The 109949-nt window shown below is 68.5% G+C and carries 116 protein-coding genes and 4 tRNA genes (1 of these 120 running past the window's edge); 58 read left to right on the forward strand and 62 right to left on the reverse strand.

Going from position 1 to position 109949, the window contains the following annotated elements:
* The first annotated feature begins 141 nt into the window (after window positions 1-141).
* The 5 genes from QTI17_RS25090 (at window position 142) to QTI17_RS25110 (ending at window position 2530) form a co-directional block, all read left to right on the forward strand.
* A complete protein-coding gene (locus QTI17_RS25090; protein WP_286536383.1) occupies window positions 142-924 on the forward strand; it encodes an enoyl-CoA hydratase/isomerase family protein in 783 nt (260 codons plus the stop codon).
* Window positions 909-1175 carry a hypothetical protein gene (locus tag QTI17_RS25095; protein ID WP_286536384.1) on the forward strand — a complete coding sequence of 89 codons (267 nt, stop codon included), beginning with the start codon at window positions 909-911 and terminating at the stop codon, window positions 1173-1175. The genes QTI17_RS25090 and QTI17_RS25095 overlap by 16 nt, the downstream gene beginning before the upstream one ends.
* An 89-nt stretch (window positions 1176-1264) precedes the next feature.
* On the forward strand, window positions 1265-1876 hold the full coding sequence (locus QTI17_RS25100; protein ID WP_286536385.1) for a methyltransferase domain-containing protein: 612 nt from the start codon (window positions 1265-1267) through the stop codon (window positions 1874-1876).
* A 26-nt stretch (window positions 1877-1902) separates the two neighbouring features.
* Complete coding sequence (locus QTI17_RS25105) at window positions 1903-2052, forward strand: hypothetical protein (RefSeq protein ID WP_286536386.1); 150 nt, start codon at window positions 1903-1905, stop codon at window positions 2050-2052.
* A 151-nt stretch (window positions 2053-2203) separates the two neighbouring features.
* On the forward strand, window positions 2204-2530 hold the full coding sequence (locus QTI17_RS25110; protein ID WP_286536387.1) for a GYD domain-containing protein: 327 nt from the start codon (window positions 2204-2206) through the stop codon (window positions 2528-2530).
* A gap of 9 nt (window positions 2531-2539) precedes the next feature.
* Here QTI17_RS25110 and QTI17_RS25115 read toward each other — a convergent pair whose 3' ends face one another.
* The 5 genes from QTI17_RS25115 to gltS are packed head-to-tail and all read right to left on the reverse strand — an operon-like array spanning window position 2540 to window position 7828.
* Window positions 2540-3148, reverse strand: coding sequence for a DUF2894 domain-containing protein (locus tag QTI17_RS25115; protein WP_286536389.1), 609 nt, complete (start codon window positions 3146-3148; stop codon window positions 2540-2542).
* Window positions 3141-3764: an OmpA family protein gene (locus QTI17_RS25120; RefSeq protein WP_478141177.1), complete on the reverse strand. Its 624-nt coding sequence runs from the start codon at window positions 3762-3764 to the stop codon at window positions 3141-3143. Before QTI17_RS25120 ends, QTI17_RS25115 begins: the two co-directional genes overlap by 8 nt.
* A gap of 23 nt (window positions 3765-3787) precedes the next feature.
* A complete protein-coding gene (locus QTI17_RS25125) occupies window positions 3788-5878 on the reverse strand; it encodes a DUF802 domain-containing protein (RefSeq protein WP_286536390.1) in 2091 nt (696 codons plus the stop codon).
* A gap of 16 nt (window positions 5879-5894) precedes the next feature.
* On the reverse strand, window positions 5895-6560 hold the full coding sequence (locus tag QTI17_RS25130; RefSeq protein ID WP_286536391.1) for a DUF3348 domain-containing protein: 666 nt from the start codon (window positions 6558-6560) through the stop codon (window positions 5895-5897).
* 53 nt (window positions 6561-6613) lie between these two features.
* Window positions 6614-7828, reverse strand: coding sequence for a sodium/glutamate symporter (gene gltS, locus QTI17_RS25135; RefSeq protein WP_286536392.1), 1215 nt, complete (start codon window positions 7826-7828; stop codon window positions 6614-6616).
* A gap of 196 nt (window positions 7829-8024) precedes the next feature.
* On the opposite strand from gltS, the gene QTI17_RS25140 reads away from it, so the two are divergent.
* Both QTI17_RS25140 and QTI17_RS25145 read left to right on the forward strand, forming a co-directional pair.
* Entirely contained in the window at window positions 8025-8447 is a 423-nt protein-coding gene (locus QTI17_RS25140; RefSeq protein ID WP_286536394.1) for a tripartite tricarboxylate transporter TctB family protein, read from the forward strand.
* A 2-nt stretch (window positions 8448-8449) separates the two neighbouring features.
* The gene (locus QTI17_RS25145) at window positions 8450-9955 is read left to right on the forward strand and encodes a tripartite tricarboxylate transporter permease (protein ID WP_286527108.1); all 1506 of its coding nucleotides are present in this window, start codon (window positions 8450-8452) and stop codon (window positions 9953-9955) included.
* 153 nt (window positions 9956-10108) lie between these two features.
* Here QTI17_RS25145 and QTI17_RS25150 read toward each other — a convergent pair whose 3' ends face one another.
* The 3 genes from QTI17_RS25150 to QTI17_RS25160 form a co-directional block, all read right to left on the reverse strand.
* The gene (locus QTI17_RS25150) at window positions 10109-10426 is read right to left on the reverse strand and encodes a hypothetical protein (protein ID WP_286527109.1); all 318 of its coding nucleotides are present in this window, start codon (window positions 10424-10426) and stop codon (window positions 10109-10111) included.
* Between the two features lie 424 nt (window positions 10427-10850).
* Window positions 10851-11126: an ATP-binding protein gene (locus QTI17_RS25155; RefSeq protein ID WP_286536395.1), complete on the reverse strand. Its 276-nt coding sequence runs from the start codon at window positions 11124-11126 to the stop codon at window positions 10851-10853.
* Complete coding sequence (locus QTI17_RS25160; protein ID WP_286536397.1) at window positions 11108-11323, reverse strand: hypothetical protein; 216 nt, start codon at window positions 11321-11323, stop codon at window positions 11108-11110. Before QTI17_RS25160 ends, QTI17_RS25155 begins: the two co-directional genes overlap by 19 nt.
* 154 nt (window positions 11324-11477) lie before the next feature.
* Between QTI17_RS25160 and QTI17_RS25165 the strand changes: the two genes are divergently transcribed.
* Window positions 11478-11951 carry a PH domain-containing protein gene (locus QTI17_RS25165; protein WP_286536398.1) on the forward strand — a complete coding sequence of 158 codons (474 nt, stop codon included), beginning with the start codon at window positions 11478-11480 and terminating at the stop codon, window positions 11949-11951.
* A 45-nt stretch (window positions 11952-11996) separates the two neighbouring features.
* Here QTI17_RS25165 and QTI17_RS25170 read toward each other — a convergent pair.
* The 6 genes from QTI17_RS25170 to QTI17_RS25195 all read right to left on the reverse strand — a co-directional run bounded on the left by QTI17_RS25170 (window position 11997) and on the right by QTI17_RS25195 (window position 18585).
* Window positions 11997-12072, reverse strand: a tRNA-Thr gene (locus tag QTI17_RS25170).
* 11 nt (window positions 12073-12083) lie between these two features.
* Window positions 12084-13094, reverse strand: a complete 1011-nt coding sequence (locus QTI17_RS25175; RefSeq protein ID WP_286536400.1) for a class 1 fructose-bisphosphatase — start codon at window positions 13092-13094, stop codon at window positions 12084-12086.
* Between the two features lie 24 nt (window positions 13095-13118).
* Complete coding sequence (pepN, locus tag QTI17_RS25180; protein ID WP_286536401.1) at window positions 13119-15809, reverse strand: aminopeptidase N; 2691 nt, start codon at window positions 15807-15809, stop codon at window positions 13119-13121.
* Entirely contained in the window at window positions 15796-16482 is a 687-nt protein-coding gene (locus tag QTI17_RS25185; protein WP_286527118.1) for an HAD family hydrolase, read from the reverse strand. Before QTI17_RS25185 ends, pepN begins: the two co-directional genes overlap by 14 nt.
* Window positions 16482-17586, reverse strand: a protein-coding gene (gene prfB, locus QTI17_RS25190) for a peptide chain release factor 2 (protein ID WP_286368760.1) whose coding sequence is annotated in 2 segments (ribosomal slippage) — window positions 16482-17504 and window positions 17506-17586 — 1104 coding nt in all. Because the reading frame shifts where the segments join, the coding sequence is not laid out codon by codon here. The genes QTI17_RS25185 and prfB overlap by 1 nt, the downstream gene beginning before the upstream one ends.
* 81 nt (window positions 17587-17667) lie before the next feature.
* Window positions 17668-18585, reverse strand: coding sequence for an alpha/beta fold hydrolase (locus tag QTI17_RS25195; RefSeq protein WP_286536403.1), 918 nt, complete (start codon window positions 18583-18585; stop codon window positions 17668-17670).
* Between the two features lie 82 nt (window positions 18586-18667).
* Here QTI17_RS25195 and QTI17_RS25200 point away from each other — a divergent pair, with 82 nt between their 5' ends.
* From QTI17_RS25200 to QTI17_RS25215, 4 genes are all read left to right on the forward strand, one after another.
* The gene (locus QTI17_RS25200; protein ID WP_286536404.1) at window positions 18668-19729 is read left to right on the forward strand and encodes an aldo/keto reductase; all 1062 of its coding nucleotides are present in this window, start codon (window positions 18668-18670) and stop codon (window positions 19727-19729) included.
* A gap of 66 nt (window positions 19730-19795) precedes the next feature.
* Window positions 19796-20287, forward strand: coding sequence for an aminoacyl-tRNA deacylase (locus QTI17_RS25205; RefSeq protein WP_286536406.1), 492 nt, complete (start codon window positions 19796-19798; stop codon window positions 20285-20287).
* Between the two features lie 34 nt (window positions 20288-20321).
* Entirely contained in the window at window positions 20322-20954 is a 633-nt protein-coding gene (gene plsY, locus QTI17_RS25210) for a glycerol-3-phosphate 1-O-acyltransferase PlsY (RefSeq protein WP_286536408.1), read from the forward strand.
* A gap of 21 nt (window positions 20955-20975) precedes the next feature.
* Entirely contained in the window at window positions 20976-21329 is a 354-nt protein-coding gene (locus QTI17_RS25215; RefSeq protein WP_286536409.1) for a RidA family protein, read from the forward strand.
* 1 nt (window position 21330) lies between these two features.
* Here QTI17_RS25215 and QTI17_RS25220 read toward each other — a convergent pair whose 3' ends face one another.
* Together QTI17_RS25220 and QTI17_RS25225 are read right to left on the reverse strand one after the other, a co-directional pair.
* The gene (locus QTI17_RS25220) at window positions 21331-21972 is read right to left on the reverse strand and encodes a retropepsin-like aspartic protease family protein (protein WP_286536411.1); all 642 of its coding nucleotides are present in this window, start codon (window positions 21970-21972) and stop codon (window positions 21331-21333) included.
* 9 nt (window positions 21973-21981) lie between these two features.
* Window positions 21982-22467, reverse strand: a complete 486-nt coding sequence (locus tag QTI17_RS25225; RefSeq protein WP_286503767.1) for a YajQ family cyclic di-GMP-binding protein — start codon at window positions 22465-22467, stop codon at window positions 21982-21984.
* Between the two features lie 85 nt (window positions 22468-22552).
* Between QTI17_RS25225 and murB the strand changes: the two genes are divergently transcribed.
* Window positions 22553-23605: a UDP-N-acetylmuramate dehydrogenase gene (gene murB / locus QTI17_RS25230; RefSeq protein WP_286536412.1), complete on the forward strand. Its 1053-nt coding sequence runs from the start codon at window positions 22553-22555 to the stop codon at window positions 23603-23605.
* Between the two features lie 18 nt (window positions 23606-23623).
* On the opposite strand, the gene argG is transcribed toward murB, so the two are convergent.
* The 4 genes from argG to QTI17_RS25250 all read right to left on the reverse strand — a co-directional run bounded on the left by argG (window position 23624) and on the right by QTI17_RS25250 (window position 26463).
* Window positions 23624-24967 carry an argininosuccinate synthase gene (gene argG, locus QTI17_RS25235; protein WP_286527128.1) on the reverse strand — a complete coding sequence of 448 codons (1344 nt, stop codon included), beginning with the start codon at window positions 24965-24967 and terminating at the stop codon, window positions 23624-23626.
* A gap of 14 nt (window positions 24968-24981) precedes the next feature.
* Window positions 24982-25305, reverse strand: coding sequence for a pyrimidine/purine nucleoside phosphorylase (ppnP, locus tag QTI17_RS25240; protein WP_286527130.1), 324 nt, complete (start codon window positions 25303-25305; stop codon window positions 24982-24984).
* A 129-nt stretch (window positions 25306-25434) separates the two neighbouring features.
* Complete coding sequence (locus QTI17_RS25245) at window positions 25435-26028, reverse strand: hypothetical protein (RefSeq protein WP_286536413.1); 594 nt, start codon at window positions 26026-26028, stop codon at window positions 25435-25437.
* 81 nt (window positions 26029-26109) lie between these two features.
* The gene (locus tag QTI17_RS25250; RefSeq protein WP_286536414.1) at window positions 26110-26463 is read right to left on the reverse strand and encodes an ArsC family reductase; all 354 of its coding nucleotides are present in this window, start codon (window positions 26461-26463) and stop codon (window positions 26110-26112) included.
* A 34-nt stretch (window positions 26464-26497) separates the two neighbouring features.
* On the opposite strand from QTI17_RS25250, the gene folC reads away from it, so the two are divergent.
* The 9 genes from folC to QTI17_RS25295 all read left to right on the forward strand — a co-directional run bounded on the left by folC (window position 26498) and on the right by QTI17_RS25295 (window position 33776).
* Window positions 26498-27805: a bifunctional tetrahydrofolate synthase/dihydrofolate synthase gene (gene folC, locus QTI17_RS25255; RefSeq protein ID WP_286536599.1), complete on the forward strand. Its 1308-nt coding sequence runs from the start codon at window positions 26498-26500 to the stop codon at window positions 27803-27805.
* An 81-nt stretch (window positions 27806-27886) separates the two neighbouring features.
* A complete protein-coding gene (locus QTI17_RS25260; RefSeq protein ID WP_286536415.1) occupies window positions 27887-28756 on the forward strand; it encodes an SPOR domain-containing protein in 870 nt (289 codons plus the stop codon).
* A gap of 14 nt (window positions 28757-28770) precedes the next feature.
* Entirely contained in the window at window positions 28771-29256 is a 486-nt protein-coding gene (locus QTI17_RS25265) for a CvpA family protein (protein WP_286527134.1), read from the forward strand.
* A 12-nt stretch (window positions 29257-29268) separates the two neighbouring features.
* Window positions 29269-30771, forward strand: a complete 1503-nt coding sequence (purF, locus tag QTI17_RS25270) for an amidophosphoribosyltransferase (RefSeq protein ID WP_286536416.1) — start codon at window positions 29269-29271, stop codon at window positions 30769-30771.
* Window positions 30772-30775: 4 nt separating this feature from the next.
* Window positions 30776-31993: an O-succinylhomoserine sulfhydrylase gene (locus QTI17_RS25275; RefSeq protein WP_286536418.1), complete on the forward strand. Its 1218-nt coding sequence runs from the start codon at window positions 30776-30778 to the stop codon at window positions 31991-31993.
* Window positions 31990-33378, forward strand: a complete 1389-nt coding sequence (gene gltX, locus QTI17_RS25280) for a glutamate--tRNA ligase (RefSeq protein ID WP_286536419.1) — start codon at window positions 31990-31992, stop codon at window positions 33376-33378. The genes QTI17_RS25275 and gltX overlap by 4 nt, the downstream gene beginning before the upstream one ends.
* 33 nt (window positions 33379-33411) lie before the next feature.
* Window positions 33412-33487: transfer RNA gene (locus QTI17_RS25285), tRNA-Ala, on the forward strand.
* A gap of 65 nt (window positions 33488-33552) precedes the next feature.
* Window positions 33553-33628 (forward strand) — tRNA-Glu (locus QTI17_RS25290).
* Window positions 33629-33699: 71 nt separating this feature from the next.
* Window positions 33700-33776: transfer RNA gene (locus QTI17_RS25295), tRNA-Asp, on the forward strand.
* Window positions 33777-33838: 62 nt separating this feature from the next.
* On the opposite strand, the gene QTI17_RS25300 is transcribed toward QTI17_RS25295, so the two are convergent.
* Window positions 33839-34075 carry a hypothetical protein gene (locus QTI17_RS25300; protein ID WP_286536420.1) on the reverse strand — a complete coding sequence of 79 codons (237 nt, stop codon included), beginning with the start codon at window positions 34073-34075 and terminating at the stop codon, window positions 33839-33841.
* A gap of 148 nt (window positions 34076-34223) precedes the next feature.
* On the opposite strand from QTI17_RS25300, the gene QTI17_RS25305 reads away from it, so the two are divergent.
* Complete coding sequence (locus QTI17_RS25305) at window positions 34224-34673, forward strand: GAF domain-containing protein (RefSeq protein WP_286536421.1); 450 nt, start codon at window positions 34224-34226, stop codon at window positions 34671-34673.
* A gap of 58 nt (window positions 34674-34731) precedes the next feature.
* Here the strand turns inward: QTI17_RS25305 and QTI17_RS25310 are convergent, their stop codons facing one another.
* From QTI17_RS25310 to QTI17_RS25320, 3 genes are all read right to left on the reverse strand, one after another.
* A complete protein-coding gene (locus tag QTI17_RS25310; RefSeq protein ID WP_286536422.1) occupies window positions 34732-35838 on the reverse strand; it encodes an FUSC family protein in 1107 nt (368 codons plus the stop codon).
* A gap of 8 nt (window positions 35839-35846) precedes the next feature.
* Window positions 35847-36296 (reverse strand): MarR family winged helix-turn-helix transcriptional regulator, encoded by a 450-nt coding sequence (locus tag QTI17_RS25315; RefSeq protein ID WP_286536423.1) that lies wholly within the window; start codon window positions 36294-36296, stop codon window positions 35847-35849.
* 90 nt (window positions 36297-36386) lie between these two features.
* Entirely contained in the window at window positions 36387-37301 is a 915-nt protein-coding gene (locus QTI17_RS25320) for a LysR family transcriptional regulator (RefSeq protein WP_286536424.1), read from the reverse strand.
* Between the two features lie 111 nt (window positions 37302-37412).
* Here QTI17_RS25320 and QTI17_RS25325 point away from each other — a divergent pair, with 111 nt between their 5' ends.
* Window positions 37413-38393, forward strand: a complete 981-nt coding sequence (locus QTI17_RS25325; protein WP_286536425.1) for a Bug family tripartite tricarboxylate transporter substrate binding protein — start codon at window positions 37413-37415, stop codon at window positions 38391-38393.
* 14 nt (window positions 38394-38407) lie between these two features.
* Here the strand turns inward: QTI17_RS25325 and hisC are convergent, their stop codons facing one another.
* Window positions 38408-39490: a histidinol-phosphate transaminase gene (gene hisC, locus QTI17_RS25330; RefSeq protein ID WP_286536426.1), complete on the reverse strand. Its 1083-nt coding sequence runs from the start codon at window positions 39488-39490 to the stop codon at window positions 38408-38410.
* Between the two features lie 96 nt (window positions 39491-39586).
* Between hisC and QTI17_RS25335 the strand changes: the two genes are divergently transcribed.
* Complete coding sequence (locus QTI17_RS25335; protein WP_286536427.1) at window positions 39587-40525, forward strand: LysR family transcriptional regulator; 939 nt, start codon at window positions 39587-39589, stop codon at window positions 40523-40525.
* On the opposite strand, the gene QTI17_RS25340 is transcribed toward QTI17_RS25335, so the two are convergent.
* The 3 genes from QTI17_RS25340 to QTI17_RS25350 all read right to left on the reverse strand — a co-directional run bounded on the left by QTI17_RS25340 (window position 40512) and on the right by QTI17_RS25350 (window position 43987).
* Window positions 40512-41486 (reverse strand): Bug family tripartite tricarboxylate transporter substrate binding protein, encoded by a 975-nt coding sequence (locus tag QTI17_RS25340; protein WP_286536428.1) that lies wholly within the window; start codon window positions 41484-41486, stop codon window positions 40512-40514. The two genes, QTI17_RS25335 and QTI17_RS25340, sit on opposite strands and share 14 nt — an antisense overlap.
* A gap of 108 nt (window positions 41487-41594) precedes the next feature.
* Window positions 41595-42314 carry a class II aldolase/adducin family protein gene (locus QTI17_RS25345; RefSeq protein ID WP_286536430.1) on the reverse strand — a complete coding sequence of 240 codons (720 nt, stop codon included), beginning with the start codon at window positions 42312-42314 and terminating at the stop codon, window positions 41595-41597.
* 5 nt (window positions 42315-42319) lie between these two features.
* The gene (locus tag QTI17_RS25350) at window positions 42320-43987 is read right to left on the reverse strand and encodes an FAD-dependent oxidoreductase (protein WP_286536431.1); all 1668 of its coding nucleotides are present in this window, start codon (window positions 43985-43987) and stop codon (window positions 42320-42322) included.
* Window positions 43988-44356: 369 nt separating this feature from the next.
* Between QTI17_RS25350 and QTI17_RS25355 the strand changes: the two genes are divergently transcribed.
* The 5 genes from QTI17_RS25355 to QTI17_RS25375 all read left to right on the forward strand — a co-directional run bounded on the left by QTI17_RS25355 (window position 44357) and on the right by QTI17_RS25375 (window position 48227).
* Window positions 44357-44812: a YbaN family protein gene (locus tag QTI17_RS25355; RefSeq protein WP_286536432.1), complete on the forward strand. Its 456-nt coding sequence runs from the start codon at window positions 44357-44359 to the stop codon at window positions 44810-44812.
* 102 nt (window positions 44813-44914) lie between these two features.
* The gene (locus QTI17_RS25360) at window positions 44915-45220 is read left to right on the forward strand and encodes a hypothetical protein (protein WP_286536433.1); all 306 of its coding nucleotides are present in this window, start codon (window positions 44915-44917) and stop codon (window positions 45218-45220) included.
* A 104-nt stretch (window positions 45221-45324) separates the two neighbouring features.
* Window positions 45325-45855 (forward strand): hypothetical protein, encoded by a 531-nt coding sequence (locus QTI17_RS25365; RefSeq protein ID WP_503011104.1) that lies wholly within the window; start codon window positions 45325-45327, stop codon window positions 45853-45855.
* Window positions 45852-46370 carry a hypothetical protein gene (locus tag QTI17_RS25370; protein ID WP_286536435.1) on the forward strand — a complete coding sequence of 173 codons (519 nt, stop codon included), beginning with the start codon at window positions 45852-45854 and terminating at the stop codon, window positions 46368-46370. The genes QTI17_RS25365 and QTI17_RS25370 overlap by 4 nt, the downstream gene beginning before the upstream one ends.
* Window positions 46371-46595: 225 nt before the next feature.
* Window positions 46596-48227: a M30 family zinc metallopeptidase gene (locus QTI17_RS25375; protein ID WP_286536436.1), complete on the forward strand. Its 1632-nt coding sequence runs from the start codon at window positions 46596-46598 to the stop codon at window positions 48225-48227.
* 18 nt (window positions 48228-48245) lie between these two features.
* On the opposite strand, the gene QTI17_RS25380 is transcribed toward QTI17_RS25375, so the two are convergent.
* The 3 genes from QTI17_RS25380 to QTI17_RS25390 all read right to left on the reverse strand — a co-directional run bounded on the left by QTI17_RS25380 (window position 48246) and on the right by QTI17_RS25390 (window position 50039).
* Window positions 48246-48623 carry a ribbon-helix-helix domain-containing protein gene (locus QTI17_RS25380; RefSeq protein ID WP_286536437.1) on the reverse strand — a complete coding sequence of 126 codons (378 nt, stop codon included), beginning with the start codon at window positions 48621-48623 and terminating at the stop codon, window positions 48246-48248.
* Window positions 48624-48673: 50 nt separating this feature from the next.
* Window positions 48674-49252 (reverse strand): DJ-1/PfpI family protein, encoded by a 579-nt coding sequence (locus QTI17_RS25385; RefSeq protein WP_286536438.1) that lies wholly within the window; start codon window positions 49250-49252, stop codon window positions 48674-48676.
* A 91-nt stretch (window positions 49253-49343) separates the two neighbouring features.
* Complete coding sequence (locus QTI17_RS25390; RefSeq protein WP_286536439.1) at window positions 49344-50039, reverse strand: FadR/GntR family transcriptional regulator; 696 nt, start codon at window positions 50037-50039, stop codon at window positions 49344-49346.
* A 151-nt stretch (window positions 50040-50190) separates the two neighbouring features.
* On the opposite strand from QTI17_RS25390, the gene QTI17_RS25395 reads away from it, so the two are divergent.
* Together QTI17_RS25395 and QTI17_RS25400 are read left to right on the forward strand one after the other, a co-directional pair.
* A complete protein-coding gene (locus QTI17_RS25395) occupies window positions 50191-51075 on the forward strand; it encodes a fumarylacetoacetate hydrolase family protein (protein WP_286536440.1) in 885 nt (294 codons plus the stop codon).
* A gap of 32 nt (window positions 51076-51107) precedes the next feature.
* Window positions 51108-52091 carry a tripartite tricarboxylate transporter substrate binding protein gene (locus QTI17_RS25400; RefSeq protein ID WP_286536441.1) on the forward strand — a complete coding sequence of 328 codons (984 nt, stop codon included), beginning with the start codon at window positions 51108-51110 and terminating at the stop codon, window positions 52089-52091.
* A 29-nt stretch (window positions 52092-52120) separates the two neighbouring features.
* Here QTI17_RS25400 and QTI17_RS25405 read toward each other — a convergent pair whose 3' ends face one another.
* Entirely contained in the window at window positions 52121-52303 is a 183-nt protein-coding gene (locus tag QTI17_RS25405) for a hypothetical protein (protein ID WP_286536443.1), read from the reverse strand.
* 108 nt (window positions 52304-52411) lie between these two features.
* Window positions 52412-52780, reverse strand: a complete 369-nt coding sequence (locus QTI17_RS25410) for a hypothetical protein (RefSeq protein WP_286536444.1) — start codon at window positions 52778-52780, stop codon at window positions 52412-52414.
* A 167-nt stretch (window positions 52781-52947) separates the two neighbouring features.
* Between QTI17_RS25410 and QTI17_RS25415 the strand changes: the two genes are divergently transcribed.
* Both QTI17_RS25415 and QTI17_RS25420 read left to right on the forward strand, forming a co-directional pair.
* Window positions 52948-53592 (forward strand): HEAT repeat domain-containing protein, encoded by a 645-nt coding sequence (locus QTI17_RS25415; RefSeq protein WP_286536445.1) that lies wholly within the window; start codon window positions 52948-52950, stop codon window positions 53590-53592.
* Window positions 53593-53662: 70 nt separating this feature from the next.
* Window positions 53663-56008, forward strand: a complete 2346-nt coding sequence (locus QTI17_RS25420) for a fatty acid cis/trans isomerase (protein WP_286536446.1) — start codon at window positions 53663-53665, stop codon at window positions 56006-56008.
* On the opposite strand, the gene cueR is transcribed toward QTI17_RS25420, so the two are convergent.
* Together cueR and QTI17_RS25430 are read right to left on the reverse strand one after the other, a co-directional pair.
* Window positions 55986-56399: a Cu(I)-responsive transcriptional regulator gene (gene cueR / locus QTI17_RS25425; RefSeq protein ID WP_286536447.1), complete on the reverse strand. Its 414-nt coding sequence runs from the start codon at window positions 56397-56399 to the stop codon at window positions 55986-55988. The genes QTI17_RS25420 and cueR overlap by 23 nt on opposite strands.
* A 2-nt stretch (window positions 56400-56401) precedes the next feature.
* A complete protein-coding gene (locus QTI17_RS25430; RefSeq protein ID WP_286536448.1) occupies window positions 56402-58645 on the reverse strand; it encodes a heavy metal translocating P-type ATPase in 2244 nt (747 codons plus the stop codon).
* Window positions 58646-58826: 181 nt separating this feature from the next.
* On the opposite strand from QTI17_RS25430, the gene QTI17_RS25435 reads away from it, so the two are divergent.
* A complete protein-coding gene (locus tag QTI17_RS25435; protein ID WP_286536449.1) occupies window positions 58827-59789 on the forward strand; it encodes a cupin domain-containing protein in 963 nt (320 codons plus the stop codon).
* Between the two features lie 6 nt (window positions 59790-59795).
* Here QTI17_RS25435 and QTI17_RS25440 read toward each other — a convergent pair whose 3' ends face one another.
* Both QTI17_RS25440 and QTI17_RS25445 read right to left on the reverse strand, forming a co-directional pair.
* Window positions 59796-61070, reverse strand: a complete 1275-nt coding sequence (locus QTI17_RS25440) for a c-type cytochrome (RefSeq protein WP_286536450.1) — start codon at window positions 61068-61070, stop codon at window positions 59796-59798.
* A gap of 8 nt (window positions 61071-61078) precedes the next feature.
* Window positions 61079-61783, reverse strand: a complete 705-nt coding sequence (locus QTI17_RS25445) for a c-type cytochrome (RefSeq protein WP_286536451.1) — start codon at window positions 61781-61783, stop codon at window positions 61079-61081.
* A gap of 108 nt (window positions 61784-61891) precedes the next feature.
* Here QTI17_RS25445 and QTI17_RS25450 point away from each other — a divergent pair, with 108 nt between their 5' ends.
* A complete protein-coding gene (locus tag QTI17_RS25450; RefSeq protein ID WP_286536452.1) occupies window positions 61892-62575 on the forward strand; it encodes a DUF1345 domain-containing protein in 684 nt (227 codons plus the stop codon).
* A 7-nt stretch (window positions 62576-62582) separates the two neighbouring features.
* On the opposite strand, the gene QTI17_RS25455 is transcribed toward QTI17_RS25450, so the two are convergent.
* The 3 genes from QTI17_RS25455 to QTI17_RS25465 are packed head-to-tail and all read right to left on the reverse strand — an operon-like array spanning window position 62583 to window position 65613.
* Window positions 62583-63509 (reverse strand): DMT family transporter, encoded by a 927-nt coding sequence (locus tag QTI17_RS25455; RefSeq protein WP_286536601.1) that lies wholly within the window; start codon window positions 63507-63509, stop codon window positions 62583-62585.
* 47 nt (window positions 63510-63556) lie between these two features.
* A complete protein-coding gene (locus tag QTI17_RS25460) occupies window positions 63557-64054 on the reverse strand; it encodes a methylated-DNA--[protein]-cysteine S-methyltransferase (protein ID WP_286536453.1) in 498 nt (165 codons plus the stop codon).
* A gap of 5 nt (window positions 64055-64059) precedes the next feature.
* The gene (locus QTI17_RS25465; protein WP_286536454.1) at window positions 64060-65613 is read right to left on the reverse strand and encodes a DNA-3-methyladenine glycosylase 2 family protein; all 1554 of its coding nucleotides are present in this window, start codon (window positions 65611-65613) and stop codon (window positions 64060-64062) included.
* Window positions 65614-65726: 113 nt separating this feature from the next.
* Here QTI17_RS25465 and QTI17_RS25470 point away from each other — a divergent pair, with 113 nt between their 5' ends.
* From QTI17_RS25470 to QTI17_RS25490, 5 genes are all read left to right on the forward strand, one after another.
* Entirely contained in the window at window positions 65727-67109 is a 1383-nt protein-coding gene (locus QTI17_RS25470) for a phosphomannomutase/phosphoglucomutase (RefSeq protein WP_286536455.1), read from the forward strand.
* Window positions 67110-67122: 13 nt separating this feature from the next.
* On the forward strand, window positions 67123-68478 hold the full coding sequence (locus QTI17_RS25475) for a 3-deoxy-D-manno-octulosonic acid transferase (RefSeq protein WP_286536456.1): 1356 nt from the start codon (window positions 67123-67125) through the stop codon (window positions 68476-68478).
* A gap of 199 nt (window positions 68479-68677) precedes the next feature.
* Complete coding sequence (locus QTI17_RS25480; RefSeq protein WP_286536457.1) at window positions 68678-71101, forward strand: catalase; 2424 nt, start codon at window positions 68678-68680, stop codon at window positions 71099-71101.
* 61 nt (window positions 71102-71162) lie between these two features.
* A complete protein-coding gene (locus QTI17_RS25485) occupies window positions 71163-71552 on the forward strand; it encodes a VOC family protein (RefSeq protein ID WP_286536458.1) in 390 nt (129 codons plus the stop codon).
* A 127-nt stretch (window positions 71553-71679) separates the two neighbouring features.
* On the forward strand, window positions 71680-72219 hold the full coding sequence (locus tag QTI17_RS25490) for a transcriptional regulator (RefSeq protein ID WP_286536459.1): 540 nt from the start codon (window positions 71680-71682) through the stop codon (window positions 72217-72219).
* 160 nt (window positions 72220-72379) lie between these two features.
* On the opposite strand, the gene QTI17_RS25495 is transcribed toward QTI17_RS25490, so the two are convergent.
* Together QTI17_RS25495 and QTI17_RS25500 are read right to left on the reverse strand one after the other, a co-directional pair.
* Window positions 72380-72580 (reverse strand): hypothetical protein, encoded by a 201-nt coding sequence (locus QTI17_RS25495; RefSeq protein WP_286536460.1) that lies wholly within the window; start codon window positions 72578-72580, stop codon window positions 72380-72382.
* A 57-nt stretch (window positions 72581-72637) separates the two neighbouring features.
* Entirely contained in the window at window positions 72638-73468 is an 831-nt protein-coding gene (locus QTI17_RS25500; protein ID WP_286536461.1) for an isocitrate lyase/PEP mutase family protein, read from the reverse strand.
* A gap of 174 nt (window positions 73469-73642) precedes the next feature.
* Between QTI17_RS25500 and QTI17_RS25505 the strand changes: the two genes are divergently transcribed.
* The 5 genes from QTI17_RS25505 (at window position 73643) to QTI17_RS25525 (ending at window position 78222) form a co-directional block, all read left to right on the forward strand.
* The gene (locus QTI17_RS25505; protein WP_286536463.1) at window positions 73643-74509 is read left to right on the forward strand and encodes a branched-chain amino acid ABC transporter permease; all 867 of its coding nucleotides are present in this window, start codon (window positions 73643-73645) and stop codon (window positions 74507-74509) included.
* Window positions 74509-75516 (forward strand): branched-chain amino acid ABC transporter permease, encoded by a 1008-nt coding sequence (locus QTI17_RS25510; RefSeq protein WP_286536464.1) that lies wholly within the window; start codon window positions 74509-74511, stop codon window positions 75514-75516. The genes QTI17_RS25505 and QTI17_RS25510 overlap by 1 nt, the downstream gene beginning before the upstream one ends.
* Window positions 75509-76273: an ABC transporter ATP-binding protein gene (locus QTI17_RS25515; RefSeq protein WP_286523009.1), complete on the forward strand. Its 765-nt coding sequence runs from the start codon at window positions 75509-75511 to the stop codon at window positions 76271-76273. The genes QTI17_RS25510 and QTI17_RS25515 overlap by 8 nt, the downstream gene beginning before the upstream one ends.
* Window positions 76260-76967 (forward strand): ABC transporter ATP-binding protein, encoded by a 708-nt coding sequence (locus QTI17_RS25520; protein WP_286536465.1) that lies wholly within the window; start codon window positions 76260-76262, stop codon window positions 76965-76967. Before QTI17_RS25515 ends, QTI17_RS25520 begins: the two co-directional genes overlap by 14 nt.
* A gap of 91 nt (window positions 76968-77058) precedes the next feature.
* Complete coding sequence (locus QTI17_RS25525) at window positions 77059-78222, forward strand: ABC transporter substrate-binding protein (protein ID WP_286536466.1); 1164 nt, start codon at window positions 77059-77061, stop codon at window positions 78220-78222.
* Window positions 78223-78237: 15 nt separating this feature from the next.
* On the opposite strand, the gene QTI17_RS25530 is transcribed toward QTI17_RS25525, so the two are convergent.
* From QTI17_RS25530 to QTI17_RS25555, 6 genes are read right to left on the reverse strand one after another with little or no spacing between them, the layout of a single operon-like run.
* Entirely contained in the window at window positions 78238-79797 is a 1560-nt protein-coding gene (locus QTI17_RS25530) for a TolC family outer membrane protein (protein ID WP_286536467.1), read from the reverse strand.
* A gap of 51 nt (window positions 79798-79848) precedes the next feature.
* A complete protein-coding gene (locus tag QTI17_RS25535) occupies window positions 79849-80187 on the reverse strand; it encodes a rhodanese-like domain-containing protein (protein ID WP_286523000.1) in 339 nt (112 codons plus the stop codon).
* A gap of 13 nt (window positions 80188-80200) precedes the next feature.
* Window positions 80201-80887 (reverse strand): protein-L-isoaspartate O-methyltransferase family protein, encoded by a 687-nt coding sequence (locus QTI17_RS25540; protein WP_286536468.1) that lies wholly within the window; start codon window positions 80885-80887, stop codon window positions 80201-80203.
* A gap of 19 nt (window positions 80888-80906) precedes the next feature.
* Window positions 80907-84134, reverse strand: coding sequence for an efflux RND transporter permease subunit (locus QTI17_RS25545; protein WP_286536469.1), 3228 nt, complete (start codon window positions 84132-84134; stop codon window positions 80907-80909).
* Between the two features lie 12 nt (window positions 84135-84146).
* The gene (locus QTI17_RS25550; RefSeq protein ID WP_353506728.1) at window positions 84147-85334 is read right to left on the reverse strand and encodes an efflux RND transporter periplasmic adaptor subunit; all 1188 of its coding nucleotides are present in this window, start codon (window positions 85332-85334) and stop codon (window positions 84147-84149) included.
* 8 nt (window positions 85335-85342) lie between these two features.
* Window positions 85343-86020, reverse strand: a complete 678-nt coding sequence (locus QTI17_RS25555) for a TetR/AcrR family transcriptional regulator (RefSeq protein WP_286522995.1) — start codon at window positions 86018-86020, stop codon at window positions 85343-85345.
* A gap of 98 nt (window positions 86021-86118) precedes the next feature.
* On the opposite strand from QTI17_RS25555, the gene msrA reads away from it, so the two are divergent.
* From msrA to QTI17_RS25575, 4 genes are all read left to right on the forward strand, one after another.
* Complete coding sequence (msrA, locus tag QTI17_RS25560) at window positions 86119-86670, forward strand: peptide-methionine (S)-S-oxide reductase MsrA (protein WP_286536471.1); 552 nt, start codon at window positions 86119-86121, stop codon at window positions 86668-86670.
* Between the two features lie 249 nt (window positions 86671-86919).
* Window positions 86920-87303, forward strand: coding sequence for a hypothetical protein (locus tag QTI17_RS25565; RefSeq protein WP_286536472.1), 384 nt, complete (start codon window positions 86920-86922; stop codon window positions 87301-87303).
* 77 nt (window positions 87304-87380) lie between these two features.
* On the forward strand, window positions 87381-89501 hold the full coding sequence (locus QTI17_RS25570) for a TonB-dependent receptor (protein ID WP_286536473.1): 2121 nt from the start codon (window positions 87381-87383) through the stop codon (window positions 89499-89501).
* 370 nt (window positions 89502-89871) lie between these two features.
* Window positions 89872-90828, forward strand: a complete 957-nt coding sequence (locus QTI17_RS25575; protein WP_286536474.1) for an AEC family transporter — start codon at window positions 89872-89874, stop codon at window positions 90826-90828.
* Between the two features lie 7 nt (window positions 90829-90835).
* Here the strand turns inward: QTI17_RS25575 and pdxH are convergent, their stop codons facing one another.
* Window positions 90836-91501 carry a pyridoxamine 5'-phosphate oxidase gene (pdxH, locus tag QTI17_RS25580; protein ID WP_478140731.1) on the reverse strand — a complete coding sequence of 222 codons (666 nt, stop codon included), beginning with the start codon at window positions 91499-91501 and terminating at the stop codon, window positions 90836-90838.
* Window positions 91502-91524: 23 nt separating this feature from the next.
* Between pdxH and QTI17_RS25585 the strand changes: the two genes are divergently transcribed.
* Window positions 91525-92094 (forward strand): nucleotidyltransferase family protein, encoded by a 570-nt coding sequence (locus QTI17_RS25585; protein ID WP_286536476.1) that lies wholly within the window; start codon window positions 91525-91527, stop codon window positions 92092-92094.
* 12 nt (window positions 92095-92106) lie between these two features.
* Here QTI17_RS25585 and QTI17_RS25590 read toward each other — a convergent pair whose 3' ends face one another.
* Entirely contained in the window at window positions 92107-92643 is a 537-nt protein-coding gene (locus QTI17_RS25590; RefSeq protein ID WP_286536478.1) for a superoxide dismutase family protein, read from the reverse strand.
* 7 nt (window positions 92644-92650) lie between these two features.
* Window positions 92651-93313, reverse strand: a complete 663-nt coding sequence (locus QTI17_RS25595) for a gamma-glutamylcyclotransferase (RefSeq protein ID WP_286536480.1) — start codon at window positions 93311-93313, stop codon at window positions 92651-92653.
* A 120-nt stretch (window positions 93314-93433) separates the two neighbouring features.
* Here QTI17_RS25595 and QTI17_RS25600 point away from each other — a divergent pair, with 120 nt between their 5' ends.
* From QTI17_RS25600 to QTI17_RS25620, 5 genes are all read left to right on the forward strand, one after another.
* The gene (locus QTI17_RS25600) at window positions 93434-93973 is read left to right on the forward strand and encodes an OmpA family protein (RefSeq protein ID WP_286536482.1); all 540 of its coding nucleotides are present in this window, start codon (window positions 93434-93436) and stop codon (window positions 93971-93973) included.
* 115 nt (window positions 93974-94088) lie between these two features.
* The gene (edd, locus tag QTI17_RS25605) at window positions 94089-95930 is read left to right on the forward strand and encodes a phosphogluconate dehydratase (RefSeq protein ID WP_286536483.1); all 1842 of its coding nucleotides are present in this window, start codon (window positions 94089-94091) and stop codon (window positions 95928-95930) included.
* A complete protein-coding gene (gene eda, locus QTI17_RS25610) occupies window positions 95921-96562 on the forward strand; it encodes a bifunctional 4-hydroxy-2-oxoglutarate aldolase/2-dehydro-3-deoxy-phosphogluconate aldolase (RefSeq protein WP_286522979.1) in 642 nt (213 codons plus the stop codon). Before edd ends, eda begins: the two co-directional genes overlap by 10 nt.
* Window positions 96563-96573: 11 nt before the next feature.
* On the forward strand, window positions 96574-97299 hold the full coding sequence (locus QTI17_RS25615) for a haloacid dehalogenase type II (protein WP_286536484.1): 726 nt from the start codon (window positions 96574-96576) through the stop codon (window positions 97297-97299).
* A gap of 92 nt (window positions 97300-97391) precedes the next feature.
* Complete coding sequence (locus QTI17_RS25620) at window positions 97392-98498, forward strand: calcium:cation antiporter (RefSeq protein ID WP_286536486.1); 1107 nt, start codon at window positions 97392-97394, stop codon at window positions 98496-98498.
* Between the two features lie 19 nt (window positions 98499-98517).
* Here the strand turns inward: QTI17_RS25620 and gloA are convergent, their stop codons facing one another.
* From gloA to QTI17_RS25675, 11 genes are all read right to left on the reverse strand, one after another.
* Entirely contained in the window at window positions 98518-98952 is a 435-nt protein-coding gene (gene gloA / locus QTI17_RS25625) for a lactoylglutathione lyase (RefSeq protein ID WP_286372713.1), read from the reverse strand.
* A 50-nt stretch (window positions 98953-99002) separates the two neighbouring features.
* A complete protein-coding gene (locus QTI17_RS25630) occupies window positions 99003-99689 on the reverse strand; it encodes an ABC transporter ATP-binding protein (protein WP_286536488.1) in 687 nt (228 codons plus the stop codon).
* Between the two features lie 61 nt (window positions 99690-99750).
* On the reverse strand, window positions 99751-101343 hold the full coding sequence (locus QTI17_RS25635; protein ID WP_286536490.1) for an ABC transporter permease: 1593 nt from the start codon (window positions 101341-101343) through the stop codon (window positions 99751-99753).
* A 41-nt stretch (window positions 101344-101384) separates the two neighbouring features.
* Window positions 101385-102434: an extracellular solute-binding protein gene (locus tag QTI17_RS25640; RefSeq protein WP_286536492.1), complete on the reverse strand. Its 1050-nt coding sequence runs from the start codon at window positions 102432-102434 to the stop codon at window positions 101385-101387.
* A gap of 161 nt (window positions 102435-102595) precedes the next feature.
* Entirely contained in the window at window positions 102596-103402 is an 807-nt protein-coding gene (locus QTI17_RS25645) for a c-type cytochrome (protein ID WP_286536493.1), read from the reverse strand.
* Window positions 103402-105024, reverse strand: a complete 1623-nt coding sequence (locus QTI17_RS25650) for a cbb3-type cytochrome c oxidase subunit I (RefSeq protein WP_286536494.1) — start codon at window positions 105022-105024, stop codon at window positions 103402-103404. The genes QTI17_RS25645 and QTI17_RS25650 overlap by 1 nt, the downstream gene beginning before the upstream one ends.
* On the reverse strand, window positions 105011-105577 hold the full coding sequence (locus QTI17_RS25655) for a cupredoxin domain-containing protein (protein WP_286536496.1): 567 nt from the start codon (window positions 105575-105577) through the stop codon (window positions 105011-105013). Before QTI17_RS25655 ends, QTI17_RS25650 begins: the two co-directional genes overlap by 14 nt.
* A complete protein-coding gene (locus QTI17_RS25660) occupies window positions 105574-105738 on the reverse strand; it encodes a hypothetical protein (protein WP_286536497.1) in 165 nt (54 codons plus the stop codon). Before QTI17_RS25660 ends, QTI17_RS25655 begins: the two co-directional genes overlap by 4 nt.
* A gap of 11 nt (window positions 105739-105749) precedes the next feature.
* Window positions 105750-107042 carry a c-type cytochrome gene (locus QTI17_RS25665; RefSeq protein WP_286536499.1) on the reverse strand — a complete coding sequence of 431 codons (1293 nt, stop codon included), beginning with the start codon at window positions 107040-107042 and terminating at the stop codon, window positions 105750-105752.
* 5 nt (window positions 107043-107047) lie between these two features.
* Window positions 107048-107779: a c-type cytochrome gene (locus tag QTI17_RS25670; protein WP_286536500.1), complete on the reverse strand. Its 732-nt coding sequence runs from the start codon at window positions 107777-107779 to the stop codon at window positions 107048-107050.
* Window positions 107780-107910: 131 nt separating this feature from the next.
* Window positions 107911-108453 carry a PaaI family thioesterase gene (locus QTI17_RS25675; RefSeq protein ID WP_286536501.1) on the reverse strand — a complete coding sequence of 181 codons (543 nt, stop codon included), beginning with the start codon at window positions 108451-108453 and terminating at the stop codon, window positions 107911-107913.
* A 54-nt stretch (window positions 108454-108507) separates the two neighbouring features.
* Here QTI17_RS25675 and QTI17_RS25680 point away from each other — a divergent pair, with 54 nt between their 5' ends.
* Together QTI17_RS25680 and QTI17_RS25685 are read left to right on the forward strand one after the other, a co-directional pair.
* The gene (locus QTI17_RS25680) at window positions 108508-108972 is read left to right on the forward strand and encodes a MarR family winged helix-turn-helix transcriptional regulator (protein ID WP_286536502.1); all 465 of its coding nucleotides are present in this window, start codon (window positions 108508-108510) and stop codon (window positions 108970-108972) included.
* Window positions 108965-109949 carry the 5' portion of an MFS transporter gene (locus QTI17_RS25685; RefSeq protein WP_286536503.1) on the forward strand. The gene runs 272 nt beyond the window's last position, so only the first 985 of its 1257 coding nucleotides appear in the window; the start codon lies at window positions 108965-108967; the stop codon falls past the right edge of the window. Before QTI17_RS25680 ends, QTI17_RS25685 begins: the two co-directional genes overlap by 8 nt.

Below are 109949 nucleotides of genomic sequence, written 5' to 3' on the forward strand. Positions count from 1 at the left end.
AGCGCAGCGGAGCGAGTTTGCGCGGACCCCGCCTGTCGCGAGCAGCGCAGGGAAGCCCGAAGGGCCGGTGACGTCGGCCGGTCCAGGGCATACCGCCCGCCATCGCCGCCCACAACCGCAACAAATATCGAGGAGACAACAATGACAGAACAGACCCAAGCCGTGCTGCACGAGAAGCGCGACAGAGCCTTCTGGATCACCATCAACCGCCCCGACAAGCGCAACGCGATCAACAAGGACGTGATCGAAGGCATCCGCGAGGGCTACCGCCGTGCCCATGCCGACCCCGAGGTGCGCGTGATCGTGCTCACGGCCGCCGGCGACAAGGCCTTCTGCGCCGGAGGCGACCTGCAGCCCGGCGCGGGCTTCGCCTTCGACCTGTCGCGGCCCAACATCGACTACGCCGACATGCTGCGCGAGGCGCAGGATTCGACCTTGCCGAGCATCGCGCGCATCAATGGCGTCTGCATGGCCGGCGGAATCGGCCTGCTCTGCATGACCGACATGGCGATCGCCGCCGATCATGTGCAGTTCGGCCTGCCCGAGGTCATGATCGGGCTGTTCCCGATGCAGGTGCTGAGCCTGCTGCAGCGCATCGCGCCGCGCCGTACGGTGCGCGAATGGTGCCTGTCGGGCGAACCCTTCGACGCCGTCGAAGCCCAGGCCAACGGCCTGCTCAACCATGTGGTGCCGGCCGCCGAACTCGACGCCAAGACCCAGTGGCTGATCGACCGTCTCGCCAACAAGTCCCCGACCGCGATCCGCCGCGGCAAATACGCGATGCGCGCCCTCGAAGCCATGTCCTTCGACGAAGGCATCGCCTACACCGAGAGCCAGATCGCGCTGCTCGCGATGACCGAGGACGCCAAGGAAGGCCTGGCCTCCTTCAACGAAAAGCGGAGGCCGACGTGGACCGGGCGCTGATCGGCGCGCCCATCAACCGCAGCGCCCGTGCGGTCGGCGTCTTCGTGCCGCTCAACTTTCGCCTGAGCGCCCCCAAACTGGCCTGGAACATCGGCGACGCCAGCATCCACACGCTGGTCGCGGGCGAGGAGCACGTGCCGGTGATCTACACGCTGCCACGGGAACTGAGGCTCGTGGATGCGCTGCCGCGCAATCCGACCCGCAAGTTGCTCAAGGCCAGGCTGCGCACGCCCGCGAAGGAGGGCGCCTGACATGAAAAACCCCCACGCTCACCGCTGCGTGTATCGCTGCCCCCCGAGGGGGCGCTCAGTGCCCTTCGGGCGGCCGGGCGGGCACTGACATGGCCGGCCCCGACGCAGCCTTCTGGCAAGCCCGCTTCGAGACCGGCACCACGCCGTGGGACCGCGGCGGCGCCAGCCCTCAACTTTTGCGATGGCGCGACGAAGGCGTCTTCACGGCTGGCAGCGCCGTGCTGGTGCCCGGCTGCGGCAGCGGCTGGGAAGTGGCAGAGTTGGCGGCGGCCGGTGTCGCCGTCACCGGCCTGGACTACGCTGCGGCGGCGGTCGATCGCAGCAAGCAGCATCTGGCCGAGCGCGGCCTGCAGGCCCAGGTGCTGCAGACCGACGTGCTGCAGTGGTCGCCGACGGCGCCGGTCGATGCGGTCTACGAGCAGACCTGCCTGTGTGCGCTGCATCCCGACCACTGGACCGCCTATGCGGCGCAGCTGCATGCCTGGCTGAAGCCCGGCGGCCGGCTGCTGGCGCTCTTCATGCAGGCCCCCGCGGCGGGTGCGCCCGACGGCTTCGTGACCGGGCCGCCGTACCACTGCGACATCCACGCCATGCGGGCGCTGTTTCCGTCATCGCGCTGGTCCTGGCCCAAGCCGCCCTACGCGCGCGTCGGCCACCCGCTGGGCGCCCACGAACTCGCGCTGGCCCTGACACGCCTCTGAGCAAGGACACCCGCGTCGAAGACTTCATGCAGCAGCATGTCTACCCGGTCGAGAACGCCTGCTACGACGAGGTGCGCGAGAGCAGCCACCCGTACCACACGCCGCAGGTGCTGCAGGCGTTCAAGGCCAAGCGCGTCAAGCCGGCGCTGGAAGCGGCGGGAGCGGCGGCCGCCTGACCCTTGCCCGGCGTTGTCCGTCCTCGCGCAGGCCATTGCATTTCCCGCCCGACGGAGTACAAGAGCCCTCCGGACCGGACGGGGCGCTGGTTCGCCCGGCCGTTCCGACCGGTCTCGCTTCCGCCTCGATTTCAAGGAAATGGAGACGCGTATGCCGACCTACATGACGTGCTTCAGCTACAACACCGAAGGCTGGCAGAAGCTGGCGAAGAACCCCGAGGACCGCAGCGTGCCGGTCAAAGCGCTGATGGAAAAGCTGGGCGGAAAACTGCTCAGCATGTACTACATGGCGGGCGACTACGACGGCTTCATCGTCTACGAGGCGCCCGACGCCAAGGTGGCGGCCACCGCCATCGTCGCGGTCGAGCTCGCGGGCCATATCCGCACCCTCAAGACCTCGCAGCTCTTCACTGTGGCCGAGACGCTGGAGGTGCTGGGCAGCGCCGGCAAGCTGGCCTATCCCGCGCCCAAGGGCTGAGCCCGGCGGTCAACCCGCCGTCTTGCCCCGGGCGGCCTTCCTGGGGCTCTCCGGTGCCGCCGTGGCGGCGCCGGCGCCCGCCTGCTCGAGCCACAGCAGGGTGTCGACATACGCCATGAACCGGTTGAGGTACTCGGGCGACAGGTCGCGCATCAGGGTCAGCGATCGATGCACGAGATGGTGCGAGTTGAGGGGACCGGCGTTTTCCGGCATCTTGGCCAGCGACTGCGTCAGCCGCCGCTCGGCGCTGAGCTTCGCCCAGGTGCCGCGGAAGTAGCCGAGCGTCTTCAACTCGCCGGCCGCCGGGCCGTCGCCCGCGGACGTTGCCTGCCGGGCCACCTGCTCGACCAGCAGCGCGAGCGGGCCACGGCCTGCCGGCAGCTTCGCGGTCGGCGGCGCCGCGTCGCCGTCGGCAGCTTGGGCGGCTGCCAGCGCCGCGCCATAGTCCGCCACCAGCCTGGCGACACGGTCGTCGAGGAGGCGGCGCGCCTCGCCGTCGTGGGCGGCCGAGCGTCCGGCCAGCGCCTCGATGAAATGGAAGCGCACGGGATCGAAGCGGTGGTCGCCGCTTTCGCGCCAGGCGGCGATCCGGGCGCCGGCTTCGCTGTCGCTAGCCACGGGGTCGGGCCTGCGCGTTGGACGGCCTCGGCGTGGGCGACATCTCGACGCGGCGGTTTTTCGACCGGCCATCGGCATCGGCGTTCGACGCCACCGCCTGCTCGGAGCCGAAGGCCGCGGCGAACACCGAGGAAGAGGGCAGGCCTTCTTCGATCAGCGCCCGTGTCACCGTCAGGGAGCGCTGGGCCGACAGCTCCCAGTTGTCGGCGAAGCGGCGCGCACCGTCGCGCATCTGGCGGTCGTCGGTGAAGCCGCTCACCATCAGGATCTCGTCGCGGGCCCGTAGGTAGGCGGCCAGCGGGGCGGTCAGGCTGCGCAGCAGCTGCCGGCCCTCGGGCTGCAGCTCGGCCGAGTTGAAGGCGAACAGCACGCTGCCGCTGATGCCGATGCGCCCGTTGTTCAACGTCACGCGGCCAGCGGCCAGGGGGCCGGCCAGGGCCTGTTCGAGCGTCTGCAGCCGTTGCGCGGCTTCCTGCCGCTGCTTGACCTCGGCTTCGAGCTGGCTCGCGAGATCGATCTGCATGCCGAGCACGCAGACCAGGATCAGCACGAAGGCGCCCAGCAGCCCCGACATCAGGTCGCCGAAGACGGCCCACACCGGCACCGTCGGCTCCATGCCGCCGTCGAGCTCTTCGGTCGTCACGCTTCGCTGCCTTCGGTGGCGCGCTGGCTGGCGATGCGCTGCAGGTCTTCGACGATCTGCTTCTGCGACATGATGCTCAGGTCGATGACCTCGCGCGCCTGTGCCACGTAGTACTCCAGCTGCTCGTCGCTGCGTGCGATCGACTTGCTGAGCGCGCCTTCGACGCGCTGCAGGTGGGACGCCAGCTTGTCGTTCGACTGGCTGAACAGCTGCACCCCGGCGCCGAAGGCCTCGCCCAGGCTCGCCACCTCGACCGCGCTGCCGGTGACCTGGGCGGCGGCGCCGGCCATCTTGCCGGCTTCGGCGTCGACCGTTTCGGCGAAGCGCGTGCCGACGCGCTCCAGCAGGTCGGCCGAGGTGGCGACCAGGGCGTCGATCGCGCCGCGCTGTTCGGTGGACGCATGGTTCACCGCACCCAGCAGCGTGTCGAGCGTCGCCAGGATGCGGCTGCGTTCGTCGAGCATCGCGTTGTCGCGCGCCATGCTGTCGGACAGCTTCTGGCGCAGCTCGGCGATCACTTCGGCGGCGGCGCGAGGGGCTTCGGCGGCGGTCTGCATGAGCCCGGCGATCTCGGCGATCGTGCCCTTCGCGTGCGCTTCGGTCTGCGCCGAGATCTCGCGCGCGGTCTCGGCCAGGGTCCGGCAGATGGCCTGCTGCTGGTGCTCGCTGCGGGCGCCGGCCTGCTGCCATTCCTGCTGCAGCGCGGCGGCCATGGCCTCCAGCGCCTGGGTCCAGGCCGCGAGCCGCTGCTGGTCGCGCGAGGCGATCTCCGCCTGCAGCCCTGCATGCGCCTGGGCGACCGTGCCCAGCAGCGAAGCCGCGTGCTGCTCGAAGGTGGCCGACGCCGCTGCGAGCGCGCCCTGCGTGTCGTCCGACAGCTTTTCGCTCACGCGCTGCTGTTGCGCCAGGGCGCCGCTCCAGCCCTCCGACAACTGGCCGACCGTGCTTTCCAGCCGGCCGGAGACGCTGTTGACGAGCGCGGCCGAGCGTTGTTCGAAGGTCTGGGCGAAGCGGTCGAGCGCAGCGCGCAGGTCTTGGGACTGCGCCTCGCTGGTGCGCTGCTGCCCGGCGAGTGCGCCCTGCCAGAGTTCGGCTACGGTGGCGGTGCTGGCCTCGAAACGGGTCGACAGCCCGTCGAGCTGCCGCTGCACGCTGTGCTCGACCGTCTGGTGCAGCGCGGCCGCCTCGCGGGCGATCCCGGCCATGGTGGCCTCGACCACCGGCTGGATCGTGGCGCTGGCGGCGCGCGCGCTTTCGATCAGGCTCTGCTCCAGCGAGCGGCCGACCGTGGCGGCGAGGCCGGCATAGGCGGTCTCGGCCTTGCCGTGGAATGTGTCCTGGCTGGCGGCGAGCCGTTCATGCAGGGCCTGGCTCTGGCGCTCCATCGTCGCCATCATGGCCTGCAGCCGGTCGACCAGCTGGGGCATCGCCTCGCTCTGCCGCTGCAGCAGCTGGAAGGATTGCTCGCGCTGATGGACCTGCGAGAAGACCCGCAGGCTGGTCGCGATCCGCGTGTCGAGCCGCTGGCCGGCCTGCAGCCGGTCGCGGCGGCACAAGGCAGACAGGAGGCCCAGCATCGCCGACGCCGCCACACCCGCGAGCGAGGTGCCGAAGGCCAGTCCCAGGCCCTTCACCGGGGCCGCCAGCGAGGAGCGGATGGCCTGCAGGTCCGACGCACTCTCCAGCGCCGTCCCGGTGCCGCTCAGGGTCACCACCATGCCGAGGAAGGTGCCGAGCATGCCGAGCAGCACCAGCAGGCCCGTGAGGTAGGGCGTCAGGGCCGGGCCGGGCAGGGCGGCGCGTTCGCCTTCGACCCGCAGGCGCACCGCGTTCTGCAGCGAAGGGTGGAGCGTGTCCAGCCACGGCCCCAGGCTCGCCGGCGGCGCCGACAGGCCCGCCACGGCGTTCGCCAGGGTGGCGGTGGCCTGGTGGTAGCGGCGCAGCTCCAGCGCGCCGATCACATAGAAGGCGCCGATCAGCAGCGTGATCGCCAGCGCCAGCGGGTTCGAGCCGATGTAGCCGGCACCCACCCAGCACACGGCGGCGAGGCCGACGAAGAAGGCGGCGTAGTGAAGAAATCTGGTCATGAAGGCCTGTCAGCGGTCAGCTCTTGCGAAGGGCGTCGAGCAGCCCTTCGATCGGTTGCAATCGAATATCCAGTTCGGCCAGCAGCACGCCCTGCATGTCGCGGCAGAAAACGTCCAGCCAGGCGCCGGGTGCGGCGCCGCCGTCGCTTTCGTCGGCCGGCCGCTCGGCCGCCTGGCGCAGGCGCTCGAAGTGCTTTTCGAGCAGCCCGGGCACGGTCGCCAGCAGGCGGTGCTCCTGCGACCCGAGCACCTGCTCCATGACCACGTCCAGCGCGGCCAGCCGGGCCATTTCGGGCGACGCGGACGCGAGCTTGGCGCGCAGCCGGCCGCGCAGGGGACCGATGGCGGTCTCCATGGCCTGTTGCCGGGCGAGGTAGCGTCGACGGTGCGATGCGAAGTCGGACGCAAAGGCGCCGCGTTCGGCGATGGCTTTCGCCAATGCCGCCCGCACGCCATCGACTTCGGGTCGTTCGGCGTCGGCCGGGCCGCGCGCGCGCCTTGGCGTCGCCGCCGGACTGCCATCCAGCGCCGCCGAGAGCGAAATCGCGTCGGTCCAGCCGAACCACTGACTCAAGCGGTCCGCGAAGCCCTGGCGGGATTCGGGATGCGTGATGTCGGTCAGTCGAGCGAGCAAGCGAACCAGCGCCGAGTCGGTGAAACCTGTGCGCCTTGACACTTGCACCTACTGGAAAAACCGCCGATTTTACATCGGTGCCCGCAAAGCGGGTCCCCACATCAGCCCGCCATGAGCCCGATGACGACGGCGTTGACCAGGTCGATGAAGAAGCCGCAGACCAGCGGCACCACGATGAAGGCGCGCGGCGCGGCGCCGTGTTCGCGGGTCACGGCGCTCATGTTGGCGATGGCCGTGGCGGTGGAGCCGAGCGCGATGCCGCCGAAGCCGGCCGAGACCACCGCCGCCTCGTAGTCGCGCCCCATGCAGAGAAAGACCACGAACACGGCGAAGGCGATCGCCATCAGGATCTGCAGCGACACGGCCGTCAGCACGAAGACCGCCACGCCATGCATCTGCCACAGCTGCAGCCCCATCAGGGCCATGGTCAGGAAGACGCCGAGGCAGATGTCCGAGAGCAGCGCCACGCCGGCCTGCATGCGCTCCCAGTGCCACAGCTGGCCCTTCTGCTTGGTGAACAGCGCGCTGACGTTGCGCAGCACGATGCCGGCGATCAGGGCGCCGACGAAGCCCGGCAGCCGCAGGCGGGTCAGCGCGATGGCGTCGCTGACGATGCGGCCCAGGATCAGCGCCAAGTTGAGCCAGAGCAGCGCCAGCAGCACGCTGTTGTAGTCCAGGCGGCTGCGGTTCTCGTCCTCGTAGTGGGCGCCGGCCGGCAGCGCCGCTTCGGCCGACGACTTGAGCCGGTGTCGGCGCATCAGCCAGGCGGCGATCGGGCCGCCGATCGCGCAGGCCGAGATCAGGCCCGCCATGTTGCTGGCCAGGCCGATGGCCTCGGCGTTGGCGATGCCCAGCTGCACGAAATGCGGCGCCCAGGCCAGCGTCGTGCCGACGCCGCCGGTGAGCGACACCGAGCCGGTCAGCAGCCCGGCGCGGCGGTCGAGCCCGAAGCCGCTGGCCACCGCCATGCCGGCCAGGTTCTGCAGCACCATGAAGCCGGTGGCCAGCGCGACCAGGATCACCAGCGGCCGGCCGCCCTGGCGCAAGGTCCGTACGTCGGAGCCGAGCCCGATGGCGGCGAAGAAATAGAGCAGCAGCACGTCGCGCACCCCGAGCTGGAAGTCCACCTTGAGCCCGAGCACCAGGTAGAGCGTGCTGACCACCACGATGCTGACCAGCCCGCCGATGACCGGCTCGGGAATGCTGTAGCGGCGCAGCAGCTCGAAGCGGCGAGTGCAGGCCTTGCCGACGAACAACAACAGGATCGCCAGCGTGAAGCTGACGTAGGCGTCGAGGTGCAGGTCGTGTTGCAGCAAGGCGGTGGTTCCGGTGATGGGGAGGGGGCGCCGGCCAGAGCATAACGGCCTGGTTACGTAATTCCCCTCACCCGGGCGTCAGATTCCGATCAGCGAGCAGGAAACAACATCGGGTTGTCCCAGCAACCCTGCATGGGGCGGAAGGCGGTCCGGCAGCGGGCCGCTTTCACGACCGGAAACAAACCATCTTGCGCGTATGAATAGAAATCTAGTCCGAGGCCTGTTCCTCGTGGCGATCTCGCTGGCCTTCGGCCTGCAGGCGCTGCGATATCCCATTGGTGACTTCAGCCGCGCGGGGCCGGGATTGTTTCCCGCCATGGTGAGCGGCATCCTGCTCGTGATCGGCGCGGCGACCGTGGTCCGCTCGTTCTTCGTCGAGCGCGTGCGGCTCAGCATCAACTTCAGGAACATCGCGATCATCCTGGGCAGCCTCTGCGGCCTGGCGCTGCTCTCGACCTACGTGAACATGATCGCCGGGATCGTCTTCATGGTGTTCTTCTCCGCCTTGGCCAGCAGTTCCGGTTATTCGTGGGTGCGCAACGTCAAGGTGTCCCTCGGGCTGGTCGCGATGGCCCTGGCTCTCCAGAAACTTCTCGGCCTGAACCTGCCGCTCTACTGACCATGGATGCCTTGAACAACCTGGCGTTTGGGTTTTCCCACGCCCTGACCCTCTCGAACCTGATGTACTGCGCCATCGGCTGCACGGTGGGCACGCTGGTCGGCCTGCTGCCCGGCCTGGGGCCGCTGGCCACCATCAGCCTGCTGCTGCCGCTGACCTATTCGATCCCGACCACCGGTGCGCTCATCATGCTGGCCGGCATCTACTACGGGGCGCAGTACGGCGACAGCGTGAGCGCGATCACGATGAAGATCCCGCACGCCAGCAGTATCGTGGCCTGTATCGACGGCTATGCGATGACGCTCAAGGGTCAGACCGGCCTGGCGCTGTTCACGGCGGGGTTTTCCAGCTTCATCGGCGGCACGGTCGCCATCCTGGTGCTGACCTTCCTGGCGCCCATGCTGGGCGAGGTGGCCTTCCTGTTCGGGCCCGCCGACTACGTCGCCATGATGCTGGTCGGCTTCGTGTGCGTGAGCTTCGTCACCACCGGCAGCCTGCTCAACGGGCTGGCCATGTGCATGATCGGCGTGCTGCTCGGCACCATCGGCACCGACGTCAACAGCGGCGCGCAGCGCTTCACGATGGACATGCCCTTCCTGGTCGACGGCGTCGGCATCGTCAGCATCGCGCTGGGCTGCTTCGGCATCGCCGAAATCACCAAGAACCTCGATTCGCGTGAAGAGCGTTCGCCCTTCAACGGCAAGATCAACCTGATCCCGACCTGGTCGGAGTTCAAGCGGATCATCCCGAGCGCCCTGCGCGGCAGCGTGGTCGGGTCCTTCCTGGGCATCCTGCCGGGCGGCGGGCCGACCATCGCGCAGTTCGCGGCCTACGCGATCGACAAGAAGGTCAGCAAGTACAAGAACGAAATCGGCACCGGTTGCATCGAGGGTGTGGCCGGCCAGGCCGCGGCCGACGAAGCGGCAGCGCGCACCAGCTTCATCCCGCTGATGAGCATCGGCATCCCCGAGAACGCCGTCATGGCGCTGATGCTGGCGGCCTTCATCATCAAGGGCATCCAGCCGGGCCCGAACATGATCGCCAGCCACCCCGAACTGTTCTGGGGCCTGGTGGCCAGCATGTGGATCGGCAACGTCTTCCTGCTGGTGCTGAACGTGCCGCTGGTGCGCTACTGGCTGTCGGTGTTCAAGATCCCGTACGCCGTGCTGTTCCCGTCGATCCTGTTCTTCTGCTGTATCGGCACCTACAGCGTCAACAACAACCTCGAGGACATCTACATCACGGCGGCCTTCGGCTTCCTGGGCTACATGTTCATGCGGCTGGAGCTCGATGCGGCGCCCTTGATGCTCGGCTTCATCCTCGGGCCGATGCTGGAAGAGAACTTCCGCCGCGCGCTGCTGATCAGCCGGGGCAGCTTCGGCACCTTCGTCACGCGGCCGATCAGCGGCACCCTGCTGAGCCTGATCGCGGTGTTCATCGTCTGGCAGCTGCTGGCCTTCGGCCTCAAGGTCTGGAGGCGCAACGCGCCGCAGGCGCAGGCGGCCTGAGCCAGCTGCACGGCGGCCCGGTGCGCTGCTGTTTTGGCAGGCACCGTGTCGCAGGCCGCGCCAGTCAACGATTCCGCTCGCAATCCGGGCGGTTTTCCCCAAGGTTGTCCCCCGCTGGCAGGGAGAACTTCGGGGCTTCGGCGTTTCTGGCACCTAGTCCAAAGAGATGTTCCGGTACTCGGCCAGCATCGTGCGGCGGAACTCGGTCACCGGGATGACGCGCTCGCCAAGATCCGGAAAAAGGGCGCGGACATAGGATTTCTCGCGAATCCAGCAGCCATTCGAAGTGCCGCCGTCCCTGAAGGTCAGGTAGCACACGCGGCGAGGGGCCGGACAGCCCTGCTCGGCGTCGGTCAGCTGCAGCATCTGGAACGGGTTGCTTTCAGTCACGAACAGCACGTCTGGTTGCACGTCGCAGCCAAGAAGAGGGGTGCAGAGGGTGACGACTGCCATGATGGACAACGTCTTCATGCCTGCCTTCCTGGACGCTTTCGGGAGCTTCAATTGAGCTCTTTAGTATTACCTACGTCAACTCCCAAAGAGGGGGTGACACGGGCATGTCCGGGGCCCGCGACGGGCCGCGGCAGGTGAGTTGCCGCTCGCATCCCGCTGTGGAAAAGATCGAGACGACGCACCAAGCTGGCGTGCCGCATTTTTTCGGCCGGACGCACCGAAGGTGTGCTCTTCCCAATGAGCGAGGCCATTGTGCACTGCACCAAAACACGAAAGTCAAGGCCCTGTTTTCCCCTTGGGCGGTGCATGACTCTGTGGATAACCGAGTGGGCAACCGGTCGGAGCCGCATCCTGCTTGGGCTCCATTGCGATGCTCATGGAACGGGCAGTCGGCGGCGGCGGCCAGGTTTATTTGCCGGCTCGGCGGCCGCGCCTCGCCGACTCAGTGGCTGGCTTCGGGGGATGGGCTCTCGCCCTTGCGCATGGTGATCACATGGAACGGACAGGCGACGGCACAGTCGCTGCAGCCCGTGCACCGAAGTGCGTCGTGCAGCACGGCGTGCTTCTTCCATTGCGCGACCTCGAAGCTGAGCAGGTGGGAGTCGCAGGCGGCGACGCACCAGCCGCAGCCGGTGCAGCGCGAGATGTCGATGGCGGGCGTCCAGCCGGGGCGGGGGCGCCCGGCGGGCCGGTGCGGCGTCACCAGAATCGCCACCACGGCCGACGGCGCAGGCGCAACGCCAGCGGGCGGGTATCGAGCCGGTCGAGGATGCTGGCGGCCGCGCCGAATCGGCTCTCGGGGTCGCCGGGCGAGCCCGTCGCCGTCCGGGTCCGGTCGTCCACAGGCATGCCGTCGCGCGGCTGGCGGGTCGGCGCGGGGGCATTGCTGGCAGGGAGGGCGCCATAGTCGGTCATGGGGCTGATTCTGGCGGTATTCGGGCTTGGGGTGCGCGGCGGAGGGAAAAGCCCGTCGGCGGCGTGGGCGGGATTTTGCTGATTGCTACCATCCCGCTATCGAGTTCGCGGCGCGTCGCGCCGCCGGACCGCGGATGTGAAGGGAGGGAGATTGATGACGAGCAAGACGCCAACGCCGCCCGGCATCGCGCCGCGCAGCGCTGCGAAAGGCCGGGACGTGTATCCGACACGGGTCGATGCCTGGCTGGTCGTGCTGGTCGCAGCGGCCATCGCGATGTGCTTCATTCAAGCCTGGAGCCTGCTGGCCTCGTCGGCCGGACAGGCGCTCGCCGCCTTTGCGATCGGCGTGTTCACCTTGGGCGCGGTGCTGGCGCTGACCGTGCCGTGCCGGTACACGCTGGAGGCGGATCACCTGCTCATTCGATGCGGAATCATCAGGCGGCGCATTCCCTTCGCGAAGATCGACCGCATCGAAACGAGCTGGAGCCCGCTTTCTGCGCCTGCCTTGTCCTTGCGCCGGGTCAGGATCGGCTATGGGCGGTCGTTTCAGCTGGTGTCGCCGCGGGAGCGGGATCGGTTCATCGAGGCACTGAGGGAGCGTGTGGCTGGGGCGGGCCGGCATTGCTGAAAGCAAAAAAGCCCGCCGTCTTTCGACAGCGGGCTTCTTCACGTTTGGTGCCGGAGAGATGAATCGAACACCCGACCTTCTCATTACGAATGAGCTGCTCTACCGACTGAGCTACACCGGCTAAGCCTTCGATTATAGCGGATCGTGATAGCTGGTCAGCCGCTCGACCTCGTTTTTCGACCCCAACACAACAGCCACGCGCTCATGCAGCTTGGTCGGCTGCAGGTCCATGATGCGCTGGCGACCGTTGGTCGACGCGCCGCCGGCCTGCTCGACCAGCCAGCTCATCGGGTTGGCCTCGTACATCAGGCGCAGCTTGCCGGCCTTCTCGGGTTCGCGCTTGTCCCAGGGGTACATGAAGACGCCGCCGCGCATCAGGATGCGGTGCACGTCGGCCACCATGCTGGCGATCCAGCGCATGTTGAAGTCCTTGCCGCGCGGACCATCTTTCCCCGCCAGGCATTCGTCGATGTAGCGCTTCACCGGGGCGTCCCAGTGGCGCATGTTGCTCATGTTGATCGCGAATTCCTTGGTGTCGGCTGGGATCTGGATGTCCTCTTGCGTCAGCATGAAGGAACCCTGCTCGCGGTCGAGCGTGAACATCGCCACGCCGGCGCCCACGGTCAGCACCAGCGTGGTCTGCGGGCCGTAGATGCAGTAGCCGGCCGCCACCTGCTTGGCGCCGGCCTGCAGGAAGTCGGCCTCCTGCACGCCGGGCGTGTCGTCGGGCTTCTTCAACACGCTGAAGATGGTGCCGATGCTGACGTTGACGTCGATGTTGCTCGAGCCGTCGAGCGGGTCGAACAGCAGCAGGTATTCGCCCTGCGGGTAGCGGTTGGGCACCACGTGGATGCTTTCCATCTCCTCGCTGGCCATGGCCGCCAGGTGGCCGCCCCATTCGTTGGCCTCGATCAGCACCTCGTTGGCGATGATGTCGAGCTTCTTCTGGATCTCGCCCTGCACGTTCTCGCTCTCGGCCGTGCCGAGCACGCCGCCGAGCGCGCCCTTGTTGACGGCCTGGCTGATGCTCTTGCAGGCGCGCGCCACCACTTCGAGCAACAGGCGCAACTGGCCGGGGATCAGGCCGTCGGCGCGTTGCTGCTCGACCAGGTAGCGGGTGAGGGATATCTTGGATTGGGCCATGAAGTTCTTCGGGTCCTTGCGGGTTCAGATCGACAGCGCGCGGGTGACCACCTCGTGCGTGTCCTTGCTCAGGTCGGGCCGCGCGGCGACGCGGGCGATCGCCTCGCGGGCGGCGCTGCGGTAGGGCTCGGCCAGCTTGCTCCAGCGATCGAGAGCGCGCGCCAGGCGGGCCGCGACCTGCGGGTTGATGGCATCGAGCTCGATCACGCGGTCGCTCCAGAACACATAGCCGGCGGCGTCGGGGCGGTGCAGGGCGCCGGGGTTGGCGCTGCAGTAGCTGAAGATCACGCTGCGGGCGCGGTTCGGGTTCTTGATCGAGAAGTCCGGGTGCTTCATGAGCTGCTTGACCAGCGGCAGGATGTCGCCGCCGCGGTCCGGCGCGCCGGCCTGAAGCGAGAACCACTTGTCGATCACCAGGGCCTCGTTCTTGAAGATCTCGTGGAAGCGCGCCAGCGCCTGCGCCGCCAGCGCATGGCCCGACGACACCAGCGCGCTGAGCGCATTGAAGCGGTCGGTCATGTTGCCCGCGTCCTTGAAGCGCTGCAGCGTCTTGCCCGGCCACACGTTGTCGCCCGAGGCCCGCGCCGCCAGACACAGGTGGGTGAGGGCGATGCCCGCCAGCGCCCGGCGGCCCGAGGAGACCGGGTCGGGTGTGTAGGCGCCGGTGTCTCGGTTCTGCTCGTAGGCCTGCTCCCAATCGGCGAACAGCGCGGTGGCGAGCTGCGCCCGCATGGCTTCGCGCACCGCGTGCACGCGCTGCGGGTCGACCACGTCGAGCTGCTCCGCGATGTAGGTCTCGGAGGGCAGGGTGAGCACCAGTTCCTTGAAGGCGGCGTCGAGCTGCGGATGGCGCAGCACGCTGCGCATCGCGTCGACGAAGGCCTCGTCCAGCGGCTGCTCCCCGGCGAGGGCCGGCTCGTTGATCGCGCGGATCGCCGCCCGCAGCGCCAGGCGCTGGCCGGCTTCCCAGCGGTTGAACGGGTCGGGGTCGTTGGCCAGCAAGGTGAGCAGCTGGGCGTCCGAGTAGGCGTAGTCGAGGATCACCGGCGCGCTGAAGCCGCGCAGGATCGACGGCACCGGCTCGGCATCGAGGCCGACGAAGGTGTACTGCTCGCCGGCGCGCGTGAGCACCAGGGTGCGGGTGCCCGGCGTGGCCTCGGCCTCGCCTTCGAGCTGTACCGGCAGCTCGCGGCCGTCGGCGCCCAGCAGGCCCAGGTTGACCGGGAGCACGAACGGATCCTTGGTCGCCTGGCCCGGGGTGGGCGGGCAGCTCTGCACGAAGCTCAGGGTGTAGCTGCGCGAGGCGGCGTCGTACACGCCGTGGGCCGCGAGGCGCGGCGTGCCGGCCTGGCTGTACCAGCGCTTGAACTGCGGCAGCAGGCGCGCCAGCTCGGTGTCGGGGTTGGCATCGGCGATGGCCTGCGCGAAGTCGTCGCAGGTCACGGCCTGGCCGTCGTGGCGCTCGAAGTACAGCGTGATGCCGCGCTCGAAGCCCTTGCGGCCGACCAGCGTCTGCATCATGCGCACCACCTCGGCACCCTTCTCGTAGATGGTGACGGTGTAGAAGTTGCTGATCTCGATGTAGCTGTCGGGCCGCACCGGATGCGCCATCGGGCCGGCATCTTCCGGGAACTGGGCGGTGCGCAGCACGCGCACGTCCTCGATGCGCTTGACCGCGCGCGCTGACGCATCGGCGCACAGGTCCTGGCTGAACTCCTGGTCGCGGAAGACCGTCAGGCCTTCCTTGAGCGACAGCTGGAACCAGTCGCGGCAGGTGACGCGGTCGCCGCTCCAGTTGTGGAAATACTCGTGGCCGACCACGCTCTCGATGTTGCTGTAGTCGGCATCGGTCGCGGTGGCCTGGTTGGCCAGGACGTACTTCGTGTTGAAGATGTTCAGGCCCTTGTTCTCCATCGCGCCCATGTTGAAGTCGCTGGTGGCGACGATCATGAAGCGGTCGAGGTCGAGCGGCAGGCCGAAGCGGGCCTCGTCCCACAGCACCGAGTTGATCAGCGAGTTCATCGCATGCTCGGTCTTGTCGAGGTCGCCGGCGCGCACATACACCTGCAGCAGGTGTTCGCGGCCGTTGCGGGCCTTGATGTGCTGTTCGCGCGCCACCAGCTTGCCCGCGACCAGCGCGAACAGGTAGCTGGGCTTGCGGAACGGGTCGACCCACTTGGCGAAGTGGCGGCCCTCGGGCAGGTCGCCGTGCTCGACCAGGTTGCCGTTCGACAGCAGCACCGGGTAGGCGGCCTTGGTGGCGCGCAAGGTCACCGTGTAGCTGGCCATCACGTCCGGGCGGTCGAGGAAGTAGGTGATGCGGCGGAAGCCCTCGGCCTCGCACTGCGTGAAGAAGGTGTCCTCGCTCACGAACAGGCCCATGAGCTTGGTGTTCTTGACCGGGCAGCAGGTGGTGAAGATCTCCAGCTCGAAGGCGTCGGGCAGGCTGTCGATCACCAACTGGTCGGCCTCCATGCGGAACGAGGCGCCCTGGCCGTCGACCAGCACGCGGGCCAGGTTGAGTTCGTCGCCGTCGAGGCGCAGCGGCTCGGGCGCGACCTCGGGGTTGCGGCGCAGACGCATGCGGTTGAGGACCCGGGTCTTGGCCGGGTCGAGGTCGAAGGTCAGCTCGACCGTGTCGATCCAGTAGGCCGGCGCGCTGTAGTCCTCGCGACGGATCGCGATCGGTTGGCCTTGGGCATCACGCAGCAGCATCGAGTGTCTCCAGGAAGTTTGAGTTGGCTAGTTCGTTGTAGTCACGCACGGCCGCGATCACGTGCGGCCCCGCGAGTTCGCTGGCGCTGTGGGTGGTGCAGACCGCCACCGCCAGCATGCCGCCGCGGCGGGCGGCCTCGATGCCGAAAGGCGCGTCCTCGAACACGATGCAGCGCGATGGCGCGACGCCGATGCGGCGTGCGGCTTCGAGAAAGATGGCCGGCTGCGGCTTGCCGGGCAGGCCCTCGTCGCCGCCGACGATCGCCAGCGGCGCGGGGTCCGGACGCAGGTGGGACATCGTGAAGGCGATGTTGTGCTTGTCGCCGGCGGTGCCGACCGCGACCTTCAGCCCACGCGCGACCGCGGCCCGGTTGAAGGCGCCGAAGCCCGGCACTTCGCGGAAATGGGCGCCGAAGAGCTCGCGGTAGATCGATTCCTTGTGGTGGGTGATCTCGGCGCTCTCGGCCTCGCTCACCTCGCGGCCCATGAGCTCGCAGGCGCACTCGAAGGCAGTGCGGCCGGTGGTCTGCCGCATGAACTTCGGGATGTCGATCTCGACCCCATGGCGGATGCCGTACTCGATCCATGCCTTGGCGTGCCAGGGCATGGAGTCGACCATGGTGCCGTCCATGTCGAAGATCAGGGCTTCCACCTTGCGGGTCGCGGCCTGCATCAGACGCCCTGCTTCAAGGACGCTTCGATGAAGGCATCGAGATCGCCGTCCAGCACCTTCTGCGTCGCCGAGATCTCGACGTTGGTGCGCAGGTCCTTGATGCGGCTGTTGTCCAGCACGTAGCTGCGGATCTGGTGGCCCCAGCCGACGTCGGTCTTGCTGTCTTCCAGCTTCTGCTGCTCTTCCTGGCGCTTGCGCATCTCGTGGTCGTACAGGCGCGAGCGCAGCCGCTTCCAGGCGACGTCGCGGTTGCTGTGCTGGCTGCGGCCGTCCTGGCACTGCACCACGATGCCGGTCGGGATGTGCGTCAGCCGCACCGCCGAGTCGGTCTTGTTGATGTGCTGGCCACCGGCGCCGCTGGCGCGGAAGGTGTCGGTGCGCACGTCCGACGGATTGATGTCGATCTCGATCGAGTCGTCGATTTCCGGGTAGACGAAGATGCTCGCGAAGCTGGTGTGGCGGCCGCCCGAGGAGTCGAAGGGCGACTTGCGCACCAGCCGGTGCACGCCGGTCTCGGTGCGCAGCAGGCCGAAGGCGTAGTCGCCCTCGACCTTGATGGTCGCGCCTTTGATGCCCGCGGTATCGCCCGGGGTCTCGTCCTCGATCTGGGTCTTGAAGCCCTTGCGCTCGGCGTACTTCAGGTACTGGCGCAGCAGCATGCTGGCCCAGTCGCAGGCCTCGGTGCCGCCGGCGCCGGCCTGGATGTCGACGAAGGCGTTCAGCGGATCGGCCGGGTTGTTGAACATCCGGCGGAACTCGAGCTGCTTGATGTCGGCTTCGAGCTTGGCGGCGTCATCGGCGATCGCCTGCAGGCCGTCCATGTCGCCGTCTTCCTTCGACATCTCGAACAGCTCGGTGTTGTCCGCGAGGCCGCTGGTGAGCCGGTCGAGCGTGACCACGACGTCGTCGAGCGCCTTCTTTTCCTTGCCCAGCTCCTGGGCCTTCTTGGGGTCGTTCCAGACGTTCGGGTCTTCGAGCGACGCGTTGACTGTCCTCAGTCGTTCAGCTTTGGCATCGTAGTCAAAGATACCTCCGTAAATCGACCGTGCGGGCGCTCAGGTCCGCGAGAGTTGCGCCGATTTGGTTGATTTGCTCTGCATCCATGGGGTGTCCTGACGGTGTTCGGGGGAAACCGCGTATTTTCTCATGCCCGGCATGGCCGGGTCCGGGGCAGGGGGAGCGCGCTCAGGCGGCGGTGAATTCTTCGATCAGGCGGGCCACGGCGGCGGGCTGGTCGTGGTGCAGCATGTGGCCGGCGTCCTCGACCCGCGCGATGCGGGCGTCGGGCACGCTTTTCAGGCGCTCGTGGTACTCGTCCAGCGTGTAGCGGCCCTTCCACCATCGGCCCAGGCTGTCGTCCGACGCCTCGACCGCCAGCAGCGGGGCCCGGATGGCGGCGTACAGCGCCAGCATCTCGTCGACCCGGAACAGGTTGGCGTTGATGATCTTGTGGGCCGGGTCGCCGAGGATCTCCCAGCGCTGCTCGCCCTCGGCGGTCGGCCGCGCCGCCGACCAATGGGCGGCCAGCCAGTCGGCCTTGTCCTGGCTGAGGCGCGGGTTGGTCTTCATGAGCCGGCGCGCCACGCCGTCGACCGCCGGGTAGGCGGCCAGCGCCATTTCGCCGCGGTGCAGGCGCTTGATCTCGTCGATCCACTTGCCGAAGCGCTCGGGCGCCTGCTCGGGCTTCAGGACCGGCATGCCGAAGCCTTCGAGGTTGACCAGCCGACGCACGCGCTGCGGCCGGACGCCGGCGTACTGCATGACCGCGTTGCCGCCCATGCTGTGGCCGACCAGGTCGACCGGGGTGTCGCCGGCGTAGTGGTCCAGCAGCCAGTCGAGATCGGCCAGGTAGTCCGGCATCCAGTAGTTGTCGACCGTCCCGCCGTCGGTGAGTCCGAAGCCGCGCCAGTCGGCGGCCACCACGAAGCGGTCTTCGGCCAGCGCGTCGACCACGAACTGCCAGGAGGCCGCGACGTCCATCCAGCCGTGCATCATGACCAGCGGCGGCCGGTCGGCCGATGGCCGGCCCCACAGGCGCACGTGGTAGCTCAGGTGGCGGACCGGGACGAATTCGCTGCGGGAGGGGCGGAGGGCTTGGTACATCGAATCCGATGATAAGGACCCCGGGCGGGCGGCGCAGTCGACTGCAAGACAGGCGTTGCATCCACCCTGTAGCATTTCGGCCATGCAAAAAATCCAACTCGGTCAGAGCGACCTCCATGTCACGCCGATCTGCCTCGGCACCATGACCTTCGGCGAGCAGGTGGACGAGCCCACCGCCCACGCGATCCTCGATCGTTCCCTGGAACGCGGCGTCGACTTCATCGATACCGCCGAGATGTACGCGGTGCCGGCGCGCAAGGAGACCTTCGGCGCCACCGAAACCATCATCGGGAACTGGTTCGAGAAAAACCCGGGAGCGCGCCAGAAACTCGTGCTGGCGACCAAGGTCGCGGGCCCGTCGCGTGGCATGCCGTGGGTGCGCGAGGGCAGCGGCATGACGCCGGCCGACATCGCCGCCTCCTGCGAAGCCAGCCTCAAGCGCCTGAAGACCGACGTCATCGACCTCTACCAGATCCACTGGCCCGAGCGCCATGTGCCGGCCTTCGGCCAGCTCTACTACGACCCGAAGCGGGAGACCTCGACCACCCCGATCCACGACCAGCTCGAAGCGCTGGGCAAGCTGGTCAAGGCCGGCAAGGTGCGCGCGATCGGCCTGTCGAACGAGACGCCCTATGGCGTGCACGAATTCGTGCGCCTGGCCGAACAGCACGGCCTGCCGCGCGTGGCGACTGTGCAGAACGTCTACTGCCTGATCAGCCGCGCGGCCGAGAACGGGCTCGACGAGACCATGCACCGCCTGGGCGTGTCGCTGCTGGCCTATTCGCCGCTGGCCTTCGGCCTCCTGACCGGCAAGTACGACCTGGGCGGCACCGAGGGACCGGACGCGCCGAGGGGCGCCCGCATCTCGAGCTACGAATCGGTGCGCAAGCAGCGCTGGGGCCGTCCCGATGCGCTGAAGGCGGCGCGTCGCTACAACGCGCTGGCCCGCGACCACGGCCTGACGCCCGTGCAGATGGCACTGGCCTTCTGCTACACCAAATGGCAGGTCGCGAGCACCATCATCGGCGTCACGTCGGTGGCCCAGCTGAACGAAGACCTGGACGCCTGGGGCACCACGCTGTCGCCGGAGCTGCTGGCCGAGATCGACAAGATTCGGTGGGAAATGCGGGATCCTGCTTCCTGAGGCCTTGCGGGACAGACCAAGAAACTGCGCAGCAGTTTTTGCTCTGTCCTCAACTGACTAGAAATCGTGGCCAAGAAGACGCACGTCTCCGAAACCCCCGCCACCCAGCTGCTGCGGGCGAACGGCATCGCCTTCACCGAGCACCCCTACGAGTACCTCGAGCATGGCGGCGCACAGCACAGTGCCGAGGTGCTCGGCCTCGACCCCTTCACGGTGGTCAAGACGCTGGTCATGCAGGACCAGGACGCCAAGCCGCTGATCGTGCTGATGCACGGCAACCGCACGGTGTCGACCAAGAACCTGGCGCGCCAGATCGGCGCCAAATCGATCGAGCCCTGCAAGCCCGAGGTCGCGAACCGCCACAGCGGCTACCTGGTCGGCGGCACCTCGCCCTTCGGCACGCGGCGCGCGATGCCGGTCTACATCGAGTCGACCATCCTCGACTTGCCGCGCATCGCGATCAACGGCGGACGGCGCGGCTATCTCGTGGGCATCGACCCGCAGGTGTGCCTCCAGTTGCTCGGCGCCCAGCCGGTGCAGTGCGCGCTGGCAGAATAGCCGGCTGCCTCGAACGGAGGCGCCCGGAGAAACCGTGAGTTCCTACATCCCCTCGTTGATCGCGATCGTCCTGTCCTACTTGGTCGGCTCGCTCTCGTTTGCCGTGATCGTCAGCAAGTCGCTCGGCATGGCCGACCCGCGCAGCTATGGCAGCAAGAACCCGGGTGCGACCAACGTGCTGCGCTCGGGCAACAAGGGCGCCGCGCTCGCGACCCTGCTGCTCGACGCGCTCAAGGGCTGGCTGCCGGTGTTCCTGATCCACCACTTCGGCGCCGCCCTGGGCCTGGGCGCGGGCACCGCCGCGGTGGCCGGCCTGGCGGCCTTCCTGGGCCACCTCTATCCGGTGTTCTTCGGTTTCCAGGGCGGCAAGGGGGTGGCGACCGCCGCCGGTGCGTTGGTCGGCATCGAGCCGCTGCTGGGCCTGGCGACCGGCGTCACCTGGCTGATCATCGCGGTCTTCTTCCGCTACTCGTCGCTGGCTTCCATCGTGGCCGCGTTCTTCGCGCCGGCCTACTACCTCATCGGCGGCCAGATCGCCTGGCCGCTCGACCTCGCGGTGCTGCTGGTGCTGGTGTCGATCAGCCTGCTGCTGGTCTGGCGCCACCGGGAGAACATCCGCCGACTGGCGGCCGGTACCGAGTCCAGGCTCGGTTCGAAGAAAACATAGCAACCAACAAGGACACATCCCATGGCCACCCTCCAGCGCTTTCACGTCGGTCCGCGCCTCAGCGAGACCGCGGTCCACAACGGCACGGTCTACCTCGCCGGCCAGGTGGCCGACGACCTGTCGCAGGACATCCGCGGCCAGACCGCGCAGGTGCTGGCGATGGTCGACCGCCTGCTGGCCGAGGCCGGCAGCGACAAATCGCGCCTCCTGATGGTGCAGATCTTTCTTTCGGACATCACCGACATCGTCGCGATGAACGAAGTCTGGGACGCCTGGATCCCGGCCGGAAACACGCCGCCGCGCGCGACCGTGCAGGCCGCGATGGCCAAGCAGGGCTACAAGATCGAGATCGTCGTCACGGCTGCGGTAGCCTGAGTCAGAACCGCTTTTCCAGCACCATCTGGTCGGCATCGCGCCGCATCGAGAAGCGGCTGATGAAGCTGTTGCCGAGCAGGATGTAGGGCATGGGCTCCGGCGAGACGATGGCGTCGACGTCATAGACCTCGACGTCGCCAACGCGGACCGAACCGAGCTTCACCCGATAGCCCTGCGACATGCCGTTGGCCGTGTTCATGCGCACCGGCTGGCCTTTGCTGAAATCGAGCCCGATGCGCTGCGCGTCGGCGGCCGACAGCGCGATGGTGGTGGCGCCGGTGTCGAGCATGAAGTTGACGGACCGGCCGTTGATGGCGCCCTGGGCCATGAAGTGCCCGCCGCTCGACGCCGGCAGCACGATGCGGGTGCCGCCGCCGCCCGCAGGCCCGCCGCCGCCGATGCTCACCGGCGTGTCCATGCGCAGCGCGACCCGCTTGCCCTCGGCCTCGACCGTGGCCTGCTCGCCCTGCAGCGAGACCAGCTTGACGCCCTGGAAGCTCTCGCCGATGGCCAGCGTCTTCGGTGCGCCGCCGTTCACGATCAGGATCGCGCGGCTGCCGATGGTGCCGGTCAGCGTGACCGACTGGGCCTGCGCCAGGGCGCAGGCTGCCGCGAACAGGAGCGCGAGCAGCGGCTTTTTCATGGGAGGGGATCAGTCTCTGAAGTTGTTGAAGCTGAGCGGCATGTCGGGCACGTCCTTCTTGATCAGTGCCATCGCGGCCTGCAGGTCGTCGCGCTTGGCGCCCGTGACGCGCACCGCGTCGCCCTGGATCGAGGCCTGCACCTTGAGCTTGCTGTCCTTGATCAGGCGCTGGATCTTCTTGGAGGTCTCGGTCTCGATGCCGCTCTTGACCTTGATGACCTGCTTGACCTTGTCGCCGCCGATCTTCTGGACGTCGCCCTTGTCGAGGAAGCGGACGTCGACGCTGCGCTTGGTCAGCTTGGCGCGCAGGATGTCTTCCACCTGCACCAGCTGGAACTCGGCGTCGCCGATCATGGTGATTTCCTTGTCCTTGAGCTCGACCGAGGCGGCGGTGCCCTTGAAGTCGAAGCGCGTGCCGATCTCTTTCGCGGTGTTCTCGACCGCATTCTTGACCTCGGGCAAGTTGGGTTCACAAACGGTGTCGAAGGACGGCATGGATGAAAGGCTCCGGCAGCAACAAAAAAGAAGGAAAGGGGACCGCGCACGGGTTCGCGCGGTGTGCGAATGCGACAATTCTCCCATGATCGTGGAGCACAACGTACCGCTGCAGCAGCACAACAGCTTCGGCATCGTCGCGCGCGCCCAGCACCTGGCGCGCATCAGCGGCGAGGCCGACGTCGCGGCGCTGCTGGCCGACGCGCAGTGGCGCGACGCGCCCAAGTTCGTGCTCGGCGGCGGCAGCAACATCGTGCTGACCGGCGACGTCAAGCCGCTGGTCCTGAAGGTCGAGATCAAGGGCCTGCGGCTGGTCGACGAGACGCCCCGGGCCTGGATCGTCGAGGCCGGCGCCGGCGAGGTCTGGCACGACACGGTGCGCTGGACGCTCGAGCAGGGCTTCCCCGGGCTCGAGAACCTGGCCCTGATCCCCGGCACGGTCGGCGGCTCGCCGGTGCAGAACATCGGCGCCTACGGGGTCGAGCTGCAAGACCGCTTCGAGTCGCTCGACGCCATCGACCTGCAGACCGGCCGCGTCTTCACGCTCGATGCGGCGCAGTGCGCCTTCGGCTACCGCGATTCGGTGTTCAAGCACGCGGCCAGCGGCGGCAACGATTTCGGGCTGGCGGGCCGGGCGCTGATTACGCGGGTGCGCTTCCGGCTGCCCAGGCCCTGGAAGCCGGTGCTGGGCTATCTGGACCTCGAGCGAAAGATGGACGAGACCGGCAATTTCCAGCCCGAGCCGATCGAGGTCTTCGACTGGATCTGCGCCATCCGCCGCGCCAAGCTGCCCGACTGGCGGGTGCTCGGCAATGCCGGCAGTTTCTTCAAGAACCCGACCGTGACGCCCGAGCAGTGCGCCGACATCATCGCCCGCGACCCGAAGATCGTGCACTACCCGATGGCCGACGGCAGCATCAAGCTGGCGGCCGGCTGGCTGATCGATGCCTGCGGCTGGAAGGGCAAGTCGGTCGGCAACGCCGGCGTCTACGAGCGCCAGGCGCTGGTGCTGGTCAACCGCGGCGGCAGCGCCAACCCGGTGACCGGCGGCGAGGTGATGACGCTGGCCAAGGCGATCCAGACCAGCGTCTACGAGCGTTTCGGCATCCGGCTGGAACCGGAACCGGTCGTGGTCTGACGACCACGACGGCCCGACTCACTTCGTTTCGTCGTTCTTGAGTTGGGGCAGCGACGCACCCTGCGTCGACGACAGCAGGCCGGTCTGCGTGTAGATCGCCAGCTTGGCGCGGGTGTCGACGATGTCCAGGTTGCGCATCGTCAGCTGGCCGATGCGGTCCAGCGGGCTGAACGGCGCGTCCTCGACCTTTTCCATCGACAGGCGCTCGGGCGCGTAGGTCAGGTTGGGGCTCACGGTGTCGAGGATCGAGTAGTCGTTGCCGCGGCGCAGCTCGACCGTGACCTCGCCCGTGACCGCGCGCGCCACCCAACGCTGGGCGGTCTCGCGCAGCATGATGGCCTGCGGGTCGAACCAGCGGCCCTGGTAGAGCAGGCGGCCGAGGCGGCGGCCGTGGTCGCGGTACTGCTCGATCGTGTCCTCGTTGTGGATGCCGGTCACCAGCCGCTCGTAGGCGATGAACAGCAGCGCCAGGCCGGGCGCCTCGTAGATGCCGCGGCTCTTGGCCTCGATGATGCGGTTCTCGATCTGGTCGCTCATGCCCAGGCCGTGGCGGCCGCCGATGCGGTTGGCTTCGAGCAGCAGGTCGACCAGGCTGGCGTACTCGACGCCGTTGAGGGCGACCGGACGGCCTTCCTCGAAGCGGATGCGGACCTCTTCGCGCTTGACTTCCACTTCGTCCTTCCAGAAGGCGACGCCCATGATCGGCTGCACGATCTTCATGCCGCTGTTCAGGAACTCGAGGTCTTTGGCCTCGTGCGTGGCGCCCAGCATGTTCGAGTCGGTCGAATAGGCCTTCTCGGTCGACATCTTGTAGGCGAAGCCGGCCTTCTGCATGAACTCCGACATCTCCTTGCGGCCGCCGAGCTCGTCGATGAAGGTCTGGTCGAGCCAGGGCTTGTAGATCTTCAGCGCCGGGTTGGTCAAGAGGCCGTAGCGGTAGAAGCGCTCGATGTCGTTGCCCTTGAAGGTGCTGCCGTCGCCCCAGATGTGGACGTCGTCTTCCTTCATGGCCGACACCAGCATGGTGCCGGTGACCGCACGGCCCAGCGGCGTGGTGTTGAAGTAGGTCAGGCCGGCCGTCGTGACGTGGAAGGCGCCGGCCTGCAGGGCGGCGATGCCTTCGGCGGCCAGCTGGGTGCGGCAGTCGACCAGGCGCGCCTTCTCGGCGCCATAGAGCATCGCCTTGCGCGGAATCTCGTCGTAGTCGGGCTCGTCGGGCTGGCCCAGGTTGGCGGTGTAGGCGTAGGGAATCGCGCCCTTGTTGCGCATCCAGTGCAGCGCGGCGCTGGTGTCGAGGCCGCCGGAGAAGGCGATGCCGACCTTCTGGCCGGCGGGAACGTTCTGGAGGATGGTGGAAGACATGCGCTGGATTCCGTTCAGCCGAAGTGGCAGATGTAGCTGTAGGGCTCGCCGCTGACGCGGATCTGGAAGCTGGAGTTGCCTGGCACGCTGAACTTCTGGCCGGCGCCCGAGGCCACCCATTCGGTGCTGCCCGCAAGCAGGTACTCGCACTGGCCGCCGGCACCTTCCATGGTTTCGGGCGCGCCGGTGTTGAAGGTCAGGGTCGACGGCAGGATCACGCCGACCGACTTCTTGCTGCCGTCGGCCAGCGTGAGGTTGTGGCTCACGCATTTGCCGTCGAAGTACACGTTGGCCTTGGTCGAGACCGTGGCGCTCAGGAGGGATTCGGTAGTGCTCATGGGTAGAAGGGCCTGGCATTGCCTGCGTCGCGGCAAGCAAAAGGCGCGTTCTGAGGAAACGCGCCCGGTTGGGTTGGCAAAGCCGTTGATTTTAGGCTTGCCGGCCGGCCTTCCGGCCCAAGTCAGGGATCAGCGCCAGCGGCCGCCCCAGCCCCGCGAGTAGCCGAAACCCAGCGAGATGCCGATCGGCGGGTAGGCGTAGGCGGGTGCCGGGTAGTAGGCCGGGGCCGGGTAGTACACCGGTGCCGGCTGCACGTAGACCGGTGCCGGCGCATACACCGGGGCTCCCTGGGCGTAGAGCGGGGCCGAGGCGGGCGCGCCGCCGCCCGACACCACCAGGCCCGGCTCGGGCACGACGTTGCTCCAGTCCTGCGGTTGCTGTTGCTGCTGTTGCCCGTACTGCTGCTGCCCGTACTGCTGGGTCGCCTCGACCGGACCGGCCGCCATCTGCGGCTGCGGCGCCACCGGCGAAGGGGTGGCGACGCCGTAGGCGCTCGAATCGACCCAGATGCTGGCACCTGGCGGGTTGCTGACCCGGGTGTTGTACTGGCGGCCCGCGTATTCGTAGGTCACGTTGTAGCGGATGACGCCGTTCGATTCGGTCACCGGCGAGCTCGTGATCACCCGTGCCTGCACCTGTTCGGCCTGGGCCAGCGTGCCGAAGCCGGCCAGCGCGGCCAGCAGCGACAGGGCGGTTGCGGTGCGTGCGCTTGTCTTGTTCATGTCAAATCTCCTGGATTCCCGGGGGGCGGGGCGCCCTCGCCAAAACGTTGGAGGCGTTCGGGCCTCAACGGTTCCAACCCTTTACAAAGCGTGGCTTTTCCACTGGGCGGCGTCGAATCCAGTTGTAACGTCTCGCCCCGATCCCCAGTTGACCACCGGCCGCTTGATCAGGCTAGGGTTGGCCAGCAGCACCGCGCGGGCCGACGCGGCATCGACCACCGCGGCGCGGGTGGCGTCGTCCAGCCGCCGCCAGGTGGTGCCGCGGCGGTTGACCAGCGCCTCCCAGCCCGGCGCGGCCAGCCAGCGGTCGAGCTCGGCCTCGGGCACGCCGGCCTTCTTGAAGTCGTGGAAATCGTAGGCGATGCCATGGTCGTCGAGCCAGGCGCGGGCGCGCTTGACGGTGTCGCAATTCGGGATGCCGTAGAGGGTTGTCATGCGGCGATGATGCCCGCGGCGCCGGTCGGCGACAATTCCGGGCTCCATGAAAACCCTAGAAGACTGGTTGGCGCACGCCGAGCGCCTGCATCCCAAGAACATCGAGCTCGGCCTCGACCGGGTCCGCGCGGTCGCGCAGCGCCTGGGCCTGGCCTTCGACTGCCCGGTCATCACCGTGGCCGGCACCAACGGCAAGGGCTCGACCTGCGCCATGCTCGAGTCGATCCTGACCCATGCCGGCTACCGCACCGCGGTGTTCACCTCGCCGCACCTGGTGCGCTTCGAAGAGCGGCTGCGGCTGGTCGGCGAAGCGGTCGCCGCCGGCGTGCTGGCGCCGTTCTTCGAGCAGGTGGAGCAAGGCCGGGGCGACGTCGCGCTGACCTACTTCGAATTCACCACGCTGGCGATCCTGCTGTGCATCGCTGCCAGCAAGCCCGACGTCGCGATCCTCGAGGTGGGGCTCGGCGGGCGGCTCGACGCGGTCAACATCGTCGATGCCGACTGCGCGGTCATCACCAGCATCGACCTCGACCACATGGAATTCCTCGGCAACGACCGCGAAGCCATCGGCTTCGAGAAGGCCGGCGTGATGCGCCCGGGCCGGCCGGCGATCGTCAGCGATCCGGTGCCGCCGCAGAGCGTGGTCGACCATGCCGAGGCGATCGGCGCCGACCTCTGGCGCGTCGGCCGCGACTTCAACGTGATGGGCGACCAGCAGCAATGGGGCTGGAGCGGCCGCGGCCGGCGCTACAGCGGGCTGGCCTACCCGGCGCTGCGCGGCGCCAACCAGCTGGTCAACGCGGCCGGGGTGCTGGCGGCGCTCGAGTCGCTGCGCCAGCGCCTGCCGATCACCGCCCAGGCGGTGCGCAACGGGCTGGCGATGGTCGAGCTGCCGGGCCGCTTCCAGATCGTCCCGGGCGAGCCGGCGCTGGTGCTCGACGTCGCCCACAATCCGCATGCGGTGGCGGCACTGGCCGAGAACCTCGACGCGATGGGCTTCTATCCGACCACCCACGCGGTGTTCGGCGTCATGGCCGACAAGGACCTGGCGCCGATGTTCGCGCGCATCGGGCCGATGATCGACCGCTGGTACTTCACCGACCTGCCGACCGCGCGGGCGGCCAAGGCCGACGACCTGATCGTGCGCTGGCAGGCCCAGAACAAGCGCAGCGACGTCTCGGCCAGCGTCCACGGCGCACCCATGGAGGCGCTGCAGGCGGCCATCGATCGCGCGGACCCCGCTGATAGAATCGTGGTCTTCGGATCGTTCTTCACCGTGGGTGGTGTGCTCGAGCACGGAACACCCCGTCTGGGCGCCAGGCACCTGGCTCCCGGCTCCTGAAACAGCCTGATTTCCGGCGCCTCCTGCTTCCGATTCTTCTCGTTTCAACCGCACGCTGCACCCCTCAGGAAAACGAATTTCATGGCGTTCTTCAAGTTCCGCACCCGCGGTCCTCAAGGCAACGAAGGGCGAAACACCGTCGCCGCCGCGCCGGCTGAGAGCATCGAGGCGATGCGCCGCCGGGCACGCCACCGGCTGCTGGGCGCGGCCGTCCTGGTGCTGATCGGCGTGGTCGGTTTCCCGCTGCTGTTCGACACCCAGCCACGCCCGATCTCGGTCGACATCCCGATCGACATTCCCGATCGCAACAAGGTCAAGCCGCTGGCCCTGCCGACGCCCGCGACCACCGCCGCACCGGGCACCGACAAGCCGGTCGCCGCCGCGCCCGCCACTGCGGGCTCCGGCGGCATGATCACCGAGGCGGCCGACGGCAGCGAGATCTCGCCGGGCAAGCTGGCCGCCGCGACGCCGGCCGCCGAAGCCGCGCCGGAGCCCAAGGCGGCCCCCAAGGCCGAGGCCCGGCCGGACCCGAAGCCCGAACCCAAGCAGAGGCCTGAAGCCAAAGCCGAGCCCAAGCCTGAGCCGAAACCCGAGTCCAAGCCCGCCGCGCCGAAGCCGGCCGCCGCCGCAGATGACGCCGCCCGGGCCCGGGCGCTGCTCGAAGGCAAGCCGACCACCGTGGCGGCGGCCGCCGCCGCGGCCACCAAGCCCGCCGACGACAACGGCCGCTTCGTGGTCCAGGTCGGCGCCTTCGCCGATGCGGACAAGGCCCGTGAAGTGCGCCAGAAGCTCGAAAAATCCGGCCTCAAGACCTACACCAGCGTCGCGAAGACGGCCGATGGCGAACGCACGCGTGTGCGTGTCGGCCCCTTCGCCAGCCGCGCCGAGGCCGACCGGGCCGCGGCCAAGGTCAAGGGCTTGTCTTTGTCGGCCGCCGTCCTCAGCTTGTAGGCTCGCGCAGCGACGTGGCCACGCTCGACTGGATCGCCGTCGCGCTGCTCCTGGTGTCGATGCTGCTGGGCTTGGTGCGCGGATTGGTGTTCGAGGTGATTTCGCTGGCCGGCTGGGTCGTGGCCTTCGTGGCGGCGCAATGGCTGGCCGAGGACGTCGGGCGCTGGCTGCCCTTCGGCGATCCGGCCGCGAGCTGGCGCTATGCGGCCGGCTTCGTGCTGGTGTTCGTCGGCGTGGCGTTCAGCGTCGGCTTGCTGGCGGCGCTCACGCGCAAGCTGGTCGCCGCGATCGGCTTGCGGCCGGTGGACCGGATCCTCGGCGGCGTGTTCGGCGTGGCGCGCGGCGCGGTGGCGATGCTCGCCGTCGCGGTGGTTGTTCATTTGCTGGCGTTGAGCGACAGTGCCTGGTGGCACGGATCGCGCAGCGCCATTGTTCTCGATGCGGCATTGCAGGGCCTGAAACCCGCCTTGCCAGATAAGTTGGCAAGCTACCTGCCCTGAGAGGATCGCTTCATGTGTGGAATCGTCGGCGTTGTCAGCAACGCTCCCGTCAATCAACTGCTCTACGACGCCTTGCTGCTGCTGCAGCATCGCGGCCAGGATGCCGCCGGCATCGTGACGCTGCTCGAGCGCAAGTTCTTCATGCACAAGGCCAAGGGCATGGTGCGCGACGTCTTCCGCACCCGCAACATGCGCGGCCTGCCGGGCGACGTCGGCCTGGGCCAGGTGCGCTACCCGACCGCGGGCAATGCGTACAGCGAGGAAGAGGCCCAGCCCTTCTATGTCAACGCGCCCTTCGGCATCGTGCTGGTGCACAACGGCAACCTGACCAACGCCCACGCGCTGCGCACCGAGCTGTTCTCCACCGACCACCGCCACACCAACACCGAGAGCGACTCCGAAGTGCTGCTCAACGTGCTGGCGCACGAACTCGACCGCGCCACCCGTGGCGGCCTGCTCAACTCGGCCACCGTGTTCGAGGCGGTGCGCAACACGCAGCGCCGCCTGCGCGGCTCCTACGCGGTGGTGGCGCTGATCGCCGGCCACGGCCTGCTGGCCTTCCGCGACCCCTACGGCATCCGGCCGCTGGCCATGGGCCGCGGCGCCGACGGCACGGTCATGGTGGCCAGCGAATCGGTCGCGCTAGAGGGCTCGGGCCATGTGTTCGAGCGCAACATCGCGCCGGGCGAGGCGGTCTTCGTCGACCTGCAGGGCCAGGTGCATTCCGAGCAATGCGCCGACTCGCCGACGCTCAATCCCTGCATCTTCGAGTTCGTCTACCTGGCGCGCCCGGATTCGGTGCTCGACGGCATCTCGGTCTACCAGGCACGCCTGAACCTTGGCGAGACGCTGGCCAAGCGCGTGGTCTCGACCGTGCCGCCGAGCGAGATCGACGTCATCATTCCGATCCCCGAATCGAGCCGGCCGAGCGCGACGCAGTTGGCGCATCTGCTGGGCGTTCCTTACCGCGAAGGCTTCGTCAAGAACCGCTATGTCGGCCGCACCTTCATCATGCCAGGGCAGGGCGTGCGCAAGAAGTCGGTGCGCCAGAAGCTCAACGTGATCGCCAGCGAGTTCAAGGGCCGCAACGTGCTGCTGGTCGACGACTCGATCGTGCGCGGCACCACCAGCCGCGAGATCGTCCAGATGGCGCGCGACGCCGGTGCCCGCAAGGTCTACCTCGCGAGCGCGGCGCCGCCGGTGCGCTACCCCAACGTCTACGGGATCGACATGCCGACCAAGGACGAACTGGTCGCGCACGACCGCACGGTCGAGCAGATCCGCGAACTGATCGGCTGCGACGCGCTGATCTACCAGGACGTCGACGCCATGAAGCGCGCCATCGGCTCGCTGAATCCGAAGCTCGACGGCTTCGATGCCTCCTGTTTCGACGGCGTGTATGTCACGGGCGATATCGACACCGAAGCCATCTCGCGCATGAACGGCAACCGGCCGCGCATCGAGGAGACCGGCGAAGACTCGTCGCGCCTCGCGCTGCCCAACCTCGCCGAGTGAACCCGTGACGACCGATCGATCCCTGCCCCCCGGACTGCACCGCGACACGCTGGCGGTGCGCACCGCGCTCGAGCGCAGCCAGTACGGCGAGAACTCCGAGGCGCTGTTCCTCACCAGCAGCTTCGTGCAGCCCGACGCCGAGACCTCGGCGCGCCGCTTCGCCGGCACCGAGGAAGGCTTCACCTACACCCGCACCTCGAACCCGACCGTGGCCAGCTTCGAGCAGCGCCTGGCGGCACTCGAAGGCACCGAGGCCGCGATCGGCGCCTCGAGCGGCATGGGCGCGATCCTCATGATGTGCATGGGCCTGCTGCGTGCCGGCGATCACGTTGTGTGCTCGCGCTCGGTGTTCGGCTCCACCTTGAACCTGATCGGCCGCGAGTTCGGCAAGTTCGGCGTCGAGACCACCTTCGTCTCGCAGACCGATGTCGCCGAATGGAAGGCGGCGATCCGCCCGACCACCAAGCTGCTGTTCGCCGAGACGCCGACCAATCCGCTGACCGACGTCTGCGACATCCGCGCGCTGGCCGACCTGGCGCATGGCGCGGGCGCGTTGCTGGCGGTCGACAACTGCTTCTGCTCGCCGGCCCTGCAGCGGCCGACCGAACTCGGCGCCGACCTCGTGATCCATTCGGGGACCAAGTACCTCGAAGGGCAGGGGCGGGTGCTGGCCGGTGCCATCTGCGGTTCGTCGAAGCTGATCAACGAAGTGTTCGGGCCGGTGGTGCGCACCGCCGGCATGGCGCTGTCGCCGTTCAACGCCTGGGTCGTGCTCAAGGGCCTCGAGACGCTGGGCATCCGCATGCAGGCGCATTGCGCCGGTGCGCTGGCGCTGGCCCAATGGCTGGAGACGCAGCCGGGCATCGCCCGCGTCTACTACCCGGGCCTGACCTCGCATCCGCAGCATGAACTGGCGATGCGCCAGCAGTCGGGGCTCGGCGGCGCGGTCGTGTCCTTCGACGTTCAGGGCGACGGCCCCGAAGCGGCGCGTGCCAACGCCTTCCACGTGATCGACAGCACGCGCGTGCTCAGCATCACGGCCAATCTCGGCGACACCAAGACCACCATCACCCATCCGGCCACCACCTCGCACGGGCGCCTCACCGAAGCCCAGCGGCAGGCGGCCGGCATCGGCCAGGGCCTGATCCGCGTCGCGGTGGGCCTCGACCATATCGACGACATCAAGGCCGACCTCCTGCGCGGCCTGAGCACCCTGGCATGACACAGAAGACCCGCACCCGTTTCGCACCGTCCCCGACCGGATTCATCCACCTCGGCAACATCCGCTCGGCCCTCTACCCGTGGGCCTTCGCGCGCTCGACCGGAGGCGATTTCATCCTGCGCATCGAGGACACCGACGTCGAGCGTTCGACGCAGGCCGCCGTCGACGTGATCCTCGAAGGCATGCAGTGGCTGGGCCTCGATCACGACGAGGGCCCGTTCTATCAGATGCAGCGCATGGACCGCTACAAGGCGGTGCTGGCCGAGATGCAGGCCGCGAACCTGGTCTACCCCTGCTACATGGGCATGGCCGAACTCGACGCGCTGCGCGAGAAGCAGATGGCCGCGAAGGAGAAGCCGCGCTACGACGGCACCTGGCGGCCCGAGCCCGGCAAGACCTTGCCGCCGGTGCCCGAGGGCGTGCAGCCGGTGCTGCGCTTCCGCAATCCGCAGGGCGGCGTGGTGGCGTGGGACGACAAGGTCAAGGGCCGCATCGAGATCGGCAACGACGAACTCGACGACCTCGTGATCGCGCGCCCCGACGGCACGCCCACCTACAACTTCTGCGTCGTCGTCGACGACATCGACATGGCGATCACGCACGTGATCCGCGGCGACGACCACGTCAACAACACGCCGCGCCAGATCAACATCTTCCGCGCGCTCGGCAAGGAGCCGCCGGTGTATGCGCATCTGCCCACCGTGCTCAACGAGCAGGGCGAGAAGATGAGCAAGCGCAATGGCGCCAAGCCCGTGACGCAGTTCCGCGACGAGGGTTTCCTGCCCGAGGCGATGGTGAACTATCTCGCGCGCCTGGGCTGGAGCCATGGCGACGACGAGATCTTTTCGCGCGCGCAGTTCGTCGAGTGGTTCAACCTCGACCACCTGGGCCGCAGTGCGGCGCAGTTCGACGAGACCAAGCTGCGCTGGGTCAACGCACAGCACCTGAAGGCGATGGCCGACGATGCGCTGGCACCGCTGGTGGCTGCCCAGTTGCACAAGCGCGGCATCACGGCCGACGAGCGCCTGCCTGCGATCTGCGGCCTCTTCAAGGACCGGTGCGACACGACCGTTGCGCTGGCCGGATGGGCTGCTGCGTTCTATGCCGACGTGCATCCGAGCGATGCCGATCGCGAACAGCATATTTCTGCTGCGGTGCGCCCGGCAATCGCCGAACTTGCGGATAAACTATCGGGCGTCGCTTGGGACAAGGCAGCGATCGCATCAGCCATCAAGGAAGTGCTGGTTGCGCAAGGTCTCAAGATGCCGGCATTAGCCATGCCGGTGCGAGTGCTCGTGATGGGCACGCCGCAGACGCCTTCTCTCGATTCGGTACTCGCGCTTTTTTCTCGCGAAACTATTTTGAAGAGATTGAAGGAGGCCTGATTTTCAGGCTATAATTTGAGGCTCGACACCCAGGGGGGTATAGCTCAGCTGGGAGAGCGCTTGCATGGCATGCAAGAGGTCAGCGGTTCGATCCCGCTTACCTCCACCAACATGGTGTCGAGTTGGAGATTTTGAAGTAACAAGCGCTGATCGCAGCGCGGTTCCTAAGGTTTTGACCCTATCGTCTAGAGGCCTAGGACACCACCCTTTCACGGTGGCTACCGGGGTTCGAATCCCCGTAGGGTCGCCAGTTTCACTGCAAGGTGAAGCAGGCACAAGTCGCAGCACTTGGCTCCTTGATGGAGTGAACGTTGTCTACCAGGAGTGGTAGTTCAGTTGGTTAGAATACCGGCCTGTCACGCCGGGGGTCGCGGGTTCGAGTCCCGTCCACTCCGCCAGATAAAAGCCCTTGTGAGTCAATGACTTGCAGGGGCTTTCCTCTTTCTGGCGCCGCGCGCGCTCACAGCGCCTTCAGCCGCAAGCGTCCATCCGCCGTCTCGAAGGTATCGGCGCCGGTCCTGTTGACGCTGGCGCCCGTCGTCAGCCGGTATTCGGTTTCGGCCTGTTCCACCCGCTCGCGCTCGACGCTCGCAGCGCCCGGGTCGACGAGATCGACATATTTCACGACGACGTGCCGCTTCCCGACCTGGTCGGTGACCGAGATGCGTTCCGCCGGCGTCTTCTTCCTGCTCGGCATTGAGGCCTCCTTTGCTGCAATGCAGCAATTTTGGCGGGGAATCATGACGTCGTGTGTAGGCAAAGCGCGCAGCGCGCATCCCTAGGCCTGGGGAGACGCGGAGGGTGCAACTGTCTCGTGGTTGAAGCACAATGAGCGGATGACGTGCGTGCGCACTATCGATGCCGTGACGGAGGCGTTGGACCGGGGTCCCGGTGCGGCGCTCGCGTACCTCAACGATGGCGTGCCGCATCGCTTCAGCGCCGTCTACCGGTTTGCCGGGCCGCTGCTCCACAACGTCCTGCTGCACGACAAGGCGGGTCGGATCCGGCCTGAGTTCCTGGCCGTCGTTCCGTTCAGCCGCAGCTACTGCCAGTATGTGGTCAGGGAAGCCGCCTTCCGCACCGACAACTCGCTTGCCGACCCCCGCCTGTTCGGCCATGCGCTGAGAGGCATCGTGGTCTCCTATCACAGCGTGCCCATGCTCGACCCCGTGTCCGGCCACCTGTGGGGAACGTTGTCCCATTTCGACATGCGCAGCCTGCCGCTCGCCGACGAGGAGTTCGAACTCCTCAAGCAGGCGGCCACGGTGCTCGCGCCGGTGGTGATTGCCCTCTGACGGGTCTTCTCGAGAGCGGCAAGGTCAGCAAGGTGGCGATCACGCCCTGATCCTCGGATCAGCCGGCCCGTGCGTTCTCGTGGTGCGCGGCCAGGTGGGACCGGTCGTCGAGCGTCGAGAAGACGAGTGCGAAGGCGATGCCCACCAAGGCGCCGAGCACGGTGTCGAGGACGCGCGCCATCGGCATGCCGCCGCTGACGGAAGGCGCCGCGAGCGAGGTCATGAGCAGGGCCATCGGCGTGACGCAGATCAGGCCGAAGACATAGTTGAAGCCGATCACCAGTTCGGTGATGAACTGCAGCACGATCACGGCCGCCAGCAATGGCCAGAACGTTGGCTGGCTCGCAAGGATCCCCGACGCCAGGGCGGCGCCGATCACGGTGCCGACGGTGCGCTGCACCGCGCGATGCATCGTGATGTGCAGGTGGCTGCCTTGCAGCACTGCCGTGGCGCCGATCGCCGCCCACGCGGGATGCGGCCAGCCGGCGGCCAGGGCCAGCAGCGCGGCGCTGGCCGCGCAGAGCGCGATGCGCCCGGCTGCGTTCCATTGATGCAGCAGCGGCCGCTCGCTGCCCGGGGCCGCGGCCATTGGCGCGTCGGAACGCAGCCGGTCGGTCGCACGGCAGATGCACCAGGCGACGGCGGCGCCCGCCGCTGTGAAAAGCACGCGCTCGACGACGGTTCGCCACGCATCCATGGGCCCGACGGCGGCGCAGGCCGCGAACACGAAGATCACTGCGCCGGGGGCGCCGAGCCGCCAGTGGTTCGTCAACCAGGTCAGCACCCCGGCGAGCAGCGCCAGGCAGATCAGCATCGTCGCCGGCGTGGCGCCGGCGATCGAGGCCAACGACAGCGCGCCGACCGACGCGGCAAGGAGCAGGCCCGAGAGCAGCACGACGGACATCCGTCGGCCGGCGGGTGCGAAGCGCCCGAAGAGCGCCGCCAGGGCACCCAGCGCGGGAAAGCCTTCCATGTGCGCCCATGGCGACAGGTGGGTGGCCGCCACGGCGAACAGCACCGCCAGGGAGGTCTGCATGCCGGCCACCGCGGCGTTGCGCAACGAGGGCGGCCTCGCGACCGCGAAGCTCTCGCGCAGGCGCGCCGGTGCCAGCAGGCGGCCCAGCGATGCGCGGCGCGTGCGGACGAAGTCGTGAGGTGCGTGCATGGGGTGTCTCAGTTCATGGCGGCGATGCGGACCTCGATCCGCTCGAACACGCGCAGCACGACCTGCGCATCCTGCGCGTCGACGTCGGCCAGCAACTCGGATTCGATGGCATGCAGCCGCTTGCGGATCGATGCCACGGTGCGTCGACCGGCGGGGGTCAGGTGGACCACCTTCACGCGGCGGTCGACCGCGTGCGGACGGCGCTCGATCAGCGCCCGTTCGACCAGGATATCCAGCAGGCGCACCAGGCTGGAGCCGTCGAGGCCGACCGCGGCGGCGAGATCGCTTTGCGAGATGCCGCTGCCCAGTTCGTGCAGATGCATCAGCGGCGCCCAGGTGGCATCGGTCAAACCGACCGCCGACAGCCGGGAATCGAGCGCCTGTCGCCAGCGCCGCGCCAGGCCCACCAGGCGGATACCGATGCGCTGGTGCGGGTCGAGGGGGCTTTCGTTCTTCATGGAAAGCATTCTATCAAAATCATTTGAATGCAAACTAAATGAAAAATGATGGTCGGGAAACCGGCAACGCACGGCGGATGACGTCGCCTTCTAGCCGCCGACGGCGACAAGCTTGAGCACCTGCAGGAATGCGTCGGCCGCCGGCGACAGTGATCGCTCCCGCCGGAAATGAACGCCGATCACCCGCTCGATGGTGGGTCGGATGAGCCGCTGCATCACCAGCTTCGATTCGCGCGCCACGATGGATGGAGGCACCACGACCACGCCGAGGCCGTTCGCCGCCAACGCCACGGCCGTTGCGAGCAGGGAGACCTCATGCGCAATCTTGAGTTCGACCCCGGCTTCCTGCGCGGCGGCTTCGATACGGCCCCTGATGCCGTAGCCCGAGCGGACCGTCACCAAGGGAAGCGCGCTCAGCTGCTTCCATGTCATCGGGATGCCGCCGGGGAACGAGGCCGAGGGGAGGGCGGCCGCGACCAGGGTCTCGCGGATCAGCACCTCCTCACGCAGGCTGGATCCGGATCCCTCGAGCGTTCCAACACCAAAGTCCACATGATTGACTTCGATGGCGCTGGCAAAGTCCGCCGGCCCGACTTCGTCGATCTCCAGGCTCACGCCCGGGTGCTGGTCCAGAAACTTGCGCATCGCCGGAGGCAGCAAGGCCTGGGCGACGGCGGCCGTGGCCACCACGCGAACGCGGCCTGCATGCAGGCCGGCCAGTTCGCTCATCGAGGTCGACAGACCTTCCATTTCCGCCAGCGCCCGCTGGGCATAGCCGATCGCGTGGCTCGCGGCATCGGTCCGATGTACCGCCCGGGTGTGGCGATCGAACAGGCTCACGCCGAGCTTCGTCTCCAGTTCGCGCAGCAGCATGGTGACTGCGGGCTGCGTGAGGGAAAGCTCCTGCGCCGCGGCAGAGACGCTGCCGGTGTGATACACGGCCACGAAGGCACGCAGCTGCCGCACGGAAGGAAAGGAAGATAAGGGTTGCTTATGAATCGCCATAGAAGGATTCATTTTCCAACGAAAGGCCGTTGGCCTCTAATTGATGGCCCTTGCTGACCAACAACCGGCAGTTCCCGGCATCGACCGTCGGCCTGCTAAAGAGACATTTTCATGAACAGACGCAACGCGATCATCCGACTGGCAGGCTCCGTCGCCGCAGCCACGGCGGCGGCCAACGTATGGGCGCAGGGAGACAAGCCGATCACGCTCGTGGTGCCCTATGCCCCGGGCGGCACGACCGACTTGCTCGGGCGCATCCTGGCCAAGGAGATGGCTCCCCTCCTGGGCACCACCATCGTCGTCGAGAACAAGCCGGGCGCAGGCAGTGGCCTGGGGGCGACCTATGCCGCACGCGCCCCGGCCGATGGCCGCACCCTGCTCGTGGCGACAAGCACCACGCTGGCGATCAATCCGTGGCTCTACAAGTGTCTCGGCTATGACCCGATCAAGGATTTCGCACCCATCGGCATGATCGGCTCCGTACCGCTGGTCGCGGTGGTGAATGCGTCGGTGCCGGTTGGATCGATCGCGGAACTGATCGCCCTGTCGAAAGCGCAGGCGGGCAAGTTGAGCTATGGGTCGGCCGGAAGCGGCAGTCCTCAGCACCTCGCCGTCGAGATGTTCAAGTCCGCCACCGGCGCCGATCTCACCCACGTTCCCTATCGCGGCAGCGCGCCCGCGATGACCGACCTGCTCGGCGGGCAGATCCAGTTGATGTTCAGCGACATCCCGCCGGCGCTTGCGCATGTACGCGGGGAACGTCTGCGGGCGTTGGGCGTCACCTCGCCCAAGCGGCAGATCGCGATGCCCGAGGTGCCCACGATCGCGGAGTCTGGCGCTGCCGGCACCAAGGACTTCCAGGCAGTCGCCTGGCAAAGCCTCGTGGCGCCCGCGGGAACGCCGCCGGAGCTGATCGCAAGGTTCGCGGTCGCCCTCGAAAAAGTCATGAAGCAGCCGCAGGTCCAGGAGCGCCTTGCCGCCGAGGGCGTCGAGGCGGCAACGCTGCCGCCGCAGCAACTCGCCGCGTACCTGAAGTCCGAGACCACGCGTTGGGGTGCGGTCGTGAAGGCGTCCGGCGCCACGATGGACTAGGGCGTGTTCACGTTCTATAGCACCGCGAGCATCCTGTCGATCTCGGCCGGCGTGCCGATGCTGATGCGAACCCAATCGGCCAGGCCGTAGGCCGTGACCGGGCGCACGATCAGGCCGTGCTTCTCCAGCCTGCTGGCGAACTGGGCCCCGCCGCCGACGTCGGCCAGGATGAAGTTGGTGTGGGACCCGATGCATCGATACCCCTTCGCGCCCAGGCCGCTGATGAGCGCGCTGCGGCCCTGGTCGGTCATCGCTACGGTCTGTTCGATGAACTCGACATCGTCGAGCGCCGCTATTGCGGCCACCTGCGCGGCGTCGGAAATCGTGAATGGCGAGCGGACCCTGCGCATCACCTCCGAGAGGCCCGATTGAGCGATTCCATAGCCGATGCGCAATCCCGCGAGGCCGTAGGCCTTGGAGAACGTCCGGGTGACCACGAGATTGGGATGCCGGCGCACCCACGCCACCGAATCGCCACGAAGATCGGCAGGCATGAACTCGAAGTACGCCTCGTCCAGCAGCACGACGACGTGTGCGGGTACGCGGTCCAGGAATGCCCCGAGCGCGTCGGGATCGACCACGGTGCCGGTCGGATTGCCGGGATTGGCGATGTAGACAAGGGCCGTCGATGGGTGGATCGCGTCGGCGAGGCCCTCGAGGTCGACGCGGAAATCGGGCGATGGCACCACGGTCGACGTCGCCCCCAGTTTTTGTGCGGCGTTCACATAGGCCTGGAACGAATACTGCGAGTACGCCGTCGAGCGCCCGGGCTGCAGCAAGGTCGAGGCCAGGTTGCCGAGCACGCTCTCGGAGCCGGCGCCCATCACGATCCAGTCACGGGGAACATCATGGAACGCAGCGATCGCGTCGGAAAGCGCCGCACAGTCGCTGTCCGGATAGCGGGAAAGATCGATCGCGGCGCGCGACAGCGCGGCCAGCGCCTTCGGACTGGCGCCCAGGGGGTTCTCGTTCGACGCGAGCTTGACGATGCGGTCCTCGGCAATGCCCGAGCGAGCTGCTACCGCGGAAATCGGAAGACCTGGAACGTAGGGCTTGAGCGCGGCGACGTGCGCCGGATAGGAAATCGGTGAGTTCATCGTCCAATGGTCTTTCAGATCGATATACATTGGCTAGCGCACCTCGCGCTTCGCGATCGCCTTTGGCGATCAGGATCCACGACCTACCCTAATGCCATGCGACTGCAGCAACTTCGCGATCTTCTGGCCGTGGTGTCCCACGGCGGCTACCGGGCCGCAGCGCGTGCCCTGGACGTCTCGCAGGCCGGCCTCACGAAGAGCGTCGCGAAACTGGAAGAGGAGCACGACATCGTCCTGATCGAGCGCACCTCGCAAGGCGTCGCGCTGAGCGCCGCGGGCGAGGAGTTCGTCTCCTACGCGCGTGCCGTCCTCCAGGAGGCGGACCGGGCGGAGGCGTGGCTCAACCGCGACAGGCGGCCGGTGCCCAAGCAGGTCAAGGTCGGCGCTTCGGTCGAGCCTTCGCTCAGGCTCGTGCCTTCGGTGTTGAAGGACTTCCGCAATGCATTTCCGAAGACGACCATCCACCTGACGCAGCGCTCTTCGAGCGAGCTCGTTGCGGCCGTGCTCGACAACCGGCTGGATTTCGCGGTGATGAGGCTCCCGCAGGACGTGGTCTCGGACGACCTGCAGGTACAGCCGCTCTACGCGACCGCCGCAGCCATTATGGCGCGCCGCGGGCATCCCCTCCGGGACGCCACGAGCGTGAGCGAACTGGTGGATTCGCACTGGATCGTGGTTGGCGATCCTGCGCGCCCCGGGCATCAGGACGAGAGCATCCAGGAACTCTTCCTGCAGCATCGTCTGGGTCGGCCCCGATTTGCCGCCGTTTCCGATTCCGTGTTCGGTGCCATTTCGATGCTGCTCGAGTCGGACTGCGTCGCGCGGCTGCCCGCGCAGTTGCTGCGGCATCCGCTCACTGCGGGCAGTCTGATCGAGATCCCGGTGCGCGAGCAGTCGATGCTCGTCTACCAGATCGGCATCGTGTCGAAGGCGACCCGCCGGCTCAGCCCGGAGGCGGCCCAGCTGGTCGCGATGCTGCGTTCCTACGCTCGCCTGACAGGGGTCCTCGAACGGGACGGCGTCAGTCGGGCTTGAAGCCGGAATCCCTCACCACAGGCGCCCACTGCTGAAGCTCGGCGGCCTGCAGCCGGGTGAAGTCCGCCGAGTCGAGGTAGGCGGTCTGGAGCACCAGCTCGTTGAGCTTTTCCTTCACCTCCGGGTTGGCGATCGCCTTCGCCATCGCCTGGTCGATCCGGGCGACCACCGGCGCGGGCGTCTTCGCGGGCAGGAAGGCACCGAACCAGCCTTCGACCGGGGCCATCTTGATGCCTTGCTCGGCAAGCGTCGGAATATCCGGTGCCAGCGAGTAGCGCTTGTCGCTGAAGATGCCGAGCACGCGGATCTTGCCGCCGCGCTGTTGCTCGATCTGGTCGACGAGTGCGTCGATCGCCACCGGCAGATGGCCGCCGATCAGATCGGTGACCAGGGGTGCGCCGCCCTTGTAGGCAATGTGCGTCCACTCGATGCCCGTCGTCTTGCCGAATTCCAGCCCGGCGAAGTGCGCGAGACCGCCGGCGCCCGAGGTCCCGTAGTTCGCGTCCTTCGAGCCCTTCATCGCCGCGACGAGCTGGGGTGCTGTCTTGAACGGGCTCGTGGCAGGCACCGCCAGGCCCATCGGAAAGCTCGACAGGCGCGACAAGGGGATGAAGTCTTCCATCACCTTGTAGTCGAGCTGCCCCTCGTACACGAGCGACTGGATGGTGGTCAGGGCATTGGGTGCGATGAGGATCACGCTGCCGTCCGCGGGCGATCGCTTGAGCTGCGACGCCGCGATCCGGCCGCCGGCGCCCGGCCTGTTGTCGACGACCACCGTGGCCTTCAGTTGCTCCTGCAGCGGCTGCGCGATGAGACGCGCCAGCGTGTCGGCGCTTCCGCCCGGCGGGTACGGAACGACGAGCTTGATCGTCGGAGAAAGCGCCTGGGCATGCGACACGCCGGCCAAGGCGACGAGGGAGAGACCACAGGCAAGCAGAGCGCGCCGAGCAGAGTTGGGCATGACGACTTTCAATGAGTTGGACCTTCGAGATGCTGTCGGCAACCGGCGCAATCTCCAAACCGATATCCCGAATCGCGATTCCTTTTGGTGATCGGATGTCGGGATCGGTCAGAACGAGATGCCGGCGCGCCTGAGCATCGTGTCGAAGATGACGCGGTGGACTTCGCCCTTGCCGGCGACGCGCGTCTCGGGCACGGTGCGCAGGATGGACTCGGGGATCGACCGGTTCGGTCCACTCGCGGCATCCGACGCGAGTTGGATCTCGCAGGCACGCTGCAGGACCCACAGGCGGTTGAAGGTGGTGGGGATGTCGGGGCCGACCACCAGCAGACCGTGGTTGCGCAGGATCAGGTGGTTGCGCTTGCCCAGCGACTTCACGAGGCGCGGCTGCTCGTCGAGATTGGTCGTCACGCCCTCGTAGTCGTGATAGGCCACGTCGTCGTACAGCATGGCGCTGTAGAAGTTGTCGTGGCGCAGTCCCGATTCCTTGGAGGCTACCGCGCAGCCCGCCGTCGTGTGGACATGCATGATGCAGTGCGCATCGTCGCGCGCGGAATGGATCGCGCTGTGGATGACGAAGCCCGCGCGGTTCACCTGTCCGGTGCTCCCGGCGCGGGGCGCACCATCGACATCGATGCGCACGAGGTTGTCGGGCGTGACTTCGGCGTAGTGCAGGCCGAATGGATTGATGAGGTACTCGGGCTTCCCCGCCTCTGGCGTGGGCACCCGGACCGTGATGTGGTTGAAGATCAATTCCGTCCAGCCGAGCCAGTCGAACAACCGGTAGCAGGCGGCGAGGTCTCTGCGGATCTTGGCTTCTGATGGCATCGTGATCATTCGTGGTGATTCGGATCGGTAAAGCAGCCGCGCACGCGATCGACAAGGGCGAGGGCATCATCCGGGCTGCGGTCGCCGCGCCATGCGACATGCTGGTCCGGCCGCGAAAGCACGAGCGCGTGGCGATAGGCGTCGGGCACCTCGTCGCTCTGCGCATCGAGCACGGTCAGCGGCAGGCCCCTGCGGGCAGCGGCTTCTCGAAGCGGACCGGCGTCGGCCGTCGGGTCGAAGCGCAGCAGCGTGTATTCCGGTCCCATGGCGTCGTAGAGCGATCGACCGTCGGCCAGCCAGAAGTGCGGCGTGCGGCATCCCGGCGCGGTGGATGGCGTGAACCGGTCCATCGCATACGAGGGTGCAGCCTCGCCGTCGTAGGCGATCAGCGGCGACGCGTCGTAGTAGTAGCCGAAGTTCAGGCCGGCGCAGCAATACTGCTTGACGTTGAGGTCGTACAGCGCCTGTCCGGCGACCCTGCGGGCTTCCTCGCCGGCGGGGCCGGGTGCCTCTATGCCGGCCGGCACGCCTTCACGCTCCTTCTGGAGTGCGATGGCGTGATTCATCGCGAACTTGGAGACCTGCTCGGTGATCGGCTGGCGCTCGGCTTCGTAGGCGGCGAGCACGCCTTCTGCGGCCCATCCGTTCAGGCGCGCAGCCAATTGCCACGACAGGTTCATCGCGTCGGCGATGCCGGCATTCATGCCGTAGCCCGCCATCGGCACCCACAGGTGCGATGCGTCCCCACAGATGAAGACGCGGCGATCGCGGAACTTGTCGGCGACCAGGCGGCGGCCGATCCAGTCTTCCTTGGAGAGGATCTCGTAGTTGAAGTCGTCGCCGACACCGAGGATGGTGCGGATCGCCCAGTCGCGGTCGACGGAGTCGAACTCCACTTCGTCGGAGCGCAGGTAGTTGTGCAGCAGGAAGGTCTCGCGGCCGTCGATCGCGTAGACATTGCCGCTGCGGCGCGGATTGAGCGAGAAGGTGGCCCAGGCCGGGGTGTTTCCGGTGCGCGACAGCAGATCGGGCGCGCGGAAGTAGGTCGACTGCACACGGCCCACGACATCGGTGCCGGAGAGCTTGGCGCCGATCGCCTTGCGGACGGCGGAGCGGCCGCCGTCGCAGCCGATCATGTATTGGCTGAAGACCCGCACTTCTTGCCCGGACTCGAGGTCGACGCCCTTGGCGTTCACGCCGTGCTCGTCCTGCGTGAACTCGTCGATGCGCGTGCGGCTGAGGATCGTCACGCCCTGGGTGGCCTCGGCGTGGGCGAACAGCACCGGCTCCAGGTAGATCTGGTTGATGCGGTGCGGTGGTTCCGCGGTGGGCCACCAGCCGTCCGGGCCGCTCTTGTCGGTGTAGCGGCTTGCGCGCGAAGGGATGTGGATGCGGGAGAGTTCTTCGCCCGTGAACGTCGTGCGGTACGACACGTCGTTGGCATGATCGGCCGGCAGGCCCGATTCGCGCATGGCCTTCGACAGGCCCAGCCGGCGGAAGATTTCCATGGTGCGCGACGAGACGTGGTTGCACTTGACGCTCGGCGGCTCGCCGCGGTGACGTGTTTCGGCGACGATGACGGAAATGCCTCGCTGCGCCAGGTCGGTGGCCAGCGTCAAGCCGACCGGCCCGCCTCCGACGATCAGTACTTGCGCCTCGATGTTCTTGGTCATGCTCTGTTCTGCGATAGGGTGGGATTGCCCTGATTACAGTCAAAGCAAGGGCGAAAGAAAAATCAATCTTTCGCCCTTGATTCATCAGCAAGTCTTATTCACCCGATCGCGCCATGAAAAAAGCCCGCTCGAGGCGGGCTTTCAGGAATGTGGCCGTGGGCACTTACGCGGCCCACGTTACGGCAAATGTTCACTTGCGGAAGTCACCTGTAGTTTTTCTCGTCGTGGTGGCTTCGACGCGCCGGCGTGAGATGCGGCTTGCCTGCGCAGGCAACCGAAAGAGGCCAGGGCATTTCGGGGAAAGGCGGATTATAGCAGAGTCGGCTTCGGGTTAACCTCGGGCTTCGATCAATGGCCGGAGGCGATCCGATGAAAGAGGGCAGGCTGGACAGCGGGGACAGGCCGCAGGGCCGCTCCCCGCGCGAGCCCGGACGGCTGCTGAAGCTTTTGTGGCTGGCCGCCGGCTGGCTGAGCCTGGGGGCCGGTTTCGTCGGCATCTTCCTGCCGTTGCTGCCGACCGTTCCCTTCGTGCTGCTCGCGGCCTTCTGCTTTTCGCGCGGCAGTGCGCGCTGCGAGCGCTGGCTGCTCGGGCATCCGCGCTTCGGGCCGTGGATCGAGGACTGGCGCGCGAATCGCGCGGTGCCGCTGCGTGCCAAGCAACTGGCCACGGTGATGATGGCCGTCGGCTCCGTGGTGGCCGGTTTCCAGTTGCCGCCGGCCTGGTGCTGGGTGCCGGCGGTGTGTTGCGCAGCGGTCGCGGCCTGGCTCTGGCGGCTGCCGAGCAAGGGCGCGGCCGCTCCCGCGGACGCTGCGAAGCCACGCTGACAGCGGAAAAAGGGCGCATTTCCAGGGGGAATGAGGTGAAGGCGCATGGTTTTCATGCAGGGGGGCTTGTAACCAAAAGTGTTAGTAGTCATAATGCCTTACATGCACTCCACCCGCTCCTCCCAACTGCAATGGTCCTCCAAGGGACTGCTGGGCATTCTTCGGGCCACCCGGGGGACGCCCGCGCCGCGTCCCGCGCGAACGGTGGAAGACCCGCCGGAGCCCTTGAGCGCCGAGGAGTTGAGCGAGGTCGCCAAGAACTGGCGCAGCCGGTCAGGCCAGGACGAGGGTCGGGCGGACACCGTGGCCCAGGCGCTCGAATCGTTGGCACACCACCGGCGGGTTGCCGCCACGCGCAGCCGCGCCCAGATCGTCGGCCAGCGGATCTCGGCGTTCATGAAGATCTGACCCGAAAGGGGCAGCCCGTCAGGGCGAGAACGAGTTCATTCGCATCCTCAACGCGGACGCTTCCAGCAGACATCGGCACCGGGTCTTCCTAGACTCGTCGGCCCATGATGAAGACGATGAAGAGAAGGGCGGTCGGCTGTCTGCTGGCCGCCGCCGCGCTGTCCACCAGCGGTTGTGGATCCCTCCTGACCGAAAGCGCCTCCGCCGGCGCCGGCATCGCCAGCGGCGCGCTGGCCAATGCAGTCACCGACAACCCCGGCGTGGCGACCGGCATCGGCATCGGCGTGCAGGCGGCGGTGCGCTCCGGGGTGCAGTACTACCAGCGCAAGATTCACGGCGAGGCGCAAGCGCAGATCGCCCAGGTTGCCGGGCCGCTCAAGGTCGGACAGGTCAAGCCATGGAAGACGACGCTGTCCCTGCCGCTCGAAAGCGAGGAGGCCGGTCGCGTCGTGGTCAGCCGCGTCATCAGCACCGGCGAACTCGACTGCAAGGAGATCGTCGTCTCGGTGGAACAAAGCGGCACCGGAGCATCGCCTGCGAGCGAGTTCTACGTGGCCTCGATCTGCCGCAACGGGAGCCGATGGGCGTGGGCCCAGGCCGAGCCCGCGACCGAGCGGTGGGGCTCGTTGCAATGAGGCACGCTTGCCTGGGGACCGCCGCCTGCGTGGTCGTTGCGCTCGGATGCGCAGTCGTCCTCTCGGCCTGCAGTTCGGTCGCCGGCATCACGGGTGCCGTCGCCGGCGTGGCTTCCGGCTCGGCATCCGCGAGTCCGGCCGTGGGCGTGGCTGTCGGCATCGGCGTGCAGGCGGGCGTCGATGCCAGCATCAAGCTCGTGCTGCGCCGCTGGAGCCAGCAGGAGCAGGCGCGCATTGCGGACCTGGTCGGCGGCATGGCAGTCGGGCAGCGCGCACCCTGGGAAATTCGTCACGCCGTGCCCTACGGCGACGGCCAGGGCGAGGTGCAGGTGGTGCGCGCGTTCGCCACGCCGCTGGCGGACTGCAAGGAGGCCGTGTTCTCCGTCGAAGACGCCGCTGCCCAGGCCGCCGGGGCGGCGTCGCCGCGCTTCGTCACCACCGTCTGCCGCGGCGACCATGGCTGGAAATGGGCGGCCGCAGAGCCCGCGGTGGCGCGTTGGGGCGCGCTGCAATGAGACATCGCGGGCGAAAGTAAGCATTTCGCCTCACTGTAGTTTTCCGTTCGACGGTCGATATCCAGTTGCAACCCGAGATATCGAGCGCCGACGTGGCGTCCGGTCCTCGGGCTGTGCGGGGTCGAAGCGTTCCTCCTCGCAGAACCGTGCAACGAGGAGTAGAAGATGCGCTGCAGATCACGGGCGGAATCGCCGTGGAGTGCGGCCGCCATGCTGGCGGTCGCCATGTCCCTGTCCGCTTGCGGTGGTGGTGGCGGAGGCGGGGGCGGTGGCGGCATCGCGCTGCCGGTCGCGGCCGCGCCGCCCGCGAAGCCCGCGGATGGCGCACCGGTTTCGACCTCCTGCAGTTCCTGCAGCCAAGTGGAGGTCGCCACCTTTTCAGGTTCGGGGACCAGCATCTGGCAAGGCGTCAACAAGTCGCAGGTCTCGGTGGACGTCCCGGTGTCGATTTCGGGCCTGGACGGCCAGACCGTGACGCTGGTGCTGACCAACGAGAGTGCGGCCGACCAGTCGATGGGCGGCCTTGTGGTGCGATCGAACAGCGAGCGCAGCATCGTGGCCAGCAAGGCGGTCGTGCAGGCTGACGATGGCGCCGAAGCGCAGAACATGGCGATCGGCGAGTTCAATCGGACCGGCTTCGACAAACTGCTCGGTGCGCCGTCGAAGGACGCGATGGCGCTGTCGAAGTCGGTGGCGGCTTCCCCGCCTTATGCCGTCGCCGACCAGCGCCAGATCTACCTGTACGACCATTCGCAGCGAACCGTGAAGCTGGTGACCCAGCGCAGCGCGAGCGACGGCACCATGGTCAACCTCTGGGTCGAAGTCAGCGAACTGAGCCCGTCGCGCATCACGGCCGAGCTGGCCCAGCGCATGGAAGACAAGTTCGCCGCGCCGGGCGGCATCTACGACCTGCTGGTGCGCACCGGTGGTCCGCTGTGGGGGGAGCATCCCTATGGCGAGCTGATCGCGGGCAGCGGCCAGCCGGTGGACATCTTCCTGGTCAACTTCGACGGCAACGGCAAGCCCTACGGCACGATCGGCTATTTCTGGGGCATGAACAACTTCAAGAAGGACGCCGGCGACCGGGCCTGGAGCAATGAATCGCTGAGCCTCTACCTCGATACCGAGTCGCTCTATCTCGATGGTGAAGCCGGCGTGAAGCAGATCGCGACGACCATGGCACACGAGGGCATGCACATGCAGAACTTCTATCGCCGCAGCGTGAAGATGGGTTCGAAATACGCCTTCGCCACCTGGCTGGAAGAAATGTCGGCGCTGATGATGGAGGACTGGGCCAGCTTCAATATCGACCCCAGCCACAACGCGATTCGCGACTCGCGCTTTCCGTACTACCTGGCTTACAACGGCGCCGGCAGCTACAACTGCATGCTGTCCGAGTGGACGCCGATGGGCGCCAACTGCGAGAGCTATGCGCTGAACGGGTCGTTCGGCGGTTTCCTGAATCGCCAGCTGGGCCTCGACTTCTACAAGTCGCTGCTCAACAGCACGGGCATCGAGGACTCGACCGCCATCCTCGAGGCGGCCATCAAGTCGACGCGCCCGGCCTCCGGCACGGGGCAGGAACTGCGCCGGTTCTCGGCCACCGCGGCCGGTGTCATTCCGCTCGGCGCGGGCCTGGCCGAGTACAGCATGCCGGCGCGCAGCGAAGGCGGCTTCAGCCTGCCGGCGATCGACCCGTCGAGCCTCGGCCGCGACAAGCGGGCCCTGCCGCAGGCGGTGCCGGACTGGCTGCGCAAGACGGGCAGCTTTCCGGTGGCGCGCCCCAACGTCAAGGGCACCTACACCGAGACGGTGCGCGTGCCGGCCGGAACCACGCTGTCGGTGGTGGTCAACTAGGGGGACGCCGGGCGCGGGTCAGATCACGGCCCCGACCCGGGCCGGCCGGCCCCAGCCGCGCGGCAGCGCATGCAGCACCGCCCGCGCATCCAGCGAGGCGATCGCCACCCCGGTGTCGGCCGGGATCCGGCCCTGGGCCAGCAGCGCTTCGTAGCGAAGCGCGCAGACCCGCAGGAAGGACGCGAAATTGCCGACCTCGCCGCGCGCGGCGACCAACTCGTCGTAGAGCTTCTCGATCAGCTGCACCACCCCCATGCCGTCGCGCCCGGCGATCTCCTCGAGCACCTGCCAGAACAGGTTCTCGAGCCGGATGCTGGTGACCACGCCATGCAGGCGGATCGAGCGGGTGCGGCTGTCGTAGCTTTGCGGGTCGGCGCTGATGAACACTTCGCACATGGCCATCTCCTGGTGGTGGGGAACGCGTATCGGATGGGACTGTAGTGCCCTCAGCCCTCGATGCGGGTGCCGAGCACCCGAAGGAACTGGGCGATCCAGGCCGGATGCGCGGGCCAGGCGGGCGCGCTGACCAGGTTGCGATCGGTCACGGCCTGGTCGACCGGGATGTTCATGTACTCCGCCCCGGCGAGTTCGACCTCGGGCTGGCAGGCCGGGTAGGCCGAGACCTTGCGGCCCTTCAGCAGTCCGGTGACCGCCAGCAGCTGGGCGCCGTGGCAGACCGAAGCCACTGGCTTGTCGGCGGCCAGGAAGTGCCGAGCGATCTCGACCACGCGGGCGTTCAAGCGCAGGTATTCGGGGGCGCGGCCGCCGGGGATCACCAGGGCGTCGTAGGCCTCGGGCCGGACGTCCGAGAAATTCGCATTGAGCGTGAAGCGGTGGCCCGGCTTCTCGCTGTAGGTCTGGGCGCCCTCGAAGTCGTGGATCGCGGTGTGGACCCAGTCGCCGGCCTTCTTGTCGGGAGCGACGGCGTGCACCGTGTGGCCCACCGCCTGCAGCGCCTGGAACGGCACCATGGTCTCGTAGTCCTCGGCGTAGTCGCCGCAGAGCATGAGGATCTTGCGCGTCATCGTTTGTCTCCATCAGGGATTCTGGAGACGCCATTGTTGGGAAGGTCAGGCTGCCGGTGGTAGCAATCGGCTGTGATCCTGCGCTCGGGCGCTACGAACCCAGCAGGTTGCGGCGCACGTGCAGCAGGTGATCCCGGGTGCAGGCCACGGCCCGCGCCAGGTCGCGGTCGGTCAGCGCACCGACCAGCCGGCGGTGTTCGATCTGGTAGGAGCGGCGCCGCTCCGGCGTCAGGCTGTGGCGTTTGAGCGCACCCCAGTCGTCCTGGGCGCGCGCCTGGTTGATCAGCTGGAAGATGTGGGTGACGAGCGAGTTGTGGGCGGCCAGCGCGATGGTTTCGTGCAGTTGACCGTCCCAGAGCTCGAACGCTTCCATGCTGTCCGCGGCCTCCGCCATGTCGCAGCAATGCGCCATCTTCGCGAAGTCGCTCTGGGATGCGTTGCGGATGATCATCTCGACGATGCTCGGCTCGATGGCGAGCCGGGCCTCCATGAGTTCCGCGGGGCTGACCGAGCCCGAACCGTTCGCCAGCGCCGCGGCCGCTTCAAGGGGGGAACCGTGGCCCAGGCTGTCCGGCGCGAAGTCTTCGCTGACGTAGGTGCCGCTGCCGACAGTCTGGGTGATGAGCCCCGCCGCCTTGAGCTGCGCCAGCACGCGGCGCACGGTCGAGCGGCCGATCCCGAATGATTCGCTGAGCTGGCGCTCGGTGTCGATCCGGTGCCCCTGGCGCCATTCGCCGGACTTGAGCTTGCCCAGGATTGCGTCCCTCAATACCGCCGCGTGGTCCATCGTCGTTCCCTTGAATCGGCGCATCATACCAATTAAGCCCAATTATTCGAGTGCCTTGTCAATAAAGTTCGGCAAAATCCAAGACCAATTTGGTTCTAGAATCAACCAATCGAGCCGAATTGGGTCGGCTCACTCAACCAATTGGAGTGTCATGAAAATCGGACGTGTTTCCCATCAGGGTCGGGTGCGGATGGTGGTGGTCGACGAGGCGAGCAGCAGGGTCGCGTTCATCGGCGGCAGCTTGTCGAACCACCCGAATCCGGTCCAGGCCGTGATCGAGCGCCGCATCACGGCGAGCGAACTCGACGCGCTCAAGGAGGGCGAGGCCTCGTTCTCGGAAGTCGGCTTTCTGGCGCCGATCTCGGTGCCGGTGCGCAACATCTTCGCGGTCGGCAAGAACTACACCGAGCATGCGGCGGAGTTCGACAAGAGCGGCTTCAACGCCACCAGCAGCGGCGCCGCCGCCGTGCCGGCGTTCCCGCAGATCTTCACCAAGGCGACCACCTCGCTGGCCGGCCCGACCGACGACATCCGCTTCGATCCGGCCCACACGGCGTCGGTCGACTACGAGGGCGAGATCGGTGTCGTGATCGGCGCCGAGTGCCGCAACGTCGCCCCGGCCGATGCGCTCGGCAAGGTCTTCGGCTTGATCGCCCTCAACGACGTGACGGCGCGCGACCTGCAGAAGAACCATGCGCAATGGTTCCTGGGCAAGTCGCTCGACACCTTCTGCCCCCTGGGGCCATGGATCTCGACCGCGGACGAATCGCCGGTCGAATCGCTCGAAGTCCGCACCTGGGTGAACGGCGAACTGCGCCAGACCGGCGTGCTGACCGACCTGATCTTCGACGTCCCGACCTTGATCGCGACCTTGTCGAGGGCGATGACGCTGCTGCCGGGCGACATCATCGCCACCGGCACGCCGGTCGGGGTGGGCATCGGCCAGACGCCGCCCAAGTTCCTGCAGGACGGCGACCTGGTGCGGGTGGCGGTCAGCGGACTGGGTGAGTTGAACAACCGCGTGCGCACCCTCTGAGTGGCGGATTCCAAGAACAACGGAGACAACCGATGACCGATTCCAAGAAGCCCTGGGGGCTGCTCGCCCTGGCGGCGGCAGCACTGCTGGCGGCCGCGCCGGCCGGCGCCGAGGAAGCCTATCCCGCCAAACCGATCACGATGATCGTGCCCTTTCCGCCTGGTGGCGCCGCCGACATCGCGGCGCGGCCGGTGGCGGAAGCCATGGGGCGCTACCTGAAGCAGCCGATCGTGATCGAGAACAAGGCCGGCGCGGGCGGCGGCATCGGCATGGCGCAGGTCGCCAAGGCCAGGCCCGACGGCTACACCGTGCTGATGGCCCTGTCCTCGATCGTGGTGCTGCCCGAGGCCGACGCCATCCTCCAGCGGCGGCCGATGTTCGAGCTGTCGCAGTTGCGGCCGGTGGCGCGCTTCACCGCGGACCCGGTGGTGCTGGTGGTCCAGGCCGACAGCCCCTGGAAGGACTTCAAGCAATTCACGGCGGCACTGCGGCAGAAACCGGGCCGCTACACCTTCGGTTCGTCCGGGAACTACGGCACCATGCATGTGCCGGTCGAGCAGATGAAGGCCGCGACCCAGACCTCCATGCTGCACATCCCCTACACCGGCGCCGGTCCCGCGGTGGTGGCGCTGCTCGGCGGGCAGGTGGATGCGGTGGCGACAGGGCCATCGACGGTGGCGGCCCACATCCAGGCTGGCAAGCTCCGTCCGTTGGCGCAGTGGGGCGAAGGGCGCATCCCGACACTGCCCGACGTGCCCAGCCTCAAGGAACTGGGGGTTCCGGTGAGCTACTCGCAATGGACCGGTGTGTTCGTTCCCGCGTCGACGCCGGATGCCGTGGTGGCCAGGCTGCGGGAAGCGGCGAAGTTCGCCGCCGGCGATGCGCGTGCGGCGCAGTCGCTGCAAGCCGCCGGGACCTACTTTCAGTACCTCGATGCGCCCGAATTCGAGCCCTTCGTGACCCGGGACGCGCAGTCGATGGCCAAGGTCGTCCAGCGGATCGGCAGGGTCGAGTAGGGGCCGATCGGCGCCCTGTCGGCCGCTGCCTATTGCGCGGAGGCGACCGAGGTCGTGCCGCCGGTCGGCGTGGTGGGTGCCGCGGCGTCCGCCACGGCGGTCACGGCCTCGACCAGGCGAAGCTCGCCTTTGGCGGCCTCACCGCTGACGATGCCTGCCGCCGATGCCAGGGTCACTGCCCCGGCCAAGATGAAGTTCCATGTCGTGTTCATTGCTGCCTCTGTAGGCATCGATTGTGCGACCGGCAACCGGCGCTGAAACGGCACAAAGAGAACAGCAGTGTTCGCTCGATAGAAACAATGACAGGGTGGCGCGGCGGCTCACTGGGTCGGCGCCGCCGCCAGCTTGGCGCAGGTGTAGCCAGGCTCGACCGAGCGGAAGCGCTCGACCACCATCTGCTCGCGCGCCGGTCCTTCCATGGCTTCGCGCACTTCGAGCCGGCCGTCGAAATTGACCAGCAGCGGGGCCGGGGGCTCCTTGCGCCATGCGAGATAGCTGCGCTGCAGGGCGGCCGCGTCCGCCGTCATCGCCAGCGGCCAGCGCTGGCCGCTGGCGCAATCGGTGAACAGGGCGGCATCCGCGAAGTAGACCAGGTCGCCGCGCCAGTGCGCGGGTTCGGCATGCAGGCTCGCCGCCAGCGAAAGGAGGGCGCCGGCGGTCCAGGCCGCGATCGGGTGGGGTCGGGTCATCCGGGTCTGCCTTTCAGGTTGCGTGCGCAAGGATTTGCGCGAACAGCGCAATTTACCTCCGGGCGCGGACACCGGCGATGCGCGGGAAAATTCGACGGCGCACCGTTGTTGCGGCGCGCCGTCAGGCGGATGATGCCGTTCGAAGGAGGCCAGTCGATGAGACACGGATGGGACCACTGTGCGGCGCCCCGCGCGCCGTCGAACAGGCCATGAGCGCGGCGGCAGGCGATCTCGGGGGGCTCGATGCGCCCGACCCGACCGATCGCGCGCGTGCGCTCGCCACGCTGGTGGTCGCCGGCCGGGCGTCGACGGCGGTGCTGCTCGACGCGCTTGGAAGCGGCGATGCCCGGGTGCGCGAAAAGGCGGCGCAGGGCCTCGCCGAGATCGCCGACCCGCGGGCCGCCGACGCCCTGCGCGCTGCGCTCGCCGACAGCGATCCGCTGGTGCGCGGTCGCGCCGCCCAGGCGCTGGCCGCGATCGGCACGCCCGATTCGCTCGACGCGCTCGCCCGGACCTTCGACGACCATCCCGACCAACTGCGGGCCCCGCACACGCTCGCCACCTACGTGCTGATGGCGCGCGGCGCCGATGCGCTGCCGGTGATCGCCCCGCTGCTGGATGCGCCTGCGCCGCTGACCCGCCAGCGCGCCTTCGCGGTGCTGCAGGCGGTGGTCCCCATGCTGCCCGGCGTCGACGAATGGGGCCCGCTCTGGCGCTCGCTTGGCGCCTTCGACCCGAACGACCCCGACGCCGCCGCGCGCAGCGCCGCCGCGGCCCAGTGGCGGCGCTGGATCGAGGCCCGCGAACCCTAGCCATTGCGGCCCACGCAGGCAGGTCGGCGGGTACATTGCGTGATCCACCATCGAAGCCGAAGGCCAACGCATGCGTCGTGTCGCGTCCCTGATCCTGCTGGTCGTCCTGCTCGCCGCCTGCACGACCGTCGCCCTCCAGCGCTTCGACGAACTCTACGGGCCGGCCGACCCGAAACGCTTCGACCACCCCATGGCCCCGCCGCCCGGCGAGTCGTATGCGCAGACCGTGCAGCCGATCCTCGACCGCCGCTGCGTGGTCTGCCATGCCTGCTACGACGGCCCCTGCCAGCTCAAGGCGACAGCTTGGGAGGGGCTGGCGCGCGGTGCCAGCAAGACCCCGGTGTACGACGCCTCGCGCCTGCTGGCGGCGCAGCCGACGCGGCTCTTCGTCGATGCGCAGCAGCCCTCCGAGTGGCGCGACCTGGGCTTTTTCCCGGTGCTCAACGAGCACACGCCCACGCCCGAGGTCAATCGCACGGCGGGCCTGATGCACCGCCTCCTGATGCTGAAGGAAAAACACCCGCTGCCGACCCGCGGCACGGTGGGTGGCGGGCTCGATTTCTCGATCGACCGCGCCGCGACGTGCCCGGCGGGCGCCGAGATCGACGACTACGAGCGCAAGACGCCGCTCGGCGGCATGCCCTTCGGCCTGCCGGGGCTGAGCCCGTCCGAGCTGGGCGTGCTGACCCGCTGGATCGAGCGCGGCGCACCCTTCGAGGGCGCGCCGGCGCTGCCGCCGCCGGCTCGGCAGCGGATCGCGATGTGGGAGCGCTTCCTGAACGGCGATTCGCTGAAGGAGCGGCTGTTCAGCCGCTACGCCTACGAGCACCTGTTTCTCGCCCACCTGTACTTCGACGACGATCCGCAGCGGCAGTACTTCAAGCTGGTGCGATCGGCGACGCCGCCGGGCGCGCCGGTGCAGCTGATCGCGACCCGACGCCCGGTCGACGACCCGGGCGTCGAGCGCGTCTACTACCGCCTCGTGCCCGAGCGCGAGACCATCGTCGCCAAGACCCACATGCCCTACGCGCTCGGGGCGGCGCGCATGGCCCGCTGGCGCTCGCTGTTCCTCGACGTGCCCTACACGGTCGATCGGCTGCCGGGCTACAGCGCCGACACCGCGGCCAATCCCTTTGCGACCTTCGCCGCGTTGCCGGTGACCGCGCGCTACCGCTTCATGCTCGACGAGGCGGAGTTCACGATCATGGGGTTCATCAAGGGTCCGGTGTGCCGCGGCCAGATGGCGCTCGATGTGATCGAGGATCGCTTCTGGGTGACCTTCCTCGCGCCCTCGGAGGGCAACGACAAGGCACAGGCGGACCTGCTCGCGCGCGACGCCAACCTGCTGCGGCTGCCGACCGGCCGCAGCACCGAAGAGGTGGTCACGCCGTGGCTGCACTATGCGCGGCTCGAGAACGAGTACCTGCGCGCCAAGTCGGCGTTCCTGGCCCGCAGCCTGGGCAGCCCGCAGAACCTCGACCTGCGCCTGCTGTGGGATGGCGATGGCCGCAACGACAACGCCGCGCTCACCGTGTTCCGGCACTTCGACAGCGCCAGCGTGGTCAAGGGGCTGGTCGGCGAGGCGCCGAAGACCGCCTGGGTCATCGGCTATCCGCTGCTCGAACGCATCCACTACCTGCTGGTCGCCGACTACGACGTCTTCGGCAACGTCGGGCACCAGCTCAACTCGCGTCTCTACATGGATTTCCTGCGGATGGAGGGCGAGTTCAATTTCCTGGTCCTGCTGCCGCAGGCACAGCGCATCGCGACCCGCGACCTCTGGTACCGCGCCGACAGCGAGGCCACGCGCGAGCAGGTCTATGGCGGGCCGTCGACCACGCTGGCGCTCGACACCGGCATCCGCTACCAGAGCGCCGATGCCCGGCTCGAACTGCTCGGCATGATCAAGGCGCGGCTGGCGCCGGTGCTGGACCGGGGCTTCGAGCTCGACCGCGCGCCGCCGGACTGGCGGGCGCCGCTGCAGGAACTCGGCGCGGTACGCGGCGCGTCGCTGCAATGGCTGCCGGAGGACGCCGCACTGGTGGTCGAGGCGCCCGGCGGCGCGCCGGCCACCTTCAGCCTGCTGCGCGACACCGGGCATGCAAGCGTGTCGCACCTGCTCGGCGAGCGCAAGGAGCTTCGTCCCGACGAGAACGCATTGACGCTGGTGCCCGGCGTGATCGGCGCCTATCCGAACGTGTTCCTGCGCGCCAGCCCGGCGCAGCTGCCGGCCATGGCCGAGGCGATCCGCGGCCTGAAGTCCGAGGCGGACTATGCGGCCTTCGCCGAGCGCTTCGCGGTGCGGCGCACCAACCCCGGCTTCTGGACCGTCAGCGATGGGCTGGTCGAGCGCTACCGGCGCGACCAGCCGCTGCAGGCGGGCGTGCTCGACCTCAATCGCTACGAGAACCGCTAGCGCCCAGTTCGTCGAGGATCGGGCAGTCGGGCCGATGGTCGCCGTGGCAGCAGTCCGCAAGGCGCTCCAGCGTCCGCTTCATCGCCGTCATCTCCTCGATCCGCCGGTGCAGGTCGGCCGCATGGTCGAGAGCGATGCGCTTGACGTCGGCGCTGGCGCGGCCCTTGTTCTGCCACAGCTTCAGCAGCTCGGCGATCTCGCCCATGCTGAAGCCCAGGTCGCGCGCCCGCCGGATGAAGCGCAGCGTGTGCACGTTGCTGTCGGTGTACTGCCGGTAGCCTGCGTCGGTGCGGGCCACGTCGGGCAGCAGGCCGAGCGACTCGTAGTGCCGCACCATCTTGGCCGACACCCCCGAGCGGGCCGCCGCCTCGCCGATGTTGAAGGGTCCCATGGCTACCGGACCTGTCCTTTCCAGCGCCGCAGCAGCAGCGCATTGCCGACCACGCTGACGCTGCTGAAGGCCATCGCGGCGCCGGCGATGACCGGGTTCAGCAGCCCGAAGGCCGCCAACGGAATGCCGACCACGTTGTAGGCGAAGGCCCAGAACAGGTTCTGGCGGATCTTGGCGTAGGTGCGGCGCGAGATGTCGATCGCATCGGCGACCAGCGCCGGGTCGCCGCGCATCAGCGTGATGCCGGCGGCGTGCATCGCGACATCGGTGCCGGTCGACATCGCGATGCCGACGTCGGCCGCGGCCAGTGCCGGCGCGTCGTTGATGCCGTCGCCCACCATGGCGACGCGCGTGCCGTCGGCCTTCAGCTGTCCGATGATGGCGGCCTTGTCCTCCGGCAGCACCTCGGCGCGCACCGTGTCGATCTTCAGCAGCCGGGCCACCGCCTCGGCGCTGCCGCGGTTGTCGCCCGACACCAGCGCGGTGCGGATGCCTTGCGCATGCAGCCGCGCGATGGCGGCCGCGGCGCTGGCCTTGGGCTGGTCGCCGAAAGCCAGCAGGCCGACCAGGGTGGGGCGGTCGCTCAGGTCGGCCAGCCAGGACACGGTCCGGCCTTCGGTCTGCAACTGCTGCGCCCGCTCGCCGAGCCTGCCCAGTGGCACCGAGAGTTCGCGCATGTAGCGGCCGCTGCCCAGCCGCAGTTCGCGCCCGCCGACCTCGGCCGAGACACCGCGCCCGGCCACTGCGCGCACCGCGTTCGCGCGCCCTGGTTCGATGCCGGCCTCGCGGGCTGCCGCCAGCACCGCGCGGGCGAGCGGATGCTCGCTGCCCGACTGCAGAGCCGCGCTGGCCCGCAGCAGGCCATCGCGATTGCCGTCGACCGCCTCGCAGGCCACGAGCTCGGGCCGGCCCTCGGTCAGTGTGCCGGTCTTGTCGAAGGCGACGATGCCGACCCCGTGCGCCACTTCCAGCGCCTCGGCGTCCTTGATCAGCACGCCATGGCGGGCGGCGACGCCGGTGCCGGCCATGATCGCGGTCGGCGTCGCCAGCCCGAGCGCGCAAGGACAGGCGATGACCAGCACCGCCACCGCGTTGAGGATGGCGCTTTCCCACGCGCCGGTGCCGAGGCCCCAGGCCAGGAAGGTCAGCAGCGCGATGCCGATCACCACCGGCACGAAGACGCTGCTCACGCGGTCAACCAGGCGCTGGATCGGCGCCTTCTTCGCCTGCGCCGACTCGACCAGCCGGACGATCCGCGACAGCGTCGTCTCGGCGCCGATCGCGGTGGTTCGCACCAGCAGCAGACCTTCGCCGTTGACCGAGCCGCCGGTCACGCGGTCGTCCACCTGCTTGGCGACCGGCAGCCCTTCGCCGGTGATCAGCGATTCGTCGACGTCGCTCCGGCCTTCGACCACGCGGGCGTCGACCGGCACGCGCTCGCCCGGCCGGATGACGACCAGGTCGTCGATGCGCACTTGCGCCAGCGCGACGTCCTGCTCGACGCCGCCGCGGCGCACGCGGGCGTGCTCGGGGCGCAGCGCGTGCAGCGCGCGGATCGCCTCGGTGGTCTGGTGCTTGGCCCGCGTCTCGAGCCACTTGCCGAGCAGGACCAGGGTGACGACCACCGCCGAGGCCTCGAAGTACAGGTGCGGCGGCATGCCATGGCCGGCATGGGCGAAGAGCAGGTACATGCTGAGCCCGTAGGCGGCGCTGGTGCCGAGGGCCACCAGCAAGTCCATGTTGCCGGCGCCGGCCTTCAGCGCCTTCCAGCCGGCGCGGTAGAAGCGGGCGCCGAGCCAGAACTGGACCGGTGTCGCGAGCACCAGCTGCATCCAGGCGGGCAGCATCCAGTCGCCGCCGAAGAGCAGCCCGGCCATCGGCAGCACCAGCGGCGTCGACAGGATCGCCGCGGTGGCGACTCGCCAGCCTTCGTTGCTGCGGCGCGGCGGCGCGGCCGCGTCCCCGCCATCGTCGGATGTCGGCGCTTCGCCCTCGAGATGCGCCTGTCCGACGCCGTAGCCGGCTTTCTCGATGGCGGCACGCAGGCTGGCGAGCGCCACCGAGCCGTCGGTGTGCACGCTCGCCTCCTCGGTCGCCAGGTTGACGCTGGCCTCGGTGACGCCGGTCACGGCGCCCAGCGCCTTCTCGACCCGTGCCACGCAGGATGCGCAGCTCATGCCCTCGATCGGCAGCGACCATGCCTGCAGGCCGGTCGCGGCGGCCGGCATCGCCAGGGTGGTGTTCATTCGGAAATCCTGTCCTTCACAAGCCGCCTTCGCGGGATGAAAGGAAGTGTCAACCTTACCATGATGGGAGGGTCAAGCGACTGGCGTGCGGATATCTGCCTTTTGGCGTAGTCCAAACAGAAACTAGTAGGTTTTAGTTACAGGACGTATCCTGCTTGCGTCTCGATCCGGAGGTTTCCCCATGGGCGCAAGCGACATCGACAAGATGGCCAACCTGACGACCGATTGCCGCCTGTGGGTGGACGATCCGGCCGGCTTCACCACCAGCAAGGTGGGCAGGCTGCATCACACCTACCACCACCATCCGCTGTTCCAACTGCCCGAACTCGAGGCGCTGGCCGAGGAACTGATGCCGCTGAAGCAGTGCCGCTTCATCAGGCCGGGCATCAAGCAATCTTCGGCCTTCGCGCATGCGCCGGAGCATCCTGAGGGGCGCAGCATCGCCGAGGTTTTCCGGCGCATCGAGGAGCCGGGCTCCTGGATCGCGCTCTACAACGTCGAGGTGATTCCGCGCTACAAGGCCCTGCTCGAGAACATCCTGGGCAATGTGCAATCGGTCATCGACCGGGAGCAGCCCGGCATGTTCCTGGTGACCGGCTTCATCTTCATCTCGGCGCCGCCTTCGGTGGTGCCCTTCCACATCGACCGCGAGAACAATTTCTGGCTGATGCTGCGGGGACGCAAGGTGATGAACGTCTGGGACCGCACCGACCGCGTGGTGGTGCCGGCCAAGACGGTGGAGGACTACATCGTCGCCCACGTGGCGCGGGACGTTCGCCTGAAGGACGGCTTCACCGAGCGCAGCCACGAGTTCGAGACCCGGCCGGGCGACGGCGTCTACTTCCCGAGCACGTCGCCACACATGACGCGCACCGATCCCGGCTGGGCCGAGGCCGGGGAGGGCGTTGCGGTTTCGGTCGGCGTCAACTTCTATACCTCGGTCACGCGCCGGACGGCGCGCCTGCACCAGGTCAACCGCCTGCTGCGCAAGTGTGGGCTGTCGCCGAGCTATCCCGGAGAGTCGCCGCGGGTCGATGCGATCAAGGCGCCGATCGGCAGGCTGGTCGGCGCCACGCGCTGGAAGCTCACGCAGCTGCGCAAGCCCGAGAAAAGAGGCGAGCTGCCGCCCCCCGGCTCGTTCTGAGCGGGCTCAGCGGCGCAGCATTTCGCGCCCGCCGACCGCCGGCGCGTCGTTGCCCCACGAGCCGCGCACGAAGGTCAGCACCGCGGCGACCTCGTCGTCGTCCAGCGCCTGGTTGAAGGGCGGCATGCCGTAGGGGCGTGGGTTGCCCGCGGTGGCCGGCAGGAAGCCGCCGTGGCGCACCACCTGGATCAGGTTGGCGGTCGATGCCATGAGCACGGCCCGGTTGCCGGCCAGCGGGGGATAGGCGCCCAGGGCACCCTGGCCGACGTCGCCGTGGCAGTAGGCGCAGCGCTGGTCGTAGATCTTGCCGCCGCGTTCCATCACGCGGGCGTCGCGGCGGATCGGCGCCCCGCCCGCCGTTGCCGCCTCCGACGCCGGCAGCGCCTTCAGGTAGACGGCCATCGCGTGCAGATCCGCTTCGTCGAGGTACTGGGTGCTGCGGAAGACCACGTCGGCCATCGGCCCCATGACCGAGCCGCGCGCCGAGGTCCCGGTCTTGAGCAGCGCCACGATGTCGCGCGGGTCCCAGTCGGCGACGCCGGCTTCGCGCTTCGAGGTGAGCGAGGGCGCATACCAGTTCTCGACCGGGATCAGCCCGCCCGAGAGGCCGAGCTTTTCTTCGGTTGCGCCGAGCACGTTGCGCGTGCCGTGGCAGGCGATGCAATGGCCCAGGCCCTCGACCAGGTAGGCGCCGCGGTTCCATTCGGCCGGCCGCGCCGGATCGGCGACGAAGCCGCCCGGCGTGAAGGACAGCGCCCGCCAGACCGCCAGCGCGGCCTGGGTGTCGTAGGGGAATCGCAGCTGGTGCGCCAGGTTGGGCGTCGGGGCGGGCGCGACGCTTCGGAGGTAGGCGAAGAGGGCGTCGGAATCCTCCCGCGTCACCCGCGTGAAGTTCGGGTAGGGGAAGGCGGGGTAGAGCAGGCGCCCGTCCTTGGAGCGGCCGTTGTGCATCGCGCGCCAGAAGTGCGCGGCATTCCAGCTGCCGATGCCGGCCTGGGGGTCGGGCGTGAGATTGCTCGAGAACACCGTGCCGAACGGCGTCTCGATGCCGACGCCGCCGGCATAGGCGGCGCCGCCGCGGGTCGTGTGGCAGCCGGCGCAGTTGCCGGCCAGGGCCAGGTAGCGGCCGCGCTCGACCTGCGCCGCGCTGGGCGTGACCGGGGCGGCGGCCATATCGGCGGGCAGCGGGTCCTCGCCGCGCGTGTTGAGTGCCACCACGGCCACCACGCACAGCAGGGCGAGGCTCGCCAGGACGGCCAGCAGGATGAGGAGACGTCGCATGGCGGGCTTCATCGGTCCAGGGCGCTGCAAGGGATCGGCAGGGGGCCCGGGAGGGTGGCCGCCGGATGGCTGTCGGCCGGCACCGGCTGCAGCGCCAGCCAACTGGTCACGGCATTGATGTCGGCGGTCGTGAGTTTCCTGCCGACCTCGGCCATGCAATCGGGCGCCAGCGCGTGGCGGTCGTTGGTGAGCCAGGCGCCGAGCTGGGACGAAAGATAGAGGCGCGGCAGGCCGAGCAGGCCGGGGATGCCCGGCAGGACGCCGGTCAGCGCCTGGCCGTGGCATTGCGCGCAGGCCGGGATGCCGCGCGTCGCGTCGCCCTGGTAGGCCAGCGCCAGCCCGCGCGCCAGCATCGCGGGGGTGGCGTCGGTCGCGGCCGGCGTCGGCGGGTAGGGCAGGTCGAGCCCGGCGAAGTAGGCCGCGAGCTCGCGCAGGTAGGCGTCCGACAGGTGCTGCACCATGTGCGTCATGTCGGTGTTGAAACGGCGGCCGTCCCGAAAGCTGCGCAGCTGGTTGAACAGGTAGACCTCGGGCTTGCCCGACAGGCGCGGGAAATAGCCGTCGGCGCTGGCGCCCTCGCGGCCGTGGCAGGCGATGCAGGCCGCGGCCCGCTGGGCGATGGTGTCGGGAACCTGCATCGGGGGCGTGGCGGCGGATGCCGCCAGGCTCCAGGCGGCAAGCAGCAGGCTTTGCAGGAGGCGGGGGATTTTCATGCGTGGCGCTTTGATTCTCAGCCCCCGACTGTCGGCGATCGGCGCCCAAAAGAACAGGCTCAGTGCGACGCCAATCGATCGGATCAGTTGAGCCGCTACAGTCGGTGCATGCAATGGCGATACCTTCAGATGCCAGGGTGGCTGCGGCTGCTGTGCGGCGCCGCGGTGGGCGTGGCGGTCGGCTTCGGGCTCGGCCTGCTGCCGAAGCCGATCGATGGCGTCGCGCGGGGGCTGCTGGGCTGGTGCGTCGGGGCCGCGGCCTACCTGCTGCCCGCCTGGTGGCTGGCCGAGACCTGCGACCCCGATCGCACCCGCGCGCGGGCCCAGGCGCAGGACCAGCCCAGCGCCCTGATCCTGGCCATCATGGTGAGCGTGATCGGCGTCAGCATGGTGGTGATCGCCATGCTGCTGCAGAGCGTGCCGCAGCTGAGCGGCGCCCAGCGCATCGGACATATCGCGCTCGGCCTGGTGGCGCTGACCGGCTCGTGGCTGATGATCCATACGATCTACGCCTTTCACTACGCGCACCGCTACTACCAGGCGGAACTCGCGCCGAAGCCGCAGGGGCCGGGCCTCAAGTTCCCGGGCAAGCTGCCCCCCGACTATTTCGACTTCCTCTATCACTCCTTCGTGGTCGGCATGACCTCGCAGGTGTCGGACGTGCAGGTGACCTCGCACGAGATGCGCCGCATCACGCTGGTGCACGGCGTGCTGTCGTTCGGCTTCAACATGCTGGTGCTGGCGCTGTCCATCAACGTCGTGGCCTCGTCGATGCAGGCCGGCGCGGGGTGACGCCGCGTCAACCGGCGGCCACGCGGCGACGGCCCAGCTTGACCAGTCCGGTCGATAGCGCGACGCCGCAGACGATCACCAGCGCGCAGACCAGCATCCACTGCGTGATCCGCTCGCCCAGGAACACCGCGCCGTAGAACAGCGCGAACACCGGCACCAGGAAGGTCACGGTCAGGGCGCGTGCCGGGCCGGCCCGCTCGATCAGGCGGAAGAACAGGACGTAGGCCAGGCCGGTGCAGGCGGTGCCGACCGCCACCAGCGCCAGCCAGGCCTTGAGGCTCGGCATCTGCGCCGGCCACAGCCAGACTGCGGGCAGCACCAGCGCCAGGGTGGCGCCGACTTGGCTGCCCGCAGCGGTCGCCATCACCGGCACGCCGGTCAGGTACTTGCGCGTCAGGCTGGCCGAGAAGGCATAGCAGATGCAGGCCGCGAGGCAGGCCGCGATGGCCCAGCGCGCGGCGCCCTCGTCGGCGCCGGAATGGAAGCCGGCGGTGCGGCCGGCCAGCATCGCCACCCCGGCGAAGCCGATCACCAGGCCGAGGATGCGCGAGCCGTCGGGCCGGTCCTTGAACCAGCCCCAGGCGACCAGCGCGCCGAACATCGGCACCGTGGCGTTGATGACCGCCGCCAGCCCGCTGTTGAGGGTCAGCAGCCCGAAGGCGAAGAAGGCGAAGGGCAGGCCGGAATTGAGGACGCCGATGCCGAGCGCGGGCTTCCAGTGCTGCTTGAAGGCCGGCCATTGGCCGCGCAGGAACATCAGCGGCAGCAGGCACAGCATCGCGATCCCGACCCGCACCGCGGCGGTCGGCAGGGCGCCGAACTCGGCCGCGCCGATGCGCATGAACAGGAACGATGCGCCCCACAGCGCGCCGAGCAGCAGCAGGTCGACCAGCCAGGCACGGCTCGCGGTCGGGGGGCTGGTGGTCTGGGTGATCGTGGGAGTCGCCGCGGTCGTTCCGCCTGCCGTGCATTCGCCTTCGCTCACAGAGCCCCTTCCAGTTCCAGCAGCGCGGTCTTGCGCTCGAGCCCGCCAGCATAGCCGGTGAGCGAACCGTCGGCGCCGAGCACCCGGTGACAGGGCACGATGACGCTGATCGGGTTGCGCCCGACCGCCGCGCCGACCGCGCGCACCGCGGCCGGCTTGCCGACGCCGGCGCTCAGCGCGCCATAGCTGGTGGTCTGGCCGGCCGGGATCGCGCGCAGCGCCTGCCATACCGACTGCTGGAAGGCGGTGCCGTGCGACAAGTCCAGCGGCAACTCGAAACTGTCGCGGCGGCCGGCGAAATAGTCGTCGAGCTGGGCCGCGGCCTGGCGCAGCACCGGGTGGGCATCGTCGGTCACCCAGCCGCGGGTGTCGGGCCAGTGGCGCTGGTGATCGAACCAGGCGCCGGCCAGGCCCTGGTCGGTGGCCGCCAGCGTGATGCCGCCGAGCGGGCTGTCGATGTGGGTAGTGAAGAGGGTCGAGGTCTTGAACTTCATGGCAGTCAGGCGATGGCGCCGGTGCGGGTTCGGGGTTCTTCGGCGGGCGCAGCGGCTTTCGGGGCGGACGTGGGGCGGTGCCAGGCGCGCAGCACGGCATAGCCGCGCCACGGCCGCCAGGCCTGCGAGGCGTCGGCCGCGGCGCGCGCCGAGCCGACGCCGAGGGCTTTCTGCAGCGCCACGTCGCCGGCCGGGAAGGCATCGGGCCAGCGCAGCGCCCGCATCGCGATGTATTGCGCGGTCCAGTCGCCGATGCCCGGCAGCGCCTGCAGCGCCGCCAGCGTGGTCGGCACGTCGGCACCGGCGTGGAGCGTGAGCCGGCCGGCGAGCATCTCTTGCGCCAGCGCGAGCAGCGCGGCCTGCCGCTGGCGCACGATGCCGAGCCGGCCGAGTGCGTCGCCGCTGGCGCCGGCGATGGCCGCCGCCGTGGGGAACAGGCGGTCGAGGCCGTCGATCGGCGTCGCGATCGGCTCGCCGAAGGCCTCGACCAGGCGCGAGCCCAGCGTGCGCGCGGCAGCCACGGTGATCTGCTGGCCCAGCACCGCGCGCACCGCGAGTTCGAAGCCATCGACCGTGCCGGGGACGCGCAGTCCGTCGCCGTCGGGAAAGCTGGCGTGCAGCACGCTGTTGATCACCATCGGCTCGGCATCGAGGTCGAACAGCGCTCGGACCCGGCTGATGACTGTCGGCAGCACCGCGGCGAGCGACTCGCCGACCTGCAGCAGGACCTGCTCGCGCGCGGGGTCGAAGCGCAGCTGAAGCCAGCCCGCGTGGCTGCGGCCGGCCTGGGCGACGCGCAGGGTCCGCGCGAACTGGGACTGGCCGGCGCGCTCGGTCATCTGCTCGACGCCGCGCAACGCCCGGCGGCCGAAAAAGCCGAGCATCGCCTCGCTGTCGCAGGGCGGCCGGTAGCCGAGCCGCACGCTGACCGAATCGCCTTCGCGCCCGGCGCTGGCGGCGCCGGCGCGGCGCAGGGCGCTCGGGTTCAGGCCATAGTGGGCGACGAAGGCGGCGTTGAAGCGGCGCACGCTGGCAAAGCCGCTGGACATCGCCACCTGCGTCATCGGCAGGCGGGTGTCGGCGATCAGCTGCTTGGCGGCCAGCAGGCGGCGGGTCTGCAGGTATTGCAGCGGCGAGACGCCGAACTGGGTCTCGAAGATGCGGCGCAGGTGGCGATCGCTGACGCCGAGCCGGGCCGCGATGCGCGCGGCGCCCGGTCCGTCGTCGCTCCAGGCGTCGGGCTCGTCGATCAGGCGCGCGGCCTGCAGCGCCAGGATGCGCGAGGCGTCCTCGGTCGACCAGCTCGCGGCCCGCGGCGCCAGCTCGGGACGGCAGCGCAGGCAGGGCCTGAAGCCGGCCGCCTCGGCCTGCGCGGCATGCCTGAAGAAACAGCAGTTCTCGCGCCGCGGCAGCTTGACCCGGCAGACCGGCCGGCAATAGATGCCGGTCGAGGTCACGCCGGTGAAGAAAGACCCGTCGAAGCGTGCATCGTGCGCCTTCATGGCCAGGTAGCAGGCATCGCTTTCGAGTCCGGCGGAAGGGGCGGGGGCGGCTGGCATGCGGAGATGATAGGGCTGCGCTTTGAGCAAGAGTAGCCGTTTCCGGACATCTGGCTCGCTGGGGCCATGCCTACAATGTTCGACGTTTTAGGAACTTTCAGGGGATATCCTTCATGCAGCTCAGTGCGTCGATCTTCAAGGCCTATGACATCCGCGGCGTCGTGCCCGCCACGCTCGACGCGGAAGTCGCCGAGGCCCTCGGCAGGGCCTTCGGCAGTGCGGCGCGCGCGGCCGGCGAGACGACGGTGGCGGTGGGCCGGGACGGACGCCTGTCGGGCCCGGCGCTGGCCCAGGCACTGATCCGCGGCCTGGTCGCCACGGGCATCGAAGTCATCGATGTCGGTGCGGTGACCACGCCGATGCTCTATTTCGCGGCCCATACGCTGTGCCGCAGCGGCATCCAGGTGACCGGCAGCCACAACCCGAAGGACTACAACGGCTTCAAGATGGTCCTGGCCGGCCGCGCCATCTACGGCGACGAGATCCAGGGCCTGCGCCAGGTCATGGAGGCGGGCAGCGCGGCATTGGCCGATGGCGGCAGGGTGCGCAAGGTCGACGTCACCGAGGCCTACACCCGGCGCATCGTGGGCGACATCAAGCTCGCGCGGCCGCTGAAGATCGTGGTCGATTCGGGCAACGGCATCGCCGGCGCGTCGGCACCGGCGATCCTGCGTGCCATCGGCTGCGAGGTCACCGAGCTGTTCAGCGAAGTCGACGGCAATTTCCCCAACCACCATCCCGACCCGAGCAAGCCCGAGAACCTCAGGGACCTGATCGCCGCGCTGAAGGCCGGTGACGCCGAACTCGGCCTGGCCTTCGACGGCGACGGCGACCGCCTGGGCATCGTCACCAAGGACGGCAGCAACATCTACCCCGACCGCCAGATGATGCTGTTCGCGCAGGACGTGCTGTCGCGGGTGCCGGGCGGCACCATCGTCTACGACGTCAAGTGCTCGCAGCGCCTGGGCCCGGCGATCGCCGCCGCGGGCGGCCAGCCGCTGATCTACAAGACCGGCCATTCGCTGATCAAGGCCAAGATGAAGGAGATCGATTCGCCGCTGGGCGGCGAGATGAGCGGCCACATCTTCTTCAAGGAGCGCTGGTTCGGCTTCGACGACGGCACCTATGCCGGCTGCCGGCTGCTCGAGATCCTGAGCAAGAGCCCGAACGCGAGCGACGTGCTCAACGCGCTGCCGACCAGCTTCTCGACGCCCGAGCTCAACGTTGCCTGCGCCGAGGGCGAGCCGCATGCGGTGGTCGCCAAGCTGGTCGAGAGCGCGAAGTTCGCGCCGCCGGCGCAGGTCTCGACCATCGACGGCGTGCGGGTCGACTGGCCCGACGGCTTCGGCCTGGTCCGGGCATCGAACACGACGCCGGTGCTGGTGCTGCGTTTCGAGGGCCAGACCGAGTCCGCGCTGCACCGCATCGAGGGCGAGATGCTGGCGCTGCTGCGCAGCGTCAAGCCCGACGCGAAGCTGGCCGAGGCCGCGCACTGAGGCCGGCCCGAGCGTGCGTTCGCTGCTGCTGCGCCTCTACGGCGCCTTCACCACCCTGGCCCAGCCGCTGGTGCGGCGCAAGCTGCGGCGCCGCGCCGCGGCCGAGCCCGGCTACGCGCACGCCGTCGAGGAGCGCTTCGGCCACTACGACGCCGAGGCCGTCGGCACCGGCTGGTGCTGGATCCATGCGGTGTCGCTGGGCGAGGCGCGGGCCGCCGGCATCCTGATCGAGGAACTGCGCCGGCAGTACCCGGGCATTCCGATCCTGCTCACCAACGGCACCGCCACCGGTCGCGAGGAGGGCGCCAAGCTGCTGCAGCCCGGCGACCTGCAGGTCTGGCAGCCCTGGGATTCGCCGGGCGCCGTGGCCCGCTTTCTCGATCGCTTCCGGCCGCGCATCGGCGTGCTGATGGAAACCGAGGTCTGGCCCGAGATGACCGCCGCCTGCACCGAACGCGGCATTCCGCTGGTGCTGGCCAATGCGCGGCTCAACGAGAAATCGCTGGCCGGGGCCGAGCGGCTCGCCTGGCTGGCGCGGCCCGCTTACTCGGCGCTGGCCGCCGTGTGGGCCCAGACCGAGGCCGATTCGCATCGGCTGGTGTCGCTGGGCGCCAAGGTCGCGGGCGTCTACGGCAACCTCAAGTTCGACGCCACGCCGGACATGCGGCAGCTCGCCGCAGCGGCCAAGCTTCGCGGGCAGCTGCCCAAACCGATCGTGGTCTTCGCAAGCTCGCGCGATGGCGAGGAGCGGCAGCTGCTCGAGGTGCTCAAGCGCTTCGGCGCGCTGGCGCCGGTGCCGCCCGAGCAGGAGGCCGTCCGTTCGATCGCCCGCCGCGTGCACGACGTGCAGTGGATGATCGTGCCGCGGCACCCGCAGCGCTTCGACGAGGTCGCGGCGCTGGTCGAGTCGCATGGCTTCGCGGTGGCGCGGCGCAGCGCCGCCGGCGCCCCGGCCGAGTCCGAGATCTGGCTCGGCGATTCGCTTGGCGAGATGGCGCTCTACTACGGCCTGGCCGATGTCGCGTTGCTTGGCGGCAGCTTCGAGGCGCTGGGCGGCCAGAACCTGATCGAGGCCGCGGCCTGCGGCTGCCCCGTGATCATGGGTCCGTCGACCTTCAACTTCGCGGAGGCGGCCGAGCTGTCGCTGGCGGCCGGTGCCTCGCAGCGGGTGCCGGACATGGAGCACGCCGTGACGGCGGCGCTCAAGCTGACCGAGAACCCCGAGCGCCGCGAGGCGATGTCGCAGGCCGCGCTGGCCTTCGCCAACGCCAACCGCGGGGCGGCCGAACGCACCGCCACGGCACTGCTGGCGATCGCGGAGGCGGCCTCGCCGGTGGGCGAGGAGCGGGCGGAGCCGCGGCTGGAGTAGGGACAGGCCGTTTGCGGCAAGGGCCTTGCCGCAAGCGGCCGGCCGCTTTCTTGAAAGGGTTGCCCGGTCGGCGCGCGCTGTGGTGACCGATCCCGGAATACGTGTCCCGCCGCCCCGCAGGACCCGGTGATGCGGCGCTCTCCTACGGGAACGCGATTTGACGGCGCCTAGGCTCGCGCTCTCATTGAACGAGACCGCCATGGCCAAAAAACTTCCCTCCCCCTCAGCCGAACTCGACGCCGCGCGCGCCGCGGCACGAAACACCGACAGCGGTCCTGCCACGCCCGCTCCGCCCGCTGCGGGCAAGGGCGATCCGCCAGCCCAGAGGGCGATCGACACCCAGGCTCTCGCCGACGGCATGCCGGCCAATCCGAACAAGTCCCTGGAATATGGTGAAGCAAACGCACCGACGCCGCCCGTCGGCGCCAGCGTGAGCCCACCTTCGAGATTGCCTACCGGCAGCACGTTGTCCGAACGGAACTTCTCCGGCAAGACCGGCACTGTCGCGTTGGAAGGCGTCAACGCCACGATCGACACCCTCGATCGCGTTCGCGTGGACGCCGGTGGACAGCAACTGACCACCAACCAGGGCGTTCCGATCGCCGACAACCAGAACTCGCTCAAGGCAGGCGCGCGCGGCCCGGCCTTGCTCGAGGACTTCATCCTGCGAGAGAAGATCACGCACTTCGACCACGAGCGAATTCCCGAGCGCATCGTTCATGCGCGAGGCTCCGGCGCACACGGCTTCTTCGAATGCTACGAGCCGCTCACGCGATACACCAAGGCTGCGCCCTTCAAGGAAGCGGGCAAGGTCACGCCGGTGTTCGTGCGGTTCTCCACCGTGGCGGGCGAAAGGGGCTCCAAGGACACGGCGCGCGATGTGCGCGGCTTCGCGGTCAAGTTCTACACCGACGAAGGCAACTGGGACCTGGTCGGCAACAACATGCCGGTCTTCTTCATCCAGGACGCGATCAAGTTTCCCGACCTGGTGCATGCGGTCAAGCCCGAGCCGCATCACCAGATGCCGCAGGCGGCCAGCGCCCACGACACGTTCTGGGATTTCGTCTCGCTGATGCCGGAGTCAACGCACATGCTGATGTGGCTGATGTCGGACCGCGCGATTCCGCGCAGCTACCGGATGATGCAAGGCTTCGGCGTCCACACCTTCAGGATGGTCAACGAGGCGGGGGAGTCCGTCTTCGTCAAGTTCCATTGGCAGCCCAAGCTCGGCACCCATTCCCAGGTCTGGGAAGAGGCGGTGAAGATCTCGGGCGCTGATCCGGACTTCCATCGGCGCGACCTGTGGGAGGCGATCGAGGCCGGCGAGTACCCGGAATGGGATCTCGGCCTGCAGATCTTCACCGAGGAGCAGGCCGAACAGTTCAGCTTCGACATCCTCGACGCGACCAAGCTCGTTCCGGAAGAGCTGGTGCCGGTGCAGGTGGTCGGACGCATGGTGCTGAACCGCAATCCGGACAACTTCTTTGCCGAGACCGAGCAGGTGGCGTTCTGCACGGCCCACATCGTGCCGGGACTCGATTTCACGAATGATCCTCTGCTCGCAGGACGCATCCACTCCTACGCCGACACGCAGATCAGCCGGCTCGGCGGTCCCAACTTCCACGAGTTGCCGATCAACGCGCCGGTTGCCCAGGTCCACAACAACCAACGCGACGGCATGCACCGGCAGGCGATCCATCGCGGCCGGGTCGCCTACGAGCCGAATTCGCTCGCCGGCGGCTGCCCCTTCCAGGCCGGTGCCGCCCAGGGCTTTACCAGCGTCGCTCGGCGCCTGGACGCCAAGGAGAGTGCCGACAAGGTCCGCATCAAGCCGGAGAAGTTCGCCGACCACTACACCCAGGCCCGCCTCTTCTTCGAAAGCCAGTCCGACGTCGAGAAGGCACACATCGGCAATGCCTTCCGCTTCGAGTTGTCGAAGGTCACCGTGCCCGCGATTCGCGAGCGCGTGGTGGCCAGCCTGCTCAACGCGGCGCCCGACCTGGCGGCGCGGCTGGCGCAGGACCTCGGCATGGACCTGCCCGCCCCGATGCCGAAGGCGCTGGAGAATCCGGCGTCCCCCGAAGTCGAAAGCTCGCCGGCGTTGTCGCTCCTGGCCAGGCCCGGCGACGGTGGCATCCGGACGCGCAAGATCGCGGTGCTGGTTGCCAACGGCGTCGAAGGCGCATCGCTGGGCAAGCTGGTGACAGCGCTGGTGGCGGCGGGCGCCGTGCCCCGGTTGGTGGCAGCCCGTCTCGGCACCTGTGTGGGGATGGGCGGCGAGAAATTCGCGGCCGACGCGACCCTGGAGAACTCGCCTGGCTTCCTGTTCGACGCCTTGGTGCTGCCGGACGGTGCAGATGCGGTCGCCGCGCTCGATGCGGACGCCCACACGCTCGAGTTCGTGCGCGCGCAATACTGGCACTGCAAGACCATCCTGGCTTTCGGCGCCTCGCAAGCACTGCTCGCCGAAGCGCAGATACCGATGACGATGCCGGATGGCTCTGCCGACCCGGGCCTGATCCTGGCCGACGCGACCGCCGCCGATGAAGCGATCGCAGATTTCATCGGTGCCATGGGCAAGCCTCGGCATTTCGGCCGCGAGAACGATCCGCCATTGGCTTGACGCCCGGAGTCCGCCATGGGGCGCCGATGCAAAATGAGGCCGATCTCAATCGGAGCGACCCATGCGCATCGAACACATCGCCCTCTGGACCCGGGACCTGGAGCGCTTCAAGCGCTTCTATGTCGACTACTTCGGTGCCGCGGCGGGCAGCGGCTACGTCAATCCCGCAAAGGGCTTTGCGTCCTGCTTCCTGAGTTTCGGCGACGGTGCGCGGATCGAGGCGATGACGACCAGCATGCTGGATCCGGTCGCCGTCGAGCCCGGCGCCCAGCGCATGGGCCTGACGCATTTCGCGGTGTCGCTGGGTTCCGAGGAAGCGGTCGACGAATTGACGCAGCGCCTGAAGGCCGACGGCTATCCGGTGCTCGACGGGCCGCGGCGGACGGGCGACGGCTACTACGAGAGCGTGGTGCTCGATCCGGATGGCAACCGGGTGGAGATCACGGCATGAGGCATGACGGGATCGTTGACATGCCCAAATTGGGCATATTAATGCCCAATATGGGTACAAAACTCCCCCAAGCGCTGCCGCGCGCCAGTTTGGCGGACGCGCTTTTTTCCAGCACAAGGCAGGGGTGTTGGGGCTTCTGTTCGGTCAGCCGGCGCGCAGCTTTTACGCGAACGAGATCATCGGTCTTGTCGGGAGCGGATCCGGTGCCGTGCAGCGTGAATTGGCGAGCCTGACACACAGCGGGCTCGTCACCGTGAAGGCGGTCGGCAACCAGAAGCACTACCAAGCCAATGCCGACTCGCCCATCTTCGAAGAGTTGCGCGGCATCGCGCAAAAGACGATCGGGTTGGCCGATCCCTTGCGCGAAGCGCTTGCGCCTTTGGCCGATCAGATTCGCGCCGCCTTCGTCTACGGCTCGGTCGCGAAGAAGACCGACACAGCGAGCAGCGACATCGACCTGATGCTGCTCAGCGACACGCTGAGCTATGGGGACGTTTTCCTTGCCTTGGAAGCGGCGAGTGGCATGCTTGGCCGGACCGTGAACCCAACGATCTTGGCGAGCAAGGAATTCGACGCCCGCCTCGCGGCGCAAGATTGGTTCTTGAGCCGGGTGCTCGAGCAACCCAAGATCTGGATCATCGGAGGCGAGGGTGAGTTCGCCGTTTGACAATCTCAGTGGGCCGGGCAAGCCATTGAAGGCAGAGCCTCCGGATGCGAAGGAGTTCGCCGGGCTGAAGCGCTCGGGGCATGCCTGCGCACGGGTCGCTGCCAAGGTAGATGCCATGGGACCCGAAGTCTGAAGACTTTTCGGCCAACCTTTCAGGCGCTCACACCGACCGTTTCACCAGTGACGGCAGCAAATAACCGTCGCGGTACACGCCCTGGATCAGTCCGCTGACCCGGTCGTTCGAGCGGGCCGTGACGAACTCCCGCTCCGAGGTCTGGTAGACCACGATCGTGCAGGGGATGCGCTTGCTGAGCGTGCGGGCGACACCGGTCGCCTGGCTGGAGGTGGGATAGGTGTTCATGAGAAACCTTATCGGCAGCGCGCCTTGAATGTGAAGGGCTGCCCCGCCGCATCGGCCTCAAGCGCCGCCGCCATTGAAGAACGCGTTCAACTCGTTTCCTGAAGCAGCCTCCGCGAAGCCGTCGAAGCGCCCCTCGTCGGCGAGGCCGCGTGCGGCCCGGATGAACCCGCCCCACGCCGCGCGCGCGAGCGCGCCGCCGACGCTGACCCGCCGCACGCCCAGCGCCTCGATGTCCTTCATCGTCAGTTCGCTGGTCGAACCGACCAGCAGGTTGACCGGCTTCGGCGCCACCGCGGCGACCACGGCCGCGATCTGCTCGCGCGTGCGGATGCCCGGCGCATAGAGGCAGTCGGCGCCGGCCTCCGAATAGGCCTTCAGGCGTGCGATGGCGTCGTCCAGGTCGGGCCGGCCGGCGAAGAAGTTCTCGGCCCGCCCGACCAGCAGCACGTCGCCGCCGGCTTCGTCGATGGCGGCGCGGGCGGCGCGCAGGCGCGCCACCGCAACATCGATGTCAAACAACGGATGCGCGGGATCGCCGGTCGAATCCTCGATCGACAGACCGGCCACGCCGGTGTCGATCGCCAGCCGGACGCTCTGCGCAACGCCTGTGGGATCGGAGGCGAAGCCGCTCTCGAAGTCGGCATTCACGGGCAGGTCGGTGGCCGCCACGATGGCGCGCAAGTGGGCCAGCACGGTCTCGCGCGACAGCGCGCCGTCAGGCCGCCCGAGCGACCAGGCGCAGCCCGAGCTGGTGGTGGCCAGGGCCTTGAAGCCGAGGCCTTCGAGGTAGCGCGCGCTGCCGATGTCCCAGGGATTCGGGAGCACGAAGGAGCCCGCGGCGTGGAGCGCGCGGAAGTCGGCGCATTTCTGGGCAACGGTGCGTGTCATGGGGGACCTCCAGGAGCCGCATTCTGCACCCTACCGCCCGGTAGGAGCGCGAGTCTCCAAGGCGACGCCGCCTCCGGACAAACCTTAGTCGGCGCCGCCGCGCCTGCTTCCACAATGGCTCGGCGCGTTCGATGCAGCCGCGGCTGCATCGCCTGGGTCACACCGAGGAATCATGTGGAAATGTTCTTTCAGCAACTCCTGAACGGCCTGACCGTCGGGGGTGTCTACAGCCTGGTGGCGCTGGGCCTGACACTGGTCTACGGCATCCTGCACGTGCCGAACTTCGCCCATGGCGCGTTCTACATGGCGGGTGCCTTTGCGGGCTACTACCTGATGGCCAAGATGGGCCTCAACTACTGGCTCGCGATGGCCGGCGCCGCCGCGATCGTGGCGGCGATCTCGATGCTGACGCAGCGGCTGGTGTTCCACCCGCTGCGCAACGCGCCCGAGCTGCACGACATGATCGCCGCCATCGGCGTGCTGCTGTTTCTCGAGGCCGGCGCCCAGGCGCTGTTCGGCGCCGATTTCCATCGCATGCCGACGCCTTACGGCCAGGTGGTCGAGGTCTTCGGGCTGACGGCGCCGCTGCAGCGGCTCCTGATCATCGCCGGCGCCTTCGGCCTGATGGTGCTGCTGCACCTGTTCCTGAACCACACGGTGATCGGCTCGACCATCATCGCGATGGCCCAGAACCGCGACGGCGCCGCCCTGGCGGGCATCGACGCCACCCGCGTGACCCTGCTGGTGTTCGCGATCTCCGGCGCGCTGGCGGCGGTCGCGGCGGTGCTCTACGCGCCCATCAACCTGGTGTACCCGGCGATGGGCAACCTGGTCATCACCAAGGCCTTCGTGATCATCATCCTGGGCGGCATGGGCAGTTTCCCGGGGGCGATCGTGGGCGGGCTGATCATCGGCATGGCCGAGAGCTTCGGTGGCTTCTACTTCTCGACCGACTACAAGGACATCATCGCCTTCGTGCTGCTGGTGGTGATCCTGTCGTTCCGCCCGCAGGGCCTGTTCACCGCCAAGGGAGCGCGCTGATGAACTGGCTGCAAGGCAAGACCGGCTGGGCGCTGCTGGCCGCGGCGGCGCTCGTGTTCCCGCTGTTCGCCCAGAACAACTACCTGATCTCGGTGGCGACACAGGCCTTCATCATGGCCATCGCCGCGCTCGGCATGAACCTGATCACCGGCTACACCGGGCAGTTCAACCTCGCGCACGGCGCCTTCATGGCGGTGGGGGCCTATACGGTCGGCATCCTCACGGTCGACCACCAAGTGCCGTTCTGGATCGCCTTCCTGGCGGCCGGCGTGGTGACCGCGGTGCTGGGCTACTTCATCGGCCTGCTGTCGCTGCGCCTGCGCGGCCACTACTTCTCGATCTTCACGCTGTGCGTGAGCTACATCATGTTCCTGCTGATCGAGAAGTGGGAAAGCCTGACCCACGGACCGGTCGGCATCATGGGCATCCCGGCGCCGACCGGCATCGGTCCGCTGCAGTTCGGCACGCCGCTGTCGCAGTACTACCTGGTGCTGGCCTTCCTGGTGCTCGGCCTGTGGATCATGGCGCGCATCGTGCGTTCGCTGCTGGGCCGCAGCTTCATGGCGGTGCGCAACAGCGACGACCTGGCCGAGGCGCTCGGCATCGACCTGATGCGCACCAAGACGCTGTCCTTCGTGCTGTCGGTGGTGTACGCCGGCTTCGCGGGCGCGCTCTATGCGGGACAGGTGCGCTTTCTCGGCCCCGACCTGGCGAGCGAGGCCGTGACCTTCGACCTCGTGATGTTCGTGCTGGTCGGCGGCATCGGCACCTTGCTGGGCCCGCTGCTCGGCACCTTCATCGTGACCTGGCTGACGCAGAGCCTGCAGTTCCTGCAGGACTATCGCATGGTGGTGTTCGGCCCGGTCCTGATCGCATTGATCATCTTCCTGCCGGACGGCATCGTCGGCACCTGGCTCAAGCGACGGGCCCAGCGCGCGGATGCGGCGCAGGCCGCGAAGGCGGCCACCCCGGGCGCCGCGGCGCAGGAGGCGCAAAACAATGCTTGAAATCGAATCGCTGACCAAGCAGTTCTTCGGCCTCACCGCGGTCGACGACATCTCGACCCGCTTCGAGCGCGGGCAGGTGAGCGCGATCATCGGGCCCAACGGCGCCGGCAAGACCACCTTCTTCAACCTCGTGGCCGGCACGCACAAGCCGAGTTCGGGGCGCATCCGCTTCAACGGGCAGGATGTCACCGGCCTCAGGCCCGACCACGTGGCCAAGCTCGGCATCGCGCGCACCTTCCAGACCACGCACCTGTTCGACAACGCCACCGTGCTCGACAACCTGATCGTCGGCCACCGCCTGCGCACCAGGTCGGGCCTGTGGGACGTGCTCGCCAACACCCGCCGGCTGCAGGAAGAAGAGCGGCTGTGCCGCGAGAAGGCGCGCGAGGCGCTCGACTTCGTCGGCCTGTCGCATGTGGCCCACCGCATTGCCGCCGACATCACGCAGGAGGAGCGCAAGCGCGTCGCCTTCGCGCTGGCGCTGGCGACCGACCCCGAGCTGCTGCTGCTCGACGAGCCGGCCGGCGGCGTGAACCCCGAAGAGACCGTGGGCCTCGCGGCCCTGATCCGCAAGCTGGTGGACCATGGCAAGACCGTCTGCCTGATCGAGCACAAGATGGACATGATCATGCGACTGGCCGACAAGATCGTCGTCCTGAACAACGGCGCCAAGATCGCCGAGGGCACGCCGGAGCAGATCCGCCGCGACCCGCAGGTGATCGAAGCCTACCTGGGAGCCGACCATGTTGCGGTTTGACGGCGTCGACCTGCACTACGGCAGCTTTCGCGCGCTCTCGGGCGTGACGCTGCATGCGGCGGCGGGCGAACTGGTGGTGCTGCTCGGCGCCAACGGCGCCGGCAAGACATCGATCTTCATGGCCGCCAGCGGCATCCACAAGCCGAGCGCCGGCAGCATCCGCTTCGGCGAGCGCGAACTGGTGGGCCAGCGGCCGGCCCAGATCGTCGCGTCGGGCCTGGTGCACTGCCCCGAGGGACGCAAGCTGTTTCCGATGATGTCGGTCAAGAAGAACCTCACGCTGGGCGCCTACGTGCACCGGCGCGATGCGGCCGGCATCCAGCGCTCGCTCGACGAGGTGTTCGCGCTGTTTCCAGTGCTGGCGCAGAAACAGGACCATCCGGCGGGTTCGCTGTCGGGCGGCCAGCAGCAGATGGTGGCGATCGGCCGCGCCTTGCTCGGCCGGCCCAGGCTGCTGCTGCTCGACGAGCCCTCGCTCGGCCTCGCGCCGCTGATCGTCAAGCAGGTGTTCGAGGTCATCCAGCGCATCAACCAAGCCGGCACCACGGTGCTGCTGGCCGAGCAGAACGCCTATTCGGCCCTGGCGATCGCCGACCGCGCGTACGTGATCGAGCGCGGCCGCATCGCGCTCGAGGGCGATCGCGATTCGCTGCTGCACAACGAGGCGGTGCGCGCCGCCTACATCGGAGCTTGAGACTTTGCGGGACAGACCAAGAAACTGCGCAGCAGTTTTTGCTCTGTCCTCAACCGATTAGAGAAACGTTCAACCACCTGGAGACACCCCCATGAGCATCAGAACAAAAGCCTTGCCTCTCGTCGCTGCCCTCGCCGCGGCCTTCGGCGCCGGCGCCGCCTTCGCGCAGGAAACGGTCAAGATCGGCTTCACCGGCCCCTTGAGCGGCGGTGCCGCGCTCTACGGCAAGAACGTGGTCAACGGCATGGAGATGGCCATCAAGGAGATCAATGCCGCGGGCCTCGAGGTCGCCGGCAAGAAGGTCAAGCTCGAACTGGTGGCGCTCGACGACAAGTACGCGCCGGCCGAGGCGGCGATCAATGCGCGCCGCCTGGTGCAGCAGTACCAGAGCCCGGCGGTGTTCGTGCCGCACTCGGGCGGTATCTACGCGATGCAGGCCTTCAACGAGCAGGAGAAGTTCATCGTGATGGCGTACTCGAGCACGCCCAAGATCACCGAGACCGGCAACAAGCTCACCATCCGCGTTCCGCCGACCTTCAACTCCTACATCGAGCCCTTCACCAGCTACGAGATGAAGAAGTTCGGCAAGAAGGTCGGCATGCTGCCGGGCGACCACGAGTACGCGAAGAACTGGACCCAGCTCTTCGGCCCGGCCTGGGAGAAGGCGGGCGGCACGATCGCCTCGAACAATCCGATGTCCTACAACCGCTCGGCCGACTTCTACAGCGGCGTGAGCCGGGTGCTGGCCGAGAAGCCCGATGTGCTGTTCGTCGGCGGCCCGTCGGAGCCGACCGCGCTGGTGGTCAAGCAGGCACGTGAACTGGGCTTCAAGGGCGGCTTCCTGATCATGGACCAGGCCAAGCTGGACGAGATGGCCAAGGTCACAGGCGGCCTGGCACCACTCGAAGGATCGATCGGCGTGCTGCCGGTGTCGTACGACGAAAGAGTCGGGCCCAAGACCTTCGCCGCCGCCTACCGCAAGGCCTACGGCGCCGACAAGGACCCGACCACCGAGTCTTCCTACAACTACACGCTGACGCATGCACTGGCCGGCGCGATGAAGCTCGCCGGCACCACCACCGACGCGGCCGCGATCCGGGCCAAGATCGGCGAGGCGCTGACCAAGCTGCCGAAGGAGACCAACGCCGGCGAATTCAAGGGCGTCGACGCGGTCGGCGGCACCATCGTCGATCCGCTGGTCGCCACGGTCGAAGGCGGCAAGATCAAGCCGGTCAACCTGAGCGAACTCAAGTAGGCCGGCGCCGGACCCTCAGCGGGTCGGCAGCTGCTCGATCACCGGCGGCGGGGGCGGCACCGGCATCGCCGGCGGCTGCGGATTGAAGGGCGGCGTGATCACCGGCGGCACCACCGGGACGGCCGAGGTGCCCGGGCGCGGCAGCGAGGCCGGCGGCACCGGCACCGGGCTTTGGGTGGCGGCCGAGGGCTGGGTCGGCGAGGCTTCGCTCTGGACGCTCGCGCGGCCGCCGATCGCCAGCGTGTCGTTGATGGGCTGCAGGTCGTCGGCGCTCAGCGTGCCGTTGGCCTGGCGCAGCTTCAGGTTGCCCACCAGCACGTTGTAGCGCGCCACCGCGAGGTCGCGCTTGGTCTGGAACAGCTGCGCCTGCGAGTTCAGCACGTCGATGTTGATGCGCACACCCACCTGGTAGCCGAGGCGGTTGGCGTCCAGGGCGCTCTGGCTGGAGGCTTCGGCCGCTTCGAGCGCCTTCACCTGGCCGGCGCCCGAGATCAGTCCGAGGTAGGCCGAGCGCGTGGCCTGCGAAACGTTGCGGCGGGTCGCCTCCAGCGTCTGGCGCGAGTTCTCCTCGAGCGCCAGCGTCTCCTTGACCCGGTTCTCGGTCGCGAAGCCCGCGAACAGCGGCATGTTGAAGACCAGCGCGATGCTCGCGGCATTGACGCGCACCTTGCCGGTGGTGGTGCTGGTGGTGCTGCCGTTGGGGTTGTTCGTGACGTTGTAGCCCAGCTGCGCGTCGAGCGTGGGCTTGTGGCCGGCCTGGGCCTTTTCGACCTCGAGCTTCGCGACTTCCAGGCCCAGCCGCGCCTGGTCGATCGCGGGATGGATGTCGTCGGCCTGCGTGACCCAGGCGTTGATGTCGGCTGGCTGGACCGCCGGCAGCGCCACCGGCGCGGCCAGCGGGATCGGCTGGGTGCCGGTGCGGCCGACCAGCTGGTCGAGCACGATCTTCTTCACCTGCAGGTCGTTCTCGGCCGCGATTTCCTGCGCTAGCACCAGGTCGTAGCGGGCCTGCGCCTCGCGCGTGTCGGTGATGGTCGAGGTGCCGACCTCGAAATTGCGCTTGGCCGAGGCCAGCTGCTCGGCCACGCCGATCTTCTGCGCCCGCACCAGCGCCAGGCTGTCCTGGCTGGAGAGCACGTCGAAATACGCCTGGCTCACGCGCACCACGAGATCCTGTTCGGCGATCTTGAGGGTGTCCTCGGCGATGCCGAGCTGCCGCTTGCTCTGCTCCCAGACCGCCCAGTTGGCGGGCCGGTAGAGGGGCTGCGTGGCGTTGATGCCGGCGGCCTGCGTCGGGATGCCGCGGGTCAGCGACGCGTTGTCGGTCGAGAGCTCCTGGTGGGTGGAGGTGGCGTTGCCCGACAGCCCGACCGCCGGCAAGATTCCGGCCTTGGCCTGCGCGGCCCGCGCCAGATTGGCGTCGTACTGCGCCCGTGCACCCTGGTAGGTGGCGTCGAAGCCGCGCGCGGCTTCGTAGAGTTCGATCAGGCTCTGGCCATGGGCCGGCAGCGCGATCGCCGCTGCGAACACGGTCGCGAGCGCTGCCGAAAGAGGAAGAGGCCTGGGCACGGGCATGAAGCGTCCTTGGGGATACGAAAATCGGGGCGGGGCGGCGGCGCGGGCCGCTCAGTAGCGCGGCACGGAAGGGTCGTGCTGGGCCGACCAGGCATCGATGCCGCCGGCGATGTTCGCCACCTCGTCGAAGCCGTTCTGGGCCAGGAAGGCGGCCACCCGCTGGCTGCGTGCGCCGTGGTGGCAGAGGCAGGCGATGCGCTGGCCCGGATCGAGTTCGCTGACGCGGGCCGGGATCTCGTTCATCGGGATCGTCGCCAGCGTGAAGCCCATCGGCGCCACGCTCGCGGTCTGCAGCTCCCAGGGTTCGCGCACGTCGAGCACCACCGGCCTCGCGTTCGGGTTCCTGGCGAACCAGTCGGCAAGCTCGGTCGGGCGGATTTGATCGATCATGAAAGGGCGGGGATCAGAAGTTGAAGCGCGAGGGCGCGGGGAAGTTCAGGAGCCGCGGCGCCACGGTGTCCCAGGGCTGCAGCACGTCCCACTTGCCTTCGCCGGTGCGGGTCACGAAATGGGCGCGCATCATCGGCTCGTCGCCGACCACGGCCGCCAGCCGGCCGCCGATGTTCAGTGAGCCCAGCAGGCCCTGCGGGATGCGCGCCACCGAGCCGCTCAGCACGATGACGTCGAAGGTCGGGCCGCTGGCCAGCGGCGTGGCGCCATCGGCATGGCGCACCTCGACGTTCATGACGCCGTTGCGGCGCAGGTTGGCGGCGGCGAAGGCGGCCAGGCCGGGGTCGATCTCCAGGCTCAGCACCTGGGCCGCGCGATGGGCCAGCAGGGCGGCCATGAAGCCGGAGCCGGCGCCGATCTCGAGCACGGTCTCGTGCTTCTGGACGTGAAGGTCCTGCAGCATGCGGGCCTCGACCTTGGGCGAGAGCATGCACTGGCCGGGTTCCTTGGCGGTGCTGGCGTCCTCGAGCGGGATCTCCATGTCGAAGAAGGCCAGCGCGCGGTGCGCCTCGGGCACGTAGTCCTCGCGCCGGATCTGGGCCAGCAGGTCGAGGATGTCGAGATCGAGCACGTCCCAGGGACGGATCTGCTGTTCGATCATGTTGAAGCGCAGGCGCTCGAGCGTGGGGGTGGGGTTCATGGGGTTTCTCCTCGCGGACTCAGGACAAACTTTCGATTTTAGGCGCCGCCACGGGCGTGGCTTCGGCGGCCGGCTTCGGCTGGCCGGTCCAGCGGCGGCGGGCCCAGTTGGCCAGGTCGTCCATGTAGCAATAGACCACCGGCACCACCACCAGCGTCAGCAGCGACGAGGTGATGACCCCGCCGATCACGGCCTGGCCCATCGGCGCGCGCTGCTCCGAGCCTTCGCTGATCGCGAAGGCCAGCGGCACCATGCCGAAGATCATCGCCAGCGTGGTCATCAGGATCGGGCGCAGCCGCACGCGGGCCGCCAGCAGCAGGGCCTCGGCGCGCGGCAGGCCCGGTACCGGCGTGCCGTCCTCGGCGACGCCAGGCTCGCGCGAGCGGATCGCGAAGTCGACCAGCAGGATCGCGTTCTTGGTCACCAGGCCCATCAGCATGACCACGCCGATGATCGAGAACATCGACAGCGTCGAGCGGAAGATCAGCAGCGCCAGCACGACGCCGATCAGGGTCAGCGGCAGCGCCGTCATCAGCGCCAGCGGCTGCAGGAAGCTCTTGAACTGGCTGGCCAGGATCATGTAGATGAAGATCACCGCCAGCGCCAGCGCCGAGACCGCGTAGCCGAAGGACTCCTGCATGTTCTTGGTCGAGCCGCTGAACTGCCAGCCGTAGCCCGGCGGGAAGGCGATGCCGGCCAGGGCCGCGCGGACGTCGGCCGAGACCTCGCCGGCGGAGCGGCCGTCGACGTTGGCGTTGATGCTCACCTCGCGTGCCAGGGCCCGGCGGTTGATCTGGTTCGGTCCGGTCGATTCGCGCACCTCGGCCACTTGCGCCAGCCGCACGATGCGGCTCGAGCCGTCGGCATTGGCGCCGACCGCGGTGCTCAGGAAGGGCAGGCGGGCCAGGTCGGCCGGCGAGTTGCGCACCTCGGGCGCCAGGCGCACATTGACGTCGTAGGTCTGGTCGTCGGGCGCGCGCCAGTTGCCCACCGTGGTGCCGGCCACCAGCGTGCGCAGCGCGGCCGCGATCGGTGCCACGCCGAGGCCGAGGTCGGAGGCGGCGTCGCGCCGGATCACCACGCTGACTGTCGGCTTGTCGGGCTTCAGGCTGGAGTCGAGATCGACCAGGCCGGGGATCGGGCGGATCTTGTCCATCACGCGAACGGTCAGTCGCTCGAGCTCCTTCAGGTCGGGCCCTTGCAGCGAGAACTCGATCGGCTTGTTGCCGCCGACCGAATCGCGCAGGCCGACGTGCGTGACCGTGATGCCCGGAATGGCGCGCAGCCGCTCGCGCAGCACGGTCGACATCTGGTCGACGCTGCGGCTGCGCGCGCGCCGGTCGACCAGCCGCACGTAGATGCTCGCGTAGATCTTGCCCTGGGCGTCGCCGCTGTTGATGGTGCTGAGCGTGTAGCGCACCTCGGGCATCTCGCGCAGCACCGCCTCGACCTGCCGCGCCTTGGCCTCGGTCACTTCGAGCGAAGAGCCCACCGGGGTGTAGAAGCTGATCGAGGTCTCGGAGAAGTCGGCCTTGGGCACGAACTCGGTGCCCAGCAGCGGCACCATGAAGATGCTGCCGACGAAGATGCCGATGGCCGCGAACACGGTGGCGAGCTTGTGCACCAGCGCCCAGCGCAGAATGCCCTGGTAGCCCTCGGCCAGCCGCTCGGTGGCGCGGTCGAACCAGCCGGTGACGCGGCCGATGGTCTTGTCGTAGAAGGTGACGGGGGCTTCGTTCTTGCCGTGCTGGTCGATCGCCGGGTCGTGCCAGATGCTCGACAGCATCGGGTCGAGCGTGAAGCTCACGAACATCGAGATCATCACGGCCGCCACGATCGTGATGCCGAACTCGTGGAAGAACTTGCCGATGATGCCTTCCATGAAGCCGATCGGCAGGAACACCGCGACGATCGACAGCGTGGTCGCCAGCACCGCCAGGCCGATCTCCTGGGTGCCGTCGAGCGAGGCCTGGTAGGGCTTCTTGCCCATCTGCACATGGCGCACGATGTTCTCGCGCACCACAATCGCGTCGTCGATCAAGAGGCCCACGCACAGCGACAGCGCCATCAGCGTGATCATGTTGATGGTGAAGCCGAACATCGCCATGAACCAGAAGGTGCCGATCAGCGCGATCGGCAGGGTCAGGCCGGTGATCACGGTCGAGCGCCAGGAGTTCAGGAACAGGAAGACGATGAGCACCGTGAGCAGGGCGCCCTCGATCAGCGTCTGGCGCACGTTGTCGACCGCCACCCGGATCGGTCGCGAGGCATCCGCGATCGGCTCCAGCCGCACGCCCGGCGGCAGCTGCGGCTTGATCTCGGCGATCGCCTTGACCAGCCCGTCGACCACCTGGATGGTGTTCTCGTCCTGTGCCTTCTGCACCGACAGCAACAAGGTGCGCTGGCCGTTGTAGAGCGCCAGGCTGTCGATCTCCTGGGCGCCGTCGCGCACCGTCGCGACCTGGTCGACCCGGATCGGCGCGCCGCCCTTGCGGGCCACGATGATGCGGCCGAAATCCTCGGGCCGCTCCATGCGGGCGTCGATCTGGACCACGCGGTCTTGTTCGAGTGAGCGCACCGAGCCGACCGGCAGCGCCTGGTTCTCGCTGCGCACCGCATCGACCACCTGGCTGGCGCTGACGCCGAAGCCTTCCATCGCCTGCGGATTGAGGTAGATGTTGATCTCGCGCTTGGTGCCGCCGACCAGCGTCACGGAGCCGACGCCGCGCACGTTCTCCAGCCGTTTCTTGAGAACCTGGTCGGCCCAGTTGGTCAATTCGACTGCGCTGGGCTGCTTGTCCTTGTCGCCCTCGGGCAGCACCGCCACCGACCAGACCGCGCGCGAGGCCGGGTCGAAGCGCAGCACGCGCGGGTCCTTCACTTCGTCGCGGAACAGGGGCCGCACGCCGGCCACCTTCTCGCGCACGTCGTCGGCGGCCTTGCGGCCATCGACATAGAGCTGGAACTCGATGATGACGACCGACTGGCCCTCATAGCTGCGCGAGGTCAGGGCGTTGATGCCGGCGATCGAGTTGACGCCTTCCTCGATCTTCTTGGTGACTTCGCTCTCGACGATCTCGGGCGAGGCGCCCGGGTACTCGGTGATCACCACCACCACCGGGAAGTCGATGTTCGGGAACTGGTCGACCTGCAGGCGCTGGTAGGAGAAGGCGCCCAGCACCACCAGGGCGAGCATGAGCATGGTCGCGAAGACCGGATTCTTGAGACTGACGCGGGTGAACCACATGCCGTGCCCGCCTCAGGGTGCGCTGCGTGCCGAAGCGGCGGGGGCCGGCGCGGCACTGGCCGACACCGGCGACAGGCGCACGGCCGTGCCCTGGCGCAGCGGGCCGAGGCTGCCGGCCACCACCACCGCGCCTTCTTCGATGCCGCGCACCGCGACCATCGTCTGGCCGTCGAGCTGGCCGCGCAGGCCGGTCTCGACCGGCCGATGCGCGATGCGCCCGTCGATCACCACCTGCACGTAGGGCGCCGGCTTGTCGGTGCGCACCGCGGTCAGCGGCAGGGCTAGCGTCTCGGTGCGGCCGACGTCGATCGTGCCCTGTGCGAACAGGCCCTGGCGGAAGCCGGTGCTGCGGTCGAGCCGCAGGTAGACCAGCACGCTGCGGCTGCCGGCCTGGGCGCTCGGATTGACGCGCACTACGCTGGCGCCGACCGTGCGCTCGCCGCTCTTCGGGTCGGCGACGCCGCCGCCCTCGATCTGCAGGGTGGCACGCTGGCCCACGCGGACCGCCACCGAATCGGCCGCGGCCAGCGTGGCCTCGACTTCGATGCGGCTCAGGTCGACCACTTCGATGATCTTCGCGTCGATGGCGACGCGCTCGCCGGACTGGGCGAGGCGCTGCGCCACCTGGCCGGCGATCGGGCTCTTGAGCACGGTGTCGTCGAGCGACTTGCGGGTCATCTCGACCGCCGCCAGCGCCGCGCGGTGCGTCGACAGCGCCGAATTCAGATTCGATTGCGAGGTCTCGAGCGCGGTGCGCGAGATGAAACCCTGGTCGACCAGGGCCTTGTTGTTGTCGAAGGTGCGCTGCGCCACCTCGGCCTGGGCCCGGGCCGAGTCGGCCTGCTCTTGCGCCTGCCGCAGGCGCGACTGGTATTCGATCGGATCGATGCGCGCGATGACCTGACCGGCCGCGACCGTGTCGCCTTCGCGCACCGTGAGGCCGATCAGCTCACCGGCCACGCGGGCCTTGACCTGCGCCGAATCGACCGCCCGCAAGGTGCCCGAGACCGGCAGCGTCTCGGCCAGCTCGCGGCGGGCGACGCGCACCACGTCGGTGGCCGACAGCTCCACCACCGTTTCGGTCGCCGCCGAGCCGTTGCCCGCCGCCAGCTTGGCCTGCTGCGCCTTGCGCGCGCCGATGGCACGCAGTGCGCCGCCCGCGATCAGCACCAGGACCAGGGCCGCGATGGCCCATTTCATCGTTCTTTTCATTCGGCAGCCTTCGGCGTGCGGCAGAGGCCGTGCAGCACGGTCTCGGCCTGGAGCGCCAGGTATTTCTCGGGGTCGATCGTGGAGGTGTGATCGAAGCAGATCGCAGGCGAATGCTTGGTGAGCATCAGAAAGATCATCGGCGCGATGACGGTGTAGATCGCCAGGTCGACCTCGACCGGCGCGAACTCGCCGCGGTCGATGCCGCGCTGGACGATGCGCCGCAGCAGTTCATGCCCCGGCTTCACGACTTCGCGGCGATAGAACTCGGCCAACTCGGGAAAGTTGCGCCCTTCGCTCATCATCAGCTTGGTCAGGCCGGAGGCCTTGGTCGCGCCGACCCGCTCCCACCAGACCCGCATGCAATAGCGCAGCATGTCGGCGGTGCTGCCTTCGTATTCGTCGAACTCGCGGTTCCACTCGGTGAAGCGGCCGGCCAGGTTCTCGATCACCACCGCCTTGAACAGCTCTTCCTTGCTCTGGAAATACAGGAAGAGGGTGCCCTTAGAGACGCCGGCACGGGCCGCGACTTCTTCCGACCGGGTGGCGGCGAAGCCTTTCTCGACGAACAGGTCCAGCGCCGCCTCCAGCAGTTCGCCCGGACGGGCTTCCTTGCGCCGCTCGCGCTTGGCGCTGACGGGACACAGCTTGTCCTTGAGGAATCGGGAGGCGGGCATGGTATTAATGACTGGCGGGTTAGTAATGTAGTGAGGGTGTTGCACTGCGTCAAGCCGGCACAATGTGCAGTTCGTCTCGAAACTTCGCCGGAGTTGCCATGTCATCCCCATCCTCGCCCACCGAAACCATCGTCCTCGGCGGTGGCTGCTTCTGGTGCACGGAAGCCGTGTTCGACCGCGTCCAGGGGGTGCTGGACGTCGAATCGGGCTACAGCAACGGCCAGACCGTGAATCCGAGCTACGAACAGGTCTGCACCGGCCGCACCGGGCACGCCGAGGTGGTCAAGGTGACATTCGACCCCGCCGAGATCTCGCTGCACGAGATCCTCGAGATCTTCTTCGTCGTGCACGATCCGACGACGCTCAATCGCCAGGGCAACGATGTCGGCACCCAGTACCGCAGCGGCATCTACTACCTCGATGCGGCGCAGAGGCAGGTCGCCGAGGACGTGATCAGGGAGATCGGCGAGAGCAAGACCTATCGCTCGCCGATCGTGACCGAGGTCGAGCCGCTGGCCAACTACTCGACCGCCGAGGCCTACCACCAGGACTACTTCCTGAACAACCCGAACCAGGGCTACTGCGCCTTCGTGGTCGGTCCCAAGGTCGAGAAGTTCCAGAAGACTTTCGCGGCTCGGGTCAAATCCTGAGACCTTGCGGGACAGACCAAGAAACTGCGTAGCAGTTTTGCTCTGTCCTCGACCATCCTGATACCTTTCGGGACAGACCAAGAAACTGCGTCAGCAGTTTTTGCTCTGTCCTCAACCATCCTGATACCTTGCGGGACAGACCAAGAAACTGCGTCAGCAGTTTTTGCTCTGTCCTCGACCATCCTGATACCTTGCGGGACAGACCAAGAAACTGCGTCAGCAGTTTTTGCTCTGTCCTCAACTGATTAAATGCCTTCCCCCCAGCGCTCCCCAAGCACCCGCACCCTCTTGTGCGTGCTCGCGTTCGCGCTCTGGGCCGCGACCACGCTGGGCCTCCTGCACGGCACGCTGCACGGCGCGGCGGCACATGCACATCCCCATGCCGATGCCGCCACCGCCGCGGTTGCCGGCAAGGCGGCCGCCTCGCGCGGCTTGTCGGCGCTGTTCGGCGTCCACACCGAGGCCGAGTGCCGGCTCTACGACCAGTTGTCCCACGGAGCGGCCGCGCCTTGCGTGCCGCCGGTTCTCCTGCCGGTGCTGCTGCCGGCCGCCAGCTTCGTCTGGCTCGAGGGCGAGGTCTTCGCCCGCTGGATCGCGCTGTTCGACGCGCGCGGTCCGCCTTCCACTCGCTGAATCCCCGCGTTTCCCGGTTGCCGACCCCGCCTGGCGGGGCGCGGCCGGCTGTCCATCGATTCAACGAGTGTTCCTTCATGTCTATTGTTTTTCCACGCCACCGCGTCGGCGTCGCGGTGCTGTCCGTCCTGTCCTGCGCGTCCCCGGGTGCCTGGGCGCAGCCTGCGCCTGAGGCGCCTGAGGCGCCTGCCGCCTCGCTCGGCGAGATCACCGTCACCGGAAACCCGTTGGGCGCCACCGACCTGATCGCGCCGACCACCTCGCTGTCGAACGAGGCGCTGCTGCTGCGCTCGCAGTCCACCCTCGGCGAGACGCTCAACGGCCTGCCGGGCGTCGGAAGCACCTATTTCGGCCCCAATGCCAGCCGGCCGACGATCCGCGGCCAGGACGGCGACCGCATCCGCATCCTGCAGAACGGCGGCAGCGCGCCCGACGCCTCGGCGCTGAGCTATGACCATGCGGTGCCGGTCGATGCGCTGGTCACCGAGCGGCTCGAGGTGCTGCGCGGGCCGGCCGCGCTGCAATACGGTGGCAGCGCGGTCGGCGGCGTGGTCAACGTGATCGACAACCGCATCCCGACCGAGCCGATCGAGGGCTTCGGCGGCCGCGCCGACCTGGGCTACGCCACCGGCAACCGCGAGCAGTCCGGCGGCGTGCTGCTCGAGGGTGGCACCGATCGCTATGCGCTGCACGTCGATGCCTTCCGGCGCGATTCGAGCGACGTCTCGGTGCCGATCGAGCTGCCCTGCGCGAACCCGAAGCGTCCGGGTTTCGCACGCAAGATGTGCAACTCGGCCAACGAGGCCGACGGCGGCGCCTTCGGCGGCACGCTGTTCTTCGACCAGGGCTGGATCGGTGCCTCGGCCAGCACCTACCGCAGCAACTACGGCACCGTGGCCGAAGACGACGTCACGATCGGCATGCGGTCCGACCGCTACGCGCTCGAGGGGGAATGGCGGCCGGGTGGATTTTTCAGCAGCGTGCATGCCAAGCTGAGCCGCACCGAGTACCGCCATACGGAGTACGAAGGCCCGGCGCCCGGCACCACTTTCACCAACGACAGCAACGACCTGCGGATCGAGGCGAGGCACCGCCCGATCGGCGGCTTCGAAGGCATGGTCGGCTTCACGAGCGAGAGCGGGCGTTTCTCGGCCAACGGCGAGGAGGCTTTTGCCCCGAACAGCCGCACGACATCGAATGCCTTGTTCCTGCACGAGGAGTTCGGCACCTCTTGGGGTCGGCTGAGCTTCGGTGCCCGCACGGAGGAGGTCAAGGTGCGCTCGCTGGGTGATCCGTCCGACCCGGAGATCACGCGCTTCTTCGTTGGCGAGCGCGATTTCAGTCCGAGCAGCGCCGCTTTCGGCGGGCTGGTCAACCTGTCGCCGCAGTGGCAGCTGACCTCGAACCTGGCCTACACCGAGCGGGCGCCGAAAGACTACGAACTGTTCGCCAACGGCCCGCACGTGGCGACCGCGGCCTGGGAGACCGGCGATCCGAACCTGAAGGTCGAGAAGTCGACCGGGCTGGACCTTGGCGCCCAATGGAAGTCGGGCGCCAACACGGCGAGGCTCAACGCCTACCTGACCCGCTTCAGCAACTACATCGGACTCAGTGCCACTGGCAATGTGCGCAGCGCGGACGGCGAGCTGAATCCGCCGCCGGTCGAGACGGCCGAGGGGCTGCTGTTCCCCGAGGTGTTCGCGGACTACGTCTACCACGGGGTGCGGGCGCGCTTCACCGGCCTCGAGGCCGGCGGCAACCTGCAATTGATCGGCGCCGATGGCTTCTCGCGGGCTGAGGACGGCGGCACGCTCGACCTCGAATGGCGCGGCGACCTGGTGCGGGCCACCAACACCGACACCGGGGAGCCGCTGCCGCGGATCGCGCCGTGGCGCGTCGGCAGCACGCTGGCCTACGGCCGCGGCCCGTGGACCGCGCGCCTGGGCTTCGACTACAACGCGGCACAGAACCGCGTGCCACCGATGGGCGACCGCGCGACCGAGGCCTACACGCTGTGGACCGCGTCGCTCAGCTACAGGCAGCGGGTCCAGAGCGCCAACCTCACGTGGTACGCGCGGGTAGACAACATCGGGAACACGCTGGCCTACAGCGCGACTTCGATCCTGACGACGACGGTGTATCCGGCTGCGCCGCTGCCGGGGCGCAGCTTGAAGGTGGGGTTGAGGGCTACGTTCTAGGGGTCATGTCGGGGCGTCGGGTGGCGGGGTGGCGGCGGTGGGCGGTATGCCCCGGGCCGGCCGACGTCACCGGCCGCTTCGCGGCTTCCCTGCGCTGCTCGCGACAGGCGGGGTCCGCGCAAACTCGCTCCGCTGCGCTTCACTCAAACACGCGCGGCCCTGATCCGCCTGCCGCTGCGCTGCTCGGCGGTGCCTCAACGGCCGGCCCGGGGCATACCGCCCGCCACCGCTGGTACGTCGGGGTTGCATCGGCGTTGGAAACGTCACTGCGCTTTGAACACCCCCAAGCCCGGCCCGCACCGCTTGCCGGGCCCGCACCGACGGTGAGCGGATGGTCCAAAAGACCACGTCGGCTATTCTCGAAAGCTCCATGAATGGTCTCGTCGTTTCCTCGCTGCTGCCCGTGGTCATCCTCATCGCGGTCGGCTGGCTGGCAGGGAGGATGCGCTGGATCCGGGGCGACTCGGTCAAGGACCTGTCCAACCTGGTGTTCCTGCTGCTGGCGCCGCCCTTGCTGTTTCGTTCGATGAGCACGGTGCGGATCGAGCAGCTGAGCCTGAAGCCGGTGGCGGCCTATTTCGTCGCCGCCGGCCTGATCTTCGCGGCCACGCTGGTCTGGCGCGGCTTCAATCGCACGGGCGTCGTGCTGGCGCTGGCCAACACCTACAGCAACACCGTGATGATCGGCATCGCGCTCGTGGGCCTGGCCTACGGCCCGCAGGGCATGGTGGTGCTGCTGACGCTGATCTCGCTGCACTCGCTGGTGCTGCTGACCAGCGCCACCGTTTTCCTCGAGCTCGCGCTGGCGCAGGAGGATGCGCAACGCATCGAGCCCGGCGGGGCCGGGCGGCGCGCGATGGCGCGGACCGTGCTGCGCGCCCTGCGCAACGCGATCGTCCATCCGGTGCAGGCGCCGATCCTGCTGGGATTGCTGTTCGCACAGACCGGGCTCGAGATTCCGGCCGCGATCGACAAGCCGATCGCCTTGCTCGGCCAGGCCTTCAGCCCGGTGGCGCTGATGCTGGTGGGCATCACGCTGGCGTTGACGCCGGTCGGCCAGCACTGGCGCACCGCGCTCCTCCATGCCTCGATCAAGAACCTGGTGCACCCGGCGCTGGTCGCGGCGTTCGGACTTGCCTTCGGCCTGCGCGGCCTGCCGCTGACCGTGATGGTGGTGGCGGCATCGCTGCCGATCGGCGCCAACGTGTTCCTGTTCGCGCAGCGCTACCGGACTTCGGAAGGGTTGATCACCGCCAGCGTCGTGGTCTCGACCGTGATGGCGCTGGTCTCGCTGTCGATCGTGATGGCGCTCGCCGGGCGCCTTTGAAGCCGGCTCAGGGCGCCAGCCGCTCGCGCACCCAGGCGCCGCCCTCGGCGCGATAGCGCAGCCGGTCGTGCAGGCGGCTCTTGCGGCCCTGCCAGAACTCCCAGCGGTCGGGCACCAGCCGGAAGCCGCCCCAGTGGGGCGGCCGCGGCGGCGACAGCAGGTGCCTTGCGGCCTGCACCGCGGCGTTCTTCACCAGCACATCGCGGCCGCTGATGACCTCGCTCTGCGGGCTGGCCCAGGCGCCGATGCGGGAGTCGAGCGGGCGACTGGCGAAGTAGGCGTCGCTCTCGGCGTCGTCGACCCTGAAGACCCGGCCCTCGATGCGCACCACTCGCTCGAGTTCGACCCAGTGGAACTGCAGCGCCGCATAGGGGTTGCCGGCCAGCTCCTGGCCCTTGCGGCTCTGGTAGTTGGTGTACCAGACGATGCCGCGGGCGTCGTAGCCCTTGACCAGCACGATCCGTGTCGAGGGGCGCAGGTCGCCGCCGACCGTGGCCAAGGTCATCGCGTTGGGTTCGGGCACCTGGGCGTCGATGGCCTCGGCCAGCCAGCGCTCGAACTGGTCGAGCGGATCGGCGGCACTGCTGGTTTCGTCGAGCTCGGCGCGCTCGTAGCTCTTGCGCAGGGCGGCCAGTGATTCGTTGGGTGAAGGCATGACGCCATTGTTGCGCAAGCCAAGCGTGGATACTCCGTCGCATGACTCCCGCCGCTGAACCGCCCCCGCCGACCGTCATCGTGCTCGCCTCGGGCCGCGGCGAGCGCTTTCGTGCCGCCGGCGGCAGCGGCCACAAGCTGCAGGCCGCGCTGGCCGGCGCCACGGTGCTCGACCACACGCTGGCCGCGGTGCGCGCCAGCGGGCTGCCCTGGCATCTCGAGGATGTCGGCCACCCGGGCATGGGCGACTCGATCGCCGCCGCCGTGCGGGCCACGCCCGGTGCCGCGGGCTGGCTGATCCTGCCGGCCGACCTGCCGCTGGTGCAGCCCGCAACCTTGCAGGCCGTGGCGTCGGCGCTGGCCGGGTCGGTGCAGGCGGCGCAGCCGCACTACCGGGGCCAGCGCGGCCATCCGGTGGGCTTCGCCGCCGGCTGCTTCGATGCGCTTTCGCTGCTGTCGGGAAACCAGGGCGCCGCCCCGGTGCTGCGCGCGCTCCGGGAGGCGCGGCAGGTGGCCGACATCGAGGTCGACGACATCGGCATCGTGACCGACATCGACACGCCCGAGGAACTCGCGCGCGCCGAGGCCTTGATGAAGGCGCGGCTGGGTTAGGGCCTGTTCACCCTAATTCCGGGCGATGATCCCGCAGGCGATCCGCGGGCCTGAATTGCCCGCCGGCTGCGTCGTGAAGTCGTCGCGGTCGCGGTGCACGACCAGCGCACGGCCGATGATGTTGTTGGCCGCACCCTCGGTCATCGAGATGGTGTGGACGTCGACGCTGAAGCGGGCCACTCCGTTGGCGTCGGCCACCAGGCTGGGCAGTTCGCCTGCGTGGCTTCCCGGTGCGGCGAACTTGCCGTGGGTGCCGCCAGCCGGGTTGAAATGGCCGCCCGAGGCATTGCCGTTGTCGCCGCAGTCGCCTTTCTCGTGGATGTGGAAACCATGCTCCGTGCCTGGCGCGAAGCCGCGCACTTCGCCCTTCACGCGCACACCGTGCTCGAGCGCGGTGAAGCTCACCTTGCCCAGGGTCGGGTTCGGCGTGATGGCGCCGGTCGGCGCCAGTTCGGCGGTCGCGCCGGCTTGCGGCCCCAGCGTGCCGCAGGCCGCGAGCAGGCTGGCCGCGGCCACGGCGATGGCAGGGGCGATGAGGCGAGGGCGCATGGTCGGACTACTCCTTGAATTTTTGGGTGGATGCTGACCCCAGAGGGTATACCGAAGGCTCCGGCTCGGCGCTGTCGGCCGGGGCCGACAGCCGCGTCTGGGCCAGCTTCACCAGGCGCGCCAGCGCGGCATCGTGGATGGCATGGCGCCGCAGTTCGAGCAGGGTCTGCTCGGCATAGTCGAGCGAGCTGCCGTAGCGGCCCACAGCGTTGGCGAAGATGTGGGCATAGCGCTCGTCGCTGAGCTCGCCGGTGAAATTGGGACTGCGCCGCGACAGCGTGAAGGCCAGCGCCCGGACCTTCGAATGCGGCGTCGTGCAGTCGAGCCAGCGCGGGTCGTAGACCCCGGTGGGCATTTCGCGCAGCCAGAGCCGGCCGAGGGTCTCCAGCCCTTCGGCGGCCGGCACCCTGAACACCATGCCGCGGCAGCTGCCGCCCGAGAGCAGCCCGAACACCAGCCCCGGGTTCTCGACCGTGCCGCGGTTGATCCGGCTCCACATCTTGAGCGCGCGGTGCCAGCCATGGACCCGGGCCGGATGTCTTTCGACGAAGCCGAAGTCGGGCCGCCAGATCAGCGAGCCGTAGCCGAACAGCCACAGGTCCTCGTGCCCGCCCCATTCGTCGATCACGCGATCGAGCATCGGCTTGGGGTCGCGCAGGGGCTTGGGCATGGGGTCCAGGCCGGGCGGCCCGGGGTCGCCGCCGGGGGGCCGGGCAGCGACGCCTACAATTTGGCGGTCATGGTTCACCGCACCATTATTTACCGACCCCTCAACTACGGAGCCCCGCCCATGTCCGCCCACAGTGACGACGAGAGCCAGCAGAACTTCATCCTGGCCTTCGTGCTGGGCCTGATCGCCCTGGTGATCCTGTTCGTGATCGGCATCGTGCTCTACACCCGGGGCCATGCGGCGGGCCCGACGGCCGCACCGGTGGCCGCTGCCGCGCCGGCGACCACGCTGGCGGTGGTCACCGAGACGGTGACGGTCGTGATTCCCGACGGCGCCAGCATCCGCATCGTCGGCGGTGTCGTGAACTTCTATTTCGCCACGGCCAGCGCCGACCTGGCGCCGGGCGCGGCAGAGGCCCTGGCCGTCGTGATCAAGGGGATCGAAAGCGGGCACAAAGCGGTCATTTCCGGCTTCCACGACACCACCGGCGACGCCGCCATCAACGAGGCCCTGGCGAAGAAGCGCGCCGAGATGGTGCGCGACGTGCTGACCGGCCTGGGCGTGCCGGCCGACAAGGTCGACCTGCAGAAGCCGGCCGTCACGGCCGGCAGCGGCAACAATGCCGAGGCGCGCCGGGTCGAAGTCAAGCTGCTGGACTGAAGTCGCAGCGCGCCTCTCAGAAAAAGCCGGGCCTGTCCGGGCTTTTTCATGAGGGCTTGTTACCATGCACTTCCGAGCCGCCCCACGCTGGCTCATCGGCAGAGCGACACAGCCCATGAACACCCATCCCACCGTCCGCGCTGTCACCGAGCGCATTCGTGCGCGAAGCCTGAGCCTGCGCAGTGCCTATCTTCAGGACCTGGCCGAAACCCGCGGCCGCGACCGGGGCTCCGACCGGATGGGCTGCGCCAACGTGGCGCATGCCGTCGCCGGCATCCCGGCCAACGACAAGTTCAGAGTGGTGAGCGAACGCGCACCCAACATCGGCATCGTCACCGCCTACAACGACATGCTTTCGGCCCATGCGCCGTACCAGGGCTACCCCGACATCGTCAAGCACGAGGCCCGCCGGCTCGGCGCCACCGCCCAGGTGGCCGGCGGCGTGCCGGCGATGTGCGATGGCGTGACCCAGGGCACGCCCGGCATGGAGCTGAGCCTGTTCAGCCGCGACGTGATCGCCATGGGCACCGCGGTGGCGCTCACGCACGACATGTTCGATGCGGCGCTGATGCTCGGCGTCTGCGACAAGATCGTGCCGGGCCTGCTGATCGGCGCGCTGCATTTCGGCCATCTGCCGACGGTCTTCGTGCCGGCCGGGCCGATGCCCTCGGGCCTGTCGAACACGGCCAAGTCCAAGGTCCGCGAACAGGCGGCGCAGGGCCTGGTGGGCCGCCAGGGCCTGCTCGACGCCGAGATGCAGGCCTACCACGCGCAGGGCACCTGCACCTTCTACGGCACCGCCAACAGCAACCAGATGCTGCTCGAGGCCATGGGCCTGCATGTGCCGGGTTCGGCCTTCATCCAGCCCGGCGACGCGATGCGCGAGGCGCTCACGCGCGAGGCGGTGCGCACCGTGCTCGGCCGGGCCTCCGACGACAGCGCCTTCGCGGTGCCGCCGATCGGCGAACTGGTCGACGAGCGCGTGATCGTCAACGCGATGGCGGCGCTGCTGGCCACCGGCGGCTCGACCAATCACCTGATCCACTGGGTGGCGGTGGCGCGTGCCGCCGGCATCCTGATCGACTGGAACGACTTCGCCGAACTGTCGGAGGTGGTGCCGCTGTTGACGCGGGTCTATCCGAACGGCACCGCCGACGTCAACGGCTTCCAGGAGGCGGGCGGCCCGGGCTTCGTCATCGGTGAACTGCTCGATGCCGGCCTGATGCATGCCGACGTGCTCAGCGTGCGCGCCGGCGGCATCCGCGAGTTCGCCGGCATCCCGGTGCTGGCCGGCACGCCCTCGGACCAGCGGCCGCTCACCTGGAAGTCGGCCGCGCCGTCGAAGGACGACACCATCGCCCGTCCGGTCTCGGCGCCGTTCAGCGCCACCGGCGGGCTCAAGCTGCTGCAGGGCAACCTGGGGCGCAGCGTGATCAAAATCTCGTCGGTGCCCGGCGACCGCCACGTGATCGAGGCGCCGGCCCGGGTCTTCGACTCGCAAGCCGCGCTGCAGCAGGCCTTCACGGCCGGCGAGCTCGAGCGCGACGTGGTCTGCGTGGTGCGCTGGCAGGGCCCGCAGGCCAATGGCATGCCCGAGCTCCACAAGCTCACGCCGCCGCTGTCGGTGCTGCAGGGCAAGGGCTTCCGGGTGGCACTCGTGACCGATGGCCGCATGAGCGGCGCCTCGGGCAAGGTGCCGGCGGCCATCCACGTCTCGCCCGAGGCCGCGGCCGGCGGCCCGCTGGCCAAGGTGCGCGACGGCGACCTGATCCGGCTCGACGGCGTGGCCGGCACGCTCACCGTGCTGCTGCCCGAGGACGAATGGGCGGCACGAGAAATCTCGAAGATGCCCGACGAAGCACGCGCCGCCAACGGCCGCGGGCTGGGACGCGACCTGTTCGCCGGCATGCGGCGCAATGCATTGACTGCTGAAGAAGGAGCCTGCTCATGGCTGTGAACGACAAGATTTCCGCGCTCGACGTGATGCGCGACGCCCCGGTCATTCCGGTCATCGTGCTGCACGACGTCAAGGACGCGGTGCCGCTGGCGCGGGCGCTGGTGGCCGGCGGCATCCGGATGCTCGAAGTGACCTTGCGCACCCGCGAGGCGCTCGAATGCATCGAGCTCATCTCGAAGGAGGTGCCCGAGGCCGTGGCCGGCGCCGGCACCATCCGCAGCGCCGCCGACGCCCAGGCCTCGGCGCTGGCCGGGGCCCGTTTCGGGGTCAGTCCGGGCTATACGCGGGCGGTCGGCAAGGCCTGCCACGACCTCGGCCTGCCGCTCTTGCCCGGCGTCGCGACCGGCAGCGAGATCATGATGGCCCAGGAAGACGGCCTGACCGAGCTCAAGTTCTTCCCGGCCGTGCAGGCCGGCGGCCTGGCGATGCTGAAGGCTTGGCAAGGCCCCTTCGGCGACGTCAAGTTCTGTCCCACGGGCGGCATTCACGCCGGCAATGCGCACGAGTTCCTCGCGCTCTCCAACGTGGCCTGCGTGGGCGGTTCGTGGATCGTGCCGACCGACGCCATCGCCGCGGGCGACTGGGGCCGCATCGAGTCGCTGGCGCGCGAAGCCTGCCAACTGGCACGTTGAAGGACGGGGCCATGGGGGAGGTCGTGGACGGCAGCGAGCTGAAGGTCATCGCCTTCGATGTCTTCGGCACCGTGGTCGACTGGTATTCCGGCATTGCCGCGGAGGCCGAGCGCCTGCTGCCCGGTGTCGATGGCGGCGCCTTCGCGCTGGCCTGGCGCGCCGGCTACCAGCCGGCGATGAAGGGCGTGATGGAGCGCCTGGCGGCAGGCGAGGGCGGCTTCACCCTGCTCGACGAACTGCACATGGGCATCCTCGGCCAGGTGCTGCAGGACTTCGGCGTGGCCGACCTCGATTCGGACACCAAGCGCGAGCTCAACCGCGCCTGGCACCGGCTGCCGGCCTGGCCCGATGCGGTCGAGGGCCTGGCCCGGCTCAAGCGCAGGTACACGATCTGCACGCTGTCCAACGGCAACATCGGCCTGCTCACCGAAATGGCCAAGCGCGCCGGCCTGCCATGGGACTGCGTGCTGTCGGCCGAGGTGTTCAAGGCCTACAAGCCCGATCCGCGCACCTACCTGGGCGTGGCGGCGGTGTTCGATGTGACGCCGGGGCAGGTGATGCTGGCCGCGGCGCACCACGACGATCTGGCCGCGGCGCGCGGCTGCGGACTGCGTACCGGCTACATCGAGCGGCCCCTGGAGTTCGGCCCCGGCCGGCCGAAGGATGTCTCGCCGCAGCCCGACAACACGCTGCATGCGCGGGACATCGGGGCGCTGGCGGATTTGCTGGGCTGCTGATCGCATCCGACGCAGTCGGATCGCAGAATCGTTCAGGTTTACAAGCACGCGCCGTCCCGGTAAAAAGGCCCCGGTCCAGCCCGGAGCCCGTCATGATCCTCTTCGGACGTCTTGCTGTTGCGTGGACTACGGTGGCGCTGTTTTTCCTGTTCGGAGACGCGTGGCTTGCCGATCTCGCTTCGGGCCTGCGCGCCGCGCTGTTCTTTCTCTGGCTGTTCATCATCATCCTGTGGTGCGCCTTTGGCGTCGTCGAACAGGCCGACCATCTCGCCGACATGCTCGGCGACCCGCTGGGCTCGCTGGTGCTCACGCTGTCGATCGTGATCATCGAGGTCGTGCTGATCGCCGCGGTGGCGATCGGCAGCGACGCCACGCCGACGCTGGGCCGCGACACGATGTTCGGCGTGCTGATGATCGCGCTGAACGGCGGCGTCGGACTGGCCCTGCTGATGGGCGGGCTGCACCATCGCGAACAGGCCTACAACCTGCAGGGTGCCGTCGCGTATCTCGCGGTGATCATCCCGCTGTCATCGGTGGCGCTCATCCTGCCCAATTTCACGCAAGCGGTTCCGGCCGGCAGCCTGACGGTCATCCAGGCGGCCTTCTTCTCTCTCTTCACGATCCTGCTGTATGCGATTTTCCTGCTGATCCAGACGCGCCGTCACCAGGACTTCTTTGTCGACGCGCAGAGCGGCACGTCCGCCGGGGCCGGCGCAGGCATGCATGCAAGGCGCGGTCCATCCGCTGCCGCGATGGTCCGCCACACGGGTCTGCTGCTTGTCACCTTGCTGCCGATCGTGCTGCTGTCCGGGCGCCTCGCCACGCTGATCGACCACGGCACCGCAGCGCTGGCGGCGCCTTCGGCCCTGGGCGGCGTGCTCATTGCCGTCATCGTCTTCGCGCCGGAGGGAATCAGCGCGCTGGCCGCGGCGCGGGCGAACCAACTGCAGCGCTCGATCAACCTGTGCCTCGGCGCCGCGGCCTCGACCATCGGGCTCACCGTACCGGCGATCCTCATCATCGGCCTCGTGACGGGCAAGACCGTGATCCTGGGCCTGGATCCGACCGGCATGACCTTGCTCGCCCTCACGCTGATCCTGAGCACGGTCACGTTCTCAGGGCCGCGCACGACGGTCCTCGAAGGCGCCGTGCATCTGGTCGTGTTCCTCGTCTACGTGGTCCTGATCTTCAGTCCCTGATGCGGGTATCGGGGCTCGATCAGGCGCGCAGCGGGTCGCTCTTGGCGTCTGACGGGCGGCTGTCCGCGGTTGATTCCCTTTGGATCAATTCGATCTTGTAGCCATCCGGATCCGTAACGAACGCGATCACGGTGCTGCCGCCCTTGACCGGCCCGGCCTCTCGCGTGACATTGCCGCCGGCCGCCTTGATCTTCTCGCAGGCCGCGTAGGCGTCGGGCACGCCGAGCGCGATGTGGCCGTAGGCGGTGCCCATCTCGTAGCTTTCGGTGCCCCAGTTGTAGGTCAGCTCGATCTCGGCCTGGGCCGGGTTGCCTTCGTAGCCGACGAAAGCCAAGCTGTACTTGTATTCGGGGTTCTCCGAGGTGCGCAGCAGCTGCATGCCCAGCACCTGGGTGTAGAAATCGATCGAGCGCTGGAGGTTGCCGACGCGCAGCATGGTGTGGAGGAGTCGCATATCGTGGTCGTCTGGTTGTTGCTGCGACATTGTCGCGCCACTGTCCGCTTCTAGTCTTGCGAGGGGGTGTCCCAGGAACGCAGCCGCCCCTCGTCCATCTCGCCGACGCAGTCGGCCATGGCGCGAGCCTCGGCCTCGTTGTGGGTCACCAGCACCGCGGTCTGGCCGGCGGCCTTGAGGATCTCGCGCACCTCGGCGGTCAGCCGTTCGCGGGTGGCGCCGTCGAGGTTCGAGAAAGGCTCGTCGAGCAGCAGCAGCGCCGGCTCGGGCGCCAGCGCACGGGCCAAGGCGATGCGCTGCTGCTGGCCGCCCGAGAGCTGGTGGGGATGGCGCTCGCCGGCATCCGGCAGTCCGACCAGCGCCAGCATCTTCGCGACGCGCCGATGCTGCTCGGCGTGGGGCAGGCGGCGCAGCCCGAAGGCCACGTTGCGCGCCGCGTCCAGGTGCGGAAACAGCGCGTACTCCTGGAACATCATGCCGACCCTGCGCCGCTCGGGCGGCAGGTGGACCTCGGGCGAGGACAAGGTGACGCCGCCCAGCCGGATGCGGCCGGCGCGCACCGGCTCGAAGCCGGCGATCGCACGCAGCACCGTGGACTTGCCGCAGCCCGAAGGGCCGAGCAGGCAGCCGATGTCGCCGGCGTCGAGCGCCAGCGAGAAGTCCTCGACCACCGTGTGCAGCCCGCCTGGGCCTTCGTAGCCGAGGCGCAGCCCCTCGAGGGACAGCGCGGCGCTCATTGGATGACCTCCGTGCTTCGCACTGCGGTGCGAGCCCCCTTCGGAACGGCCGGGCGGGGGCTCATGCGGTGGCCTCCGACAGACCATGGCGCGCCAGCAGCACCACCGGCAGCAGCCCGGCCACCACGATCGCCAGCGCCGCGATCGCGCCTTCCTCGTAGGTGCCGCGCGCCGCCTCGGCGTAGAGCCGGGTGGCCAGCGTGTCGAAGTTGGCCGGGCGCAGCAGCAGGGTGGCCGGCAGCTCCTTCATCGCGTCGACGAACACCAGCAGCGCGCTGGCGGCGATCGCCGGCCGCAGCAGCGGAAGGTGGACCCGGCGCAAGGTGCCGCCGGTGTTTTCGCCGAGCAGGCGGGCGGCCTGCTCGAGTGCCGGCGGGATGCGCGCGAGACCGGCCTCGATGCCGCCCACCGGCATCGCCAGGAAGCGGATCGCGCAGGCCACCACCAGCACCACGCCAGCGCCCATCAGCGGCAGGCCCGGGTGGCCGATCAGCGTGGCCAGGGCGGCATCGGCGGCCAGCGCCGGGGTCAGCAGGCCGATCGCCAGCACCGTGCCCGGCACCGCATAGCCCAGCGTGGCGGCCCGGCCTTGCCAGCGCGCGCCATCGTGCGTCGAACCTTGGGCCCGGATCGCCCAGGCGACCACCAGTCCGGCAGCCACCGCGACCACGGTGACGCCGGCCGCGACGCCGAGCGTGTTGAGCAGGCTGTCGATCAACGCGCCGGAAATGCCGTTGCCCTGGCGCAGCCGCTTCACGGTCTCCCACACCAGATGGAGCGCCGGCGCCGCGAAGCCGACCAGCACCGGCAGCGCCGCGGCGGCGCTGGCCAGCCAGGCGGCCGTGCCGTGCAGGCGCCGCGGCTGGATGGCGCGCATGCGCTGGGCCGAGCCGAAGCGCTGGCGGCGCCGTCCGTGGCGCTCCAGCAGCACCAGCGCGATCACGACCAGCAGCATCGCCGACGCGATCTGCGCCGCGCCGGCGAGGTCGGAGCGCGTGATCCAGGTGGTGTAGACCGCGACCGTGAGGGTCCGGATGCCGAGGAATTCGGAGGCGCCGATGTCGTTGAGCGTCTCCAGCAGCGCCAGGCTGAGGCCGACGGCCAGCGCCGGCCGTGCCAGCGGCAGCGCGACCCGGAAGAAGGCACCGGCGCGGCTCTCGCCGAGCGAGCGGGCCGCCTCCATCAGGTGGGCCGGCTGGGTCATGAACATGGCGCGAGCGGTCATGTAGACGTAGGGGTAGAGCACGAAGCCGAGCACGAAGATGGCGCCCGGCATCGAACGCAGGTCGGGCAGGCGAAACTGGCGCGGGCTGTCGAAACCCAGCAGCCAGCGCAGCGCGCCCTGCACCGGGCCGAGCGGATGCAGCAGGTCGAGATAGGCGAAGGCCACGATGTAGGTCGGCATCGCGAGCGGCAGCAGCAAGGCCCAGTGCAGCACGCCGCGGCCGGGGAAGTCGCAGGTGCTGACCAGCCAGGCACAGCCGGTGCCGATCAGCAGCACCAGCAGGCCGACGCCGGCCAGCAGCACGGCGGTGTCGAGCGCCGCCTGCGGCAGCACGTCGCGCACCAGCCGGGCCCAGTGGCCGAGGCCCGAACCGAAGGCCAGCCACAACAGGCTCAGCACCGGCGCCAGCACGCCGAGCGCGATCGTCATCGAAGCGGTCCGCCAGACCGGGCCGACCGGCCGCAGCCGGGTCACTGGTCGAACGCGACCTTGTCGACCAGCGCGCTGGCCTGCTTTCGGTACTTGGCGATCTCGGCGACCGGCAGCGGGTCGACCTTGAGCTCGCCGATGCTGCTGGCGATGATCGGATCGAGCGCGACGCCCTGGCGGACCGGGAATTCGTAGTTGGCTTCGGCGTAGAGCACCTGTGCCGGCGGCGACACCAGGAACTCGAGCAGCTTGACCGCATTGGCGCGCTGCGGCGCATGCTTCGCGACCGCGGCGCCGCTGATGTTGACGTGGGTGCCGCCGCCCTGGGCGAAGGTGGGCTTGACCACCTTGATCGCATCGCCCCACTTGCGGGCGTCCGAGCCTTCCTTGGCACCCTTGAGCTGACCGACGTAGTAGGAGTTGGCCAGGCCGACGTCGCAGATGCCGCCGAGGATGTCGCGCGCCACGTCGCGGTCGCCGCCGGTGGCCTTGCGTCCCAGGTTGGCCTTGACGCCGCGCAGCCACTGCTCGGCCTTGGCTTCGCCGTCGTGGGCGATCATGGCCGACACCAGCGCCACGTTGTAGGGATGCTGGCCCGAGCGGATGCAGACCTTGCCCTTGTACCTGGGGTTGGCGAGGTCCTCGTAGCGGAAGGCCGTGAGCGGCAGGCTCTTGTCGGCATACAACACGCGGGCCCGCAAAGACAGCGCGAACCACTGGCCGTCGCTGCTGCGCAGGTTCGATGGAATCGCCGTCTGGAGCGCAGCCGATTGCACCGGCTGGGTGACCCCGCCATCGACCAGGTCGACCAGGTTGCCGATGTCGACCGTCATCAGCACGTCGGCCGGCGAGCGCGCGCCTTCGGCCTTGACTCTTTCGAGCAGGCCGTCTTTCACGAAGACGGTGTTGACCTTGATGTCGTTCTGGGCACTGAAGGCCGCCAGCAGCGGCTGCACCAGGCCGGGCTCCCGCGTGGTGTAGAGCGTGACTTCGCCGGCAGCGTGCGCCGGCAGGGCGGCGGCCAGCAGGGTGAGGGCGGTCGCGCCCAGCGCGAGGGTCGCGCGGGCAGGCGCGCGAGGGCGTGCGGTCATGTGGCTTCTCCAGGGGGCAGTGACGAGGGGCACCGGCGGGCGGTGGGTGCGCGCCAATGCGAATAATTATCACTGCCGTCTTTGGGGGTGTTGGGCCGATTCACCCACAATTTCGAAGTGTTCTCCGCGACGCCGGCGCAGGACCCGCCAGGAGCGACCGGTCATTCGGTCCGAGGACCGGCCTTGCGTGCATAGAACGCCGAGACGTCCTCGATTTCCGCGTCCGTCATCGTGCGGGCCACGTTGCGCATCTGCGCCTCGGAATCGTTGCCGCGCTCACCCGAGCGGAATGCCTTGAGCTGCAGCGCGAGATAGCCCTTGGGCATGCCTTCCAGCCACGGGGCGCCGAACTTCTGGTCGATGCCGCCATGGCACGAGACGCAGGGTGCGATATTGCGCAACGGCGCGCCGACCCGCACCAGCGCCGGGAGTTCCTCGTCGTAGGTCGTCGGCGCGGTTCGCGCCTTCGGCAGTTGGGCGTAGTAGGCCGCCAGGTCGGCGATGTCCGCGTCCGACAGGTTCCTGGACAGCGCCACCATGATGGGGCTGCCCCGCTTGCCGCCGCGGTAGTCCATCAGTTGCTTGATGATCACTTCCGGGTATTGGCCGGAGAGGTTCGGCGCATCGGACGTGCTCATGCCCTGGGCGCCATGGCACATCGTGCAGTTGAGCGCCAGCGTGGCGCCGCGTCCGACTGCCTGGCGCGAGCCCTCCTTGCCCATCGATCGATCGAGCACGACATCCGTGGCGGTCGCGGCCTGCCGGGGCGCCGCGCCGAAGGACCAGTCGGCCGGCACCCCGGCCGCCCTGCAGATGCTCGCCCACACCCCCTTGGCGCTGAAGTCGCTGTGCACCGAAGGCAGCAGCACGAAGCCCGCCAGGAAAGCGCCCACGGTCAGGACGATCAGCCACAAGATGCTCTTGCGGAACCAGGGGTTGCGCCAGCCCGTCGTGTCGTGCGCCTTCATCACCGGCTCCCGATCGGTATCACCGGCACATAGGCTTCCTTCAGCGAAGCCAGCTGCACGATGGGGTAGCCGTAGTTGACGATCGTGAGCCCGATCATCATCGCGACCCAGAGGCCGAAGCCGTTCAGCGCGACCGGCGTATGCGCCGACGGATGCGCCGTGCGGCTGAAGGTGAAGGGCGCCACGACCGTGCCTTCCTTCTTGCGGGCAGTGGCGAGCGTATACACCAGCAGGATGCCGGACGCGAGGAGGATGAAGCCGCCGATCGCCGACACGGTCACGGTCCAGGCCTGCGGCTGCAACTCGGGATGCGTGAAGTCGTAGTAGGCCATGCGCCGCGGCATGCCGAGCAGGCCGACCAGGTGCCACGGCATCGACAGGATCATCATCCCGACGAACCACAGCCAGATCTGCCACTTGACGAGCGCGGCCGACAGCGGCGCGCATCCCGTGAGCTGCGGCCACAGCTCGTAGGCGATCATGAAGTACATCAGCACGATCGCACCGGCGAAGATCAGGTGGAAGTGCCCCGTCACCCACTGCGTGTTGTGGATGGTCTCGTTGAGCTGGTAGCTCATGTTGATGATGCCGCCCGCGCCGCCGAAGCCGAGCATGATGAAGGAGAACGTCACCGCCAGCATCATCGGGTTGTCCCACGGCAGCGTCCTGAGCCAGCCGAACATCCCCTGGCCGCCGCGCAGCCTGCCGGCGATCTCGACCGACGCCACGATGGTGAACACGGTGAGCAATGTCGGCACCGACACCATCGCCGTCATCACGGCATGCACGAACTTGAAGCCCGCGCCCACCTGCGGGTCCGCGAAGAGGTGATGGATGCCGATCGGCATCGAGAACACGAGGAAGAGCACGAAGGCCACGCGCCCCATCGTGTCGCTGTAGAGCCTGCCACCGATGGCGCGCGGCACGATCGTGTAGAACGCGATGTACGAGGGCATCAGCCAGAAGTACACGATGGCATGCAAGGTCCACGAGAAGAAGACGCGCGCGAGCCCGGCGTTGATCGTGTCGGTGAGCCCCAGCGAGGCCGGCAGGATCAGCACCAGCACTTCGATCGCCGCGCCGAGCGAGGTCCAGGCCCACAGGTACGCACCGGCCACGTTGCCGAACATCGCCAGCGGGACGGGCTCGCCGGGGTTCTGCTTCTTCCATGCGCGCAGGTTGATGGCCATGAGCGCGACCCAGATCCACGAACCCACGACCACCAGCACCACGCCCAGGTAGTAGAACGGGCTTGCGAGCATGGGCGGGTAGAAGGTGTAGAGCACCGACGCCTTGCCCGATGCCATCGTCACGGCCGCCACCGCCGTGCCGACCACCACGAGCCAGAAGCCGGCCCACGCCCAGCGCACGCCGATCAGCGGCTTCTTGAGCGCAAGCTCGGAGATGGCATAGCCGAAGCCCATCGCCACCAGCGTGGGCAGGACGTAGGCCATGACCGTTCCGTGCGCGGTGACCGAGCGGTAGTAGTGCTCGGGATTGTTGATCCAGGTCGAAAGCGGGCTGCGGATGTACATCTGCCACGCACCCAGCACCAGCGCGCCCAGAAAGGCGATGAAGGCCACCCAGAAGTGGGCCAGAACGAGCTTTCTAGCGTGCAACACAACTGAGCCTTTCACCCGGCCGGGCCTTGGCCATGAATTCGTCGCGCGGCAGCACCTGCACGCGCCCCCACATCGCCTCGTGGCCCGTGCCGCAGTACTCGTGGCACGGCATCAACTGTTCGCCGGTCCGGCTGAACGACGTCGTGAAGGTCGCCACGAAGCCCGGCACGACCATCGTGTTGGCATTGGTCCGGCCGATGATGAATCCGTGGATGGCGTCCGTCGCCGTTGCGCGAAAGGTCACGGGCGTGTCGGCCGGGACCGCGATGCATTGCGGCTCGAACGAATACTGCTGCGCGATCAGACGCACGACCACCCGGCCGTCCGACTCGATGGCCGTGCCGAGATTGCTCTCGATGAACTCGCCCCGCAGATGCAGCGTCTTCACGTCGATCGTTTCCACGCGCGACGGCGGCATGGAGGCCCAGTGCACGCCGGTGACGACCATCATCAGGATCAGCACCGCGATGATCGCGCCGACGATCCAGGTCCAGCGTCGCTCGGCCGCGACGGCAATCGCTTCGGACTCATGCGAGGGCAGGGTCGCACTCATTGCACGGCACCGCGCGGCAGGTACACCGCGAAATAGAAGATGAAGTAGATCGCCACGACGATGGCCGTCGCGATGCCCGCCACCGCGAACGCGCCCGTGGGCCCTCGGCGCACGATGTCGTCGACGCGGCGGTCTTCTTCTTGTTCGCTGATGCTGGACATGAATGGCTTCCTCACTCGGGCAGCAACTTGCGCAGTTCGCTGATCTGGGATGCGTCGACCGGGGTGCCGCTGTTGTCCCATGCCACGCGGATGTAGGTGACGACGGCGGCCGCTTCTTCATCGTCGAGGATGTGGCTGAATGGCGGCATGCCATGCGGGCGCGGGTTCTTGCGGGTGCCGGGCGCGTAGCCGCCGTTGAGCACCATGCGGATCGAGTTGACCGGCGATGCCATCGTGATGGACTGGTTGCCCGCCAGCGGCGGGAACGACGGTGGATGCCCCTTGCCCTCTTCGCCATGGCACATGGCGCATTGCGTGCTGTAGATCTTGCGCCCCGTTTCCATGACGCTGGGGCTCACGAGCCGGGCCTGGCTGGTCGGCGGCGGCTCGGAGTCGCGCTGGGGCAAGGCCCTGAGGTAGACGGCCATCGCCTTGACGTCCTCGTCGCTGAGGTACTGCAGGCTGTTGTAGACCACCTCCGCCATCGGGCCGTAGGTGGTCCCCCGGTGCGAGACGCCGACTTGCAGCAGGTCGGCGATTTCCTGGATCTCCCAGTTGCCGAGCCCCGCCTCGCGGTTGGAAGTGAGCGATGGGGCGTACCAGTTCTGGTTCGGGATCATGCCGCCTTCGAAGGCCTTCGATTCGCTCGATCCGCCCAGCGCATTGATGGCCGTGTGGCACATCGCGCAGTGGCCGAGCCCCTGGACAAGGTATGCGCCGCGGTTCCATTCGGCGTTCTGCTTCGGGTCGGGGATGAACTCGCCTTCCTTGAAGTAGAGCGTTCGCCACCCGATCAGGAGCTCCCGGTTGTTGAAAGGGAACTTGAGCTCGTGCGGCCGGTTCTGCTGGCGCACCGGCGTGACCGACATCAGGTAGGCGAAGATGGCGTCGCTGTCCGCCCGCGTGACCTTGGTGTAGGAGGCGAACGGCATGGCCGGATACAGCAGCGTGCCGTCCTTGGAAACGCCGGTGTGCATCATCCGGTAGAAGTCATCGGGGGTCCATCGGCCGATCCCGGTCTCGTCGTCCGGCGTGATGTTGGGCACGAAGAGTGCGCCGAAAGGCGTGGGCATCGCGCGGCCGCCCGCGAATGGCTTGCCCGTGGGCTCCGTGTGGCAGGCCACGCAGTCGCCGGCACGCGCGAGGTACTCGCCGCGGTTGATGACCTCGGTGGTCGCATCCTTCGGGGCCGTGCTGGCGCGGCCGGGCTCGGGCAATGCGGAAGGCCGCAACCACCACAAGACGGCGGCGCCCGCCACCGCCAGCACCACGAGCGCGAGGAGGATCTTGAATGCCAGTTTCATGACCGTCACTTCTGGCTGCCGCATGCCAGGGGCATGCGAACGACATTGGCCGGTTCCGGCGACGGGTCCGTGGGCGCGGCCTGCTGCGACAGAAAGGCCGCGACGGCGTTCATGTCCGCATCGGACAGGCGCGTGGCCACGCGCTTCATGCAGTCGGGTTCGGCCGCGTGGCGCTCGCCGACGCGCCAGCGCGTGAGCTGGGCCACCACATAGGTCGGCCGCAGGCCGACGAGGCCGGGGATGCCTGGTTCCATCCCCGTCAGCGCGACGCCGTGGCAGGCGACGCACGCGGGAATGCCCTTGCCGGCATCTCCGCCCGCCACCAGCGCGCCGCCCCTGCGCATGGTTTCCAGGTCCGCCTTCATCGGGTCCGCCGGCGCGAACGGGGGCCGCTGGCTCGCGAAGTGCTGGGCAATCTCCTTCAGGTAGGCATCCGGCAGATAGGCGACGAGGTAGTTCATCGGCGCGTAGTGCCGCGTGCCGTCGCGAAAGGCCACCAGCTGGTTGTACAGATAGCCCGCGGGCTTGCCGGCAATGCGGGGGAAGTAGCCGTTGCTCGTGCCTTGGCCGCTCTGGCCGTGGCAGGTCACGCAGCCCTGGACGCGGGCCTCCATGGAGTCGACTTCCCGAAACGAAGGAATCGCCTCTGACTGGGCGAGCACGGGGAGGCTGGCGCAGCCCCCTGCGATCGTCGCGCAGGCGCTGATCGTTCGCCAGCGAAGGCATCGGGGCTTCATCGTGGCTTCCTTTCGTATTCCACGGCAGCTCGGGCCGTACCGCTCAACTGGCAGAGACGCGGACTTGGATCGTAGCGATGCCCACCATGCCTTGCAAGAAGATCATTTCGCACCCGGATGCGGGAGCCCGGTCAGCGGTTCGGCATCTCGAACACCAGGCAGGTGGTGGTGGCGTGGGCGTAGAGCGTGCCGTCGGCGCCGATCAGGCGGGCTTCGGCGGTGGCCAGCTGGCGGCCGCAATGCAGCACCTTGCCCTCGGCGCGCACGCGCTGCACCTTGGGCGACAGCGCCTTGACCAGGTTCACGCCGAGTTCGGCGGTGGTGTAGCCGCGGCCGGCCGGCATCATGGTGTGGACCGCGCAGCCCAGCGCCGAGTCGAGCAGGGTGGCGAACCAGCCGCCGTGGATGGTGCCGAGCGGATTCAGGTGCTCGGCCAGCGGCCGGCCCTGGAACACCGCTCGCCCGGGCCCGACCTCGATGATCTGGAACGACAGCGTCTTGGCGATCGCCGCATAGGGGATTTCGGCCCGCAGCATGGCCTCCATCATTTCGAGGCCGGTCTTGCCGGCAAGCTGCTCGGGACGCGCCACGCCGGGGCCAGGCCCGGCGTTCAGGCGTTCCGAAATGGCGTCTTCCTCGGCGATCCAGGCTGCCAGTCGATCGGTGGCTGTCATTCGTGTTTCCTCGTCAAAGTTGCATATGCAATGATTGTAGCTACAATGATCGACATGAATGCCATCGTCAAGCCCCAGGGCTGCACCAATTTCCGGCTCAGGCACCTGGCGCGCCAGGTCTCGCGCCACTACGACGCCGAGGTCGCCCACAGCGGCCTCAAGACTTCGCAGTACTCGCTGCTGTCGCACGTGATGCACCTCGGGCCGATCCGCCCGGGCGAGCTCGCGAAGGCGATGGGCGTCGACGCCTCGACGCTGACGCGCAACCTCAAGCCGATGGTGGCGGCCGGCTGGCTCACGCAGGGCGAGGGGTCCGATGCGCGCAGCCGCCTGGTCGAGGTCACCGAGGCCGGCCGCGTCAAGCGCGCCGAGGCGCAGCGCCACTGGCGCACCGCGCAGGAAAAGCTCAACGCGCTGCTCGGCATCGACCGGGTGCTGGCGCTGCATGCCCTGGTCGACGAAAGCATCGCGTTGCTGAGCGGCCTGGACGAAACGACCGAGGGAGAGCGCGATGAATGACAAGACCACCGTGGGCCCGGCGCCCGTCGCCCGCTACGCCGTCTGGCTGGTGCTGCTGGCCGCGGCCGGCACTTTTGCCCTGACCATGGGGGTGCGCCAGACGATGGGGCTCTTCCTGTCGTCGCTGAACACCGCCACCGGCCTGGGCATCGGCAGCATCAGCCTCGCCTTCGCCTTCGGCCAGCTCTGGTGGGGCCTGACGCAGCCATTCGCGGGCGCGGTGGCCGACCGCATCGGCACCGGCCGCGTGATCTTCATCGGCGTGCTGCTGGTGGCGCTGGGCACCTTCCTCACGCCGCTGATGACCACCACCGGCGGCCTGATCTTCGCGATCGGCGTGCTGGCCGCGGGCGGCGCGGGCATGGCCGGCCCCTCGGTGCTGATGGCCGCGACCACGCGGCTGGTGCCGGCCCACAAGCGCGGCCTGGCCACCGGTGTGGTGAACGCGGGCGGCTCCTTCGGCCAGTTCGCGATGGCGCCGATCGCGATCGGCCTGATGGCGACCGTCGGCTGGGCCAGCGCGATGCAGTGGCTGGCGATCCTGATCCTGCTGGCGCTGCCGGCGGTGTGGGTGCTGAAGGGCAACTCGAAGCAGCTGGCGGCGCAGTCGGCCGCCGCCAGCGGCACCAGGCCGTTGACCGCGCGCCAGGCCATCGGGCAGGCGCTGGCGACACCGAGCTACCGCTACCTGAGCCTGGGCTTCCTGGTCTGCGGCTTCCACGTCGCCTTCCTGGCCACCCACCTGCCCGGCGTGGTCGCGGCCTGCGGCCTGCCGCCCGAGATCGGCGGCTGGGCGCTCGGCATGATCGGCCTGTTCAACATCGTCGGCAGCCTGGCGATGGGCTGGGCGGTCGGCCGTTGGCGCATGAAGTCGCTGCTGGCACTGCTCTATGCGGTCCGCGGCCTGGCGGTGCTGGCGTTCCTGCTGGCGCCCAAGACGCCCGCCGTGATGCTGGTCTTCGCGGCCGTGATGGGCA

Source organism: Variovorax sp. J31P179 (genome assembly GCF_030316985.1).
GTDB classification, from domain to species: Bacteria; Pseudomonadota; Gammaproteobacteria; order Burkholderiales; family Burkholderiaceae_C; genus Variovorax; species Variovorax ginsengisoli_B.

Coding starts and splice junctions, on each gene's coding strand:
- QTI17_RS25245 (WP_286536413.1), bottom strand. CDS start 26,028: ATGAACAAGACAAGCGCACGCACCGCAACCGCCCTGTCGCTGCTGGCC.
- QTI17_RS25595 (WP_286536480.1), bottom strand. CDS start 93,313: ATGCCCAAGCCCCTGCGCGACCCCAAGCCGATGCTCGATCGCGTGATC.
- QTI17_RS25100 (WP_286536385.1), top strand. CDS start 1,265: ATGGCCGGCCCCGACGCAGCCTTCTGGCAAGCCCGCTTCGAGACCGGC.
- QTI17_RS25500 (WP_286536461.1), bottom strand. CDS start 73,468: ATGACACGCACCGTTGCCCAGAAATGCGCCGACTTCCGCGCGCTCCAC.
- QTI17_RS25515 (WP_286523009.1), top strand. CDS start 75,509: ATGCTTGAAATCGAATCGCTGACCAAGCAGTTCTTCGGCCTCACCGCG.
- QTI17_RS25435 (WP_286536449.1), top strand. CDS start 58,827: ATGGGCGCAAGCGACATCGACAAGATGGCCAACCTGACGACCGATTGC.
- QTI17_RS25460 (WP_286536453.1), bottom strand. CDS start 64,054: ATGAAGTTCAAGACCTCGACCCTCTTCACTACCCACATCGACAGCCCG.
- QTI17_RS25310 (WP_286536422.1), bottom strand. CDS start 35,838: ATGCACGCACCTCACGACTTCGTCCGCACGCGCCGCGCATCGCTGGGC.
- QTI17_RS25200 (WP_286536404.1), top strand. CDS start 18,668: ATGCAAAAAATCCAACTCGGTCAGAGCGACCTCCATGTCACGCCGATC.
- QTI17_RS25670 (WP_286536500.1), bottom strand. CDS start 107,779: ATGAAGCCCCGATGCCTTCGCTGGCGAACGATCAGCGCCTGCGCGACG.
- QTI17_RS25430 (WP_286536448.1), bottom strand. CDS start 58,645: ATGAACACCACCCTGGCGATGCCGGCCGCCGCGACCGGCCTGCAGGCA.
- edd (WP_286536483.1), top strand. CDS start 94,089: ATGAACACCCATCCCACCGTCCGCGCTGTCACCGAGCGCATTCGTGCG.
- QTI17_RS25220 (WP_286536411.1), bottom strand. CDS start 21,972: ATGAAAAAGCCGCTGCTCGCGCTCCTGTTCGCGGCAGCCTGCGCCCTG.
- QTI17_RS25545 (WP_286536469.1), bottom strand. CDS start 84,134: ATGTGGTTCACCCGCGTCAGTCTCAAGAATCCGGTCTTCGCGACCATG.
- gltX (WP_286536419.1), top strand. CDS start 31,990: ATGACACAGAAGACCCGCACCCGTTTCGCACCGTCCCCGACCGGATTC.
- QTI17_RS25150 (WP_286527109.1), bottom strand. CDS start 10,426: ATGAAGACGTTGTCCATCATGGCAGTCGTCACCCTCTGCACCCCTCTT.
- msrA (WP_286536471.1), top strand. CDS start 86,119: ATGTCATCCCCATCCTCGCCCACCGAAACCATCGTCCTCGGCGGTGGC.
- QTI17_RS25385 (WP_286536438.1), bottom strand. CDS start 49,252: ATGACGCGCAAGATCCTCATGCTCTGCGGCGACTACGCCGAGGACTAC.
- QTI17_RS25145 (WP_286527108.1), top strand. CDS start 8,450: ATGGATGCCTTGAACAACCTGGCGTTTGGGTTTTCCCACGCCCTGACC.
- cueR (WP_286536447.1), bottom strand. CDS start 56,399: ATGGGACCCTTCAACATCGGCGAGGCGGCGGCCCGCTCGGGGGTGTCG.
- QTI17_RS25520 (WP_286536465.1), top strand. CDS start 76,260: ATGTTGCGGTTTGACGGCGTCGACCTGCACTACGGCAGCTTTCGCGCG.
- murB (WP_286536412.1), top strand. CDS start 22,553: ATGATCGTGGAGCACAACGTACCGCTGCAGCAGCACAACAGCTTCGGC.
- purF (WP_286536416.1), top strand. CDS start 29,269: ATGTGTGGAATCGTCGGCGTTGTCAGCAACGCTCCCGTCAATCAACTG.
- QTI17_RS25390 (WP_286536439.1), bottom strand. CDS start 50,039: ATGGACCACGCGGCGGTATTGAGGGACGCAATCCTGGGCAAGCTCAAG.
- QTI17_RS25640 (WP_286536492.1), bottom strand. CDS start 102,434: ATGACCGCACGCCCTCGCGCGCCTGCCCGCGCGACCCTCGCGCTGGGC.
- QTI17_RS25465 (WP_286536454.1), bottom strand. CDS start 65,613: ATGCCAGCCGCCCCCGCCCCTTCCGCCGGACTCGAAAGCGATGCCTGC.
- QTI17_RS25485 (WP_286536458.1), top strand. CDS start 71,163: ATGCGCATCGAACACATCGCCCTCTGGACCCGGGACCTGGAGCGCTTC.
- QTI17_RS25530 (WP_286536467.1), bottom strand. CDS start 79,797: ATGCCCGTGCCCAGGCCTCTTCCTCTTTCGGCAGCGCTCGCGACCGTG.
- QTI17_RS25570 (WP_286536473.1), top strand. CDS start 87,381: ATGTCTATTGTTTTTCCACGCCACCGCGTCGGCGTCGCGGTGCTGTCC.
- QTI17_RS25575 (WP_286536474.1), top strand. CDS start 89,872: ATGAATGGTCTCGTCGTTTCCTCGCTGCTGCCCGTGGTCATCCTCATC.
- QTI17_RS25450 (WP_286536452.1), top strand. CDS start 61,892: ATGCAATGGCGATACCTTCAGATGCCAGGGTGGCTGCGGCTGCTGTGC.
- QTI17_RS25540 (WP_286536468.1), bottom strand. CDS start 80,887: ATGAACCCCACCCCCACGCTCGAGCGCCTGCGCTTCAACATGATCGAA.
- QTI17_RS25555 (WP_286522995.1), bottom strand. CDS start 86,020: ATGCCCGCCTCCCGATTCCTCAAGGACAAGCTGTGTCCCGTCAGCGCC.
- QTI17_RS25620 (WP_286536486.1), top strand. CDS start 97,392: ATGATCCTCTTCGGACGTCTTGCTGTTGCGTGGACTACGGTGGCGCTG.
- QTI17_RS25360 (WP_286536433.1), top strand. CDS start 44,915: ATGCACTCCACCCGCTCCTCCCAACTGCAATGGTCCTCCAAGGGACTG.
- QTI17_RS25665 (WP_286536499.1), bottom strand. CDS start 107,042: ATGAAACTGGCATTCAAGATCCTCCTCGCGCTCGTGGTGCTGGCGGTG.
- QTI17_RS25345 (WP_286536430.1), bottom strand. CDS start 42,314: ATGCCATCAGAAGCCAAGATCCGCAGAGACCTCGCCGCCTGCTACCGG.
- QTI17_RS25325 (WP_286536425.1), top strand. CDS start 37,413: ATGAACAGACGCAACGCGATCATCCGACTGGCAGGCTCCGTCGCCGCA.
- QTI17_RS25565 (WP_286536472.1), top strand. CDS start 86,920: ATGCCTTCCCCCCAGCGCTCCCCAAGCACCCGCACCCTCTTGTGCGTG.
- argG (WP_286527128.1), bottom strand. CDS start 24,967: ATGTCTTCCACCATCCTCCAGAACGTTCCCGCCGGCCAGAAGGTCGGC.
- QTI17_RS25105 (WP_286536386.1), top strand. CDS start 1,903: ATGCAGCAGCATGTCTACCCGGTCGAGAACGCCTGCTACGACGAGGTG.
- QTI17_RS25225 (WP_286503767.1), bottom strand. CDS start 22,467: ATGCCGTCCTTCGACACCGTTTGTGAACCCAACTTGCCCGAGGTCAAG.
- QTI17_RS25645 (WP_286536493.1), bottom strand. CDS start 103,402: ATGAAGGCGCACGACACGACGGGCTGGCGCAACCCCTGGTTCCGCAAG.
- QTI17_RS25680 (WP_286536502.1), top strand. CDS start 108,508: ATGAATGCCATCGTCAAGCCCCAGGGCTGCACCAATTTCCGGCTCAGG.
- QTI17_RS25110 (WP_286536387.1), top strand. CDS start 2,204: ATGCCGACCTACATGACGTGCTTCAGCTACAACACCGAAGGCTGGCAG.
- QTI17_RS25350 (WP_286536431.1), bottom strand. CDS start 43,987: ATGACCAAGAACATCGAGGCGCAAGTACTGATCGTCGGAGGCGGGCCG.
- QTI17_RS25335 (WP_286536427.1), top strand. CDS start 39,587: ATGCGACTGCAGCAACTTCGCGATCTTCTGGCCGTGGTGTCCCACGGC.
- QTI17_RS25590 (WP_286536478.1), bottom strand. CDS start 92,643: ATGCGCCCTCGCCTCATCGCCCCTGCCATCGCCGTGGCCGCGGCCAGC.
- hisC (WP_286536426.1), bottom strand. CDS start 39,490: ATGAACTCACCGATTTCCTATCCGGCGCACGTCGCCGCGCTCAAGCCC.
- QTI17_RS25510 (WP_286536464.1), top strand. CDS start 74,509: ATGAACTGGCTGCAAGGCAAGACCGGCTGGGCGCTGCTGGCCGCGGCG.
- QTI17_RS25420 (WP_286536446.1), top strand. CDS start 53,663: ATGCGTCGTGTCGCGTCCCTGATCCTGCTGGTCGTCCTGCTCGCCGCC.
- QTI17_RS25400 (WP_286536441.1), top strand. CDS start 51,108: ATGACCGATTCCAAGAAGCCCTGGGGGCTGCTCGCCCTGGCGGCGGCA.
- QTI17_RS25175 (WP_286536400.1), bottom strand. CDS start 13,094: ATGGCCCAATCCAAGATATCCCTCACCCGCTACCTGGTCGAGCAGCAA.
- QTI17_RS25635 (WP_286536490.1), bottom strand. CDS start 101,343: ATGACGATCGCGCTCGGCGTGCTGGCGCCGGTGCTGAGCCTGTTGTGG.
- eda (WP_286522979.1), top strand. CDS start 95,921: ATGGCTGTGAACGACAAGATTTCCGCGCTCGACGTGATGCGCGACGCC.
- QTI17_RS25380 (WP_286536437.1), bottom strand. CDS start 48,623: ATGTGCGAAGTGTTCATCAGCGCCGACCCGCAAAGCTACGACAGCCGC.
- QTI17_RS25410 (WP_286536444.1), bottom strand. CDS start 52,780: ATGACCCGACCCCACCCGATCGCGGCCTGGACCGCCGGCGCCCTCCTT.
- QTI17_RS25525 (WP_286536466.1), top strand. CDS start 77,059: ATGAGCATCAGAACAAAAGCCTTGCCTCTCGTCGCTGCCCTCGCCGCG.
- QTI17_RS25405 (WP_286536443.1), bottom strand. CDS start 52,303: ATGAACACGACATGGAACTTCATCTTGGCCGGGGCAGTGACCCTGGCA.
- QTI17_RS25300 (WP_286536420.1), bottom strand. CDS start 34,075: ATGCCGAGCAGGAAGAAGACGCCGGCGGAACGCATCTCGGTCACCGAC.
- QTI17_RS25315 (WP_286536423.1), bottom strand. CDS start 36,296: ATGAAGAACGAAAGCCCCCTCGACCCGCACCAGCGCATCGGTATCCGC.
- QTI17_RS25355 (WP_286536432.1), top strand. CDS start 44,357: ATGAAAGAGGGCAGGCTGGACAGCGGGGACAGGCCGCAGGGCCGCTCC.
- QTI17_RS25165 (WP_286536398.1), top strand. CDS start 11,478: ATGACGAGCAAGACGCCAACGCCGCCCGGCATCGCGCCGCGCAGCGCT.
- QTI17_RS25340 (WP_286536428.1), bottom strand. CDS start 41,486: ATGCCCAACTCTGCTCGGCGCGCTCTGCTTGCCTGTGGTCTCTCCCTC.
- ppnP (WP_286527130.1), bottom strand. CDS start 25,305: ATGAGCACTACCGAATCCCTCCTGAGCGCCACGGTCTCGACCAAGGCC.
- QTI17_RS25470 (WP_286536455.1), top strand. CDS start 65,727: ATGCAGCTCAGTGCGTCGATCTTCAAGGCCTATGACATCCGCGGCGTC.
- QTI17_RS25535 (WP_286523000.1), bottom strand. CDS start 80,187: ATGATCGATCAAATCCGCCCGACCGAGCTTGCCGACTGGTTCGCCAGG.
- QTI17_RS25655 (WP_286536496.1), bottom strand. CDS start 105,577: ATGAGTGCGACCCTGCCCTCGCATGAGTCCGAAGCGATTGCCGTCGCG.
- QTI17_RS25370 (WP_286536435.1), top strand. CDS start 45,852: ATGAGGCACGCTTGCCTGGGGACCGCCGCCTGCGTGGTCGTTGCGCTC.
- QTI17_RS25480 (WP_286536457.1), top strand. CDS start 68,678: ATGGCCAAAAAACTTCCCTCCCCCTCAGCCGAACTCGACGCCGCGCGC.
- QTI17_RS25160 (WP_286536397.1), bottom strand. CDS start 11,323: ATGACCGACTATGGCGCCCTCCCTGCCAGCAATGCCCCCGCGCCGACC.
- QTI17_RS25365 (WP_503011104.1), top strand. CDS start 45,325: ATGATGAAGACGATGAAGAGAAGGGCGGTCGGCTGTCTGCTGGCCGCC.
- QTI17_RS25215 (WP_286536409.1), top strand. CDS start 20,976: ATGGCCACCCTCCAGCGCTTTCACGTCGGTCCGCGCCTCAGCGAGACC.
- QTI17_RS25260 (WP_286536415.1), top strand. CDS start 27,887: ATGGCGTTCTTCAAGTTCCGCACCCGCGGTCCTCAAGGCAACGAAGGG.
- QTI17_RS25495 (WP_286536460.1), bottom strand. CDS start 72,580: ATGAACACCTATCCCACCTCCAGCCAGGCGACCGGTGTCGCCCGCACG.
- QTI17_RS25675 (WP_286536501.1), bottom strand. CDS start 108,453: ATGACAGCCACCGATCGACTGGCAGCCTGGATCGCCGAGGAAGACGCC.
- QTI17_RS25445 (WP_286536451.1), bottom strand. CDS start 61,783: ATGAAAATCCCCCGCCTCCTGCAAAGCCTGCTGCTTGCCGCCTGGAGC.
- QTI17_RS25090 (WP_286536383.1), top strand. CDS start 142: ATGACAGAACAGACCCAAGCCGTGCTGCACGAGAAGCGCGACAGAGCC.
- QTI17_RS25195 (WP_286536403.1), bottom strand. CDS start 18,585: ATGTACCAAGCCCTCCGCCCCTCCCGCAGCGAATTCGTCCCGGTCCGC.
- QTI17_RS25120 (WP_478141177.1), bottom strand. CDS start 3,764: ATGGAGCCGACGGTGCCGGTGTGGGCCGTCTTCGGCGACCTGATGTCG.
- QTI17_RS25440 (WP_286536450.1), bottom strand. CDS start 61,070: ATGCGACGTCTCCTCATCCTGCTGGCCGTCCTGGCGAGCCTCGCCCTG.
- QTI17_RS25630 (WP_286536488.1), bottom strand. CDS start 99,689: ATGAGCGCCGCGCTGTCCCTCGAGGGGCTGCGCCTCGGCTACGAAGGC.
- gloA (WP_286372713.1), bottom strand. CDS start 98,952: ATGCGACTCCTCCACACCATGCTGCGCGTCGGCAACCTCCAGCGCTCG.
- QTI17_RS25585 (WP_286536476.1), top strand. CDS start 91,525: ATGACTCCCGCCGCTGAACCGCCCCCGCCGACCGTCATCGTGCTCGCC.
- QTI17_RS25660 (WP_286536497.1), bottom strand. CDS start 105,738: ATGTCCAGCATCAGCGAACAAGAAGAAGACCGCCGCGTCGACGACATC.
- QTI17_RS25250 (WP_286536414.1), bottom strand. CDS start 26,463: ATGACAACCCTCTACGGCATCCCGAATTGCGACACCGTCAAGCGCGCC.
- QTI17_RS25550 (WP_353506728.1), bottom strand. CDS start 85,334: ATGAAATGGGCCATCGCGGCCCTGGTCCTGGTGCTGATCGCGGGCGGC.
- QTI17_RS25125 (WP_286536390.1), bottom strand. CDS start 5,878: ATGACCAGATTTCTTCACTACGCCGCCTTCTTCGTCGGCCTCGCCGCC.
- QTI17_RS25140 (WP_286536394.1), top strand. CDS start 8,025: ATGAATAGAAATCTAGTCCGAGGCCTGTTCCTCGTGGCGATCTCGCTG.
- pepN (WP_286536401.1), bottom strand. CDS start 15,809: ATGCTGCTGCGTGATGCCCAAGGCCAACCGATCGCGATCCGTCGCGAG.
- QTI17_RS25600 (WP_286536482.1), top strand. CDS start 93,434: ATGTCCGCCCACAGTGACGACGAGAGCCAGCAGAACTTCATCCTGGCC.
- QTI17_RS25395 (WP_286536440.1), top strand. CDS start 50,191: ATGAAAATCGGACGTGTTTCCCATCAGGGTCGGGTGCGGATGGTGGTG.
- QTI17_RS25415 (WP_286536445.1), top strand. CDS start 52,948: ATGGGACCACTGTGCGGCGCCCCGCGCGCCGTCGAACAGGCCATGAGC.
- QTI17_RS25375 (WP_286536436.1), top strand. CDS start 46,596: ATGTCCCTGTCCGCTTGCGGTGGTGGTGGCGGAGGCGGGGGCGGTGGC.
- QTI17_RS25615 (WP_286536484.1), top strand. CDS start 96,574: ATGGGGGAGGTCGTGGACGGCAGCGAGCTGAAGGTCATCGCCTTCGAT.
- QTI17_RS25320 (WP_286536424.1), bottom strand. CDS start 37,301: ATGGCGATTCATAAGCAACCCTTATCTTCCTTTCCTTCCGTGCGGCAG.
- QTI17_RS25185 (WP_286527118.1), bottom strand. CDS start 16,482: ATGCAGGCCGCGACCCGCAAGGTGGAAGCCCTGATCTTCGACATGGAC.